The 115,343-nt window shown below is 45.0% G+C and carries 105 protein-coding genes, 19 tRNA genes and 1 other RNA gene (1 of these 125 only partly in view); 71 read left to right on the forward strand and 54 right to left on the reverse strand.

Annotated elements, in window-relative coordinates:
- Positions 1 to 300 carry the 3' portion of a DNA endonuclease SmrA gene (gene smrA / locus L3V31_RS13285; protein ID WP_237316490.1) on the forward strand. The gene continues 282 nt to the left of window position 1, outside the view, so only the last 300 of its 582 coding nucleotides appear in the window; its start codon lies beyond the left edge, outside the window; it ends in the stop codon at positions 298 to 300.
- A 99-nt stretch (positions 301 to 399) separates the two neighbouring features.
- Positions 400 to 1,476: a 23S rRNA pseudouridine(2604) synthase RluF gene (rluF, locus tag L3V31_RS13290; protein WP_237316491.1), complete on the forward strand. Its 1,077-nt coding sequence runs from the start codon at positions 400 to 402 to the stop codon at positions 1,474 to 1,476.
- A gap of 73 nt (positions 1,477 to 1,549) precedes the next feature.
- On the opposite strand, the gene ybaK is transcribed toward rluF, so the two are convergent.
- From ybaK to hemA, 8 genes are all read right to left on the reverse strand, one after another.
- Positions 1,550 to 2,032, reverse strand: coding sequence for a Cys-tRNA(Pro) deacylase (gene ybaK, locus L3V31_RS13295; RefSeq protein ID WP_237316492.1), 483 nt, complete (start codon positions 2,030 to 2,032; stop codon positions 1,550 to 1,552).
- A 107-nt stretch (positions 2,033 to 2,139) separates the two neighbouring features.
- Positions 2,140 to 3,822: a bifunctional UDP-sugar hydrolase/5'-nucleotidase UshA gene (gene ushA / locus L3V31_RS13300; RefSeq protein WP_237316493.1), complete on the reverse strand. Its 1,683-nt coding sequence runs from the start codon at positions 3,820 to 3,822 to the stop codon at positions 2,140 to 2,142.
- Between the two features lie 231 nt (positions 3,823 to 4,053).
- The gene (gene kdsA, locus L3V31_RS13305) at positions 4,054 to 4,905 is read right to left on the reverse strand and encodes a 3-deoxy-8-phosphooctulonate synthase (RefSeq protein WP_237316494.1); all 852 of its coding nucleotides are present in this window, start codon (positions 4,903 to 4,905) and stop codon (positions 4,054 to 4,056) included.
- A 52-nt stretch (positions 4,906 to 4,957) separates the two neighbouring features.
- Positions 4,958 to 5,767, reverse strand: a complete 810-nt coding sequence (locus L3V31_RS13310; protein ID WP_237316495.1) for a SirB1 family protein — start codon at positions 5,765 to 5,767, stop codon at positions 4,958 to 4,960.
- Positions 5,768 to 5,772: 5 nt separating this feature from the next.
- The gene (locus tag L3V31_RS13315) at positions 5,773 to 6,156 is read right to left on the reverse strand and encodes a SirB2 family protein (RefSeq protein WP_237316496.1); all 384 of its coding nucleotides are present in this window, start codon (positions 6,154 to 6,156) and stop codon (positions 5,773 to 5,775) included.
- 36 nt (positions 6,157 to 6,192) lie between these two features.
- Positions 6,193 to 7,053: a peptide chain release factor N(5)-glutamine methyltransferase gene (prmC, locus tag L3V31_RS13320; RefSeq protein ID WP_237316497.1), complete on the reverse strand. Its 861-nt coding sequence runs from the start codon at positions 7,051 to 7,053 to the stop codon at positions 6,193 to 6,195.
- A gap of 3 nt (positions 7,054 to 7,056) precedes the next feature.
- Entirely contained in the window at positions 7,057 to 8,145 is a 1,089-nt protein-coding gene (gene prfA / locus L3V31_RS13325) for a peptide chain release factor 1 (protein ID WP_237316498.1), read from the reverse strand.
- 30 nt (positions 8,146 to 8,175) lie between these two features.
- A complete protein-coding gene (hemA, locus tag L3V31_RS13330; protein ID WP_237316499.1) occupies positions 8,176 to 9,432 on the reverse strand; it encodes a glutamyl-tRNA reductase in 1,257 nt (418 codons plus the stop codon).
- Between the two features lie 134 nt (positions 9,433 to 9,566).
- On the opposite strand from hemA, the gene lolB reads away from it, so the two are divergent.
- From lolB to L3V31_RS13450, 24 genes are all read left to right on the forward strand, one after another.
- Entirely contained in the window at positions 9,567 to 10,205 is a 639-nt protein-coding gene (gene lolB, locus L3V31_RS13335; RefSeq protein WP_237316500.1) for a lipoprotein insertase outer membrane protein LolB, read from the forward strand.
- Complete coding sequence (gene ispE, locus L3V31_RS13340) at positions 10,202 to 11,074, forward strand: 4-(cytidine 5'-diphospho)-2-C-methyl-D-erythritol kinase (protein WP_237316501.1); 873 nt, start codon at positions 10,202 to 10,204, stop codon at positions 11,072 to 11,074. The genes lolB and ispE overlap by 4 nt, the downstream gene beginning before the upstream one ends.
- Positions 11,075 to 11,102: 28 nt before the next feature.
- A complete protein-coding gene (locus L3V31_RS13345; protein WP_014231062.1) occupies positions 11,103 to 12,047 on the forward strand; it encodes a ribose-phosphate pyrophosphokinase in 945 nt (314 codons plus the stop codon).
- Between the two features lie 180 nt (positions 12,048 to 12,227).
- The gene (gene pth, locus L3V31_RS13350) at positions 12,228 to 12,818 is read left to right on the forward strand and encodes an aminoacyl-tRNA hydrolase (protein ID WP_237316502.1); all 591 of its coding nucleotides are present in this window, start codon (positions 12,228 to 12,230) and stop codon (positions 12,816 to 12,818) included.
- A 10-nt stretch (positions 12,819 to 12,828) separates the two neighbouring features.
- Complete coding sequence (gene ychF, locus L3V31_RS13355) at positions 12,829 to 13,920, forward strand: redox-regulated ATPase YchF (RefSeq protein ID WP_014231060.1); 1,092 nt, start codon at positions 12,829 to 12,831, stop codon at positions 13,918 to 13,920.
- Between the two features lie 284 nt (positions 13,921 to 14,204).
- A tRNA-Met gene (locus L3V31_RS13360) sits at positions 14,205 to 14,281 on the forward strand.
- Positions 14,282 to 14,319: 38 nt separating this feature from the next.
- A tRNA-Leu gene (locus tag L3V31_RS13365) sits at positions 14,320 to 14,404 on the forward strand.
- 30 nt (positions 14,405 to 14,434) lie between these two features.
- Positions 14,435 to 14,509 (forward strand) — tRNA-Gln (locus L3V31_RS13370).
- Positions 14,510 to 14,587: 78 nt separating this feature from the next.
- A tRNA-Met gene (locus tag L3V31_RS13375) sits at positions 14,588 to 14,664 on the forward strand.
- Positions 14,665 to 14,753: 89 nt separating this feature from the next.
- A tRNA-Leu gene (locus L3V31_RS13380) sits at positions 14,754 to 14,838 on the forward strand.
- 29 nt (positions 14,839 to 14,867) lie between these two features.
- Positions 14,868 to 14,952: transfer RNA gene (locus L3V31_RS13385), tRNA-Leu, on the forward strand.
- A 52-nt stretch (positions 14,953 to 15,004) separates the two neighbouring features.
- Positions 15,005 to 15,079 (forward strand) — tRNA-Gln (locus tag L3V31_RS13390).
- A 72-nt stretch (positions 15,080 to 15,151) separates the two neighbouring features.
- A tRNA-Leu gene (locus L3V31_RS13395) sits at positions 15,152 to 15,236 on the forward strand.
- 52 nt (positions 15,237 to 15,288) lie between these two features.
- Positions 15,289 to 15,363: transfer RNA gene (locus L3V31_RS13400), tRNA-Gln, on the forward strand.
- An 84-nt stretch (positions 15,364 to 15,447) separates the two neighbouring features.
- Positions 15,448 to 15,532, forward strand: a tRNA-Leu gene (locus tag L3V31_RS13405).
- A gap of 23 nt (positions 15,533 to 15,555) precedes the next feature.
- Positions 15,556 to 15,632, forward strand: a tRNA-Met gene (locus L3V31_RS13410).
- Positions 15,633 to 15,685: 53 nt separating this feature from the next.
- A tRNA-Leu gene (locus L3V31_RS13415) sits at positions 15,686 to 15,770 on the forward strand.
- A gap of 37 nt (positions 15,771 to 15,807) precedes the next feature.
- A tRNA-Gln gene (locus L3V31_RS13420) sits at positions 15,808 to 15,882 on the forward strand.
- A gap of 85 nt (positions 15,883 to 15,967) precedes the next feature.
- A tRNA-Leu gene (locus L3V31_RS13425) sits at positions 15,968 to 16,052 on the forward strand.
- A 22-nt stretch (positions 16,053 to 16,074) separates the two neighbouring features.
- Positions 16,075 to 16,151 (forward strand) — tRNA-Met (locus tag L3V31_RS13430).
- 46 nt (positions 16,152 to 16,197) lie between these two features.
- Positions 16,198 to 16,282, forward strand: a tRNA-Leu gene (locus L3V31_RS13435).
- A 29-nt stretch (positions 16,283 to 16,311) separates the two neighbouring features.
- Positions 16,312 to 16,396 (forward strand) — tRNA-Leu (locus L3V31_RS13440).
- A gap of 43 nt (positions 16,397 to 16,439) precedes the next feature.
- Positions 16,440 to 16,514, forward strand: a tRNA-Gln gene (locus tag L3V31_RS13445).
- A gap of 53 nt (positions 16,515 to 16,567) precedes the next feature.
- Positions 16,568 to 16,652, forward strand: a tRNA-Leu gene (locus L3V31_RS13450).
- A 154-nt stretch (positions 16,653 to 16,806) separates the two neighbouring features.
- On the opposite strand, the gene L3V31_RS13455 is transcribed toward L3V31_RS13450, so the two are convergent.
- On the reverse strand, positions 16,807 to 17,982 hold the full coding sequence (locus L3V31_RS13455) for a 2-octaprenyl-3-methyl-6-methoxy-1,4-benzoquinol hydroxylase (RefSeq protein ID WP_237316503.1): 1,176 nt from the start codon (positions 17,980 to 17,982) through the stop codon (positions 16,807 to 16,809).
- A gap of 335 nt (positions 17,983 to 18,317) precedes the next feature.
- Here L3V31_RS13455 and miaB point away from each other — a divergent pair, with 335 nt between their 5' ends.
- The 5 genes from miaB to lnt all read left to right on the forward strand — a co-directional run bounded on the left by miaB (position 18,318) and on the right by lnt (position 23,934).
- A complete protein-coding gene (gene miaB / locus L3V31_RS13460; protein ID WP_237316504.1) occupies positions 18,318 to 19,742 on the forward strand; it encodes a tRNA (N6-isopentenyl adenosine(37)-C2)-methylthiotransferase MiaB in 1,425 nt (474 codons plus the stop codon).
- A 72-nt stretch (positions 19,743 to 19,814) separates the two neighbouring features.
- Positions 19,815 to 20,912 (forward strand): PhoH family protein, encoded by a 1,098-nt coding sequence (locus L3V31_RS13465; protein WP_237316505.1) that lies wholly within the window; start codon positions 19,815 to 19,817, stop codon positions 20,910 to 20,912.
- 2 nt (positions 20,913 to 20,914) lie between these two features.
- Positions 20,915 to 21,379 (forward strand): rRNA maturation RNase YbeY, encoded by a 465-nt coding sequence (gene ybeY / locus L3V31_RS13470; RefSeq protein ID WP_237316506.1) that lies wholly within the window; start codon positions 20,915 to 20,917, stop codon positions 21,377 to 21,379.
- 104 nt (positions 21,380 to 21,483) lie between these two features.
- On the forward strand, positions 21,484 to 22,383 hold the full coding sequence (gene corC / locus L3V31_RS13475; protein ID WP_237316507.1) for a CNNM family magnesium/cobalt transport protein CorC: 900 nt from the start codon (positions 21,484 to 21,486) through the stop codon (positions 22,381 to 22,383).
- A 33-nt stretch (positions 22,384 to 22,416) separates the two neighbouring features.
- A complete protein-coding gene (gene lnt, locus L3V31_RS13480; RefSeq protein WP_237316508.1) occupies positions 22,417 to 23,934 on the forward strand; it encodes an apolipoprotein N-acyltransferase in 1,518 nt (505 codons plus the stop codon).
- 39 nt (positions 23,935 to 23,973) lie between these two features.
- On the opposite strand, the gene L3V31_RS13485 is transcribed toward lnt, so the two are convergent.
- A complete protein-coding gene (locus L3V31_RS13485) occupies positions 23,974 to 24,444 on the reverse strand; it encodes a zinc ribbon-containing protein (protein ID WP_237316509.1) in 471 nt (156 codons plus the stop codon).
- Positions 24,445 to 24,598: 154 nt separating this feature from the next.
- Here L3V31_RS13485 and leuS point away from each other — a divergent pair, with 154 nt between their 5' ends.
- The 12 genes from leuS (at position 24,599) to lipA (ending at position 37,154) form a co-directional block, all read left to right on the forward strand.
- Positions 24,599 to 27,172, forward strand: a complete 2,574-nt coding sequence (gene leuS, locus L3V31_RS13490) for a leucine--tRNA ligase (RefSeq protein WP_237316510.1) — start codon at positions 24,599 to 24,601, stop codon at positions 27,170 to 27,172.
- Between the two features lie 157 nt (positions 27,173 to 27,329).
- On the forward strand, positions 27,330 to 27,872 hold the full coding sequence (lptE, locus tag L3V31_RS13495) for an LPS assembly lipoprotein LptE (RefSeq protein ID WP_237316511.1): 543 nt from the start codon (positions 27,330 to 27,332) through the stop codon (positions 27,870 to 27,872).
- Between the two features lie 5 nt (positions 27,873 to 27,877).
- Positions 27,878 to 28,897: a DNA polymerase III subunit delta gene (holA, locus tag L3V31_RS13500; RefSeq protein ID WP_237316512.1), complete on the forward strand. Its 1,020-nt coding sequence runs from the start codon at positions 27,878 to 27,880 to the stop codon at positions 28,895 to 28,897.
- 88 nt (positions 28,898 to 28,985) lie between these two features.
- The gene (gene rsfS, locus L3V31_RS13505) at positions 28,986 to 29,303 is read left to right on the forward strand and encodes a ribosome silencing factor (protein ID WP_237316513.1); all 318 of its coding nucleotides are present in this window, start codon (positions 28,986 to 28,988) and stop codon (positions 29,301 to 29,303) included.
- Between the two features lie 4 nt (positions 29,304 to 29,307).
- Positions 29,308 to 29,778 carry a 23S rRNA (pseudouridine(1915)-N(3))-methyltransferase RlmH gene (rlmH, locus tag L3V31_RS13510; protein WP_010446437.1) on the forward strand — a complete coding sequence of 157 codons (471 nt, stop codon included), beginning with the start codon at positions 29,308 to 29,310 and terminating at the stop codon, positions 29,776 to 29,778.
- Positions 29,779 to 29,807: 29 nt separating this feature from the next.
- Positions 29,808 to 31,733, forward strand: coding sequence for a penicillin-binding protein 2 (gene mrdA, locus L3V31_RS13515; protein WP_237316514.1), 1,926 nt, complete (start codon positions 29,808 to 29,810; stop codon positions 31,731 to 31,733).
- Positions 31,733 to 32,854 (forward strand): rod shape-determining protein RodA, encoded by a 1,122-nt coding sequence (gene rodA, locus L3V31_RS13520; protein WP_237316515.1) that lies wholly within the window; start codon positions 31,733 to 31,735, stop codon positions 32,852 to 32,854. Before mrdA ends, rodA begins: the two co-directional genes overlap by 1 nt.
- Before the next feature lie 2 nt (positions 32,855 to 32,856).
- Positions 32,857 to 33,663, forward strand: coding sequence for a septal ring lytic transglycosylase RlpA family protein (locus L3V31_RS13525; RefSeq protein ID WP_237316516.1), 807 nt, complete (start codon positions 32,857 to 32,859; stop codon positions 33,661 to 33,663).
- Positions 33,664 to 33,756: 93 nt separating this feature from the next.
- Positions 33,757 to 34,935: a serine hydrolase gene (locus tag L3V31_RS13530; RefSeq protein ID WP_237316517.1), complete on the forward strand. Its 1,179-nt coding sequence runs from the start codon at positions 33,757 to 33,759 to the stop codon at positions 34,933 to 34,935.
- Positions 34,936 to 35,074: 139 nt separating this feature from the next.
- Complete coding sequence (gene ybeD / locus L3V31_RS13535) at positions 35,075 to 35,353, forward strand: DUF493 family protein YbeD (RefSeq protein WP_014231044.1); 279 nt, start codon at positions 35,075 to 35,077, stop codon at positions 35,351 to 35,353.
- Positions 35,354 to 35,529: 176 nt separating this feature from the next.
- Positions 35,530 to 36,192 carry a lipoyl(octanoyl) transferase LipB gene (gene lipB, locus L3V31_RS13540; RefSeq protein ID WP_237316518.1) on the forward strand — a complete coding sequence of 221 codons (663 nt, stop codon included), beginning with the start codon at positions 35,530 to 35,532 and terminating at the stop codon, positions 36,190 to 36,192.
- Entirely contained in the window at positions 36,189 to 37,154 is a 966-nt protein-coding gene (gene lipA, locus L3V31_RS13545; protein WP_237316519.1) for a lipoyl synthase, read from the forward strand. Before lipB ends, lipA begins: the two co-directional genes overlap by 4 nt.
- 267 nt (positions 37,155 to 37,421) lie before the next feature.
- On the opposite strand, the gene glyA is transcribed toward lipA, so the two are convergent.
- Positions 37,422 to 38,672, reverse strand: a complete 1,251-nt coding sequence (gene glyA, locus L3V31_RS13550) for a serine hydroxymethyltransferase (protein ID WP_237316520.1) — start codon at positions 38,670 to 38,672, stop codon at positions 37,422 to 37,424.
- Between the two features lie 332 nt (positions 38,673 to 39,004).
- Here glyA and L3V31_RS13555 point away from each other — a divergent pair, with 332 nt between their 5' ends.
- Positions 39,005 to 39,610 (forward strand): YitT family protein, encoded by a 606-nt coding sequence (locus L3V31_RS13555; protein WP_237316521.1) that lies wholly within the window; start codon positions 39,005 to 39,007, stop codon positions 39,608 to 39,610.
- A 72-nt stretch (positions 39,611 to 39,682) separates the two neighbouring features.
- Here the strand turns inward: L3V31_RS13555 and treC are convergent, their stop codons facing one another.
- The 4 genes from treC to gmhB all read right to left on the reverse strand — a co-directional run bounded on the left by treC (position 39,683) and on the right by gmhB (position 44,752).
- Positions 39,683 to 41,368 (reverse strand): alpha,alpha-phosphotrehalase, encoded by a 1,686-nt coding sequence (treC, locus tag L3V31_RS13560; protein ID WP_237316615.1) that lies wholly within the window; start codon positions 41,366 to 41,368, stop codon positions 39,683 to 39,685.
- A gap of 160 nt (positions 41,369 to 41,528) precedes the next feature.
- Positions 41,529 to 42,953: a PTS trehalose transporter subunit IIBC gene (gene treB, locus L3V31_RS13565; protein ID WP_237316522.1), complete on the reverse strand. Its 1,425-nt coding sequence runs from the start codon at positions 42,951 to 42,953 to the stop codon at positions 41,529 to 41,531.
- Between the two features lie 191 nt (positions 42,954 to 43,144).
- Positions 43,145 to 44,098, reverse strand: a complete 954-nt coding sequence (treR, locus tag L3V31_RS13570) for a trehalose operon repressor TreR (RefSeq protein ID WP_237316523.1) — start codon at positions 44,096 to 44,098, stop codon at positions 43,145 to 43,147.
- A 102-nt stretch (positions 44,099 to 44,200) separates the two neighbouring features.
- Complete coding sequence (gmhB, locus tag L3V31_RS13575) at positions 44,201 to 44,752, reverse strand: D-glycero-beta-D-manno-heptose 1,7-bisphosphate 7-phosphatase (RefSeq protein ID WP_237316524.1); 552 nt, start codon at positions 44,750 to 44,752, stop codon at positions 44,201 to 44,203.
- 342 nt (positions 44,753 to 45,094) lie between these two features.
- Here gmhB and metN point away from each other — a divergent pair, with 342 nt between their 5' ends.
- From metN to L3V31_RS13590, 3 genes are read left to right on the forward strand one after another with little or no spacing between them, the layout of a single operon-like run.
- Positions 45,095 to 46,129 (forward strand): methionine ABC transporter ATP-binding protein MetN, encoded by a 1,035-nt coding sequence (metN, locus tag L3V31_RS13580; protein WP_237316525.1) that lies wholly within the window; start codon positions 45,095 to 45,097, stop codon positions 46,127 to 46,129.
- The gene (locus L3V31_RS13585; protein ID WP_237316526.1) at positions 46,119 to 46,796 is read left to right on the forward strand and encodes a methionine ABC transporter permease; all 678 of its coding nucleotides are present in this window, start codon (positions 46,119 to 46,121) and stop codon (positions 46,794 to 46,796) included. Before metN ends, L3V31_RS13585 begins: the two co-directional genes overlap by 11 nt.
- Positions 46,797 to 46,829: 33 nt before the next feature.
- Positions 46,830 to 47,639 carry a MetQ/NlpA family lipoprotein gene (locus L3V31_RS13590; RefSeq protein ID WP_237316527.1) on the forward strand — a complete coding sequence of 270 codons (810 nt, stop codon included), beginning with the start codon at positions 46,830 to 46,832 and terminating at the stop codon, positions 47,637 to 47,639.
- Between the two features lie 102 nt (positions 47,640 to 47,741).
- Here L3V31_RS13590 and L3V31_RS13595 read toward each other — a convergent pair whose 3' ends face one another.
- Together L3V31_RS13595 and syd are read right to left on the reverse strand one after the other, a co-directional pair.
- Positions 47,742 to 48,518, reverse strand: coding sequence for a Zn-ribbon-containing protein (locus tag L3V31_RS13595; protein WP_237316528.1), 777 nt, complete (start codon positions 48,516 to 48,518; stop codon positions 47,742 to 47,744).
- A gap of 2 nt (positions 48,519 to 48,520) precedes the next feature.
- The gene (gene syd, locus L3V31_RS13600; RefSeq protein ID WP_237316529.1) at positions 48,521 to 49,066 is read right to left on the reverse strand and encodes a SecY-interacting protein; all 546 of its coding nucleotides are present in this window, start codon (positions 49,064 to 49,066) and stop codon (positions 48,521 to 48,523) included.
- Between the two features lie 107 nt (positions 49,067 to 49,173).
- On the opposite strand from syd, the gene queF reads away from it, so the two are divergent.
- The 5 genes from queF (at position 49,174) to xni (ending at position 56,490) form a co-directional block, all read left to right on the forward strand.
- The gene (queF, locus tag L3V31_RS13605) at positions 49,174 to 50,019 is read left to right on the forward strand and encodes an NADPH-dependent 7-cyano-7-deazaguanine reductase QueF (protein WP_237316530.1); all 846 of its coding nucleotides are present in this window, start codon (positions 49,174 to 49,176) and stop codon (positions 50,017 to 50,019) included.
- Between the two features lie 108 nt (positions 50,020 to 50,127).
- A complete protein-coding gene (locus L3V31_RS13610; RefSeq protein ID WP_237316531.1) occupies positions 50,128 to 52,410 on the forward strand; it encodes a tetratricopeptide repeat protein in 2,283 nt (760 codons plus the stop codon).
- A gap of 98 nt (positions 52,411 to 52,508) precedes the next feature.
- Positions 52,509 to 54,074 carry a GGDEF domain-containing protein gene (locus L3V31_RS13615; RefSeq protein ID WP_237316532.1) on the forward strand — a complete coding sequence of 522 codons (1,566 nt, stop codon included), beginning with the start codon at positions 52,509 to 52,511 and terminating at the stop codon, positions 54,072 to 54,074.
- A 199-nt stretch (positions 54,075 to 54,273) separates the two neighbouring features.
- Complete coding sequence (ppnN, locus tag L3V31_RS13620; protein ID WP_237316533.1) at positions 54,274 to 55,650, forward strand: nucleotide 5'-monophosphate nucleosidase PpnN; 1,377 nt, start codon at positions 54,274 to 54,276, stop codon at positions 55,648 to 55,650.
- A 57-nt stretch (positions 55,651 to 55,707) separates the two neighbouring features.
- Positions 55,708 to 56,490 (forward strand): flap endonuclease Xni, encoded by a 783-nt coding sequence (xni, locus tag L3V31_RS13625; RefSeq protein WP_237316534.1) that lies wholly within the window; start codon positions 55,708 to 55,710, stop codon positions 56,488 to 56,490.
- Positions 56,491 to 56,557: 67 nt separating this feature from the next.
- Here the strand turns inward: xni and rlmM are convergent, their stop codons facing one another.
- The 7 genes from rlmM to pomA all read right to left on the reverse strand — a co-directional run bounded on the left by rlmM (position 56,558) and on the right by pomA (position 63,637).
- On the reverse strand, positions 56,558 to 57,649 hold the full coding sequence (rlmM, locus tag L3V31_RS13630; protein WP_237316535.1) for a 23S rRNA (cytidine(2498)-2'-O)-methyltransferase RlmM: 1,092 nt from the start codon (positions 57,647 to 57,649) through the stop codon (positions 56,558 to 56,560).
- Positions 57,646 to 58,044, reverse strand: coding sequence for a DUF423 domain-containing protein (locus L3V31_RS13635; RefSeq protein ID WP_237316536.1), 399 nt, complete (start codon positions 58,042 to 58,044; stop codon positions 57,646 to 57,648). Before L3V31_RS13635 ends, rlmM begins: the two co-directional genes overlap by 4 nt.
- Positions 58,034 to 58,657: an alpha/beta fold hydrolase gene (locus L3V31_RS13640; protein ID WP_237316537.1), complete on the reverse strand. Its 624-nt coding sequence runs from the start codon at positions 58,655 to 58,657 to the stop codon at positions 58,034 to 58,036. The genes L3V31_RS13635 and L3V31_RS13640 overlap by 11 nt, the downstream gene beginning before the upstream one ends.
- Positions 58,638 to 59,558, reverse strand: coding sequence for a transcriptional regulator GcvA (locus tag L3V31_RS13645; protein WP_237316538.1), 921 nt, complete (start codon positions 59,556 to 59,558; stop codon positions 58,638 to 58,640). Before L3V31_RS13645 ends, L3V31_RS13640 begins: the two co-directional genes overlap by 20 nt.
- 695 nt (positions 59,559 to 60,253) lie before the next feature.
- Positions 60,254 to 61,702, reverse strand: a complete 1,449-nt coding sequence (gene thiI / locus L3V31_RS13650; protein WP_237316539.1) for a tRNA uracil 4-sulfurtransferase ThiI — start codon at positions 61,700 to 61,702, stop codon at positions 60,254 to 60,256.
- A 211-nt stretch (positions 61,703 to 61,913) separates the two neighbouring features.
- A complete protein-coding gene (locus L3V31_RS13655) occupies positions 61,914 to 62,861 on the reverse strand; it encodes a flagellar motor protein MotB (RefSeq protein ID WP_237316540.1) in 948 nt (315 codons plus the stop codon).
- A gap of 14 nt (positions 62,862 to 62,875) precedes the next feature.
- Positions 62,876 to 63,637, reverse strand: coding sequence for a flagellar motor protein PomA (gene pomA, locus L3V31_RS13660; RefSeq protein ID WP_020333703.1), 762 nt, complete (start codon positions 63,635 to 63,637; stop codon positions 62,876 to 62,878).
- Positions 63,638 to 63,896: 259 nt separating this feature from the next.
- Here pomA and xseB point away from each other — a divergent pair, with 259 nt between their 5' ends.
- Genes xseB through dxs form a run of 3 tightly spaced genes read left to right on the forward strand, consistent with a single transcriptional unit; the run spans position 63,897 to position 66,931 of the window.
- Positions 63,897 to 64,139 carry an exodeoxyribonuclease VII small subunit gene (gene xseB / locus L3V31_RS13665; RefSeq protein WP_237316541.1) on the forward strand — a complete coding sequence of 81 codons (243 nt, stop codon included), beginning with the start codon at positions 63,897 to 63,899 and terminating at the stop codon, positions 64,137 to 64,139.
- Between the two features lie 21 nt (positions 64,140 to 64,160).
- Positions 64,161 to 65,045, forward strand: a complete 885-nt coding sequence (gene ispA / locus L3V31_RS13670) for a (2E,6E)-farnesyl diphosphate synthase (protein ID WP_237316542.1) — start codon at positions 64,161 to 64,163, stop codon at positions 65,043 to 65,045.
- Positions 65,046 to 65,065: 20 nt separating this feature from the next.
- Positions 65,066 to 66,931, forward strand: a complete 1,866-nt coding sequence (dxs, locus tag L3V31_RS13675) for a 1-deoxy-D-xylulose-5-phosphate synthase (protein ID WP_237316543.1) — start codon at positions 65,066 to 65,068, stop codon at positions 66,929 to 66,931.
- Positions 66,932 to 67,011: 80 nt separating this feature from the next.
- Here dxs and pgpA read toward each other — a convergent pair whose 3' ends face one another.
- The 14 genes from pgpA to L3V31_RS13745 all read right to left on the reverse strand — a co-directional run bounded on the left by pgpA (position 67,012) and on the right by L3V31_RS13745 (position 79,709).
- On the reverse strand, positions 67,012 to 67,518 hold the full coding sequence (pgpA, locus tag L3V31_RS13680; RefSeq protein WP_237316544.1) for a phosphatidylglycerophosphatase A: 507 nt from the start codon (positions 67,516 to 67,518) through the stop codon (positions 67,012 to 67,014).
- A gap of 40 nt (positions 67,519 to 67,558) precedes the next feature.
- Positions 67,559 to 68,524, reverse strand: a complete 966-nt coding sequence (gene thiL, locus L3V31_RS13685) for a thiamine-phosphate kinase (RefSeq protein ID WP_237316545.1) — start codon at positions 68,522 to 68,524, stop codon at positions 67,559 to 67,561.
- Between the two features lie 95 nt (positions 68,525 to 68,619).
- Positions 68,620 to 69,087, reverse strand: coding sequence for a transcription antitermination factor NusB (gene nusB, locus L3V31_RS13690; protein WP_237316546.1), 468 nt, complete (start codon positions 69,085 to 69,087; stop codon positions 68,620 to 68,622).
- Complete coding sequence (gene ribE, locus L3V31_RS13695) at positions 69,087 to 69,557, reverse strand: 6,7-dimethyl-8-ribityllumazine synthase (protein ID WP_237316547.1); 471 nt, start codon at positions 69,555 to 69,557, stop codon at positions 69,087 to 69,089. The genes nusB and ribE overlap by 1 nt, the downstream gene beginning before the upstream one ends.
- A gap of 169 nt (positions 69,558 to 69,726) precedes the next feature.
- Complete coding sequence (gene ribBA, locus L3V31_RS13700) at positions 69,727 to 70,836, reverse strand: bifunctional 3,4-dihydroxy-2-butanone-4-phosphate synthase/GTP cyclohydrolase II (RefSeq protein WP_237316548.1); 1,110 nt, start codon at positions 70,834 to 70,836, stop codon at positions 69,727 to 69,729.
- Between the two features lie 135 nt (positions 70,837 to 70,971).
- Positions 70,972 to 71,625, reverse strand: a complete 654-nt coding sequence (locus L3V31_RS13705) for a riboflavin synthase (RefSeq protein ID WP_237316549.1) — start codon at positions 71,623 to 71,625, stop codon at positions 70,972 to 70,974.
- A 17-nt stretch (positions 71,626 to 71,642) separates the two neighbouring features.
- Complete coding sequence (gene ribD / locus L3V31_RS13710) at positions 71,643 to 72,761, reverse strand: bifunctional diaminohydroxyphosphoribosylaminopyrimidine deaminase/5-amino-6-(5-phosphoribosylamino)uracil reductase RibD (RefSeq protein ID WP_237316550.1); 1,119 nt, start codon at positions 72,759 to 72,761, stop codon at positions 71,643 to 71,645.
- 6 nt (positions 72,762 to 72,767) lie between these two features.
- Positions 72,768 to 73,217, reverse strand: coding sequence for a transcriptional regulator NrdR (gene nrdR, locus L3V31_RS13715; RefSeq protein ID WP_237316551.1), 450 nt, complete (start codon positions 73,215 to 73,217; stop codon positions 72,768 to 72,770).
- Between the two features lie 116 nt (positions 73,218 to 73,333).
- Entirely contained in the window at positions 73,334 to 74,584 is a 1,251-nt protein-coding gene (locus L3V31_RS13720; RefSeq protein WP_237316552.1) for a glutamate-5-semialdehyde dehydrogenase, read from the reverse strand.
- Between the two features lie 17 nt (positions 74,585 to 74,601).
- Positions 74,602 to 75,741, reverse strand: a complete 1,140-nt coding sequence (proB, locus tag L3V31_RS13725; RefSeq protein WP_237316553.1) for a glutamate 5-kinase — start codon at positions 75,739 to 75,741, stop codon at positions 74,602 to 74,604.
- 118 nt (positions 75,742 to 75,859) lie between these two features.
- Positions 75,860 to 76,249 carry a sigma factor-binding protein Crl gene (gene crl, locus L3V31_RS13730; RefSeq protein WP_237316554.1) on the reverse strand — a complete coding sequence of 130 codons (390 nt, stop codon included), beginning with the start codon at positions 76,247 to 76,249 and terminating at the stop codon, positions 75,860 to 75,862.
- A gap of 111 nt (positions 76,250 to 76,360) precedes the next feature.
- Positions 76,361 to 77,608 (reverse strand): esterase FrsA, encoded by a 1,248-nt coding sequence (gene frsA / locus L3V31_RS13735; RefSeq protein ID WP_237316555.1) that lies wholly within the window; start codon positions 77,606 to 77,608, stop codon positions 76,361 to 76,363.
- 90 nt (positions 77,609 to 77,698) lie between these two features.
- On the reverse strand, positions 77,699 to 78,163 hold the full coding sequence (gene tet(34), locus L3V31_RS13740; protein WP_014231003.1) for an oxytetracycline resistance phosphoribosyltransferase domain-containing protein Tet(34): 465 nt from the start codon (positions 78,161 to 78,163) through the stop codon (positions 77,699 to 77,701).
- 256 nt (positions 78,164 to 78,419) lie between these two features.
- A complete protein-coding gene (locus tag L3V31_RS13745) occupies positions 78,420 to 79,709 on the reverse strand; it encodes an NCS2 family permease (protein ID WP_237316556.1) in 1,290 nt (429 codons plus the stop codon).
- A 1,012-nt stretch (positions 79,710 to 80,721) separates the two neighbouring features.
- Between L3V31_RS13745 and L3V31_RS13750 the strand changes: the two genes are divergently transcribed.
- Entirely contained in the window at positions 80,722 to 82,194 is a 1,473-nt protein-coding gene (locus tag L3V31_RS13750) for an aminoacyl-histidine dipeptidase (protein WP_237316557.1), read from the forward strand.
- Between the two features lie 80 nt (positions 82,195 to 82,274).
- On the opposite strand, the gene L3V31_RS13755 is transcribed toward L3V31_RS13750, so the two are convergent.
- A complete protein-coding gene (locus tag L3V31_RS13755; protein ID WP_237316558.1) occupies positions 82,275 to 82,814 on the reverse strand; it encodes a DUF3332 family protein in 540 nt (179 codons plus the stop codon).
- 326 nt (positions 82,815 to 83,140) lie between these two features.
- On the opposite strand from L3V31_RS13755, the gene L3V31_RS13760 reads away from it, so the two are divergent.
- Positions 83,141 to 84,208 carry a succinylglutamate desuccinylase/aspartoacylase family protein gene (locus L3V31_RS13760; RefSeq protein ID WP_237316559.1) on the forward strand — a complete coding sequence of 356 codons (1,068 nt, stop codon included), beginning with the start codon at positions 83,141 to 83,143 and terminating at the stop codon, positions 84,206 to 84,208.
- Between the two features lie 218 nt (positions 84,209 to 84,426).
- Positions 84,427 to 84,870 carry a DNA-directed RNA polymerase subunit beta gene (locus tag L3V31_RS13765; RefSeq protein WP_237316560.1) on the forward strand — a complete coding sequence of 148 codons (444 nt, stop codon included), beginning with the start codon at positions 84,427 to 84,429 and terminating at the stop codon, positions 84,868 to 84,870.
- 79 nt (positions 84,871 to 84,949) lie between these two features.
- On the opposite strand, the gene L3V31_RS13770 is transcribed toward L3V31_RS13765, so the two are convergent.
- From L3V31_RS13770 to L3V31_RS13780, 3 genes are all read right to left on the reverse strand, one after another.
- Entirely contained in the window at positions 84,950 to 85,270 is a 321-nt protein-coding gene (locus L3V31_RS13770) for a DUF3622 domain-containing protein (RefSeq protein WP_237316561.1), read from the reverse strand.
- Between the two features lie 220 nt (positions 85,271 to 85,490).
- Entirely contained in the window at positions 85,491 to 89,384 is a 3,894-nt protein-coding gene (gene purL, locus L3V31_RS13775) for a phosphoribosylformylglycinamidine synthase (RefSeq protein WP_237316562.1), read from the reverse strand.
- Positions 89,385 to 89,431: 47 nt separating this feature from the next.
- On the reverse strand, positions 89,432 to 89,623 hold the full coding sequence (locus L3V31_RS13780) for a hypothetical protein (RefSeq protein WP_237316563.1): 192 nt from the start codon (positions 89,621 to 89,623) through the stop codon (positions 89,432 to 89,434).
- A gap of 143 nt (positions 89,624 to 89,766) precedes the next feature.
- Between L3V31_RS13780 and mltF the strand changes: the two genes are divergently transcribed.
- Both mltF and L3V31_RS22035 read left to right on the forward strand, forming a co-directional pair.
- Positions 89,767 to 91,410: a membrane-bound lytic murein transglycosylase MltF gene (gene mltF / locus L3V31_RS13785; protein ID WP_237316564.1), complete on the forward strand. Its 1,644-nt coding sequence runs from the start codon at positions 89,767 to 89,769 to the stop codon at positions 91,408 to 91,410.
- A gap of 518 nt (positions 91,411 to 91,928) precedes the next feature.
- Positions 91,929 to 92,063 (forward strand): hypothetical protein, encoded by a 135-nt coding sequence (locus L3V31_RS22035; RefSeq protein WP_267135969.1) that lies wholly within the window; start codon positions 91,929 to 91,931, stop codon positions 92,061 to 92,063.
- Between the two features lie 53 nt (positions 92,064 to 92,116).
- On the opposite strand, the gene tadA is transcribed toward L3V31_RS22035, so the two are convergent.
- The 6 genes from tadA to L3V31_RS13815 form a co-directional block, all read right to left on the reverse strand.
- Positions 92,117 to 92,650 (reverse strand): tRNA adenosine(34) deaminase TadA, encoded by a 534-nt coding sequence (gene tadA / locus L3V31_RS13790; protein ID WP_237316565.1) that lies wholly within the window; start codon positions 92,648 to 92,650, stop codon positions 92,117 to 92,119.
- A gap of 150 nt (positions 92,651 to 92,800) precedes the next feature.
- Positions 92,801 to 94,360: an AbgT family transporter gene (locus L3V31_RS13795; protein ID WP_237316566.1), complete on the reverse strand. Its 1,560-nt coding sequence runs from the start codon at positions 94,358 to 94,360 to the stop codon at positions 92,801 to 92,803.
- Between the two features lie 299 nt (positions 94,361 to 94,659).
- Entirely contained in the window at positions 94,660 to 95,070 is a 411-nt protein-coding gene (locus tag L3V31_RS13800) for a prepilin-type N-terminal cleavage/methylation domain-containing protein (protein ID WP_237316567.1), read from the reverse strand.
- The gene (locus tag L3V31_RS13805) at positions 95,060 to 96,373 is read right to left on the reverse strand and encodes a hypothetical protein (RefSeq protein WP_237316568.1); all 1,314 of its coding nucleotides are present in this window, start codon (positions 96,371 to 96,373) and stop codon (positions 95,060 to 95,062) included. The genes L3V31_RS13800 and L3V31_RS13805 overlap by 11 nt, the downstream gene beginning before the upstream one ends.
- Positions 96,370 to 96,987, reverse strand: coding sequence for a pilus assembly protein PilW (locus tag L3V31_RS13810; RefSeq protein ID WP_237316569.1), 618 nt, complete (start codon positions 96,985 to 96,987; stop codon positions 96,370 to 96,372). Before L3V31_RS13810 ends, L3V31_RS13805 begins: the two co-directional genes overlap by 4 nt.
- Complete coding sequence (locus tag L3V31_RS13815; protein ID WP_237316570.1) at positions 96,968 to 97,477, reverse strand: GspH/FimT family pseudopilin; 510 nt, start codon at positions 97,475 to 97,477, stop codon at positions 96,968 to 96,970. Before L3V31_RS13815 ends, L3V31_RS13810 begins: the two co-directional genes overlap by 20 nt.
- Before the next feature lie 102 nt (positions 97,478 to 97,579).
- Here L3V31_RS13815 and L3V31_RS13820 point away from each other — a divergent pair, with 102 nt between their 5' ends.
- Positions 97,580 to 98,014, forward strand: coding sequence for a type IV pilin protein (locus tag L3V31_RS13820; protein ID WP_237316571.1), 435 nt, complete (start codon positions 97,580 to 97,582; stop codon positions 98,012 to 98,014).
- Positions 98,015 to 98,085: 71 nt separating this feature from the next.
- Here the strand turns inward: L3V31_RS13820 and dnaJ are convergent, their stop codons facing one another.
- The 4 genes from dnaJ to grpE all read right to left on the reverse strand — a co-directional run bounded on the left by dnaJ (position 98,086) and on the right by grpE (position 104,011).
- Entirely contained in the window at positions 98,086 to 99,237 is a 1,152-nt protein-coding gene (gene dnaJ / locus L3V31_RS13825; RefSeq protein ID WP_237316572.1) for a molecular chaperone DnaJ, read from the reverse strand.
- Positions 99,238 to 99,454: 217 nt separating this feature from the next.
- Complete coding sequence (gene dnaK / locus L3V31_RS13830) at positions 99,455 to 101,368, reverse strand: molecular chaperone DnaK (RefSeq protein WP_237316573.1); 1,914 nt, start codon at positions 101,366 to 101,368, stop codon at positions 99,455 to 99,457.
- Positions 101,369 to 101,721: 353 nt separating this feature from the next.
- On the reverse strand, positions 101,722 to 102,996 hold the full coding sequence (locus L3V31_RS13835; RefSeq protein ID WP_237316574.1) for a dicarboxylate/amino acid:cation symporter: 1,275 nt from the start codon (positions 102,994 to 102,996) through the stop codon (positions 101,722 to 101,724).
- Positions 102,997 to 103,414: 418 nt separating this feature from the next.
- Positions 103,415 to 104,011: a nucleotide exchange factor GrpE gene (gene grpE / locus L3V31_RS13840; RefSeq protein WP_237316576.1), complete on the reverse strand. Its 597-nt coding sequence runs from the start codon at positions 104,009 to 104,011 to the stop codon at positions 103,415 to 103,417.
- A 145-nt stretch (positions 104,012 to 104,156) separates the two neighbouring features.
- Here grpE and nadK point away from each other — a divergent pair, with 145 nt between their 5' ends.
- From nadK to bamE, 3 genes are all read left to right on the forward strand, one after another.
- Positions 104,157 to 105,041 carry an NAD(+) kinase gene (gene nadK / locus L3V31_RS13845; protein WP_237316578.1) on the forward strand — a complete coding sequence of 295 codons (885 nt, stop codon included), beginning with the start codon at positions 104,157 to 104,159 and terminating at the stop codon, positions 105,039 to 105,041.
- Positions 105,042 to 105,336: 295 nt separating this feature from the next.
- On the forward strand, positions 105,337 to 107,001 hold the full coding sequence (gene recN / locus L3V31_RS13850; protein ID WP_237316580.1) for a DNA repair protein RecN: 1,665 nt from the start codon (positions 105,337 to 105,339) through the stop codon (positions 106,999 to 107,001).
- Positions 107,002 to 107,247: 246 nt separating this feature from the next.
- Entirely contained in the window at positions 107,248 to 107,607 is a 360-nt protein-coding gene (gene bamE / locus L3V31_RS13855; protein ID WP_237316582.1) for an outer membrane protein assembly factor BamE, read from the forward strand.
- Between the two features lie 60 nt (positions 107,608 to 107,667).
- Here the strand turns inward: bamE and L3V31_RS13860 are convergent, their stop codons facing one another.
- Together L3V31_RS13860 and L3V31_RS13865 are read right to left on the reverse strand one after the other, a co-directional pair.
- Entirely contained in the window at positions 107,668 to 108,021 is a 354-nt protein-coding gene (locus L3V31_RS13860) for an RnfH family protein (RefSeq protein ID WP_237316583.1), read from the reverse strand.
- The gene (locus L3V31_RS13865) at positions 108,011 to 108,454 is read right to left on the reverse strand and encodes an SRPBCC family protein (protein WP_237316585.1); all 444 of its coding nucleotides are present in this window, start codon (positions 108,452 to 108,454) and stop codon (positions 108,011 to 108,013) included. Before L3V31_RS13865 ends, L3V31_RS13860 begins: the two co-directional genes overlap by 11 nt.
- Before the next feature lie 118 nt (positions 108,455 to 108,572).
- Here L3V31_RS13865 and smpB point away from each other — a divergent pair, with 118 nt between their 5' ends.
- The 7 genes from smpB to L3V31_RS13900 all read left to right on the forward strand — a co-directional run bounded on the left by smpB (position 108,573) and on the right by L3V31_RS13900 (position 115,206).
- On the forward strand, positions 108,573 to 109,058 hold the full coding sequence (gene smpB / locus L3V31_RS13870; RefSeq protein ID WP_237316586.1) for an SsrA-binding protein SmpB: 486 nt from the start codon (positions 108,573 to 108,575) through the stop codon (positions 109,056 to 109,058).
- 67 nt (positions 109,059 to 109,125) lie between these two features.
- Positions 109,126 to 109,493: a transfer-messenger RNA gene (ssrA, locus tag L3V31_RS13875) on the forward strand.
- Positions 109,494 to 109,678: 185 nt separating this feature from the next.
- Entirely contained in the window at positions 109,679 to 110,890 is a 1,212-nt protein-coding gene (locus tag L3V31_RS13880; RefSeq protein WP_237316588.1) for an integrase domain-containing protein, read from the forward strand.
- A gap of 24 nt (positions 110,891 to 110,914) precedes the next feature.
- Positions 110,915 to 111,742, forward strand: a complete 828-nt coding sequence (locus L3V31_RS13885) for a hypothetical protein (RefSeq protein WP_237316590.1) — start codon at positions 110,915 to 110,917, stop codon at positions 111,740 to 111,742.
- Positions 111,743 to 111,928: 186 nt separating this feature from the next.
- Complete coding sequence (locus L3V31_RS13890) at positions 111,929 to 112,195, forward strand: AlpA family phage regulatory protein (protein WP_237316591.1); 267 nt, start codon at positions 111,929 to 111,931, stop codon at positions 112,193 to 112,195.
- Between the two features lie 50 nt (positions 112,196 to 112,245).
- Complete coding sequence (locus L3V31_RS13895) at positions 112,246 to 112,635, forward strand: hypothetical protein (protein WP_237316592.1); 390 nt, start codon at positions 112,246 to 112,248, stop codon at positions 112,633 to 112,635.
- Between the two features lie 90 nt (positions 112,636 to 112,725).
- The gene (locus L3V31_RS13900; protein WP_237316594.1) at positions 112,726 to 115,206 is read left to right on the forward strand and encodes a phage/plasmid primase, P4 family; all 2,481 of its coding nucleotides are present in this window, start codon (positions 112,726 to 112,728) and stop codon (positions 115,204 to 115,206) included.
- Positions 115,207 to 115,343 lie beyond the last annotated feature (137 nt).

Genomic DNA, 115,343 nt, shown 5'->3' on the forward strand with positions numbered 1-115,343 from the left:
TTAGACTTACACAGAAAAACACTGAAAGAAGCGCGCGATGAAGTCGTGAAATTTCTTAAACAATGTATATCTATGGACATTCGTACGGTTGTCATTGTTCACGGTCGAGGAGAACGCTCCAATCCACCAGCGTTAATGAAGAGCTTTGTTAGCAGTTGGCTACAGCAAATTAAAGAAGTGCAGTGTGTTCACAGTGCACAGCGCTTTCACGGTGGTAGTGGAGCCGTCTACGTATTGTTAAGAAAGAGTGCAGATAAGAAGCTGGAAAACCGAGAACGCCATCAAAAACGTTTAGGCTAAGTTTCTTGTCGGTGATAGAATGCCCGACCTTATTTTCCCGATACTGTCAGCAGAAGGGAAACTTTATTCACCGCCGTTGTGAAACGTTAGGAGTACAACATGTCACAAGAAAATTCAAAACGCTTAAATAAGTTCATTAGCGAAACAGGCTTTTGTTCACGTCGAGAAGCCGACAGACTGATCGAACAAGGCCGTGTCACCATTAATGGTATACAACCAGAAATGGGCACAAAAGTCTTACCAGGTGATGATGTTTGTGTCGATGGCAAGCCTGTCGCCGCGAAAGAGAAACCTGTTTATATCGCGTTAAACAAGCCGACCGGTATTACCTGTACGACAGAACGAGATGTACCGGGCAACATTGTCGACTTTATTGGACATAAAAAACGTATTTTCCCTATCGGTCGTCTAGATAAACCGTCTGACGGTCTAATCTTTTTGACCAACGACGGTGACATCGTTAATAAAATTCTTCGTGCTGGCAACAACCACGAAAAAGAGTACGTGGTTCGCGTCGATAAACCAATTACTGGCGAGTTTCTTAAACAGATGTCGAGCGGTGTGAAAATCCTCGATACGGTGACGTTGCCATGTAAAGTGACTAAAGAAACCAAGTTCTCGTTCCGTATTGTACTGACTCAAGGTCTGAACCGTCAGATACGCCGTATGTGTGAAGCCCTGGGCTACGAAGTCTATAAACTGCGTCGCGTCCGCATAATGAACATTTCATTAGATGGTATTCCGAATGGTAAATGGCGTTATCTCACGGATGCTGAAGTAGCCGAAATCATGGCAATGTGTGATGGTTCTGTCGGTACTGAAGAAGCATCTAAAGTGGATGCTAAAGGGCGTAATATTCGAAAAGCGACTGACGCTAAACTGTTTGACAGTCGTGACGAAAACCAAGACTCAACTGCTCGTCGCAACCAAAATCCGCGTACATTCCGTGGTAAAAACGCCGATGAGTTCCGTCATGCGCCTAACTCTAAGAAAGGTCAACAAAGACGCCGTCAGGACAACGACACCCCTCGCCCAAACAAAGAGAGCTTTAACGCGAAAGCGCAAGATTCCGATCGTAACCCGACTAAACAAAAAGTGCGTTACGACAATCCAAACGCGGCTAAACCATCTCAGCCAGTAAAACGTAATAACAACACATTAAGCTTGAAAAAGTAATTTATCGCTGCATGAAAAGTAGAAAGGACGCCAATGCGTCCTTTTTATTTGTCTGCCACTCTTCGGTCACCACTTATAAACACAAAGGTGCAAATTGACCACGAGTTAAAGTCAGCAAATCTTGGGGAGCAAGTTCTATTTCCAGCCCTCGCTTACCTGCACTCACACAAACTGTTTCTTGCTCTTTGGCACTTTCGTGTAAAAAAGTGGGCAGTGCTTTCTTTTGACCAAGCGGACTGATCCCCCCGACCACATAGCCCGTTGTTTTCTGCGCAATCTCAGGATCTGCCATATCAGCCTTTTTTCCTTTTGCCGCTTTTGCCGCTTTTGCTGCCAGTTTAAGATTTAATTTCTGGTCAACAGGAATGATGGCTACAGCAAGGTTTTTTGGCTCGCCGTTTAAACAAAACAGCAAGGTTTTAAATACTTTTTTTGGATCTTGTCCCAATACTTCAGCAGCCTCCAAGCCGTAGCTATCAGCTCTTGGATCATGTTCATACTGATGTATGGTGTGTGGCACTTTTTTCTTTTTCGCAAGATTAATGGCCGGAGTCATCAAGATTCTCCTTATGAAAATAAAAACGCAGCTTGCGATAAATGAAGCTGCGTTTTTAGTTAATGATATCAGCGATTTTGAGTCAATCGCTTTTTCTCTATCAAGCGTTATTGATAAATAACATTTTCAGTTGCGTATTTGATTTGACCCGTAGGCGCATAACGATTGACATCAATCGGACTGTGAGACTCGAGATATTCTTTTAATACTTCAGCATCGGTAAAGCCCGTATTCACGTAGCCTGCATGAGTATCAATTTTCGGATAGCCATCGCCACCTGCAGCATTATAGCTTGGTACGGTAAAACGATAGTTGCCATCTAAGCTCAACTGTTTGTTTCCAATAAAGACATTGGTCACCTCGCCATTCTCAACACTCAAGGAGATCCCCGCAAACTGAGCATAGGCTCCTGAATCAACAGGCTTCGTAGCGACAACGTTCAAATAATCCAAAACCTCTTGGCCGGACATGTCTACGTAAGTCACCATATTGCCGAATGGCTGAACCGTCAGGACGTCCTTGTAGGTAATGTCTCCTTTTTCAATTGAGTCGCGAACACCACCTGAGTTCATCACCGCAAAGTCTGCTTTGGCGCGCTCCATATGAGCGGTTGCAATCAGACGGCCAAGATTAGTTTGCTTAAATCGCACCACATCACGATCACCTTCCAGCTTGCCATTTGACTCTGCAATTTTTACGTTTAGCTGTCCCTGCCCTTTATCTTGATAAGGACGCAGGAATTCAAGCATCGATTCATCCTGAACAATCTCATCTTCAACTAGAACACGCTCTGACTGCCCATTTATTTCCACTTTCTTCTTCAAGTTAACCGGGATAAGGTCGTAACTCACCATCGAAAGTTCGCCGTTACGAAACTCATAATCTGCGCGACCAACATACTTCCCCCACTCATAGGCTTGCACGATGTAAGTCCCATTTTGTTGGTCTGGTTGACACTCATCACTCGGCTTGAAGTTTTTCTTCATGACGTTAGGGCCTTCCATACAAACAGGCTCCTGCGAGTGACCGCCGACAATCATGTCCAAATCACCTTCATTTAAGTAACGTGCTAATGCCACATCACCCGGTGCGTTAATGCCACGGTTGCCATTCTCATAGTGCCCCATATGAGTGACAGCAAAGATCAAATCGGGATACTCGGTCTTTTTCAGCTCAGCGATCAGTTTTTTCGCTTCCTCTTTTGGATCACGGAAGTCCACTTGACCTATGTATTCAGGATTACCCAACTTCGCGGTATCTTCTGTAGTAAGACCAATAACTGCAATCTTGACGCCTTGCTTATTGAACATCGCATAAGGCTGGAACATACGTTTACCGGTTTCTTTCGAATAAATATTGGCAGACAACATTGGGAAAGTCGCCCATTCCTGCTGCTTAAATAGAACGTCTAACGGATTATCAAACTCGTGATTACCGAGAGCCATAGCATCATAGCCAATTTTGCTCATACCTTTAAAATCAGGTTCAGCATCTTGTAAATCTGACTCTGGAACTCCCGTGTTGATATCTCCTCCAGAGAGAAGCAAAAGGCTTCCGCCCTCAGCTTCCACTTCTTCACGTAAATCATCAATTAGTGTTTTACGTGCTGCCATGCCGTACTCTGCGTATTTGTTCTGCCAAAAACGACCATGGTGATCGTTAGTATGCAGTACCGTTAATCGGTAAGTCGTATCGGTATTCCATTCACGGGCGGGTTGGGTTGCACATCCAGCGAGAGTTGCCAGAATGACCGCACTCAACGCGGTTCTTACCATCAGACGTTGCTTCATTGTTTTACCTTGTCTTATTTGAGTCCACTGCTATCGCACTTTTTAAACACGCTTACCAGCCACTTCGCTAAAGCACGAAACAAAATGTGGCTGTTCTAACGTATTGATTTGTTAATTATGGTCAATTGTCATATGAACTCAAACTCAACAATGACAGTTTGAGACTTCTGTTATTTCAGGCAAAAAAATAGCCAACTCAGAGTTGGCTATTTTTCGTCCGGAGAACACTAATTATTTAATGTCGATGTCCGCAAAGCTCTTAATGAGATCGTCTAGCGACTTCATTTGCGCCAAAAATGGCTCTAACTTGTCCAGCGGTAATGCAGATGGGCCATCACAACGCGCTTGCTCTGGGTTCGGGTGCGCTTCAATGAACAAACCCGCAATGCCCGTTGCAAGGCCGGCTTTTGCCAACTCAACCGTCTGCTCACGACGACCGCCCGATGCTGCACCTGACGGGTCACGCATTTGTAGAGAGTGCGTCACGTCAAAAATGATTGGGCTGCCTTTTGATGCGTTTTTCATTACGCCAAAACCAAGCATGTCTACCACTAAGTTGTCGTAACCATGGCATGAGCCGCGTTCACATAGAATGATTTTATCGTTACCACACTCTGCAAACTTCTCAACGATGTTACCGACTTGACCAGGACTCATGAACTGAGGTTTTTTCACGTTGATTACCGCGCCTGTTTTCGCCATCGCTTCAACAAGGTCAGTCTGACGCGCAAGAAATGCAGGAAGCTGGATAACATCCACTACGTCTGCGACTGGCTGTGCCTGAGCTTCAGTGTGAACATCCGTGATGATTTTCACGCCAAATGTGTCTTTTAGCTCTTGAAAGATCTTCATACCTTCTTCAAGGCCAGGGCCACGGTATGAGTGAACAGAACTGCGGTTTGCTTTGTCGAACGACGCCTTAAATACGTACGGAATGCCCAGTTTTTCAGTCACTTTTACGTAGTGCTCACAGATCTGCATCGCAAGATCACGAGACTCGAGAACGTTCATACCTGCAAATAGGGTGAATGGCTTGTCGTTAGCAACCTGAATGTCGCCAATATTAACGATTTTCTGTTCCATTTTGATTCTCTTTTTCTATTCACGATAAGCTTCTAACCGCTTATCGGTAACATTAATGTAATGTGGTGTGCTTCTCAGTCATCACGTTTACTTGTGATTTTAGTAGCTCTGAAGCCGGATCATCAGGGCACTGGTCAATAAAGTACTGGAAATCAGACGCCGCGACTTGATGGCACTCTAACTGCTGAAAGATAAACCCGCGATCACGTATCTCATATGGGTCATCCGGAACAAACGTGAGTGCTAGATTGGTACAGCGCAGTGCCAACGTGTAACGCTCTTCACGCAGCATGGCACTTTTGATCAGAGCAAGCCATCGGCCTATAACAGTCGGATTGTCAGCTTCTTCGAAATGCTTCGGCTTGAGCTGTGCTAGTGGCCCTTCTTGACCAATTAACCAAGCCTGGAGAATTCGCTCTCCTACGTATTCGCCGTTAAACGGATTAATGTAATCTGGCGTCTTGTGCATCCAATCTATTTTCAGCAAAAACTGCGTTGGAAAAGTAATGCCTTTTAACGGGAAGCCGAGCTTGTTACCCAGATACAATAAAATCGAGCCCAAACTGACTGGAATGCCTTTTTTACGCTCTAACACTTTATCGATAAAGCTGTTATCAGAGTTAAAATACTCTTGGTCATCGCCTTTAAAGCCCCACTCCTGGAAGAAAAGGCGTAAAAACGAATCGAAGCGCTGCTCTTCATTCGTTTCATGAACTAAAGCAACTTCCGCTTCCTGGTATAGGCGTTCCAGCTCTTGTTTCGCCCAATGTACATTGGTCTCAGGATCGACAGACTTGTTAAGCTCTAACGCTCCTTCCACCAGCGCCATATTGTCAAAATCTTCGTCAAAAAACTCAACCATGACTGTTACCCAAATAAAGTCGGACTCTTAGACACTGCAATATTAGCGGCCATCACTAACCAGCCTAAAGCGCCGAAGAAACCGAAAATTTGTAGTAGTTTGTTTTTGGCTAACTTCAAAGCGAAGAAGCCCAGAGCAATGTACGCTAACACACAAGTGATCTTGTTGGTTAGCCAAGGAGCTGCGTCAGTAAATGGAATGAAGCCAGTTACGAAGATCAGAGCGATACCAGATAGTAGTAGCGCAGTATCAACAATATGCGGGAACACTTTCAAAAAACGGTTGTTACGTTTTGGCGAGTTCATCATCATCAACACGAAGCGAATCGACAACAATGTCGCACTGAGTGCAATGGTTAGGAGGTGAATATGTTTTAGAGCTACGTACATTTTTCTTCTCTTAGTTTAAAGTTGCTGACTTTCTCGTTATTGTTCAGCGGCAAAACAACCAAGGGTCACCCGATCGTTGCCAGCGTAATCTTGTTCAGTAACGACTTCTTGATAACCAAAGCGACACATGATGTCTCTCACCGCTTGCCCCTGATCGTAGCCGTGCTCGAACACAAGCCAACCACCCTCTTCAAGGTACTGACGAGCAGCATTAGAGATATAACGAATGTCTGCTAGTCCACCTTCATCAGCCACAAGTGCAGATTTTGGTTCGAAGCGAACATCACCTTGTGCTAAGTGCGGATCTTTTTCATCGATGTACGGGGGGTTAGAAACAATAAGAGCAAACTTTGTTCCCGGAACAATAGGTTCGAACCAACTTCCCTGAGTAAACGTCACATTCTTGATGTTTAGTTGCTCAGCATTGTATTCAGCCAGCTCTTTCGCTTCTTGCTTAAGATCGACCCCCATCACCTGACGATTCGGCATTTCAGAAGCCAAAGCTAAAGCGATGGCCCCCGTTCCGGTACCTAAGTCCAGGATAGAGCCACTCTGCTCAAAGGTTTTATCTAAGGCGACTTCGACCAAACGCTCGGTGTCCGGTCTTGGAATCAACGTAGAAGGGGAAACTTTCAAAGGTAAAGACCAGAACTCACGCTCACCAATAATGTAAGCCACTGGCTCTCCAGCTAAACGTCTCTCAAGCAAAGTATCAAACTGCACTTGTTGTTCGTCTTCTAATACTCGTTCAGGCCAGGTAAGTAGATAACTTCTTGGCTTGCCAAGGACATGACAAAGCAGGACTGCCGCATCGAGAGAAGGCGACTCTTTGCCGCCCTCTGTCAGTTTTGCTGTGGCACTTTTCAGTGCTTGCTCAATAGATTGAACTTGAGTCATCGATTAAGCGTTCTCAGCTAGCGCCGCTAGTTGGTCTGCTTGGTGCTCTTGAACAACAGGGTCGATCAAGCTTTGCAGGTCACCTTCCATCACTTCATTCAAACGGTAAACCGTCAGGTTGATACGATGGTCAGAAACGCGACCTTGTGGGTAGTTGTAAGTACGAATACGGTCACTACGGTCACCAGAACCTAGCAGGTTACGACGTGTATCAGACACTTCAGCCGCGCGCTTCGCTTCTTCTGCCTGAATAATACGTGCAGCAAGTACTGCCATCGCTTTGGCTTTGTTTTTGTGCTGTGAACGCTCGTCCTGACACTCTACCACGGTACCCGTTGGTAAGTGCGTAATACGGATTGCAGAGTCCGTGGTGTTAACGTGCTGACCACCCGCGCCTGATGCACGGAAAGTATCGATTTTAAGATCCGCAGCTTTAATCTCTGGGATTTCAGCTTCAGGAATTTCAGCCATAACCGCGACGGTACAAGCAGAAGTATGTACACGGCCTTGAGATTCAGTTGCAGGGACACGCTGTACACGGTGGCCGCCTGACTCAAATTTCAATATGCCGTAAGCGCCATCGCCACTTACTTTGGCAATCATCTCTTTGTAACCGCCGTGCTCTGCTTCATTTGAAGACATTACTTCTATGCGCCAACCTTTTTTCTCCGCGTACTTGCTGTACATACGGAACAGATCACCCGCAAAGATACCCGCTTCATCACCACCGGCACCAGCACGAATTTCTAGGAAACAATTGCGATCGTCGTTTGGATCTTTTGGCAGAAGAAGAATTTGCAGTTCATCAGCAAGGCGCTCAATGGTTTCTTTCGCTTCTTTAATTTCTTCTTGCGCCATTTCACGCATTTCTTCGTCGTCTTCGTTTGCCATCTCTTCAGCGGCAATCAGATCGTCTTGCGCTTGTTGGTAAGCCTGGAAGCACTTAGTTAATTCTTCTAGCTGAGAGTACTCTTTTGATAGAGCACGGAATTTGTCCTGATCTCCAATTACGTCAGGATCACCAAGAAGATGTTGAACTTCTTCGTAACGTTCTACTAGCGTTTCTAGCTTAGTCAGAATAGAGGCTTTCATAGTGTCGTTTTCTTAATAAAAAAGCGTGAGTTATAGATCATCCAAGCCAAGTGTTTGGCGGATAATCGTTAATTTTGCTGGTTCGCCTTGCTCAGCAGCACTCTGAAGTGCTCGAGTTGGGGCGTGAATCAGTTTATTGGTGAGTTTATTACTGAGCTCGCGCAGAACTTTTTCCGGGTCTGTACCAGCCGCCAATGATTGTAAGCTTTTGCTCAATAACTCTTCACGTATATTGTTTGCTGACTCGCGATAATCGCGAATACTGTCGACCGCTTGCAGTGAACGCAACCACGTCATAAACGCAGCACTTTCCTCACTCACAATCGCTTCCGCCTGAATGGCTTCTACTTTTCTCTGCTCAATATTGCTGTCAATAATCGACTGCAGATCATCGACGGAGTACAAGTAAGCGTCGTTAAGCTCACCAACTTGAGGCTCTACGTCTCGTGGTACAGCAATATCAACCAATAAGATAGGTTGATGACGACGTTTTTTTAGAGCCGTTTCGACCATGCCTTTACCAATAATAGGTAGCGGGCTTGCCGTGGAGCTAATGACAATATCGGCTCTGGCAAGATGGTCAGGAATTTCGTTTAAGCTGATCACTTCCGCTCCAAACTGGTCCGCTAAGCCTTGTGCGCGTTCTTTAGTGCGGTTAGCCACAATCATTTTAGAGCAGCCGTTTGAAGCTAAATGCTTGGCAACCAGCTCAATGGTTTCTCCCGCACCAACCAAAAGAACCGTGGAGTCAGCCAGTGATTCAAAAATATGTTTCGCCAGTGTACATGCCGCATAGGCCACCGACACTGCATTGCCGCCAATATCCGTTTCTGTACGCACACGTTTCGCAACAGAAAACGTTTTTTGGAACAGCTTATCAATCGATGCGTCAACCGTCTGGTGTTCACGCGAATCGGAAAAAGATTGCTTCACCTGCCCTAAGATCTGAGGCTCACCCAACACTAGAGAGTCGAGACCACATGAAACGCGCATTAAGTGCTTTATAGCAGACTGCTCTTCATGCACATACAAACTCGGCATCAGCTCTTCCCGGCTCACATCATGGAACTGGACTAGCCAATCGATTACCTTGTTTCGTGATCCTTGCTTTACATCGCAGTACAACTCGGTTCGGTTACAGGTTGAAATGATAACACTGCCGTTTACCGCTTCGTGCTTTCTAAGTTGCTCGAGGGCCGGGCCGAGTTTATCCGGTCCAAACGCCACCTTCTCGCGCAAGTCGACAGACGCTGTATTGTGATTGATTCCAATAGCAAGCAAGGACATCTAACGTGGTATCTCTGAGATCGATTATGAAATAGGTTCAGAATTTTACTGTAAGCACGCATTTATTGAAAGGGCAAGCCGGATTTGTTTTCCTAACTCCGACTTTTCAATGCTATAGTTGTGAGCGAATACCGATGAAACTGATTAATAAGCCATCAAACATGACCTTACGCTCCTTTATTATATTTGTCTTGTCGAGTCTCCTGCTCGCTGGCTGTAGCTCTGTTCCGGAAAGTATCACCAGCGTGGAATGGCAAACGCACGAAAAAAAACTTGAAGCTATTCATGATTTTCAAGTGACAGGCAAACTTGGCTATATTGGGCCAGACCAAAGACAAAATCTTAATTTCTTCTGGAAACACTCAACGGCACTAAGTCAACTTCGTTTGACGACGATTCTTGGTCAAACCGCACTGAACCTAACCATCACACCGGACGGTGCGACTGTAGAGACCTACGATGATCAAGTTCTCTCTGCACGCCATGCCAATCAACTGATATTCCAACTAACCGGATTAATGATGCCGGTAGAGCACATGCCTGACTGGCTGCTAGGTCTACCAACCGACGCAGACACGTTCCAACTCTCCTCGGCCAATACACTGCAAGCCTTGAACAAGCAGATTGGCTTATACGACTGGAACATCGATTACCAACGCTACCGCGATGTACAATGGCATGAGCAAGCATTGCCGCTGCCAAACCGGTTAAAGCTGACCACGTCGGACGTAAAAATAAATCTCCTGATCACTAAATGGAACATCACTCAATGATCGACATTTCAACCCGCTGGCCTTCACCGGCGAAATTGAATCTCTTTCTTTATATTAATGGCCGCACTGAAAACGGCTATCACGAGCTACAAACACTTTTCCAATTCGTGGATCATGGTGACGAACTCACCATTCAAGCCAATAAAACAGGAAACATCACCCTCTCTCCCGAAATTGAAGGTGTCCCACTTCAGGATAATTTGATTTGGAAAGCCGCGACGGCTTTACAAGAATATGCTCACTGTGATTTTGGCGCACACATTGATCTGCACAAAGTCTTGCCTATGGGTGGTGGGATCGGAGGAGGATCATCAAATGCCGCAACAACTCTGGTGGCACTTAATTACCTGTGGCAGCTAAATCTCAGTGATGATGAACTTGCTCAAATTGGCTTGAAACTTGGCGCTGACGTGCCAGTATTTGTACGTGGGTTTGCTGCATTTGCTGAAGGTGTAGGAGAAAAACTTTCTCCCGCTTATCCGGAAGAAAAGTGGTACCTCGTCGTAAGACCTAATGTCTCGATCGCCACCGTTGACGTATTTCGTCATCCAGATTTAACACGAAACACCGAAAAACGGGATCTAGCCACACTTTTGGACACACCAAACGTAAACGATTGCGAAAAAATTGTTCGAATGCTCTATCCGGAGGTTGATAAGCAACTTTCTTGGCTGCTACAATACGCGCCGTCAAGATTGACTGGGACAGGATCTTGCGTTTTTGCTGAATTTTCGAGCAAATCAGAAGCAGAAACTCTCCTTGCACAACTCTCTGATGATGTCTCGGCATTTGTCGCTCAAGGGCGCAATACTTCGCCATTAAAAGAGACTTTGGCTGAATACCAATCAGCCACACACCGACCTAATTAAAACTGGACGCAAACCCGAGGTTTCCACCGTGCCTGATATGAAGCTATTTGCTGGTAATGCAACACCTGAACTAGCCCAACGTATTGCTGATCGTCTTTACATCTCTCTTGGTGATGCATCTGTTTCTCGCTTTTCTGATGGCGAAGTTGCAGTTCAAATCAATGAGAATGTTCGTGGTAGCGATGTTTTCATCATTCAATCCACTTGTGCACCGACTAACGACAACCTAATGGAATTGGTTGTTATGATTGATGCAATGCGCCGTGCTTCAGCAGGCCGTATCACTGCAGTTATCCCTTACTTTGGTTACGCTCGTCAAGACCGTCGTGTACGTTCTTCTCGTGTGCCAATTACTGCAAAAGTTGTTGCTGATTTCCTATCTAACGTTGGTGTTGACCGCGTTCTGACTATCGACCTACACGCAGAGCAGATTCAAGGCTTCTTCGATGTACCTGTAGACAACATCTTCGGTACACCAGTACTACTAGAAGACATGCAAGCTCGTGGCCTAGAAAACCCTGTAGTGGTTTCTCCTGACCTTGGTGGCGTTGTACGTGCTCGTGCAACTGCTAAAGCGTTGGGTGATATCGATATCGCTATCGTTGATAAGCGTCGTCCACGTGCAAACGTGTCTGAAGTTATGAACCTAATCGGTGATGTTGAAGGTCGCGACTGCGTGATCGTTGATGACATGATCGACACTGGCGGCACACTATGTAAAGCAGCAGAAGCGCTAAAAGAGCGCGGTGCTAAGCGTGTATTCGCTTACGCAACTCACGCTGTATTCTCAGGTAACGCGGCACAAAACATCGGCAACTCTGTACTAGACCAAGTGATCGTAACCGATTCAATCACTATGTCTAAAGAGATGGAAGCGACAGGTAAAGTGACCACACTAAGCCTATCTCGCATGCTGGCTGAAGCGATTCGTCGTATCAGCAACGAAGAGTCAATTTCTGCAATGTTCAACTAATTCGGACATTTCAGTTACACTGATTTTTAAAACACCCCTTTTGGGGTGTTTTTTATTTGTGCGCAGGACACAGCCAATGGTGGCTCATTGAGGAAATGATCAATCTCAACCGAGTTCCCCCACTGTCAGTTTTCTGTGCTATCATACTGCGCTTTTTGAGATTCCAGAGAGATCCTAACCTTGAGTCAACAAATCAAACTTCTCGTTGGTCTTGCTAATCCGGGACCAGAATATGCCAAAACTCGCCATAATGCGGGCGCTTGGGTTGTAGAAGAATTAGCACGCGTTCACAACATTACGCTGAAGAACGAACCAAAGTTCTTCGGGTTGACCGGACGTATCATGGTCAACGGACAGGATCTCCGTTTGCTTATTCCAACCACTTTCATGAATCTTTCGGGAAAATCTATCGCCGCTCTGGCGAAGTTTTACCAAATAAAACCAGAAGAAATCATGGTTGCTCATGACGAGCTAGACTTACCGCCAGGTGTCGCTAAGTTTAAAAAAGGTGGCGGTCACGGCGGTCACAATGGCCTGCGTGACACAATAAGCAAATTAAGCAACAACAAAGATTTTTATCGTCTTCGTATCGGCATTGGCCATCCGGGACACAAAGATAAAGTGGCAGGTTTTGTACTAGGTAAAGCTCCAGCAAAAGAACAAGAGCTTTTGGACGCCGCAACCGATGAATCGGTGCGTTGTCTAGACATTCTGATCAAGGATGGCCTATCAAAAGCACAGAATCGCCTCCACACGTTCAAAGCTGAATAAGGTTACTATCATGGGTTTTAAATGTGGCATCGTTGGTCTACCTAACGTTGGTAAATCAACTCTGTTTAACGCACTAACTAAAGCAGGCATCGAAGCAGCAAACTTCCCGTTCTGTACGATCGAACCAAACACTGGTGTAGTTCCTGTGCCAGATCTACGTCTAGATGCACTAGCAAAGATCGTTAACCCACAGAAAGTGCTGCCTACTACAATGGAATTCGTCGACATCGCTGGTCTAGTAGCGGGTGCATCACGTGGTGAAGGTCTAGGTAACAAATTCCTAGCAAACATCCGTGAAACTGATGCGATCGGTCACGTTGTACGTTGTTTCGAAAACGACAACATCGTTCACGTAGCAGGTAAAGTATCTCCAATTGAAGATATTGAAGTAATTAACCTTGAGCTAGCAATGGCTGACCTTGATTCTTGTGAACGCGCGATCCAGCGTAACGCGAAGAAAGCAAAAGGCGGCGATAAAGACGCGAAATTCGAGCTAACTGTACTTGAAAAGCTTCTTCCTGTGCTAACAGAAGGCGGTTCAGCGCGTACCGTTGAGCTTGCTAAAGAAGAGCTAGCGGCAATTGGCTACCTAAACTTCCTTACGCTAAAGCCAACCATGTACATCGCTAACGTGAACGAAGATGGTTTTGAAGACAACGCATACCTAGATGCTGTACGTGAATTTGCAGCAAAAGAAAACAACGTTGTTGTTCCTGTGTGTGCTGCTATCGAGTCAGAAATGGCTGAGCTAGAAGATGACGAGCGTGAAGAGTTCCTAGCAGACCTAGGTATCGAAGAGCCAGGTCTGAACCGCGTGATTCGCGCAGGTTACGAACTGCTAAACTTACAAACTTACTTTACCGCTGGCGTAAAAGAAGTTCGTGCATGGACAATCCCTGTCGGGGCAACAGCGCCAAAAGCAGCAGCGAAGATCCACACTGACTTTGAAAAAGGCTTCATCCGTGCGGAAGTTGTTGGTTACGACGACTTCATCGAATTCAACGGTGAAAGTGGTGCGAAAGACGCAGGAAAATGGCGTCTGGAAGGTAAAGAATACATCGTAAAAGACGGTGATGTTATTCACTTCCGCTTCAACGTTTAATTAAATGAATGAATTTTAAACACTTCATTTACATAAAAAGCCAGCATGATTGCTGGCTTTTTTTATCCCTTCAACAAAAGACCTGAAGTTAACTACCTAGCTGCAAGCGATTTTTTTTCCAGTTTTAGATCATAAACACGCCTCTTTGTTTAAAAAGGAAGCGAACGAGGTTTTTTCCGAGATTTATTTAAAAAAACTGTTGACGGATCTTACTCAACTTCGCATAATGCGCGCCGTTCCCGACAACAAGGCAACGAAGTGTTGAGAACGAAAAATATGGTTTTGGCTACGTAGCTCAGCTGGTTAGAGCACATCACTCATAATGATGGGGTCACAGGTTCGAATCCCGTCGTAGCCACCATTCCTAAATACTCTTTGAAAGAGTGATTAGGAATAGATGCGGAAGTGGCGGAATTGGTAGACGCACCAGATTTAGGTTCTGGCGCCGCAAGGTGTGAGAGTTCAAGTCTCTCCTTCCGCACCATATTTTAAGTAGTTTTAGACTACTGCCTGCAGGTCTATCGCCAAGCGGTAAGGCAGCGGCTTTTGATGCCGCCATTCCCTGGTTCGAATCCAGGTAGACCTGCCACTATTCAAAGTGGAGATTCCTTCATAAAGGGGTTGTCACTTAGAGCGCGAAGGTTTATATTGTCTCGCTCAAAAAGATGGCTACGTAGCTCAGCTGGTTAGAGCACATCACTCATAATGATGGGGTCACAGGTTCGAATCCCGTCGTAGCCACCATTCTTTCTTTTTGAAAGAACTATCTTTGTGATAAAGAAAAACAACTGTTAGTTTTTACCAATTAACTGATAGTTTATAGAGTTCAAGACGCGGAAGTGGCGGAATTGGTAGACGCACCAGATTTAGGTTCTGGCGCCGCAAGGTGTGAGAGTTCAAGTCTCTCCTTCCGCACCATCTTGATTTAACTCTATTAAAGAATATATGCGGAAATGGCGGAATTGGTAGACGCACCAGATTTAGGTTCTGGCGCCGCAAGGTGTGAGAGTTCAAGTCTCTCTTTCCGCACCATTCTTTCTCTATGTAAATAGAGATCTAAGTAGTCATTAGACTATTTAGCTGTAGGGCTATCGCCAAGCGGTAAGGCAGCGGCTTTTGATGCCGCCATTCCCTGGTTCGAATCCAGGTAGCCCTGCCAATATTTCTCCTTGAAATATAGGAAAACGATATTGAGATTTTACCAATTATCTTGATATCTATAGATTAAGTTGCGGAAGTGGCGGAATTGGTAGACGCACCAGATTTAGGTTCTGGCGCCGCAAGGTGTGAGAGTTCAAGTCTCTCCTTCCGCACCATTCTTTCTCTATGTAAATAGAGATCTAAGTAGTCTTTAGACTATTTAGCTGTAGGGCTATCGCCAAGCGGTAAGGCAGCGGCTTTTGATGCCGCCATTCCCTGGTTCGAATCCAGGTAGCCCTGCCATATTTCTTTGAAATAAAAGTTCCTTGAAATATAGGAAAACGATATTGAGATTTTACCAATTATCTTGATATCTACGATCAAGATGCGGAAGTGGCGGAATTGGTAGACGCACCAGATTTAGGTTCTGGCGCCGCAAGGTGTGAGAGTTCAAGTCTCTCCTTCCGCACCATTCTTGATTAAACAATTTGAGTTGGCTACGTAGCTCAGCTGGTTAGAGCACATCACTCATAATGATGGGGTCACAGGTTCGAATCCCGTCGTAGCCACCATTTATAACGTTATAAAGGTTTTACCAATTACCTTTATAACTACAGAATAAGTTGCGGAAGTGGCGGAATTGGTAGACGCACCAGATTTAGGTTCTGGCGCCGCAAGGTGTGAGAGTTCAAGTCTCTCCTTCCGCACCATTTATTCATGATAAGTAGTCTCTGACTATTCATCTGTAGGGCTATCGCCAAGCGGTAAGGCAGCGGCTTTTGATGCCGCCATTCCCTGGTTCGAATCCAGGTAGCCCTGCCATATTTCTTTGAAATAAAAGTTCCTTGAAATATAGGAAAACGATATTGAGATTTTACCAATTATCTTAATATCTATAGATCAAGATGCGGAAGTGGCGGAATTGGTAGACGCACCAGATTTAGGTTCTGGCGCCGCAAGGTGTGAGAGTTCAAGTCTCTCCTTCCGCACCATTCTTGATTAAAAATTTGAGATGGCTACGTAGCTCAGCTGGTTAGAGCACATCACTCATAATGATGGGGTCACAGGTTCGAATCCCGTCGTAGCCACCATTGATTAGATTTTAAGCCTAGGCTTACAGTCATGTAGATTTAAGATGCGGAAGTGGCGGAATTGGTAGACGCACCAGATTTAGGTTCTGGCGCCGCAAGGTGTGAGAGTTCAAGTCTCTCCTTCCGCACCATCTTAAACTCATCTACAATATCAAAATATGCGGAAGTGGCGGAATTGGTAGACGCACCAGATTTAGGTTCTGGCGCCGTAAGGTGTGAGAGTTCAAGTCTCTCCTTCCGCACCATTCTTTCTTTATAGAAAGATCATAGTCTTAAGACTATACTTGTAGGGCTATCGCCAAGCGGTAAGGCAGCGGCTTTTGATGCCGCCATTCCCTGGTTCGAATCCAGGTAGCCCTGCCATATACAACGATGTTGAGATTTTACCAATTATCTTGATATCTATAGATTAAGTTGCGGAAGTGGCGGAATTGGTAGACGCACCAGATTTAGGTTCTGGCGCCGCAAGGTGTGAGAGTTCAAGTCTCTCCTTCCGCACCATTATCGGAAAACCCAGCATTAGTTTGCTGGGTTTTTTCTTTTTCCTGATTCTGGACTCGGTAGATCTCTGATTTATCGAATTAAAAAAGCGAGCTCTTGGCTCGCTTTTTTTCTATCCGCTATTTGCTATTTGCTATTTGCTATTTGCTTCAGATTACATCCCCAGCGCGTACTTCAACACTTGCGCTTTAATTGGCCCTGAATGTTCAGCCAACTTTAATGCCGCGTTGCGAGCAAACTTCAAAGGCCCTAAGTCATTGCTAAAGCCTTTGTAAAAAAAGTCCATACCCGTTTGCATTAACAGATTATCAGGACGACGTACTCGCTCATATTTGGCCAAAAGCGGCTCTGTGAGTTCTTCTTGACCTTGTGTAACCGACAGCAACACATCAACATCTTTAAAGCCCAAGTTCACACCCTGCCCAGCTAACGGGTTGATGGTATGTGCAGAATCTCCGACGAGTACGCAGCCTCTATTTGAATATGACTGAGCATGACGGCGAGTCAAAGGGAACGAACCAAACTGCAGAACCTCTATATCGCCTAACTCTTTCGGGAAGTAATTTATAATTTCGTTTTTTAATTGCGGCTTGGTCATCGCACAAAGTTGCTTGATGCGTTTTGGCGAATCATACCAAACCAGAGATCCTTGCCCTACTTTCTGACCATTTTCAGTAAGTGAACACAAAGGTAAGAAAGAGCGAGGGCCACTTGGGGTGAACTGTTGCCAGGTAATATCTTGTTGAGGTAGCTCAGTCTTAACATTGATCAGCATACAGTGTTGGCGGTAATCCCAAGCAGTAATTCCGATTCCGGCCAGCTGACGTACTTTTGAGTTTGCCCCATCCGCACCAATCACCCATTGAGCTTCAAACACTTTACCACTTTCTAGCGTCACCAAGTTAACGTCACCAAACTCGATTGTTTTTAAGCGTTCAGGGCATTTCAATGTTAGATTTTCGTACTGCTCAAAGGCTTGCCATAAGCCTAACTGAATTAAACGATTTTCAACAATATAACCAAGTTGCTCTAAAGACAGTTCATCGGAATGGAATCGCGTGCGACACTCTGGGTGCTCCCATGTTTCCAAACGACGGTAAGGACAGACACGCATCGCTTGAATCGATGCCCACGCACCAAGTGATTCAAGCAACTTAACGGATTGGTGTGAGATCGCGGAGACGCGAATATCCATCGCTTGTAACGGTTCAAATACCTTTGGCTCTGTACCTTCGACAACAACAACACTCCTGCCCTGTTGTGCGAATCCTATTGCGATTGCTGCTCCAACCATGCCTCCACCAATTACGGCGATGTCATATCTGTTCATTTTTTGTTCTTCATTATCTTGATTAAATTGCCTTTTCAATTGTACTTTCAGCCATTCCATTTACAAAACGGTTTATCTTTTCTAGTAATAAAGATGTGTACTCTGAGTGAATTTACACGTTTGGACATGGAGTGTTTGTGCCTGTTTAGCGAGCTAAAAAACCTTGTTCGATATAAGGCAAAAGCCTAGATTTCATCAGGCTTTGCAGAGAATTAGCCAGATCACTAGTCAGGTGCTTTTTAAAGCAGTACAATACGCCGCTTACCGCCGTGATGGCGGCTATAATTTGAGCAATAGCTCTCCGATTTAAGTACAACTGAACGAGCGAAAGTGAGATGAGTAAGAAACTGCTAATTAAAACCTGGGGCTGCCAGATGAACGAATACGATTCATCAAAAATGGCCGACCTGCTTAATGCTGCAAACGGCTATGAGCTGACGGAAGAGCCAGAGGAAGCAGACGTACTTCTACTTAACACCTGTTCGATCCGTGAAAAAGCGCAAGAAAAAGTTTTCCACCAGCTTGGCCGTTGGAAAACACTAAAAGATAAAAAACCTGGCGTAGTCATCGGCGTGGGTGGTTGTGTAGCAACACAAGAAGGCGACCATATTCGTGAGCGTGCACCGTACGTTGACGTTATTTTTGGCCCACAAACTCTGCACCGCCTGCCAGAGATGATCAAACGGTCTCAATCTGACGACGCTCCAGTCATGGACATTTCTTTCCCAGAAATTGAAAAGTTTGACCGTCTGCCTGAGCCACGCGCGGAAGGTGCAACGGCTTTCGTTTCGATTATGGAAGGCTGTTCTAAGTACTGTACTTACTGCGTCGTGCCATACACACGTGGTGAAGAAGTTAGCCGTCCGATGGATGACGTATTGTTCGAGATCGCTCAGCTGGCAGAACAAGGCGTGCGTGAAGTTAACCTACTAGGTCAAAACGTAAACGCGTACCGTGGTCCAATGCACGACGGTGAGATTTGTTCTTTTGCAGAACTGCTTCGTCTGGTTGCATCTATCGACGGTATCGACCGTATTCGTTTCACCACTAGCCACCCGCTAGAGTTCACAGACGACATCATTGCTGTTTATGAAGATACACCAGAGCTAGTAAGCTTCCTGCACTTACCAGTACAAAGTGGTAGTGACCGTATCCTAACGATGATGAAGCGTCCACATACTGGCATTGAATACAAGTCTATCATCCGTAAACTACGTAAAGCTCGTCCTGATATTCAGATCAGTTCTGACTTTATCGTTGGTTTCCCAGGTGAAACAGACAAAGACTTTCAAGACACCATGAAGCTGATCAAAGATGTAGACTTTGACATGAGCTTCAGCTTTATCTTCTCTCCACGTCCTGGTACGCCAGCAGCGGATTACCCATGTGATGTATCTGAACAAGAGAAGAAAGAGCGTTTGTACGAACTACAGCAAACCATCAACGCACAAGCTATGCGTTACTCTCGCTTAATGCTTGGTACAGAGCAGCGTGTACTGGTTGAAGGCCCTTCTAAGAAAAACCTAATGGAACTGCGCGCTCGTACAGAAAACAACCGTGTAGTAAACTTTGAAGGTAGCGCCGACCTAATTGGTCAGTTCGTTGACGTGAAGATCGTAGACGTATTTGCAAACTCATTGCGTGGTGAGCTAATACGTACTGAAAAAGACATGGACCTTCGTAGTGTGATTTCACCAACACAAATGATGGCGAAAACACGTCGCGAAGATGAGCTGGGTGTAGCTACTTTTACGCCTTAAGCTCGTACAAATAGCCATGGAGAGCCTGGTCGTTATCAGGCTCTCAGTAAATGGCAAAAATGAGAGGCAACATTGAGCAATAAAATCGTAACTCTAGAAATCAACCTAGAACCTTCAGACAACCGCCGACTTGCTAGCCTGTGCGGTCCATTCGATGACAACATCAAGCATTTAGAACGCCGTCTGGGCGTTGAAATCAACCACCGTAGTGACCACTTTACCATTGTAGGTAAACCTCATACTTCTGCAGCCGCGCTTGATATCCTGAAAACACTTTATGTCGATACTGCACCTGTGCGTGGAGAGATCCCAGACATCGAACCTGAGCAGATCCATTTAGCGATCAAAGAGACAGGCGTTCTGGAACAAAACACCGAGTCAAATATTGAGCATGGTAAAGAAGTCTTTGTCAGAACCAAAAAAGGTGTGATCAAACCACGTACTCCTAACCAGGCCCAGTACTTGGTTAACATGGTGACTCACGATATCTCGTTTGGTATTGGCCCGGCAGGTACGGGTAAAACCTACTTAGCGGTAGCAGCAGCGGTGGATGCGTTGGAACGCCAAGAAATCCGTCGTATCCTTTTGACTCGTCCAGCGGTTGAAGCGGGCGAAAAACTGGGCTTCTTGCCTGGTGACCTAAGCCAAAAGGTTGACCCATACCTTCGCCCACTGTATGACGCCCTGTTCGAGATGCTCGGTTTTGAGCGCGTTGAAAAACTGATCGAACGTAATGTGATTGAGGTTGCGCCATTGGCATACATGCGTGGTCGTACCCTGAATGATGCATTTATCATTCTGGATGAGAGCCAAAACACGACTGTAGAGCAGATGAAAATGTTCCTGACACGTATCGGCTTTAACTCACGTGCGGTCATCACTGGTGACGTGACTCAAATTGACTTGCCACGCGGTGCAAAATCAGGCCTTCGTCATGCCATTGAAGTACTGAGTGAAGTTGATGATATCAGCTTTAACTTCTTCCAAGCAGATGACGTTGTGCGTCACCCTGTTGTCGCTCGCATTGTTAACGCGTACGAGAAATGGGAAGCGCAAGACCAGAAAGAGCGTAAAGAGTTTGAAAAGCGTCGTCGTGAAGAACGAGATGCCAAACTGCTTGAAGCGGCAAAAGCTGAGCTAAGCGCTCAAGTTACTGCGACTAAGGAATAAAGATGGCGATTGAACTTGATCTTCAACTGGCAGTCGAAAACCAAGAAGGCTTACCTTCTCAGGAAGACTTTCAACTGTGGCTAGATAAGACTATTCCTCTGTTTCAGCCGCAGGCAGAAGTCACCATTCGCATTGTCGATGAGCAAGAGAGTCACACTTTAAATCACGAATATCGTGGTAAAGATAAACCAACCAACGTGCTATCTTTCCCATTTGAAGTACCTCCGGGTATAGAAATGGATCTGCTTGGTGATTTGATTATTTGCCGTCAAGTGGTTGAAAAAGAGGCGATAGAACAGAATAAACCTCTGTTAGCACATTGGGCGCATATGGTTGTACATGGCAGCTTGCATCTGCTAGGTTATGATCATATCGAGGATGACGAAGCCGAAGAGATGGAGTCCCTCGAAACAGAAATCATGCAGGGTATGGGTTATGAAGACCCTTACATTGCTGAAAAAGAGTAACCTCGGTTGCTCAACAGGGAAAGGCGAATCACCTAAATTGCCCTCGTGTTCGCCTTTCTACGTGAGCTATCACACTTCTGATAGCGTTACTTAATTGAGAAACAATGAACGAAGATAATTCTCCCTCTTCTAGCGAAGGTAAGAAAGAAAAGGCAGAAGGTCCGAGTAGAAAGTCCTTCTTTGAACGTCTAGGTCAACTTTTCCAGGGCGATCCTAAAGACCGCCAAGAGCTTGTGGATGTTATCCGCGACTCAGAAGAAAATGACCTGATTGACCACGACACCCGCGATATGCTCGAAGGTGTTATGGAAATCTCCGAAATGCGCGTGCGTGACATTATGCTCCCGCGTTCGCAAATGGTCACTGTTGAGCGCACTTACGATTTAGATACGCTAATCGCGCTAATTACGGATGCTCAACACTCGCGTTACCCTGTTATCAGCGAGGATAAAGACCATGTGGAAGGCATTCTACTTGCGAAGGACTTACTCAAATACTTAGGCTCAGGCAGCAACCCATTTGATATTGAAGAAGTAATTCGACCTGCAGTTGTGGTTCCGGAAAGCAAACGTGTCGACCGCCTGCTAAAAGAGTTCCGCGAAGAACGCTATCATATGGCGATTGTTGTTGATGAATTCGGCGGCGTTTCAGGCCTCGTAACCATTGAAGATATCCTTGAAGAAATCGTTGGCGATATCGAAGATGAGTTCGACGAGTCCGAAGAGAATGATATTCGTAAACTAAGCAAACATACGTTTGCTGTCAGAGCTCTGACAACGATTGAAGAGTTTAATGAGACATTCGGCACCAACTTCAGCGATGAAGAGGTGGATACTGTAGGTGGTATGGTAATGACTGCCTTTGGTCACTTGCCTTCTCGTGGTGAACTGGTTGAAATTGAAGGTTATAATTTCAAAGTCACCGCTGCCGATAACCGTCGTGTCATTCAACTCCAAGTGACCATTCCAGACGAAGAAACACTGGTTGAAGCCACTCAAGAGTAACGCGATACCCTACCGGGAATATCAGAAAATATAATGATGAATGTACTCTTTCATCGCCTCAAGCGGCCTTTAGTGGCCGCTTTTGTTGGCGCTTCCACAACCCTGGCTTTTGCTCCTTACCAACTATGGCCTATCGCTATTCTTAGCCCTGCCATACTGCTCATCCTTCTCGCCAACCAGACGCCTAAACGCGCACTTTGGATTGGTTACTCGTGGGGCCTTGGCCAATTTGCTACCGGCGTCAGCTGGGTATACGTCAGTATTGCTGGCTTTGGCGGTATGCCGCTGATTGCCAATCTATTCTTAATGGGTCTGTTAGTTGCCTATCTGGCAATCTACTCTGGCCTGTTTGCCTGGCTAAAGAACAAATTCTTTCCTCAATTTACCTTACCGACCGCACTGCTTGCAGCGCCAGCTCTTTGGTTAATTACCGATTGGCTACGTGGCTGGGTAATGACCGGTTTCCCTTGGTTGTGGCTCGGATACAGCCAGATTGACTCCCCGCTGGCGAGCTTTGCACCCATTGGCGGTGTTGAGCTTCTCACTCTGTTTATTATTATCTCAGCTGGCGCATTGGCTTACGCTTGGATTCATAAACAATGGCTTGTAGTTGTAATACCTGCTGTACTTTTGAGCGCAGGTTTTGGTATCCGTCAGTATGACTGGGTAACTCCTCGTTCACAGGACGTCACCAAAGTCACGCTAATCCAAGGCAATGTTGACCAGAACCTGAAGTGGCTGCCAACACAGCGCTGGCCAACCATTATGAAGTACACCGACCTGACTCGTGAAAACTGGGATTCAGACATCATTGTCTGGCCAGAAGCCGCAATTCCGGCATTTGAGATTGAAGTGCCTTCATTCCTGCAAAATCTAGACAGTGCAGCGAAAATGAATCACAGCGCCATTATCACGGGTGTGGTGAACCAAGATGAAGATCGACAGTTCTACAACAGCATTCTTTCTCTAGGTGTCACGCCATATGGCGATTACAGCTTTGATTTGAATGAACGCTACCATAAGCATCATTTGCTACCGTTTGGAGAGTTTGTACCGTTTGAGGATATTTTACGTCCACTTGCGCCGTTCTTTAATTTGCCAATGTCTTCATTCAGTCGTGGTGACTTCGTTCAGCCAAACATCGTAGCGAATGGCAAGCACATGGCGCCCGCTCTGTGTTACGAAATCATTTTTAATGAGCAGGTTCGTCAAAACGTGAACGACGAAACAGACTTCATCCTGACACTGTCTAACGATGCGTGGTTTGGACATTCTATTGGCCCGCTTCAGCATATGGAAATTGCCCGTATGCGCGCACTGGAGCTGGGCAAGCCGTTGATTCGCTCAACGAATAATGGATTAACAGCCGTCACAGACCACAGAGGTAAGATTATCGAGCAGGTTCCTCAGTTTGAAACCGCAGTGCTGCGTGCAGAACTGACGCCAACCGATGGTAAAACACCCTATCGCATCGTTGGCACCTGGCCATTGTATATTTGGGTAGCGTTAAGCTTGATGCTCGCTTGGTGGATACCAAGAAAGACAAAGTAATAAACCAAAAGAGGCCATCTGGCCTCTTTTTCATAATTGTTAAGGTTTTAAAGATTGGCGACTAAAGCCAGTATGACCGCACTTGATACACGGAATAATAATGGTTGGATGGTTATACGTGGTTTTATGGCCACATTCATCGCACACTAAGGTGCCTAAGCCAATCACATCGCCAGCCTCATACAAGCCTTGATGTTCCAGATCATCAAACAACTCAACCCACTCAACTTTCGTCCGATCGGTTATTTCTAACAATCCTTGCCAAATTGTATCTGCAACCGTTAGGTAAAAAGGGCCACTTTTACTGTCTTCATAATTTTCTGAAAACTCTTTTAAGTCAGATTTGACGTACGCTTTAATCAACGCCAACTCGTCTTTGGTCAGGTCATTTGCGGCTTCCACCACTTTGCCCGACGTTTCTATCGCTTTGTTAACTTCTTCAGGACTGTGCTTCAAGGTTTCGATCACATCCTCGAGCATTTCCTCATAACCTGTTTTACGTTTAGGCATAACTGACCTCCATCTTTCTCCTACCTGCGTGACTTGAGTACGCAAGGGTACAGATTGGCTATTGTTGTGATCCCTAGCTTTAGGTATTCTATGACGATCTATTTAAGTCTGTTCTAACCGAACTCACAAATTCCAAGATAACCGGATATCATCGATGCAAGAGCAATACAACCCACAAGACATTGAACAAAAAGTTCAAAAGCACTGGGATGACAACAAGACCTTTGTTGTAAGTGAAGACCCAAATAAAGAAAAATTCTACTGTCTATCTATGTTCCCATACCCAAGTGGTCGACTGCACATGGGTCACGTGCGTAACTACACCATCGGTGACGTAGTATCTCGTTTCCAACGCCTACAAGGCAAAAACGTTATGCAACCTATTGGTTGGGATGCGTTCGGTCTACCTGCTGAAAACGCGGCGGTAAAAAACAAAACTGCGCCAGCACCATGGACTTACGAAAACATCGAGTACATGAAAAACCAGCTTAAGCTTCTTGGCTTTGGTTACGACTGGAACCGCGAATTCGCTACCTGTACGCCTGAATACTACCGTTGGGAACAAGAGTTCTTCACTAAGCTTTACGAAAAAGGGCTAGTTTACAAAAAGACTTCATCAGTAAACTGGTGTCCAAACGACCAAACGGTTCTAGCAAACGAACAGGTTGAAGACGGCTGCTGCTGGCGTTGTGACACGCCTGTAGAGCAAAAGGAAATTCCTCAGTGGTTCATCAAGATCACTGAATACGCGCAAGAGCTGCTTGACGATCTAGATAACTTAGACGGCTGGCCTGAAATGGTTAAAACCATGCAGCGTAACTGGATTGGCCGCTCTGAGGGTGTTGAACTCAAGTTTGAAGTAAAAGGCCAGCAAGACCTAGAAGTTTACACAACGCGTCCAGATACGCTAATGGGTGTGACTTACGTAGGTATCGCAGCAGGTCACCCTCTAGCGACGATCGCAGCAGAGAGCAACCCAGAGCTAGCAGCCTTCATCGAAGATTGTAAGAACACCAAAGTAGCGGAAGCTGAACTTGCGACAATGGAAAAGAAAGGTATGGCGACTGGCCTTACTGCTATTCATCCATTGAACGGCCGTGAAGTCCCAGTGTACGTGGCAAACTTCGTACTAATGGACTACGGTACAGGCGCGGTTATGGCGGTTCCTGCGCACGACCAACGTGACTACGAATTTGCAACCAAATACGGTCTAGACATCGTTCCTGTGATCAAGCCAGTTGACGGTAGCGAGCTAGATATCTCTGAAGTAGCGTACGCAGAAAAAGGTGTCTTGTTCGATTCAGGTGAGTTCGACGGTCTAGAATTCCAAGCGGCATTCGATGCAATCGCAGCGAAGCTAGAAGCAGAAGGTAAAGGCACTAAGACAGTTAACTTCCGTCTACGTGACTGGGGTGTATCTCGTCAACGTTACTGGGGCGCACCTATCCCAATGGTAACCACTGAAGATGGCGAAGTTCACCCTGTGCCTGCTGACCAACTACCCGTAATTCTTCCTGAAGACGTGGTAATGGACGGCGTAACAAGCCCAATCAAAGCTGACAAAGAATGGGCGAAGACAACCTTCAACGGCGAGCCGGCTCTACGTGAGACCGATACGTTCGATACGTTCATGGAATCTTCTTGGTACTACGCGCGTTACTGTTCACCACAAGCGGACGACATCCTAGACCCAGAAAAAGCAAACTACTGGCTACCGGTAGACCAGTACATCGGTGGTATCGAGCACGCTTGTATGCACCTACTGTACTCACGCTTCTTCCACAAGCTTCTACGTGATGCGGGCTACGTGACGTCTGACGAACCGTTCAAGCAACTACTATGTCAAGGCATGGTACTGGCTGATGCGTTCTACTTCGAGAACGAGAAAGGCGGTAAAGAATGGGTTGCACCAACTGACGTGAAAATTGAGCGTGACGGTAAAGGTCGCATCACTTCTGCTACCGACAACGAAGGCCGCAACGTTGAGCACTCAGGCATGATCAAGATGTCTAAGTCGAAGAACAACGGTATCGACCCACAAGAGATGGTAGACAAGTACGGCGCTGATACAGTACGTCTATTCATGATGTTCGCATCTCCAGCAGACATGACTCTGGAATGGCAAGAATCTGGCGTAGAAGGGGCAAACCGCTTCCTGAAACGTGTTTGGAAACTGGTCAAAGAGCACACAGCAAAAGGTACGGCAGAAGCCGTTAACGCAGATGCTCTTTCTGGTGAGCAAAAAGCATTGCGCCGTGACGTTCATAAGACTATCGCGAAAGTGACTGATGACGTTGCTCGTCGTCAGACATTCAACACGGCTATCGCAGCGATCATGGAACTGATGAACAAGCTAGCGAAAGCGCCTCAAGAGTCAGCCCAAGACCGTGCTATCCTTGATGAAGCACTGAGAGCGGTTGTAGCAATGCTTTACCCTATCACTCCGCACATTTCATACGAGCTATGGACTGCACTGGGTGAGACAGACATCGACAACGCGACTTGGCCTACTTTCGATGAGAAAGCTCTGGTTGAAGACGAAAAAACTATCGTTGTTCAAGTTAACGGTAAGCTCCGTGCGAAACTGACTGTTGCAGCAGACGCAACGAAAGAGCAAGTTGAAGAGCTTGGTCTGAACGATGAGAACGTAACTAAGTTCACTGAAGACAAAACCATCCGTAAAGTCATTTACGTACCGGGTAAACTTCTGAACATCGTTGCAAACTAATCATAGCCTGCAAATTATCTCAGCTTAGCGAACTTATTAGCTAACCAAGAGTCATTAAACAGGGTAGTTCGCTACCCTGTTTATTTACCTCAAACCATTCACACCGAGTGGTTTAAGGTAAATATCCCCGTTATTCAATTTAGGATGAATACAATCAATGCGCTTTTTCTCTTTGATTAAACTGTCTGTGGTATTGGTATTAGCCGGCCTTCTCTCTGCCTGTGGTTTTCACCTTCGCGGCGAGTACTCTGTACCCGAAGAGCTGCAAACCCTGTCATTCACCAGCTATGATGAATACAACCAGCTAACCCGCTACGTGAAATCTCAGCTCACGCTGAATAAAGTCGAATTAGTTCAACCATCGTCAAACGTACCAAACTTACATCTGATTGAAACAAGCCTTGAAGAACGCACACTGTCGCTATACCAGAACAGTCGCGCGGCAGAAAAAGAACTGACTTACGTTGTACAGTACCGTGTCACGATCCCGGGTTATAGCACGAAGAACTACACCACCACGGTAAATCGCAACTATCTGGATAACCCATTGACAGCTTTAGCTAAGTCAGTAGAGCGCGACGTGATCAAAGATGAGATGCACTTACAAGCAGCTAAGCAAATGATGCGTCAGTTAGGCCAAGTCCGTGCAGAATACGAATCAGGCCAAATTAACGATACAACTGCGAATACGAGCTCTTAAGTAACATGCGAGTATATGCTGACAAGCTGGCGGATCACTTAGCCAGACACATCAAGCCGATTTACCTTATCTTTGGTAATGAACCACTGTTAATTCAAGAAAGTCGTCAAGCAATCCAAAAAATCGCATTGCAACACGGTTTTGAAGAAAAGCATCGCTTTGCTGTTGATGCGAGCTTAGATTGGAACCAGGTTTATGACTGCTTCCAGGCACTCAGTCTGTTCTCCAGCCGCCAACTTATTGAGCTCGAAATACCAGAAAGTGGTATCAACACCGCGATAAGCAAAGAACTGCTGGCACTGACAGATATGATGCATGATGACATCATGTTGGTCATCATTGGCAGCAAGCTGACTAAGGCGCAGGAAAACAGTAAATGGTTTAAATCACTCAGTGCGAAAGGTGATTGGGTAAGTTGCCTGACACCAGACCTTCAGCGCCTGCCAATGTTCATTCAAGCTCGTTGTCGCAAACTTGGATTGAAACCGGACCAGCAATCGCTGCAAATGCTCGCACAGTGGCATGAGGGTAACCTGTTTGCACTATCGCAAAGCTTAGAAAAACTGGCTCTACTTTACCCTGATGGTGAACTCACCATAGTGCGCTTAGAAGAAGCGTTAAGTAGACACAACCATTTTACAACGTTCAACTGGATTGATGCTTTGCTTGCTGGAAAAGCTAACCGAGCCCAACGTATATTGCGTCAGCTAGAAGCTGAAGGCGTTGAGGCGGTGATTCTTATTCGCAGCGTTCAAAAAGAGTTCAAACAACTGCTAAGCATGCATCAGGATTTGACCAAGATGAACGTCAACCAGGTGTTTGAAAAATATCGAGTGTGGCAAAACAAACGCCCTTTGTATAACGCGGCTTTGACTCGTCTTTCAGCCAGCAGAATCTTTAAACTTGTGTCTCTCCTGACTCAGGCAGAGATAAAAGCTAAAACCCAATATGACGAATCCGTATGGCCAACTATGCATCAATTGAGCCTAGAAACCTGCTCTCCTGATATTAAGCTGGCAATTTAAAAACCAAAGCGTGATATAGTGCGCGACCCGTTTTGCCAAGATTAGAGCAAAACTATTTAGAGACAAAAGATAAACCGAGGAAAACCGAGTGCTTCGCGAAGAACTGAAAGACTTTCTAGCTGATAAAGCCGACGATATGAAAGCGGAAGATATCATCATCCTGAATGTGGAAGGCAAATCAAGCGTGACAGATTACATGATCATCTGCACGGGCACATCTAGACGCCACGTTTCATCGATCGCTGATCACGTTGCGTCTGAAGTAAAAAAAGCTGGTCTTGAACCTTTGGGAATGGAAGGTGAGAACGAAGGTGAATGGGTTGTTCTGGATATGGGCGATGCCATGCTGCACGTGATGCAAGAAGAACACCGCGAGCTGTACCAACTAGAAAAACTCTGGGGTTAACCTTTTGAAAATTCAACTCATTGCTGTTGGTACCAAAATGCCAAAGTGGGTCGAGGAAGGCTTTCAAGAGTATCGCCGTCGTTTCCCGCACGATATGCCACTTGAATTGGTGGAGATTCCTGCCGGAAAACGTGGCAAGAACGCCGACATAGCGCGCATTCTGCAAAAAGAAGGCGAAGCAATGCTGGCCGCAGTGCCAAAAGGGAGCCGTATCGTCACTCTGGATATCCCTGGCAAAAAGTGGGACACCCCACAACTGGCTGAGCAACTAGAAGCCTGGAAACTCGATGGGCGTGACGTATCGATCTTAATCGGCGGCCCTGAAGGCCTGGCTCCAGCATGTAAAGCAGCCGCAGACCAAAGCTGGTCATTATCGGCCCTAACGTTACCACACCCTCTGGTACGTATTGTTATGGCTGAAAGCTTATACCGAGCGTGGAGCATTACCGCTAACCACCCTTATCATCGCGAATAATCGCTGTTTAACTTTAGAGCCAAGCGTTAATGATTCATAGACGCCGCAGTCAAATTCGAGATTATCAAGCCGAAGCGCGCCTGTTTGCCAGTCGCGCTATCGTTGCATTTGTTGGTATTGTCATTTTGATGGGAGCGCTGGTCGCCAACATGTACAACATTCAGGTGAACCAGTTCCAGGACTACCAAACTCGCTCTAACGACAACCGTATTAAGATCGTGCCAATTGCGCCCAACCGCGGGCTTATTTATGATCGCAACGGTGTGTTACTGGCGGAAAACCGCCCTGTCTTTAACTTGGAACTGATTCCAGAAAAAGTGAAAGACATTGATGAGACCATCAAAGAGCTGCAAACCATTCTGGAAATCACACCAGAACAAATTGAACGCTTTCATCGCGAGCGAAAGCGAACTCGTCGCTTTAAATCTGTTCCATTACTCACTCAGCTAGATGAAAAGCAAGTTGCCGTATTTTCAGTCCACCAATATCGCTTTCCTGGTGTAGAGATCAGTGCAACCCTAAAACGTTACTACCCATTTAGTGAAGTGCTTACGCACGTGATTGGCTACGTTTCTCGCATCAACGATCGAGACATGCAGCGCCTGATTCGTGAAGAAAAAGCCTCAAACTATCAAGCTACCCGTGACATCGGTAAGCTGGGCATTGAGAAATATTACGAAGATCTTCTCCATGGTACTGCTGGTTACCAAGAGGTCGAGGTCAACAGTCGTGGTCGAGTGATCCGCACGCTGAAATATGTCCCCCCCGTTCCTGGCAAAGATATTGTCTTGAATCTAGACATTAATCTGCAGCTCTACGTACACCAACAGCTTGATGGTCGTCGCGGTAGTGCCGTGGTTATCGACCCGAGAGATAACGGAGTGCTAGCGATGGTGTCTAGCCCGAGCTACGATCCCAATTCCTTCGTTCATGGTATTTCTGGTAAAGCTTATCGTGCGCTACTTAACGATAAAAACCGACCTCTGGTGAACCGAACGACACTAGGTATATATCCGCCAGCGTCAACCATCAAACCATTTATGGCCGTTGCCGCGCTGCAAGAAGGCGTTGTGACCCCACAAACAACCCGTAATGATCCAGGCTACTGGCGCATTCCAAATTCAGACACTCGCCCATTCCGTGACTGGCTGCGTTGGGGGCATGGACGTGTTGATATTATCAAATCCATTGAAGAATCGGTGGATACCTTCTTCTACCAAGTCGCCTACGATATGGGCATCGATCGCATTTCCAGCTGGATGATGATGTTCGGCTTTGGTGATTACACTGGAATTGATATTTACGAAGAAAGTAAAGCTAACATGCCGACCCGTGAGTGGAAGATGTCTCGCCACAGAACACCTTGGTACAAAGGCGATACTATTCCGGTAGGTATTGGTCAGGGTTACTGGACTGCAACGCCGATGCAAATCGCAAAAGCCACCTCAGTGCTCGTAAACGACGGAGCAGTTACCGCCCCACACTTACTCAAAGCTTCCATCAACAATGGCGGTGATTTCGACGAGCAGCATTCAGAGGAATACCTGACCTATCCGCCGATTAAAAACGTACCGAAAAAGTACTGGGACATGGCGAAAGAAGGCATGCGTCGAGTGAACCATGGAACCCGAGGAACGGCTCGTCGTTCCTTTTACGATATGAGCTACGAAACTGCGGGTAAATCCGGTACAGCTCAGGTATTTGGGCTAGCTGAAGACGAAGTGTATAAGGCAGATGAAGTTGCCGAGCATTTACGTGACCACGCCTTATTTACTGGTTTTGCACCGTTTGACGATCCAAAAGTGGTCGTAACTGTGGTACTCGAAAACGCGGGTGGTGGCTCAAGTAATGGCGCACCTGTAGCAAGAAAAATCTTTGACCGTGTCGTACTCGGCCCGGAAAAAATCGAGCCTGAAGAAGATGAAAACAACGTTAAGCAAGAGGCAACGCAATAATGAAAATGGATCCCTCTACAGGTAAAAACCGAGCCCTGTTTGAACGCTTCCATATTGACTTGCCACTCTTACTCGGCATTTTAGCGTTGATGGCATTTGGCTTGGTGATCATGTACAGCGCGAGCGGCCAAAGCCTGGCGATGATGGATCGTCAGGCCATGCGTATGGTGCTCTCTCTTGTGGTGATGGTAGTGCTTGCACAACTTTCTCCACGCACCTACGAGAGTCTCGCGCCCTTGATGTTTGCGTCAGGAGTCATCCTGCTTTTTGGCGTGCTGTTTTTTGGTGAAGCGTCCAAAGGTGCCCAACGTTGGCTAAACCTTGGTTTCGTCCGATTCCAGCCATCTGAATTACTCAAGCTGGCCGTGCCGTTGATGGTAGCTCGCTATATTGGTCGTCAGCCACTTCCACCAACCTTCAAAACCCTGATGGTGGCATTAGTCATGGTGTGTGTGCCAACCATACTGATTGCGAAACAGCCTGATTTGGGGACCTCGATCCTGATCGCGGCATCCGGTATTTTTGTTATCTTCCTCGCAGGTATCAGTTGGAGAATCATTGCTGCAGCAGCCATTGCTCTAGGCGGATTTATTCCCATCTTATGGTTTTTCCTGATGCGCGAGTATCAGAAGGTGCGAGTGCGTACGCTATTTAACCCGGAATCCGATCCTCTGGGCGCGGGCTACCACATCATCCAGAGTAAGATTGCGATTGGATCTGGTGGTATTTCAGGTAAGGGTTGGTTACACGGAACACAATCTCAACTGGAATTTCTTCCTGAGCGACACACTGACTTTATCTTTGCAGTAATTGCTGAAGAATGGGGTATGATTGGCTTTCTTTGCTTATTAGCCATCTATCTCTTCATTATTGGTCGAGGCCTGTACCTTGCTAGCCAGGCGCAGACCGCATTTGGACGAATGATGGCAGGCAGTATTGTACTTAGCTTTTTTGTGTATATTTTCGTAAATATCGGTATGGTGAGTGGCATCCTGCCCGTCGTAGGCGTACCGCTACCTCTAATCAGTTATGGTGGTACTTCAATGGTGACCTTGATGGCTGGCTTTGGTATTTTAATGTCTATTCATACGCACCGAAAAGCATTCTCTAAGGCGACCTAGACATGCAAAAACGCGCTTTATATTCCTTAGTTTTTTCTGCCGTTATTTTGGCTGGCTGCTCATCAACCAGCCAGAAAACCCAGCAAGATGACCGCTACGAACTCGAGTCTGATGTTGCACCAGACACGCCACTTTCAGTGGAGCATATTGAAGACGCCTACCCAAAGTACGAGCCATATAGCTTAGGCGGCAACAGAGACTACCATCTGCTCGGTAAGAACTACCAAATTGTACGCGACGCGAAAGGCTTTACCGAACAAGGACGAGCGTCCTGGTATGGTAAAAAGTTTCAGGGCCATTTGACGTCCAACGGTGAAATCTACGACATGTACTCGATGACAGCGGCACACAAAACACTGCCGCTACCTAGTTACGTCAAAGTGACCAACACTGATAACGGCAAAACAACGGTAGTACGCGTGAATGATCGAGGTCCATTCCACGATGGCCGAATTATTGATTTAAGCTATGCGGCGGCACATAAGCTCGGCGTGATTAAAACCGGCACAGCCAATGTCAAAATTGAAGTCATCAGCGTTGATAAACCGACTGACAAAAAATCGTTGGACGAGCACCCTAAATACGTAATTCAGGTCGCATCTTCAAAAAATGAAAATCGCGCCCGAACTTTAGGCTCAGAACTTGGTCAAAAGCTGGATACGGATACTTTCCTTGAAAATGCGAAAGAGTCGTATCGCTTGTTATTAGGCCCGTTTAGTGACTATTCCCTGACGCAAGCCACACTGGATAAAGTAAAATTGCTCGGCTATCCGTCTGCATTTATTAAAAAACACAACACTGTAAAATGACGTAGGTTCATGGATTTCTAATTGAATCCCCTCTGATTATCGCTGGGGATTCTGATAAGATGTCCGCAGTTAAACCCAAAAATTTGAATTACCATGAATAAAAATAAGTTTGTGAAATCTATTCTCGTCTCATCCGTTGTTCTTTCAGCAACCTTTGCTCAATCAGCTCTTGCCGCACCTATCGTGGTTCCAGACTCTCCTCAAATCGCAGCGAAAGGCTACGTATTGATGGATTACCATTCAGGTAAAGTACTGGCAGAGAAAGAGATGAACACAAAGTTGTCTCCTGCTAGTCTGACCAAAATGATGACCAGCTACGTTATTGGCCAAGAGCTAGCGCGTGGTAATATTTCAGAAGATGATGATGTAACCATCAGTAAAAACGCATGGGCGAAAAACTTCCCGGACTCTTCAAAAATGTTCGTCGAAGTTGGCACCACTGTAAAAGTAAAAGACCTGAACCGCGGCATTATCATCCAGTCAGGTAACGATGCATGTGTTGCAATGGCAGAGCACATCGCCGGCTCGGAAGATGCTTTCGTTGATCTAATGAACGCATGGGCCAATACGCTGGGCATGAGTAACTCACACTTTGCCAACGTCCACGGTCTAGATAACCCAGAACTTTACTCAACGCCATACGACATGGCGCTGCTAGGTAAAGCACTTATCCGTGATGTACCAAATGAGTACCGCGTTTACGCTGAGAAGAAGTTCACCTATAACGGCATTACCCAATACAACCGTAACGGCTTGCTTTGGGATAAGAGCATGAACGTAGACGGCATCAAGACTGGCCACACAAGTAACGCAGGCTACAGTTTAGTAAGTTCAGCAACTGAAGGTCAGATGCGCTTAGTTGCAGTAGTGATGGGCACTAAAGATGCTAACGCTCGTAAATCAGAAAGTAAAAAGCTGCTAAGCTACGGCTTCCGCTTCTTCGAAACTGTTGCTCCACACAAAGCTGGCGAAACATTTGTAGAAGAAAAAGTTTGGATGGGTAACAAAGACGCCGTTGCACTAGGTCTGGATAAAGATACATACGTAACCCTTCCACGCGGTGAAGCAAAGAACCTAAAAGCAAGCTTCGTACTTGAAAAAGAGCTAGAAGCCCCAATTAATAAAGGTGATGTAGTTGGTAAGCTATACTATCAAATCGATGGTGAAGATATTGCCGAATACCCGCTAATGGCACTGGAAACCGTAGAACAAGGTAGCCTATTTAGCCGCATGTGGGATTACATCGTATTGTTAGTTAAGAGCTTCTTCTAAAGTCAGCGAAAGATTAACAAACCGATTCATAAAGCCGCCGACTAAGGCGGCTTTTTAAGTCAGTTATCCTCACCTTGAGTTCACCTTAATTTGACTGTACTATTTCGCACCGCAACGAATACCAACTGGAGTTACCGATATGCTAACCATCAACTCTGATGCTAAATTAAAAGACCTGCTTGAGTTCCCTTGTTCTTTTACTTACAAGGTAATGGGTCATGCAAAGCCTGAGCTTCCAGAACTTGTTCTTGAAGTGATTCAGCGCCATGCACCTGGTGACTACAGCCCAACAGTAAAACCTAGTGCGAAGGGCAACTACCACTCGGTGTCTATCAATATCACAGCGACGTCAATCGAGCAGGTTGAAGTCCTTTATAAAGAATTAGGCGAAATCGACATCGTTCGTATGGTTCTATAAATATTTGATAAATTAAATTTTTTTTGAAAGCAGCCGAGGCTGCTTTCTTTTTATATATCAGCAAGATAGTAAAATACCGCTCACCTTTGAGTTAAAAAACTGTTACTCAATGGTAGAGTAGAAGGATTATCCAGTTTATAATCCAAACACTTTATATAATCGCGACAGGAAATGCCATGCAACACCAACTTGTTGTAAAACGACTTGGCCGCCAGGACTATGAGCCCGTATGGAAGGCAATGCATGAGTTCACAGACCAACGTACAGAAGAGACACCTGATGAAGTTTGGTTGGTAGAACATAACCCAGTATTTACTCAAGGTCAGGCCGGTAAAGCCGAGCATCTGATCAACACTGGTGATATTCCTGTCGTACAAAGTGACCGAGGTGGTCAGGTGACTTATCATGGTCCGGGCCAGTTAGTGGCTTACTTTTTGATTAACCTGCGTCGTAAAAAATTAGGAGTACGAGATCTCGTTACCAACATCGAGAACCTCGTGATCAACACGCTAAAAGCATACAATATCGACTCTGCAGCAAGACCAGACGCTCCAGGTGTATACGTCGATAGTAAGAAAATATGCTCTCTCGGCTTACGTATTCGTAAAGGCTGCTCCTTTCATGGCCTCGCCTTAAACGTCAATATGGATTTAACCCCCTTCCTGCGTATTAACCCTTGCGGGTATCAAGGCATGGAAATGGTTCAGGTCAGCCAAGTTGGTGGACCGGACGATGTGGAAGCTGTAGAAAAGCAACTAATACAAGAACTCGTTACTTTGCTCGACTACGAGCAAGTGGAATTCAGCACAGAAGCACCTTCTCAAGGTAATAAAGCATGAGCAAACCAATCCAGATGGAAAAAGGCGTTAAATACCGTGACGCCGAAAAAATGGCATTGATTCCAGTAAAGAACATGCCTTCAGAGCAGAAAGAAGTGCTGCGTAAGCCTGATTGGATGAAAATCAAGCTACCAGCCGATAGCCAACGAATCCAAGACATCAAAGCAGCAATGCGTAAGAACAAACTTCACTCTGTATGTGAAGAAGCATCTTGCCCTAACCTGGCTGAATGTTTTAACCACGGTACTGCGACCTTTATGATCCTAGGCGCTATCTGTACTCGTCGTTGTCCTTTCTGTGACGTTGCTCATGGCCGTCCATTACCACCAGAAGCGGAAGAACCACAAAAGCTGGCGAAAACCATCGCAGATATGAAGCTGAAGTATGTGGTAATCACTTCTGTAGACCGTGATGATCTGCGTGACGGTGGTGCACAGCATTTCGCTGACTGTAACCGTGAGATCCGTGCGTTAAACCCTAACATCAAGATTGAAACTCTGGTTCCGGACTTCCGTGGTCGTATGGACGTTGCCCTTGATCTAATGAAAGACAACCCACCAGATGTATTCAACCACAACTTGGAAACTGCACCGCGCCTTTACCGTAAAGCTCGCCCAGGAGCAAACTACAAGTGGTCTCTACAGCTACTGAAGAAATTCAAAGAGCAACATCCAGACGTACCGACTAAGTCAGGTCTGATGATGGGTCTTGGTGAGACAAAACAAGAGATCGTCGAGGTACTAAAAGACCTACGCGAACATGGCGTAACTATGCTGACTCTCGGTCAGTACTTAGCGCCAAGCCGTCACCACTTGCCAGTAGAACGTTACGTTCCACCATCAGAATTTGATGAGCTTAAAGAGATCGCACTAGAACTTGGCTTCACGCACGCTGCGTGTGGTCCATTTGTTCGCTCTTCATACCACGCCGACATGCAGGCGCAAGGTATCGAGATCAAGTAAGTAACTGGTTCTCAATGACTAAAAAGGTTGGCACTTCGCCAACCTTTTTTGTATCTGACAAACGCGACACTCCCTACTCGGCTCATCTTTCTCTCCAATGAATGACGAACACTGTCCAACTGCCAGAAAACAAAAAGGCCCTCAATTGAGGGCCTTCAATATATCAATGTTCAAAATAGATGAGTCGAGTTCTAGGAGAACACACGGAGTTTGCGCGAGCAAATGAGTATGTTCGACACCGAAATCGGCTCACTCTATGAAGAACAATTATGCGTAAACTGGTAGACGCTTACAAACATCTAGCACTTTCTGTTTTGTCGCTTCGATAACTTCTTCATTGTCGATGTTATCAAGAACGTCACACATCCAGTTCGCTAGCTCTTTTGCGTCTTCTACTGTGAAGCCACGGCGAGTGATTGCTGGCGTACCAACACGGATACCAGACGTTACGAATGGGCTACGTGGATCATTTGGTACTGAGTTTTTGTTTACTGTGATGTTCGCTGCACCTAGTGCTGCGTCCGCTTCTTTACCAGTAATGTTCTTGTCGATTAGATCAACTAGGAACAGGTGGTTTTCTGTACCGTTAGAAACGATTTTGTAACCACGTTCTTGGAACTGAGCAACCATTGCTTTCGCGTTTTGAACAACGCGAGCTTGGTAATCTTTAAATTCAGGTTCCATTGCTTCTTTGAACGCTACCGCTTTACCAGCGATAACATGCATTAGAGGACCACCTTGACCACCTGGGAAAACAGCTGAGTTCAGCTTTTTGTACATGTCTTCGCCAGCGTTAGACAGGATAAGACCGCCACGTGGACCTGCTAATGTTTTATGCGTCGTTGTGGTTACAACGTGCGCGTGTGGTACAGGTGTTGGGTAAACGCCTGCAGCGATAAGACCCGCAACGTGAGCCATATCTACGAACAGGTAAGCATCAACTTTGTCTGCGATTTCACGCATGCGTTTCCAATCAACGATTTGAGAGTACGCAGAGAAACCACCGATGATCATTTTAGGCTTGTGCTCAATCGCAAGCGCTTCCATCTCGTCGTAGTTGATTTGACCAGCTTCGTCGATACCGTAAGGGATAACGTTGTAGTGCTTACCAGAGAAGTTTACTGGTGAACCGTGAGTCAGGTGACCACCGTGTGCCAAGCTCATGCCTAGTACAGTATCGCCTGGGTTAAGAAGCGCCATGTATACTGCGCTGTTTGCTTGAGAACCTGAGTGAGGCTGTACGTTAGCGTATTCACAACCAAATAGTTCACATGCACGATCGATTGCTAATTGTTCCGCTTTATCTACGTACTCACAACCGCCGTAGTAACGCTTGCCTGGGTAGCCTTCAGCGTATTTGTTCGTTAGCTGAGAACCTTGAGCTTCCATTACACGTGGGCTTGTGTAGTTTTCAGAAGCGATAAGTTCAATGTGCTCTTCCTGGCGAAGAGTTTCTTCTTGGATAGCTGCGAACAGTTCCGCATCGTAATCTGCGATGTTCATATCACGCTTAAGCATCTGTATCTCCTGACTCAGATTAGTACTGAAATTGGCAAAAAAACTATTTAATGACCGAGCGCAAACGTTTCCGTCACCCTAATGGCGCGCATTTTACATAATTTGATCTGGGTCATAAAGAGAAAATTTAAATTTTTCTCATGCAGTTTTTTCATAATGACTGGTAATAAATATCATGTTGATGTTACTGACTCATTACTGTCAATTTTATGTTTTACACCCTGTAAAACAGCAATTACATAGGTTTACCGTAAATTTTAGCCTCTAGCTACCGAAAAGATCATCTTTTTACTATGATGCCAGCCTTATTTCTCACCTATGACTGCAAATTGATGGAAAAACACTCGTTAAAAGAAGACTGGATAGCAATTCTCACTGGCACCTTTTTGGTTGCTCAAGGCGTTTTCTTTCTCCAATCCGCGCAACTCCTTACTGGAGGAACTACCGGATTAGCTTTGCTTATTAGCCAATTTACACCTTTTACCTTTGGTGTGCTGTACTTTTTAACTAACTGCCCTTTTTACCTGTTAGCTTGGAAACGCTTTGGACGTCACTTTGCCATCAATAGTGTCATTTCTGGTGCTTTAGTTTCAATTTTTGCCGATCATCTTTATTTACTGATTTCATTAGAGTCAGTAAATGAAATCTATTGTGCGGTCGCGGGTGGGTTATTGATGGGGCTAGGCATGTTAATCTTGTTCCGTCATCGTTCTAGCCTGGGGGGCTTTAATGTTTTGTGCTTGTTTATCCATGATAAATATGGCATTTCCGTCGGCAAGAGTCAGATGGCGATTGATGTGTGTATCGTATTTGCGTCGATGTTCTTCATTTCACCTTGGATCATTGCTCTGTCCGCTTTAGGGGCGTTTGCGCTCAATCTAGTGCTTGCCATGAACCACAAGCCACATCGATACTCTGTCACCTACGGATCTCAATAACCTCGACGAAAAAAGGCTTTGGGGATCAAACCAAAGCCTTAGTGAGGACAAAAGTCCTAGAGGGGCGTTCTCTTATTCTTCAATCAACAAAATTCGCGTCTCATACGGGCGCAGAGTCTGATGACGAGAGGCAACCGCACTGGCTGCATTCTGGTAATTGGACAACAAGCACTTCGCTTTCGCCATCTCAAAGCCTTCTGGCAATACGCACTCCACCTCTTCCCCATAATAATTATTGATACACAAAAGCGTCTGGGTGTCATTCTGGCGAGCGTAAGCAAAAATACGTGCATGTTCTGGTAACAAATCTTGATAACTACCATCAGTGATAACCTGAACCTGTTTACGCAGTTCAATCAAGCGCTTGTAGAAATAAAATACCGAATTTAAATCCGCTACGGCAGACTCAGCATTGATTTCTTGATAATTCTGCGCGACCTCTAACCAAGGCGTCCCTTTAGTGAAACCAGCATGTGGTTGGCTATTCCACTGCATCGGTGTGCGAGAGTTATCACGAGATTTCTGAGCCAGAATAGCCATCATATCTTGGTGAGAAACACCATCACGATTGACCATGATGTCGTACATGTTGGTACTTTCGACATCTCGATATTGACTGATCTCGGAATACCCTGGATTGGTCATGCCAATCTCTTCACCTTGGTAAACATAGGGCGTGCCCTGCATCATGTGAACAGACGCTGCCAGCATCTTCGCAGATTCTACACGGTACTGCTGATCATCCCCGAGTCGGCTGACGACACGTGGTTGATCGTGATTGCACCAGAATAGCGCCCCCCAACCTTTACCGTTTAATCCTGTCTGCCAGTGATTGAAGATCTGTTTGAGCTGAAGAAAATCAAACGGCGCTTTCGTCCACTTTTCACCATTAGGATAATCCACTTTTAAATGATGGAAATTGAACACCATCGAAAGCTCTTTGCCATCTAAAGACGAGTATTGTTGACAGTGCTCAAGGGTTGTCGAAGACATTTCTCCTACTGTTACACTGCCGTACTTCTGGAATACCGCTTGGCTGATCTCTTGCAAGTACTCATGTACTCTCGGACCATCGGTATAAAAACGACGTCCATCACCAATATCATCACTCGGGAAATCTTGCTGCTTAGAAATCAGGTTAATAACATCCAGACGGAAGCCATCTACGCCCTTCTCAGCCCAAAAACTGATCACGTCTTTGACTTCTTCACGCACAACAGGGTTTTCCCAGTTTAAATCTGCTTGTTGTTTCGCAAACAGGTGCAAGTAGTACTGACCAGTGGCTTCATCCAGCTCCCAAGCAGTACCACCAAACTTAGACTGCCAGTTGTTGGGCTCTGCCCCCTCTACCGGATCTTTCCAGATATAATAATCACGATAAGGGCTATTTTTGTCACCTAGAGCAGACTGGAACCATTTGTGCTCAGTCGAGGTATGGTTGACGACAATATCCATGATAATTCGGATGCCAATCTGGTGCGCCTCCGCCAGTAACTCATCGAAGTCAGCCATTGTGCCGAAGTCAGGGTTGATCGAGTAGTAGTCGGAAATATCATAACCGTTATCGATCATTGGCGATGCATACACTGGCGTTAGCCAAATCGCATCCACACCAAGGTGCTTTAAATAATCCAGTTTAGAAATGATCCCTTTGATATCACCCGTGCCTCTGCTACTACTGTCGCAAAAACTCTTCGGGTAAATTTGGTAGATTGTTGCGGTTTGCCACCAGCTGTTATCTTGCTTGGTCATAGCCATTTCTAACACTCACTTACCATTAAGTTAAAAAGTCACCATGACAATCATGGTTAAAATTCAAGCACTCCTGATATCAAAAATGACGTAGCCAGGAATAGTTGTTTTAAATCGAGAAAACGATGGCATGACATCACTTCTTGCCATCGCTTGTTTAAGTTTGTTATGCGCTTGCCGTCTCAAGTTCACCCTTGGCTTTCGCTCGTTTATAAAGAATCAGCGTCAAACCAGCAGGCACCACAATCGCCACCAACATTGCCAATCCGAACACACCCCAGAACTGAGGCTGAATAGATAAGATGCCTGGTAAACCACCAACACCAATACCGTTCGCCATCACGCCAGCACTACCACAAACCGCCGCCGCGCACGCACTACCAATCATTGCGCTCAACATTGGGAACTTGTATTTCAGGTTGATACCGTACATCGCAGGCTCAGTAACACCCAAATAAGCGGAGATTGCAGCCGGAACGGAAATTTCGCGCTCGTCTTGTTTTTTACTGATGATAATGATGCCGATCACTGCCGATGCCTGAGCAATATTTGAAAGTGCAATAAGAGGCCAGATTGGGGTACCGCCAAGCTCTTGCATTAGCTGTAAATCGACGGCGTTAGTGGTGTGGTGAATACCTGTGATAACCAATGGCGCGTACAAAAAACCGAAGACTGTCGAGCCGATGATCGCAAAGTCTCCCGTCATGGCAGCCTTCGCGGCGAACGCAACACCATTACCTAGCATGCGGCCAAATGGACCGATAATGGAGTGCGCCAGAATCACCGAGATAATGATGGAAACAAATGGCACCACAACCAGGTACAAGTAAGACGGAGTGATACGTTTAAGGTATTTTTCGATATACGCCAGTGCGATACCTGCGAGCATTGCAGGAATGACCTGAGCCTGGTAACCCACTTTTTCAATCACAAACCAACCGAAATCCCACACTTCAGGTGCTTGTTTACCGATCAAATAGGCGTTCATTAATTGTGGAGAGACCAAAGTCACACCCAGCGTAATCCCCAGAATCGGCGTACCACCGAGCTTTTTCACGGTTGACCAACAGACACCAACGGGTAAGAAGAAGAAGATCGCTTCACCAATCAGCCATAGGAATGAATGCACTGTTGCCCAGAATTGACTGATTTCTGTCAGCGTTTGGCCATCAAACATCTTGATGTCGCCAATCACATTACGGAAACCAAGAATCAGGCCACCAGTGATAATAGCCGGTAGCAGAGGAACAAAGATTTCAGCAAGGTGAGAGATGCCACGCTCAACGATGTTCATGTTCTGACGCGCCGCATTTTTTGACTCGTCTTTGCTGGTTTCACTTTTACCCGTCATCTCGATCAATACCTTGTACACTTCATCGACTTCAGTGCCGATAACGACTTGGAATTGACCAGCATTGGTAAAGCAACCTTTGACTATTGGCAGTGCTTCCAACTGCTTAATATCAGCTTGCTCAGTATTATTCAGTACAAAACGTAAACGAGTTAAGCAGTGGCTTACACTCTCAATATTGTCTGGCCCACCGACCAGCTCAATAAGACGCTGTACATCTTGACGCGCAATCTTACTCATAACTTTGCCCACCCTGTATTGGATATGTTTAACTTTTCTTTGTATTTATTATTAATGGGAACATTCCCACGAAGTGGTTTTATATTGCCACCTGAAGATAAAAAACGAAATGGGAACAGTCCCATTAATTGAAAAGGATCACAAACTAAGTCTAGAGCAGAATGCCTATTATGCGATTATGGCATATTCATCTAACCGTCGTGGCTGACAGGCTTCTGGGTGAAGTGCAGTAAAGAATCATTGCCGTTCAACTGATTAATCAGCATGTTAGCGGCTTTTTGGCCTGCATGCGTATAACCAGGGTCGACACTGAAGATATTCGGGAAAAGAAAAGAAAGGAGTTCATTGCCGCCCACGCCAGTTACGACAACATCTTCGCGACCTAATTCTTGTAGACGCTTGATAACGCCAAGTGCAAGCGTATCACTGGCACAAACAATGGCTTGGGTGTCTTCTTGTAATACGTGATCGACCAACTGATAAGCACTCTCATGGCTAAGCGCTCCGGTCTTAAAGCAAGGCGAAATATTTCTGCTCTGGCACCACAACTGGTAAGCATTCAAACGGGCAAACCCCGTGGTTCTGTCATCAGAATCCACACCTATATAGGCAATACGAGAAAGCGATTGCTGCTCTAAATGAGAGAGAGCCATATCGATAATGCCTTGGTTATCATAATTAATAGAGGAAACCTCATTCGTATCCATAGCAATCACCACAATGCGATTGCCCCACTCAGCTAGAGCTTTCTCATCGCAACCAGTAAAACCAAATACAATCACGCCATCAACATTGCGACGTCGAAGAACCTCTAGATGCTCAATGGTTTTATGGCGATCAAACTGGCTTTCCATGATCACGACATCATAGCCAGCAGAATATAACTCACTAAGCATGGTGCCCACGGCTTGGTTTTCTGACGGTGAATCTAAACGAGAAATGATCACACCCACCACCTTTTGACTTCCTCCACGCATTGACTGAGCGGATTTGGAAGGAACATAACCTGAATCACGAATGATTTTTTCAACCTTCTCTCGCGTTTCTGGCTTTACCTTGGGATCGTTCGTGAGCACACGACTTACCGTCGACTTACCAACGCCAGCCAATTTTGCGATATCAAGAATGGTGAGTTTTTTGTTCATAGGTGATCAAACTAAAGTGGGTAGAAACTTAGGTAAATGAACTTTAACAACAAATAGAGAAAAGGGAAGCCAGTGCTTCCCTTTAAAAATATAGCGATGATGTTATTTGTTTAAATACGCAGGAACGTCAGCAATGCTATCCAATACCACAGTCGCTAGCGCTTCACCCTGCTCAGTAATTGGTTTGCCAGTACGTACCAGGATCTTGGTCCCGACTCCAGCCGCTTCTGCCGCCATCATATCTTCCGCTTTATCGCCAATCATTACCGATTTTTCCATGTCGATTTTCAGGAAATCGCGTGCAGAAATGAACATACCCGGCTTTGGCTTACGGCAGTCACAATCTTGCTTGTATTCACCAATACCATCTTCAGGGTGATGCGGGCAGTAATAGAAGCCATCAAACTCAACGCCATGATCAACAAAGTTCCAATCCATCCATTGCGTCAGAGATAAAAATCGGTCTTCACTGAATTTACCGCGTGCGATACCAGATTGATTCGTCACAAGAACCAACATGTAACCTTGGTCTTTCAGCGCTTTCGTCGCTTCAAACACACCGTCAATGTACTCAAAATCATGTTCGTCATGAACGTAACCATGATCAACGTTAATCACGCCATCACGGTCGATAAAAACAGCAGGTTTTGCCAAAACGTATTTCTCTATTAGCTCGGTTTAAGCAGATTATTACATACCTTATAAGCTTCAACACTATCTATTTAGATTGACATTGCGACAAATCAGCACGCTACGCCTCAAGAATCGTTGAATATTGGGGGCTTCCAGCTTATGTTGGAAAATACACCTTTAATATCACCAAGTTCCTATGTCAGAACGCTTACGCATTTAGACGTCTAGACGTAAAAATATCTATTGACTTCAATCTTCTTAACCCATAGCATCAACTGAAAATTGAGATAGAGCTCAAAATTAAGTTCTGTCAAAAGCCGTTTTTGACAACGAAGTTCCCCATATCTCTATGCAGGTTGAAACATGATAGAAATAGAAAACGTCAATAAAGTGTTCTACCAGGGCAGCAAAGAAATTCTGGCTCTGAAAGACATTAACCTACATATCGCCAAAGGCACCATCTTTGGGGTGATCGGCTCGTCAGGTGCTGGTAAAAGTACTCTGATTCGCTGTGTGAACATGTTAGAGGCACCAACCTCTGGCTCCATCATCGTAGATGGCGTTGACCTGACTAAACTTAGCAAAACACAACTGGTAGAAACACGTCGTAACATCGGCATGATTTTCCAGCACTTTAACCTGCTGTCGTCTCGTACCGTTTTCGATAACGTTGCGCTACCTCTTGAACTCGCAGGTAAAGATAAATCGCATATCAATGCAAAAGTCACTGAACTACTAAAACTGGTAGGATTAGAAGACAAGCATGAAAGCTACCCAGCGAACTTAAGTGGCGGTCAAAAGCAACGTGTAGCAATTGCTCGCGCATTAGCCTCTGATCCAAGCGTTCTACTATGTGACGAAGCCACCAGCGCACTGGATCCGGCAACGACTCAATCGATTCTTGAGTTATTAAAGAAGATCAACCGTAAACTCAACATCACTATTTTGCTGATCACGCATGAAATGGAAGTGGTTAAAAGCATCTGTCACGAAGTGGCAATCATTGGTGGCGGTGAACTGGTTGAGAAAGGCACCGTTGGTGAAATTTTTGCTCATCCGAAAACAGAACTGGCGCACGAGTTCATTCGCTCGACTTTGGATTTATCTATTCCTGAAGATTATCAAGCTCGACTTCAATCAAGTCGTGTTGAAGGCAGCTACCCGCTGGTCCGTATGGAGTTCACTGGCACAACGGTTGATGCTCCATTGATGTCTCAGATTTCACGCAAATACAATATTGATGTGAGTATCCTAAGTTCAGATCTTGATTACGCTGGTGGGGTGAAATTCGGCATGATGGTCGCTGAGCTGTTTGGTAATGAACAAGATGACAACGCAGCGATTGAATACCTGCGTGAGCACAACGTGAAAGTAGAGGTACTTGGTTATGTCCTTTAATACGGTTTCTGAATGGCTGAGCCTAAATAGCAATCTACTTCTTGGGGCAACCTGGGAAACGGTATACATGGTTGCGGTTGCTGGTATTGTAGGTTTTGCTATTGGCATCCCTTTAGGCGTCATCATGCATATCACTAAAAAAGGTGGTCTGCTAGAAAATACTAAGCTCAATAGCATTCTCGGTGCCATTGTTAACGTGGGTCGTTCAGTGCCATTTCTTGTATTGATGGTTGCAATCATTCCAGTTACGAAAATGCTGGTCGGCACCTTTATTGGTACAACCGCCGCAATCGTACCGCTAACCATTGGTGCAATTCCGTTTGTTGCACGCCTTATCGAAGGTGCTCTACTTGAAGTACCAACTGGCTTAGTGGAAGCTGCGCAATCTATGGGCGCGACACCAATACAAATCATTACAAAAGTTCTGCTACCTGAAGCAATGCCGACTATTGTTAACTCAGTGACAATTACACTCGTAACCTTGGTCAGCTACTCTGCGATGGCAGGTACCGTTGGCGGTGGTGGTCTGGGAGACGTTGCAATTCGATACGGTTTCCACCGCTACGATGTGACTATCATGGCTGTTACCGTCGTCATGCTCATTGTTCTAGTACAAATTATTCAGTCTATCGGCGACGCAGTGGTACGCCGCGTGGATCACAGATAAGCATAAAATTACATAAATTATAAGGAGATACCGATGAAATTTAGCCTTAAAGGTCTTTTGACTGTAGTAACCGCCGCTTCTGCTTTAGCACTTACTGGTTGTGGTGATAAAGAAGTTGATGTTAACAAAGTAAAAGTTGGCGTGATTGCGGGCTCTGAAGCACAGGTTGCTGAAGTTGCAGCTAAAATCGCTAAAGAAAAATACAACCTAGATGTTGAACTGGTCACTTTTACTGATTACGTTACACCAAACGCAGCACTCGATGACGGTTCGGTTGACGCTAACGCATTCCAACACAAGCCATACCTAGATCAACAAATCAAAGACCGTGGCTACAAACTGGCTATCGCAGGTAACACGTTCGTTTACCCAATTGCTGGTTACTCAAAGCAGGTTAAATCTGTTGATGAAATCCAAGATGGCGCGCGTATCGCGGTACCAAACGATCCAACTAACCTAGGTCGCTCACTTCTTCTTCTAGAGCAACAAGGCTTGATTGAGCTACGTGACGGCGTTGGTCTACTGGCGACAGTACGTGATATCGTAGGTAACCCTAAAAACATCGAAATCATTGAACTTGAAGCACCACAACTTCCACGTTCACTGGACGATGTAACGCTATCTATCATCAATACCACTTACGCAAGCTCTATCGACCTATCTCCAGAGCGTGACGGTGTATTCGTTGAAGACAAAGAGTCTCCATACGTAAACCTAGTTGTAGCGCGTGAAGAGAATGTTAACGCTGAAAACGTGCAAAACTTTGTAAAAGCTTACCAAACTGAAGAAGTTTACGAAGCAGCGAAAGAACTATTCAAAGGCGGCGTTGTAAAAGGTTGGTAATTTAATCAACCTTGGCAAATAACTCTGCTGACAAAGACAAAAAGGGCTGATGTGAAAACATCAGCCCTTTTTTTGATATTCGGCAAGAAGAGACATAAACCGTTACTTGAGGTGGTCCCAAGAGATATTAGAAACAATTCTGCAGTCATCGCACTTAAAGTAGAAGATGTCATGCAAGGGTTCATCCAATAGCCAGTCGCCACCACACTTAGGACACTTACGTGCCTTTTCACTCTCAAGAGACTGACCGCCTACACGGTACTGGTAATAGTAAGTTGGGATTTTAGTAATGTACTCAATACGACCGCGTAAATCCCAGCCTCGGCGAAACAGGACACTGTCAGCATCACATATCTCGTGCAGCGCTGCATGCTCGGCACGGCATCCACCCGCCATTTGAATTTCATCACACGCTTGCCATTCTGTTTGCCACTTAATGACCGCTTTATGGTCACCATTTAATGTTGGCTCATTGCGGTACAAAGGGATTGGCAACAAGGTTTCACCACTGCGCAGTGGCGAACAGGTATGTACGTAAGTGGTATACAGCACCTGCCAACTTGGTGCCTCATCTTCCGCAGCTTGCTCAGAATTCAGATCACGACCAAGCAAGCGCATTTTCGGCGCGAGTAAAGAGGCTTCCGACAAACGAGTCATACACACTTTGACAAAATCTGAATGGTAACGCGGATGTAGGCTGTCCTGCTCTGGGCAAACCACACGTACAAAAAACTCGCCATCGCCCATCACAATAGGAAACTCACGACCAAGTACCTGCCCGTTATAACGCAGCGCGTCCATTAACCCATTAATCGCCTTATCAACCGCGCTTACGGTAGTGTTATCAAAACACTCAAACTGCAACTCAACAACGTACATGCTTACACCGCAGCTTCTAAATTGGTTAGAAAATCACTGACATTATCGGCAAGGATGTCACGCTGAGAAGTTCCCAGACGCTCAAGAATCACGTTGCCCGTTAAGTTACAAATAGAAATAACATCCAGTTCTGCGTCAGTAACCGCAATAAATACGGTTGGTTTAAGTTTGAGGCGACGCTGTGTCACCAGATGACCCAGGATGTTTTCTTGCAGACGCTCAAAATCATCATCGCTCCACACCTGTAACAGTGTCAGTTCGTTGCCCTTCCAGGTCGCTTCCATGTCTGCGCTGTATTGCGAACCATAAAAAGCTTTAATGTCATCGTGCAATGTCAGTTCAATCGCGTTCTCAACATTGGTGAAATCCGCTCTCTCTTCACGAAGGAACGCTTTCCACAAAACCGCACCGTCACGTTTCTCTTCAACACAGGGTGATACAAGATCGGCAAGCTCTTCGCTGCGTGGCAATTCATTGTGCTTAGTTTGCCAGGCTTGTTGGTAGCGCAGGCTAAAATCTTGTAGCGCCTGAGTAACGGTTTGGGTCATGAAGGTCTCCTATTCCTTGTTTATCTGCTGGCAATATTTGCCAGATAGCAATTAATCAGCGGATTCAGTAAAATTCTCTCCATTCTAATCGAAAACGACCACAAAGTATGAGCAAATATTCCAACGCCAAAGAGCTTGCAGGGCTGACTCTGGGTAAAAAGACCGAGTACGCGAACCAATATGACGCGAGCTTGCTGCAACCTGTACCGCGTAGCCTCAACCGTGATGACCTTGAATTAGGTGAAGCGCTGCCGTTTATGGGTCATGACATCTGGACCTTGTATGAATTGTCGTGGCTAAATAGTAAAGGCCTGCCACAAGTGGCGGTTGCTGAAGTGTACATTCCAGCAACCAGCGCCAACTTAATTGAGTCCAAGTCCTTTAAGCTTTACCTGAACAGTTATAACCAAACTCGTTTTGCAAGTTGGCAAGACGTAACCAAGCATTTAGTACAAGATCTTTCGGCTTGCGCTGGTGAACAAGTCATCGTTGAAGTAAATCCGGTCACTCATTACACCAATCAGCCTATCGTCACGATGGAAGGTGAATGTATTGATGATCAAGACATTGAAATCAACAGCTACGACTTTGATGCTTCATTGCTGGAAGGCGCAGCTGGTGAAGAGCAAGTCGAAGAGACGCTACATAGCCACTTGCTAAAGTCAAACTGCCTGATCACTAACCAGCCAGACTGGGGCAGCGTTGAAATTCGCTATCAGGGCGCGAAACTAGACCGCGAGAAGTTGCTTCGCTACCTCGTTTCTTTCCGTGAGCACAACGAGTTCCATGAGCAATGTGTCGAGCGTATTTTCACTGACCTGATGAAATATTGTCACCCTAGCAAATTAACCGTGTTTGCTCGCTATACTCGCCGTGGTGGTTTGGACATCAACCCTTACCGCTCCACTGAGCAAGCCAAGCCAGAGCACAACCACCGCATGGCTCGTCAGTAATTATTTAGTGGCAGAAACAAGTTCGGCAATCTATTGGATTGCTGAACGTTTTTAATACCTAAGCATGGTATTATCAAAAAATCTAAACCAGTTCGAGGGAACGAAAGGATGTTTTGGGACAGATCGCGTCTATTCAAATTGATTGGCTTTTTCTGCTTACTATTGGCACAGCCGCTTCACGCGACCATTTTATCTTCAACTTTACTTAATGAAGCCCAACAACTGGCGGAAATCGATCCCTCACAAGCAAGACAAGCAGCAACCAACTACCTTTTGCAGCGAGAATTGATTGAGCGGAGTGAAAGTGATGGCCCTTCAGCCATGTCTCGCGAAGAAACCGACCGCAGTATCCGAACCCCGAACAGCACCATCGAAGCACATAAAATTATTGCCCAAGCAAACTTCGCTTTAGGGGATGTTAGTGCAGCAATCAAAAACCTCAATGAAGCGCAAACTCTGGCACAAAAATACGAGCTTCCATACCTATACCTGGATGTACAACTGATCCGCAACCAGATGATTTGGACTGGAAATAAGAATTACGCTGCCGCGGAAGAAGCTCTAGACCAAATAGAAAGTGCGCTTAATCAAGAGGATGCCGTTTTACAGCGAGCTGATAGCATTCTTTATCGCTTGATCATGCAACGTGCGCTTTTAGCGTCCTATCGTGGTGATAGTGTCAAAGCTGAAAGTTATTATGCTGAAGCCCAAAAGATGCTGGAACAAACTCGCTCCAACTTAGCGCTCATTGATTACTACACCACGGTTGGAGAGTTTTACCTCAACGAAAAAAAATACAATCTTGCTCTTTCTGAGCTTTTATACGGTTACTGGCAATCGATTGAAAGCGATAGTGGTGCAAGGCTGGCCAAAGTAAACCGATTACTGGCAAGGCTATTCCAAGAGCGACGCGTATACGATAAAGCGATCGAGTACTTATCTCAGGCAGCAGACTTTTACGACTCTTACCCAAACTCACCAATCCTAGCGGATGTACTTGAGCAGATGGGTGACATTTACTTTTATCAGGGCAAATTTAACTTGGCGTTGGTCCACTACTTCAATGTATTGGACCACGAGAGCACGAGTAAAAGTATCAACCGTATGATCAATATTCGTCTGAGCCTTGCTGCGACTTACCTTCAACTCTATAACTACGCTCTGGCAGGGCAATATCTGGATAGCTCGACTGAACTGCTCGAATATGCCGACATTCCAGCGCTTAAGGCCAAAGCTGCCCTGCTTCACTCTGGCCTTGCTTATCATCAGAATGACAGTAAAAGCGTGATCGAAAATGCGCAAAAAGCGCTCATGTTCATTGACGCGACTGCTACAGGAAATAACTTTATTAAGCAGCAGTCTTACCGCTATCTTGGACTGGGCTATGAACAAGCCGGTGAATATCAGCTTTCGCTTCAAGCGTATAAGAAATATACCAACTTGGTTAAACTGGAGCAGGTGCAGTTAAACCAGATCAGCGAAGATGCATTCCGTCAGCAAAAAGAGTTCGCAGAGCAGACCATTCACTATGTAGGGTTAACTGAACGTTTAGCGCAAGTTGAGGGAGAGCACCGTAAATTCCAGAAAATTTCTTTCGCTCTATTTATTACTGTCTTAGTGATGTTTTTGTTCATCATGCGTCGTGGTGTCATCATTCAACGTCAGTCAGGTCAAATAGATAAACTACGTAATGACCTGTTCACACACTCACGTTCTCGACTTAATAACTTACGCATGCTTAATGTCAAACTGTCTCGATCTTTGAAGAAGTCGAGCGACACCTTCGAACAGTGGCAGCTTGGCGAGTTAATCCACGAGCCTCTCAATGACCGCCTGCGATTTGTTATGATCGACCTGCCATTCTTACGCAGTATGTACGTTCAAAACGGTTATCAAGCAGGACTGGAGTTAGAACGGGCGTTTGGTGAGTTCCTGGCAGAAAAGATCAAAAAGCCCGCACGTTTGTATCACTTTTCAGATGCGAACTTACTGTATATCGAACCAAACGCTGATAGAGATGCGTCAGCAGAAATGATGTTTGTTAAATTTCAGGCTTGGGTGGATGACTTTGCTAACCAGCATAATGTCAATCGTACTATTCGCATGGGGATCAGTGACTACCCATTCCTGCCACGTGCCTATACGGCAATCAATGATGCGGAGCTACTGGATCTACTCCTACTCGCGACTCATATTGCGAGAGAAATCAGTTTGCAAGATAAACAAAGCCATTGGGTATTCCTCAAAGCCATTGATAATGCACCAGCGGCAAGCTTTGCAACCGGAGACATAAGAAAGGCGTGTCAGCACGCTATCAATCAAGGATTAATCAAGATTCACTCTTCCTACAAGAATGAGGATGACATCAAGAAAATATTAAAAAATGGATAATTAAGCGCTAGTTAGGATTAATAACTGATGACGCTATAAGTTTTTTTGTTATTATCAAGTGATCGTCAATCGCACATGGATTTAAACGTCATCGTTTCATGGGAATTTTGGAATCCGATATTCAGACACAGCTGCATCAGTTAAGCTGTCAACTTGACCAACTTAAGCTGACTCATCGCGATAATTCGCTCAAATTTAAGCGTGAGCAACAAATCCTTAAACGCGTTTTGGCGTCTTTGTCGTCTGCATGTCCAGGTGCTGATGCTCAATTATCCAACTACTTGTCAGAAATTCAGCAAGAGCTCCTGCATAAAACGGATATCAGTGCGTTAATCCCTCGTTTAGCGATATTAGAGAGAAAGCTCAAACAGCAATCCAGAACCATGGAAAAACAGAGCGGCCATCTCGACGAGCAAATTAAACGCAGTGGTGAAACGCTACAACGAGTGACCGGCTTACCCGCCCAGCTAAAACGCGAACTGCGTAACCTGATGAGCTTTTCTGAAGTCAACTCTGTGACCAAAGTCGATCAAGCCACTAAACTGCTCAGTATTTATGAACGTGCGCTAAAAATCATCAGTTCAAATTCACGTTTGCATTTAACTGAATTTGAGAGTACCCCAGAGAAGTCTCAACTTGAGTCTCTGGCTAGCGATCTGCAACACACCATTACAGAACTGGATTTTGAAGGTGAGTGTGGCGAAAAACTGCTCGACATCCGAGCGAAGTTACTCATGGGAGTGAATGCTGAGTCTCTAGTTGAACTAACACTGATAACCTTAAAGTTAGTGGTAGAAGCGACCAAATTTGAACGAGAAAACTCCAGTCAATTTCTCGACCAGCTCAACACAGCTCTTGCAAGTAACCTGAAAACCATCCATCAAAGCGCCGATCAGTATCAAACCTACTATGAGCATCGCCACGAGCTAAACACGGAAATGCATAGCTTGGTTGAGCGAAGCCAACGCGCATTGACTCAGGCTCAGGACTTATCAGATCTAAAGAAAGATATCTCACCACTGCTTGCTAAAATGGCCTCACTGTCGGAGCGTTTGGAGATGACGGAAGCTCGTGAACAAGCACTGCAAGAGCGGATGACTTACAGCAAAAACCAGTTGGAAGCGGTGTTTGAAACCACACAAGACTATCGTCGTCGACTGGATGACCAAACTCAACGCTTGCTGCTTGATCCATTGACCAAAGTGTACAACCGCACCGCATTTAACGACCGTCTCGAACTGGAGTATCAACGCTGGGTGCGATCTCAAAGAAACTTACGTCTGGTGATGTTTGATGTCGACAACTTCAAATCCGTTAACGATAGCTATGGCTATACCGCCGGAGACAAAGCACTCAAAATTATTGCCCGCACCATAAGTAAACGTGTATCCGAATTAGATACGGTCGCTCGCTTCGGCGGAGAAGAATTTATCCTACTTATTCCGGAACAATCGGAAGAGTACACATTAGAATTAATGAAAAGTATCCAGCGTGAAATCGGCCAACTACCGTTTAAGTTCCGAGAGCAAAGTATTATGATCACCCTAACCGCAGTTTCTACTTCATTTAGAGAGTCTGACTCTCCAGAGCAGGTACTGGGGCGTCTCGGAAAGATGGTACGTGACACTAAAAAGCTCGGAAAAAACCAGTTAAACTGGAGTTAAATCGTTCAAAATACAAGCAAACAAACAAATTTCATCCCTCTAGCTTACTTATATTCACCATTTTTCAACGAGTTATCACATTTCTCTCTTCCCAGTCTGCTAAGCTTCAATTATCCAGCCTTCCAATCACCAATCGCAAACGCACGTATAAACCAACAGGTGGTGGATTCCTCAAATATAATCACAACAAGGAGGCGCTATGATTACCCATATCAGCCCCGCAGGTAGCATGGACTTGCTATCCCAACTGGAAGTTGAGCGTTTAAAGAAGACCGCATCGAGTGATCTTTACCAACTTTACCGAAACTGTACATTAGCGGTCTTGAACTCAGGCAGCCATACCGATAACTCAAAAGAGCTGTTAGACCGATACCAATCCTTTGATGTTGATGTACTTCGCCGTGAACGCGGCATCAAATTAGAGTTGACCGATCCACCAGAGCACGCTTTTGTGGATGGTGAAATTATTAAGGGGATACAGGAGCATCTGTTTTCAGTCTTGCGCGATATCGTGTTTGTGAATATGCACTTGGCAGACAGCCAACGTTTAAACCTGACTAATCCCGTTCATATTACTAACCTGGTATTTGGTATCTTACGCAATGCCGGAGCGCTTACTCCCGGAATCGCTCCTAACCTGGTGGTTTGCTGGGGTGGGCACTCCATCAACGCGGCAGAATATCAATACACCCGGGAAGTTGGTAATGAGCTGGGCCTTCGAGAACTGAATATTTGTACTGGTTGTGGACCCGGTGCAATGGAAGGACCGATGAAAGGGGCCGCCATCGGGCATGCAAAACAGCGTTATACTGAACAACGTTACCTGGGCTTGACCGAGCCATCTATCATCGCTGCTGAGCCACCAAATCCGATCGTGAATGAACTGGTGATCATGCCAGACATTGAAAAACGTCTGGAAGCCTTTGTTCGTATGGCACATGGCATTGTGATCTTTCCGGGTGGCCCGGGAACCGCAGAGGAGCTGCTCTACATTCTGGGTATTATGATGCACCCAGAAAATGCTGATCAACCAATGCCAATCGTCCTGACTGGTCCTAAAGAAAGTGAGGACTACTTCTTCGCTATTGATGAATTTATTCGCGACACGCTTGGAGAAGAAGGTCGAAAACATTACCAGATCGTTATTGATAACCCGTCAGAAGTTGCTCGGATTATGAAGCGCGGAATGGATGATGTTCGCACACATAGGAAAGAAAAAGGCGATGCCTACAGTTTCAATTGGTCATTAAAAATCGAGCCTCACTTCCAATTACCATTTGAACCAAATCATGACTCGATGGAGCAACTGGATCTGCATATGGATCAGGAGCCTCAAGTCCTCGCCGCAAACTTGCGTCAGGCGTTCTCGGGCATTGTTGCAGGTAACGTGAAAGCAGAAGGCATTAAAGAAATCGAAGCGAAAGGTCCGTTCACCATTCATGGCGATCCGGTATTGATGAAGAAGCTCGACAAAGTGTTGCAAGACTTCGTCGATCAACATCGAATGAAACTGCCAGGTGGTACAGATTATGAACCTTGCTACCGAATCGCTCATCCAGAAAATGATGGTCGATAGTCAGGCTAGCATTCGTTACACTAGGGGCAATACGCCCCTTTTTATTGCTAAGTCATTATGTCTATTCATCTTGTTATTATTGATGCCCTAAACCTGATCCGCCGAGTACACTCCGCTCAACCCGATCCCACTGACATAGCAAGAACCATCACCACTACCCAAAGAACGCTGACTCGAATCCTGTCAGAATCGCAACCAACCCATATCATTGCGGTGTTTGATCATCATGAACAAGACCGAGGTTGGCGTGCCGAGATACTGCCGGACTACAAACAAAACCGTAAGCCTATGCCGGAGCCATTGATGCAAGGTCTCGATGCGATTCAGCAAGCTTGGTGGGAACAAGGTATTGACTCATTACTGTCTGACGGCGATGAAGCCGATGACTTAGTAGCAACACTGGCAACCAAAGTCGCTAGCCATGGTGAAAAGGTCACCATTATTTCGACCGATAAAGGCTACTGCCAGCTACTTTCGCCGACATTACAAATCCGTGATTACTTCCAGCACCGTTGGCTAGATGAACCATTCATTGAAAAAGAGTTTGGGGTTAAGCCGAATCAATTGGCTGATTACTGGGGGCTGGCGGGTATCAGCTCTAGTCAGGTTCCGGGCGTTCCGGGCATCGGTCCTAAAGCAGCAAAAGAAATGCTTACCCAATTCGACGATATTGAAGCAGCTTACGTCAGTGATGAATTAGTACCAAAATATCGGAAAAAGCTGGATGAGCATATCGAATCGGCTCGCTTAAGTAAGCTGGTCGCAGCACTCAAACGCGATATTGAACTTGGCTTCAATTTGCAAGATATTCGCTTTACCGGGCCAAACAAAGTCGAATAAATTCGTTTCTGCCAATAAAAAAGCTCCTGAAAATAGGAGCTTTTTAATATCCGTTACACTGTTTTAATTAGTATGGAGAGATATTCGATAAACACTGGATATGAATGGTAATCTCTTCACGGTCATGGTAAAGATGTTTAGCTTGTAGCTTGAATTTCACCTTGTTCTCAATCAGGAACATTTTTAAGTTTTCAAGATCTTGCAAAACCTCGTCATAGCGACCTTTCATCGGCAATTTCAGGTTAAAGATGGCTTCTTTTGCCCAACCTTTTAGCAACCACTGTCCCATAAGGTGTGCTACGCGAGCAGGCTTCTCAACCATATCACACACAATCCAAGTGACATTCTTGCGGTCAGGTTCAAACTTAAAGCCATCCACCATGTGATGCTTAATCTGGCCAGTTTCCATCAGGCTGTCAGCCATCATGCCGTTATCAACACAGTGCACGAACATGGAACGCTTGACCAATTGGTATGTCCAGCCGCCCGGACACGCGCCTAGATCTACCCCCCACATGCCCGGAGCCAAACGCTCATCCCACTCTTCACGTGGAATAAATACATGGAAGGCTTCTTCCAGTTTTAGTGTTGAACGGCTTGGTGCATCTGCCGGGAACTTCAGACGAGGAATCCCCATGAAGAATTGCGAGTTATTACCCGGGAACGAGTATCCCACGTAACAATGACCCGGAGCAACAAAGCAGATGTGTAATACAGGCTTCTTAACGTTGTCCTTATCCCACATCAGACCTTTACCACGCAGAGACTGACGCATTGGCACCGTAAATTTACGGCAGAATTTTAGTAGCTCTTTTGCTTCATTGGTATCCGGCGTTTCAATACGCAGATCACCACAACGAGGGAAATCTTCTATTTCAGACAACGCCTCAAGAATCGGACTGATACGATCTTCGCTAGGCAAAGATTCACACTCAGCTGCAACAGCAAACATTTGGCGGGCAAAGATCAATGAACTGAAGTCGAGACCTTTTACCAATTTGTCTGCGTCTCCATCTTGGTAACACTCGAAGACAACATAACCTGAGTTTTTCTTCACACGAGGGAAGCCATACACTTCCAACTGTGTCGCTTTGTCCTGAATTTCACCAGCACACTCTTTCTCAAAGCCTGAACGGCAATAGAGCATTAGTTGTTTCACTTGGAGACCTCTTTGATATTAAACGCAGCAAAAAAGAACAAACACCAGCCGATCATGAACATCAATCCCCCCAACGGAGTAATTGGCCCAAACCACTTAATGCCTGTCAGCGCCAGCGCGTATAGACTGCCGCTAAAACAAAAGATGCCGATGATAAAGCAAATTGCAGCGATGAAAAAATACTTTTGCGCTTTTTGTCCTAAATTCATCAACAACAGAATGGCACAAAAAGCGGCAGCAAAAGTATGAATGAACTGGTAAAGAACACCAGTTTCAAATACATCAAGAAGATACGGAGCAAGTGTTGCTTTTAAACCATGAGCCGCGAACGCTCCAAGCGCAACAGAAATAAGTCCCGAAAGACCAGAAAAGGAGAGTAACCACTTACTTTTCACTGTACACCTCTTTAATAAAACTGGCTAAATGTTCAACCGCCAAAGCAATATTGCCCTCTTCGGTGTAACCAGAGCGCTTGCGTGGTTTAAAACTATGGTCACCATCTGGTACAAAGGTTACAGACACCTGATCCGATAACGTGAAATTTTCAAACTCTTCTCGCTTTCCAAAGGTATCTCGTTCACCTTGCAGAATCAGTGTTGGCTTCTCAAGCGTTGCCAGATGTTCACCTTTGTAATTTTCTGGCTTGCCCGGTGGATGAAAAGGGAAACCTAAGCAGGCAATGCCCGCCACCAGCGTATTTTCAGCCAACAAACTCGACATACGGCCGCCCATAGATTTACCACCAATGACAACTGGCGTACCTGAAAAGTGAGTAATTACTTCTTCGTAGGCTTCGAGCAGCTTTGGCGCACGATCTGGTGGACGCTTTTTGCCATCTTCCGCACGCTTAATCATGTAAGGAAAATTAAAGCGAACGACACGAATGCCCTGTTCAACTAAACCTTGTGCAACTGCGGCCATGAACCCGTGATCCATTCCAGCCCCAGCACCGTGAGCAAAAATAAATAGCGGCCCGTCTTCTGGACCCTCAACTATCCACTGGTTCATCTAGTACTTCCTCTTGTTCTTTTCTCGCGGTTGCAAGCATCCAGTCACGGAACGTTGCAATACGCCCCATATCCGCTTGCTGCTCATGACACACCACATAGAACGCATTCTTCGATATCAACACCTCATCAAATGGCGCGATAAGTCGTCCTGCTTCCATTTCTGGCTGAGCTAACACGTTATTTCCTAGTGCCACACCTTGCCCATGGACTGCCGCCTGCAACACCATCGTCGAATGGCTAAAAATTGGACCATGATTTACATTGATGCCTTCGATGTTGTAATGACGAGTAAACTGCTTCCAGTCTTTACGCGAAGTATCATGTAACAAAGTGTGTAGCCTAAGGTCACTCAGTGATTCTAACGGCTTCGTCCCCAAGAGTAACGAAGGAGAGCAGAGCGGAATCAAAAATTCCTGATACAATTTGTCCGCGCGAAGTCCTGGCCAGTTACCACGACCATAATAGATAGCGACATCTACGTCGTCGGTCAGCGAGCCCTCGTCCATATCTACGGCTTTAATCCTTACATCAATGTCTGGCTCCTGAGCATTAAAATCGGCTAAGCGAGGCACTAACCACTGAATCGCAAAACTTGGCGGTAAACTGATGGTCAAAGCGCCTTTTTCACTACGTTCTAGTACTTTATCGGTCGCTTCTGCAATAGAAGTAAAAATATCCTTAATGTCTAAAAAGTAACTCTGACCTTCTTCCGTTAATAATAAAGAGCGGTTTCTGCGGCGGAATAGCTTGAGTGATAAAAACTCTTCCAGCGCTTTGATCTGGTGACTCACGGCGGCTTGGGTGACGAAGAGTTCTTCGGCCGCACGTGTAAAACTAAGATGACGTGCTGCAGCTTCAAATACTCGAAGAGAATTCAAAGGAGGCAATCTGCGAGACATAGGGAACCTCAAATAGGATTAGTTTTTTTAATCTGAAACATTATAAAATTAACGTTGTCGAACAGCCAGATAAATTCTATATTTCACCCCGCAACACGGGCCTGAACGGCTTGATTTCTCTAGAAATCAATTGGCTTCGTTGTTGCGATGTTGTGTTTGCAAACTCGTTTTTCGAGTTAGGTAGATTTCTACCGAAATGTTTTGTCTACTATCCCTGAGACAAAACACATACTTCCTGTATTTATTTTTGACCTGTCTGTCAAATTTCTTACACCGCCCGATTGGGCGGTGTTTTTTTATCTGGATTATCCAAGTTTAACAAAACAACACACTAATCCATAAAATAATCTCAGTGGCTTTCACTACAATCGTCAACTTGTCCTTCAACAGCATACTTAGTCAAAACTCAGCCACCATTACAGAGTCATTATTCTAATCTTCACTGCAACAAATACTGGTAAACCTAGAGTATATCCGACTTAGATAAATCTACCTCGACCTTACCCTTGGAACAGAGAGCATCTTTTATAGAGCATTTCGGATTAATTGACGTTATATCAGTAGCCATTAGAAAGATTGCGAGGCACTTCAATATAACCATTCAAAACCCTTCCCTACAACTGAATAAAAAGACATAAAAAAACGCAAACCGATCGCTCAATTTGCGTTTTTAAAGTCGTCTTGTTTTCGCTTTATTATGGGCGATAAACTTTCACGTTGTTAAAGCCCTGCTCTTGTAAGTAAAGCGCTTGCAGTCGGCTCATGACACCACGGTCACAGTACAATAGGTAAGTCTTAGATTGGTCTAAATCACCAAACTGCGTACCCAACTTGTAGAACGGAATGTGCTTGATATCAACGCCTTCAATTTCTAGAGGGTTATCGTCTTCCTCTTCAGGGCTGCGGATATCGAGAACAATCGCATGCTCTTCAACAGCCTGAACTTGTTCGACTTCTGGCGCCGCCTTTTCAGACTCTTTCGCGATATCACGAATATCCATAACACGCGCTTCTTTCACCACATTTTCCAAAATGGTGAAATCAAAGTTCTCTTCTTCCGCTTCTAGCTTCGCTTTGATTGCTTTTACTGTTGGCTTCTTAGAAATTACACCACAGTATTCAGGCATTGTCTTGGCAAAGTCTTCAGTACCAATTTCACGCGCCAGGTTGATAATGTCTTCTTTGTCCCAGTTAATAAGTGGGCGCAGAATCAGCGTGTCTGTCACGTTATCAATGTGACGAAGGTTAGTTAGCGTCTGGCTGGAAACCTGACCCAGTGCTTCACCCGTGACCAGAGCTTCAATCTTGAATTTCTCGGCAACCATACCTGCTGCACGCATAAACATACGCTTAAGAATGACGCCCATCTGACCGTCATCCACTTTCTCAAGAATCTCAGCCACGACTGGTTCGAAATCGATCGAGATAAAGCGAACTTTTGCTGAAGAACCGTACTTGTTCCATAGGTAGTGAGAAACCTGCTTAACACCGATTTCGTGCGCTGGGCCACCTAGGTTAAAGAAACAGTAATGAACTTTTGAGCCACGCTTAATGTGCAGATAGCTTGATACACCAGAATCGAAACCGCCCGAGATCAGGCTTAGCACATCTTCTTGTGTACCTAGTGGGAAGCCACCAAGACCTTTATGACGAGCAAGAACCTGGTTAAGTTTGTCGCCCGATACTTCAACCTTTACAGTGACATCAGGGTTGCGCAGTTTCACACTCGCGCTTTCGACCGCTTGGTTCAAACCACCGCCAACGTAACGCTCTAGCTCAATCGAAGTAAAATCATGCTTACCACGACGCTTGGCACGAACCACGAAAGTTTTGTTTTCAATCAGAGGGCGGCTGAGCTCAAGCACTTGTTCAAAGATATCGTGCAGATCTTTAAACTCCGACTGCTTCACTTCAAGTACATGGTGGATACCTGGAGTATGAGTCAGAACCTCTAAGACTTCAGCGTGGTATTCGTTGCTCTCAGAGGTCACTTCAATGTGATCACGACGGTTAAATACTGCTACAGATTCCGTACGGCTCTTGACGATATTACGAATGTTACACTCTAAAATCTTTGTGAAGCGCTTACGCACAGATTCACTTTTTACAAAAATTTCTGGATGGGGCTTTACAATAAATTTCATAGTCTAATTCGCAGGTTAGTTTTGCAATCAACAAAGAGTGATACTCAACTTCGATACTTCATACGCAGTAAAACCGCGTCTTGGTCACAAAAGGTTGTCTGAGCTCACTTCAAAGGCGCAAGATTATACACCCAAGCGGATTGGAAAGACAAAAAAAGCGAGCAATCTGCTCGCTTTCTTATCTCTCTACTGACTTTAAACTAAAGCCTAGTTATTGAATAACAGGCACTTCATCGCTGTAGAGTGGTTCACCCTGCATAATGCTGATTTCCACACGGCGGTTGAGTGCACGATTGTCATCAGAATCATTTGGTACCAGCGGCTCAGTGTCAGCCATTCCTCGCACTCGTAAACGCTGATGAGAAAACCCTCTCACCTTCTCCATCTCCTGGGCGACAGAAACCGCACGTTGAGAGGAGAGATCCCAGTTAGAGCGATACAGTTCAGAATCCAGCACTTGGTTATCGGTGTGACCAGAGATTCTCACAATGCCCGGTATGTCTTTAACCAGTTCAGCAATCTGCCGGACCAGAGGGCGAAATTTAGGTTGCAAGAACGCGGAACCTTCAGGAAAGGCGCCCTTTTCACGCATACGAATCACGATCTGCTGACCTAAGTTTTCGACTTCGATTGCACCTTGCTCTATCTCTCGTTCTAGAGCTTTCTTGATGCTTTCCATCAAGGTTTCCATCTCTTGCGACATCATTTCAGATTGTTGCTGTTGTACGTCAGATTCCGCCGTTTGGTTGTTTCTTGTCGAGGTCTCAGGTGACTGGCCGCCTGTTAATTTTCCTTGGTCATGCTTACTGCCACCCGATCGATCAGACTCACCTTCATGGAACTCCAATGTTTGCTGAGTGATGTCCATGGTTTGCTGCATAATGACATCAATCGGCGTTGGCTCTGGACGCCCTGGCCTGAACTCCTGAGCAATAATGCTGGTTCCTTTCGGGATATCTTTCACTTCGAGCTGACTTTGTACGCCAAATGCGAACTTCATCGAACCTGCAATCTGTTTAAATTTGAGTACATCCATCTCTGAGAACGAGAGCAGCAGAACAAAGAAACACATCAATAATGACATTAAATCAGCAAAGGTCCCCATCCACAGAGGAAGCCCTGGTGGCGGACAATCACATTTATTATCTTCATCATCCATCACAACGCTCCTGATTACTCACCTATCTCTAGGGCACGCTTGCCTTCATTGAGATAGTTCTTCAGGTAACTGTCGATGACTCGTGGGTTCTGACCGTCCTGTATGGCAAGAACACCATCCATAATCAAACGGCGATTCAACGTTTCTTGGTCACGTCGTAAAGAGAGTTTATCGGCGATCGGGAAAAACACCATGTTCGATAAAATCGCGCCATAAAGCGTGGTCAAAAGCGCAACGGCCATCGCAGGTCCAATGGATTTAGGGTCATCCATATTAGAAAGCATCGCTACCAAACCAACTAGCGTACCAATCATTCCCATCGCTGGGGTAACATCACCAAATGCTCGAAATACGCCAGTTCCTTGTGTATGTCGCTCACCAGTCAGTGCAATATCTTTTTTTAAAGCCGCACGAACAACATCAGCATCATGACCATCCACTAACAGGTCGATGCCTTTCTGCATAAAACTGTTATTTATTTCCATCTCTTCTAATGCGAGAAAGCCACCTTTACGCGCAGCATCTGCCATCTCTACAATTTTCGCTATCAAGTCTTCCGGCTCGTCCGCTTTGAAAAGAAATGCTTTACCCGCAATTTTTGCCGCCCCAAAAAACTGCCCGATTGTGAATTTCATCAGCACGACAAACGTTGAGCCGCCAACGACGATAAGGATTGATGTTACATCGACGAACATACCGATGCTGCCACCGAGCACCATCGCCATCACAACGAATGCAATACCGCCTATCAAACCTATTAGGGTTGCTAAATCCACAAAGCACTCCTCTCGCTCTTTTTATCTATTGCTAACGAATTACTACTTGTATCGACAACTCGCGGAGAACTTTTAGAAAAATCTTAGCTAGCAGTTCACAAATTTCTACTAGTAACCTTTAGTAAAATGGACACTTTCGTCTCTTAGACACATTTAGAGCCAATTTTGTGACAATTATGTAAGGTTAAATTTGACCAAGTTACTAGGCTAAGGTAACTTTCGTGCATCTTATGAGAGGCTTAATTAAGGCAGAGAAGAGATGGCGGTTAAGAAACCAGAAAACATGACCTTCGAAGCAACCATTGAAGAGCTTGATAGCTTGGTTGATCAATTAGAAAGTGGCGATCTTGCTCTAGATGATGCCTTACGTAAATTTGAACGAGGTATTGCCTTAGCTCGTGCTGGCCAAACAAAGCTAAGCGACGCTGAACAACGCGTAAGTATTCTTCTCAGTGAAGATGATGAAGCACCACTGAGTGACTTCAATCCAGATTCAGAATAATAATCAGTAGTGAGCGATGTGATGCAACAAACATTGACTTCTTTCCAACAAAGAAACAATCAGCAATTGAATTTGTGGCTAGAACAGCTTCCTTATCAAGAACTTCCATTGATTCATGCAATGAAATACGGCCTTTTGCTAGGCGGGAAACGTGTTCGTCCTTTTCTTGTTTACATCACAGGTCAAATGTTTGGTTGTAAACCTGAAGATCTGGATACGCCAGCCGCTGCAATTGAATGCATTCACGCTTACTCACTTATTCATGATGATCTGCCAGCGATGGATGATGATGAATTGCGCCGTGGTCAACCAACTTGCCATGTTAAGTTCGATGAAGCGACCGCAATACTGACGGGTGACGCTCTACAAACGCTCGCCTTTACTATTTTGGCAGATGGTCCTTTAAATCCAGAAGCTGAAAGCCAGCGTATCAATATGATAAAAGCTCTGGCTCATTCGTCTGGCTCCAACGGCATGTGTGTCGGACAAGCACTGGATTTAAGTGCAGAGAATCGTCAAATTTCTCTCGAAGAAATGGAAGAGATCCATCGTAAAAAAACCGGAGCCCTAATTGACTGTGCGGTTAAATTAGGCGCTTTGGCCGCTGGTGATAAGGGTATCGCAGTTTTACCTCATTTAGAGCGCTATTCGAAAGCAATTGGTTTGGCGTTTCAGGTTCAAGACGATATTCTTGATATCATTAGTGACACAGAAACATTGGGTAAGCCTCAGGGTTCTGATCAAGAACTCAATAAGAGCACTTACCCTTCCCTGCTGGGTTTAGAGGGAGCGATAGAGAAAGCTCACTCTCTGTTACAGGAAGCACTTCAAGCATTAGAAGCTGTTCCATACAATACTCAGTTACTTGAAGAGTTCGCCCGATATGTCATCGAGCGCAAAAATTAACACTATAAGCGCGCATTTATATGACTCTTGATATTTCAAAATACCCAACACTGGCGTTAGCAAATACACCGGAAGAGTTGCGTCTTCTTCCTAAAGAAACATTACCAGCTCTGTGTGATGAGCTTCGAACGTATCTGCTAAACTCAGTGAGCCAATCAAGCGGACACTTAGCGTCTGGCTTAGGCACAGTGGAGCTCACCATTGCCCTGCATTATGTATATAACACACCAGTAGATCAGCTAATCTGGGATGTTGGTCATCAGGCTTACCCACATAAAATCCTGACCGGACGTCGTGACAAAATGCCGACTATCCGCCAGAAAGGTGGGCTTCATCCATTCCCTTGGCGCTCTGAGAGCGAATACGACACGTTGTCGGTAGGGCACTCTTCTACTTCTATCAGTGCAGGACTTGGCATGGCCATCAGTGCACAGAAAGAAGGTAAAGGGCGTAAGGTCGTGAGCGTAATTGGTGACGGCGCCATTACCGCGGGTATGGCTTTCGAAGCAATGAACCACGCTGGCGATGTTCATCCAGATATGCTGGTGATTCTGAACGATAACGAAATGTCGATTTCAGAAAACGTTGGCGCACTGAACAACCACTTAGCAAAGATACTCTCTGGTAACCTCTATACGTCGATTCGCGAAGGCGGTAAAAAAGTACTGTCTGGTGTTCCACCAATCAAAGAACTGGTTCGTCGTACTGAAGAACATCTCAAAGGCATGGTTGTGCCTGGCACGCTATTCGAAGAGTTCGGGTTTAACTACATTGGCCCGATTGACGGGCATGACGTGAACGAACTGGTTCAGACTCTGAAGAACATGCGTGAGCTGAAAGGCCCTCAATTCCTGCATATCATGACCAAAAAAGGCAAAGGTTATGAACCAGCAGAAAAAGATCCGATTGGCTATCACGGTGTACCAAAGTTCGATCCAACACATGACTGCCTGCCAAAGAGCAGCAGCGGTAAACCAACCTTCTCAAAGATCTTTGGTGACTTCCTGTGTGATATGGCCGCGCAAGATCCTAAGCTAATGGCGATTACGCCAGCAATGCGTGAAGGCTCAGGCATGGTTCGTTTCTCTAAAGAATACCCAGACCAGTATTTTGATGTCGCTATCGCCGAACAGCACGCAGTGACGCTCGCAACGGGTATGGCTATCGCTGGTAACAACCCTATCGTTGCCATTTACTCGACGTTCCTACAACGTGGTTATGATCAGCTCATCCATGACATTGCGATTATGGACTTGCCAGTGATGTTCGCTATCGACCGTGCGGGGCTGGTGGGTGCAGATGGTCAGACTCACCAAGGTGCGTTTGACTTAAGCTTTATGCGCTGCATTCCTAACATGGTGATCATGGCACCAAGCGACGAGAATGAATGTCGTCAAATGCTTTACACAGGTCACAAGCACACAGGTCCGAGCGCAGTTCGTTACCCTCGTGGAAACGGCATGGGCACCAAAATCGAAAACGAGTTTACCGCACTTGAGATTGGTAAAGGCCGAATCGTACGTAAAGGTGAAAAAGTCGCTATCCTGAGCTTTGGTACCTTCCTAGAGAATGCGTTACAAGCCGCAGAGAACCTTAATGCAACGGTTGCTGACATGCGCTTTGTTAAGCCGCTAGATGAAACGTTGATTCGTCAACTAGCCAACGAGCACGATGTACTCGTGACACTAGAAGAGAACGCGATTGCTGGCGGTGCAGGTGCGGGTGTTGTTGAATTCATGATGAAAGAAAAAATCATCAAGCCAGTACTTAATCTTGGCTTACCTGATCAGTTTGTTCCTCAAGGTACTCAGGAAGAGCTTCATGAAGAGCTTGGTCTGGATACAAAAGGGATTGAACAATCCATCAATGACTACTTAGCGAAGTAACCGACACGGCAGTAGAGCACGATACACAAAAGGGATGCATTGTTACATCCCTTTTCTATTTTGCTTAAGTATAAAGCTGACTAGTTCAACCAGCCTGCATACTGGGCCACTAAAAACAACACAATACCCGCCATAATACCAGCCACAATGTCATCGACCATGATGCCTAATCCACCATGCACTCGCTTATCAAGCCAGCCGATAGGCCAAGGCTTAACCATATCGAAGAAACGGAACAGGATAAAACCAGTGAGCAGCCACTTCCATTCGGTTATTGGGATATTCAATGCAGGCATAATACTCATCGTAATCCAAAAGCCTGCGAACTCATCCCAGACGATCGAACCATGATCGTGAACTTTCATGTCATCAGACGTCACCTGACAGATTTTCACGCCAATTACGCATGATATGAGCACCACGACGACATAAGCAGAAAACGGAAGCTGAGCTAACAACAAAAAGAAAGGTACCGCAGCTAATGTCCCCATCGTTCCCGGAACAATAGGCGACAAACCGCTACCAAACCCTGTTGCCAATAAATGCCACGGATTCTTTAACGAAATAAGAGAAAGAGGGTTGGTCATATCCTTAAACCTATAACTGCTAGTTTGGTTTCAATCGTGGTTACTTGAAGTGGTCGAAACCACTTAAGTCCCAGTCAAGAGGTTGATTGTTGTCGTGAAGATCAAAAGTACCCTTCGGTCGAATCTGACCAATGCATGTCAATTTACACCCAATATGGGACAGAGCACTTTGCAATGAGCCATGGTTTTGTTCTGATACGGTAAAACACAACTCGTACTCTTCACCACTCGATAAAGCATACTGCTGAGCGCAGACCTTATCACCTAAAAACTGCTCCAAATCCGAAGATATAGGCAATTGAGAGACATCGATGCTGACACCAACTTGTGAGCGCTTCAATATATGCTTGATATCGGATATCAAACCATCTGAGATATCGATAGCAGAAGATGCCAGACCAACTAGAGCTTGTCCCGCCAATACACGAGGCGTACTCAAGTAATGTGCTTTTTCCAACCTATCCGCGCCCACGCGAGTACGAAGAGACTCATCTAAAATAACATCTAGTCCGGCTTTTGCTTCACCAAGACTTCCTGTCACATAAACCCAGTCACCTACTTTCGCCCCAGAGCGAGTTAACGCTTTTCCTTGCGGAACAAACCCTTGCACAGTTAGTGTTAGGCTCAAAGGTCCTTTGGTGGTATCCCCGCCGATAAGTTGAATTCCAAAATAATCCGCCAGTTCAAAGAAGGCATCACAAAAAGGTGCAAGCCACTCTTCATCAGGATCCGGCATTGTCAAAGCAAAACTGACCCATGCAGGTGTCGCTCCCATCGCTGCTAAATCACTGAGGTTTGAAGCGAGTGCTTTGTGCGCGACCCAAGCAGGATTCGCGTCAGGAAGAAAGTGTGTCCCCGCTACTAAGGTATCGGTACTGATCGCAATATGTACATTTTCTGGCGCTTTGACCAGTGCACAATCATCCCCCGCAGCAAGGTGAACATCTTTTCGCTGGTTTTGACGACCAACAAAGTACTTGTCTATTAAGCTAAATTCACCAGACATAATTTATCTTTAATTTTTGATATAAACAGCTTTAATATAAAAGCTTTTGACATAAAAAAGGTCAGCATATGCTGACCTTTTTACTGAAGAAATCGTTATTTCTTACGTACGTGAGGTGCTGCTTTATCCAGCACACCATTCACAAATTTGTGACTGTCTTCCGCAGCGAACACTTTTGCAAGTTCAATCGCTTCGTTGATCACGACTTTATAAGGAACATCTTCGCGACGAGTCATCTCGTACATAGCAAGGCGAAGAAGAGCAAGTTCCATCATATCCAAATCCTGCATTGGACGTGAAATGTATGGACGAATTTTGCTATCTAGCTCAACGTGGCTTAGTACAACACCGCCTAGTAGTTCACGAAAGTACTCTACGTCAGTCTCTGGCGCAGCTAAAGCTGGCTCTGAAGCGTGATGTTCTTCTTCATCGTATTTGTCGCCAGACAAAAACTGTTCTTCAATCTTGGCAACATTCTCTTTAGTAATTTGCCATGAGTAGATCGCCTGTAGAGCGAATTGACGTGCATTACGACGTGCGGCTGGTTTCACACTGGCCCCCATTAGGAATCAATTTCAGATAGTACATTAATCATTTCAAGTGCGCTTAGTGCAGCCTCTGCACCTTTATTACCAGCCTTGGTTCCTGCGCGTTCAATCGCTTGATCGATAGTATCAACAGTCAAAACACCGAATGCGACTGGAATACTGTATTCCATCGACACTTGTGCCAGACCTTTGTTCATTTCACTACAAACATAGTCAAAGTGAGGCGTTCCACCGCGAATAACTGACCCTAGAGATATAATAGCGTCGAATTTGCCGGTTTTAGCAACACGTTGAGCTACTAGAGGTAGTTCTACGGCACCTGGACAACGAACAACGGTAATGTTGTCATCGCTTACTTGCCCGTGACGCTTTAGTGTATCGATCGCACCAGAAAGTAGGCTTTCGTTAATAAAACTGTTGAAACGAGAAATAACGATAGCAATTTTTGCATTTGGCGCTGGGAAGCCACCCTCGATCACTTTCATAAGCTTTCCTTTAACTCTATTTTTAAGTGAAATATGTTCATCAAGTGAGAATCGCCGGATTCTAGCACAATTGTGTGAGCAATATCTAATGGAAATTGGTGGGAGCAACGAGTTCCTGGCCTAGTTGGACTTAATGCCTGTTCAAGACCAGCAACTTATCGTTCAGTCGTTACTCACAGACGTATTCAACTACGTTCAGGCCAAAACCGCCCAACGCATGATATTTTTTATCGCTTGACGATAACAAACGCATGTCGTGAACGCCTAGGTCAGCAAGAATTTGTGAACCTACACCCACACGACGCGAAGTGCCTTGTTTCTTCGCTAACGTCGGAGCTTCACCTTTATCTTGCGCTTCAAACATCTTCACGCGATGGATAAGAAGCTCACTTGAGTCCTCATGACCAAGCACAACTAAAACACCGCCTTCTTCGCCGATACGCTTCATCGCTTTGTCCAGTGTCCAACTGCGCTCCACACTGCGGTCACTACGAAGTAAGTCCGTAAAGACATCTTGAAGATGTACGCGAACTAACGGTGTGTTTGCTTTCAAATCGCCTTTACACATCGCGTAATGGACTTGATTATCAATCGTGTCTTTGTAAGTAACAAGATTAAACTCACCAAACTCGGTCGGCAGCTTGCATTCAGCAACACGCTCAATGGTTGTCTCAGTATTATTGCGATATTCGATTAAGTCAGCGATCGTACCCAACTTGATATCGTGTTTTTCACAGAAGATCTCAAGATCTGGTCGGCGGGCCATAGTGCCGTCATCGTTTAGAATCTCAACAATAACCGATGCCGGTTCCAAGCCAGCAAGACGAGCTAAATCACAGCCAGCCTCTGTATGGCCTGCGCGCGTTAACACACCACCATCTTGGGCCGCGAGTGGGAAGATATGTCCTGGTTGAACTAAATCCGCTGCTTTAGCGTTTGTCGCTACAGCCGCTTGAACAGTACGTGCTCGGTCCGCAGCCGAGATACCAGTCGTCACACCTTCAGCCGCTTCAATAGAAACCGTAAAGTTTGTCGTATATTGCGCGTTATTGTCTTGCACCATTGGTGGCAAACCAAGGCTTGAGCAACGCTCCTTAGTCATGGTAAGACAAATCAAACCACGTCCATGGGTAGCCATAAAATTGATCGCTTCCGGCGTGATATGCTCGGCAGCCATGATCAAATCACCCTCATTCTCGCGGTCTTCGTCATCCATTAAGACGACCATTTTACCTGCGCGAATATCATCAATAATTTCTTCTGGTGTACTGATTGGCATATTCTGTTTCCCGTTATTCTGAATTTATTTTCGGCAACAATTTGTTGGAGCTTGAGTACAAGCAGACTTACGGCAATAGTTTGAGCTTTACAGACGGTAAGTCAATTGCCCCACGGATGTTCTGTGAATACTGTCTTAGGCGAATCCGTTCTGCTGCAAGAAATCCATCGTAATACGTGACTCTTGCTTCTCTTCATGCTGCCCCTGAAGTAATCGCTCCATATAACGAGCTAACACATCCACTTCTAAGTTAACTTTACGGCCCACCTGAAATTGATCAATCGTGGTTTCTTCGCTCGTGTGAGGAACAATCGTTAACTTGAACGCATTTTTACGTAAGTCATTTACCGTAAGACTAATTCCGTCTACGGTGATCGAGCCTTTTCCTGCGACATATTTGCTGATTTCGGCCGGCATCGCCACCCAAAACTCTATTGCTCGACCAACTTGATTACGTTCAATAATTTCGCCAACACCGTCAACATGACCAGACACGATATGTCCACCAAAGCGCGTGGTGGGCAACATGGCTTTTTCTAGATTAACCTTGTCACCGACTTGATATTGTGCAAAACCCGTCATTTTCAGTGTCTCTAACGACAGATCCGCACTGTAATAATTGCTACCGAAATCAATAACCGTCAAGCAAACGCCATTCGTCGCGATACTATCGCCTAACTTAACGTCAGACATATCTAAATTGCCCGTTTCGACGGTTACGGTGATGTCTTCGCCTTTCGGCGTAATCGCAGTAAGTTTACCTACTGCTTCTACAATGCCTGTAAACATAATTGCTTCTTTTCTATCTATTTTCGTATAAGCGTTGCGGTAATACGAATATCTACACCAACCATACGAGCATCGGTAATGTTCAGATCGATAACTTGATCCATTGACGTTAAACCAAGTGCTCCAATCAACCCGCGACCATCACTTCCCATCAACTTTGGAGCAAGATACACGATAAGTTCATCTACAAGATTAGCTTGTATGAGTGCACTCGCGAGCGTCGCTCCCGCTTCAGCCCATAAGTGATTGACTTGATGCTGATTGGCAACTGTTTTCAACGTTGTCGCAAGATCAATCTGACCAGCTTCATTCAATTGAGGCACGAGATCGCCATCTTTGCTGACAATAATGCGCTCACCATTGGTATTAAACAACTTGAGATCATCCGTCAGTTGGCATTGGCGATCTAAAATGATGCGTGCTGGTTGACGAACCTCTTCAGGTTGATATTGCGCCCGTATTATTTGAGGCAAATCATCCCAGCGAACATTCAATGAGGCATTATCCTCAATGACGGTTTTACTGGTCGATAAAATCCCCCCACTCATGGCACGATAACGCTGAACATCCTGACGAGCCTGTGGGGAGGTGATCCACTGGCTGTGTCCATTACTGAGTGCAGTTTGGCCATCGAGACTGGCAGCCATCTTTAATTGGATGAAAGGCATCCCCGTCTGCATAAACTTGATGAATCCTCGATTCAACTCGAGAGCGTCGCTTTCCAGTAAGCCAACCTGAACCTCGATTCCAGCATCGCGAAGCATTTGAATACCTCGGCCAGCTACTTTTGGGTTCGGGTCTTGCATCGCACAAACGACTCTCGCCACCTTCGCTTTAATCAGCCCTTCAGCACAAGGAGGCGTTCGCCCATGGTGAGAGCAAGGCTCGAGAGTAACGTAGGCAGTCGCGCCTTCCGCTTTACCTTCAGCCATTCGTAAAGCATGAACTTCGGCATGTGACTCTCCGGCTCGGAGATGAAAACCTTCCCCGACTATCTGTCCATCACGAACAATGACGCAACCGACATTAGGATTGGGAGCCGTGGTATAGATGCCGCGCTTAGCGAGACTAACGGCGCGCGACATCATAGAGAAATCTTGAGAGGAAAAGGTAATTTGAGGCGTGTTTTGATCCATGTTTAATCAGTCTTCCAGACGGGCAATCTCTTCGCCAAATTCGCGGATATCTTCAAAACTGCGATAAACGGAAGCAAAACGGATGTAAGCCACTTTATCCAGTTCTTTCAGCTGATCCATCACCAAGTTGCCAATCATCTCACTTGGTACTTCACGCTCACCCGTAGCACGTAGCTGAGACTTAATCATACTGATCGCCAGCTCTATCGCATCAGCACTGACAGGGCGTTTTTCTAACGCACGCTGAATGCCACCGACCATTTTATCTTCATCAAACGGTTCGCGGTTACCATTGGATTTAATTACCTTAGGCATCACCAACTCCGCAGTTTCAAACGTCGTAAACCGTTCACTACAGGCTAGACACTGGCGACGACGGCGAACCTGATGGCCATCTGCAACCAAGCGAGAATCAATAACTTTTGTTTCGTTTTCCGAACAAAAAGGACAATGCATATCACCTCCAATCAAAGCGCTCTTAAAAGCCAAACTAGTGTAGCGGAATTGGTATGCGAGAGAAAACAAAAAGGGGCCTTATCGCCCCTTTTTCAATCAATGTCGAGTGGAATATGTTAACTACGTGCTAAGTAGTTTGCTTTACCTACCCATTTGTAACTGGTCAGCTCTTCTAAGCCCATTGGACCGCGCGCATGGAGCTTCTGAGTAGAGACGGCAACTTCAGCACCAAGACCAAATTGTGCACCATCGGTAAAGCGTGTTGCCGCGTTAACGTATACTGCCGCTGAACCCACCGAGTTAATGAACAATTCCGAGTTTTCCAAACTATTAGTCATGATCGCATCTGAGTGGCTGGCGTTATGTACTCGCATGTGGTCAATGGCGTCTTTTACATCATCAACGACTTTCACACCAAGTGTGTAGCTCAACCATTCTGTATCAAAATCACCTTCGCCCGCATCTCGAATTTGCTGCGCATTCGCCATCAGTGCTTTGGCTTTTGGTTCAGCAACAAAAGTGACCTTGTCATTCATGCGCTCAACCAGCATGGCCAAAAATTCAGTCGCCACGTTTTTGTGTACTAATAAGGTATCGAGTGAGTTACATGCCGATGGACGCTGTACCTTTGAGTTTTCAACCACATTAAGTGACTTCTCAAGATCTGCAGATTCATCAACAAAAATATGGCTGATGCCAAAGCCACCAATAATAACTGGAATGGTACTGTTTTCTTTACACATTTTGTGCAGGCCAGCACCACCACGAGGAATGATCATATCCACGTAGTCGTCCAGTTTTAGCAGTTGAGAAACAAGCTCACGATCTGGCTTTTCAATGTACTGAACGGAAGCCGCAGGTAGGTTCGCTTTAGCTAATGCAGACTGGATAACTTTGACCAGCTCCATGTTAGAGAAGAAGGTCTCTTTACCGCCACGCAAAATACTTGCGTTTCCGGTTTTCAGACACAATGCCGCGATATCAATCGTCACGTTCGGACGTGCTTCGTAAATTACACCCACTACACCAAGAGGAACGCGGCGGCGAGCCAAAGACATGCCATTTTCTAGCACTTTACTGTCGATTTCGCTACCAACAGGATCGTTAAGGCTTATCACGTTACGTACGTCATTCGCGATACCCGTTAAGCGCTCTTCATTTAGCAGCAAACGGTCTAGTAACGCATCCGTCAGGCCTGCTTCTCGGCCAAGTTCGATGTCTTTTGCATTCGCCGCCAGAATAGCCGCTGAGTTTGCTTCCAGCTCATCGGCGATGATAGCTAGAGCTTGGTTTTTCTGTGATGTTGACGCTGTCGCCAATTCAAAAGCTGCATCTTTGGCAGCTTTACCCATGTTCGTTAAATCCACTGTGCTTCCCTTAATTTCTATTCCTGAATGACAACAAGATCATCGCGATGAATGACTTCTGAGCCGTAGTCATGACCCAAGACAGTGATGATATCTTTGCTGTGCTTACCTGAGATTTTGGTTAAATCATCGCTTGAGTAAGCACTAATACCGCGAGCCACCAACTTACCATGGGTATTGGTAACACGTACCACCTCACCACGAGCAAAATCGCCACTGACCTTAGTCACCCCTTTGGCTAACAAGCTGCTGCCTGTGCCAATCACTGCGTTTACCGCACCATCATCGATAATAATATCTCCTGATGCAGCAGGACCAGCCAAGATCCAACGCTTGCGGTTTTCCAGAGCTTCAGAACAAGGTAAGAAACGTGTGCCATGTGGCTGTGGACTCAATGAATCAAATATCACGTTAACGGCACTACCCGCAGCAATGATAACTTCAATACCCGCACGACGAGCAATGTCCGCGGCTTGAAGCTTGGTCGCCATACCACCAGTACCCAGCGTCGTACCGCTGCCACCCGCAATTTTGCGCAGCGTGTCATCAATAGTCTTAACTTCTTTGATCAGTTCAGCATTTGGGTCTTTACGTGGATCGGCAGTAAACAGTCCTTTTTGGTCTGTAAGAAGTAGTAACTTATCTGCACCACATAAAATCCCCACTAGAGCCGACAAGTTGTCATTATCACCAACTTTAATTTCGCTTGTCGCTACGGCGTCATTTTCATTTACGATCGGAACGATATCGTTTGCAACTAAAGCGTTAATAGTATCGCGTGCATTTAGAAACCGCTCACGGTCTTCCAGATCTGCACGAGTCAGTAACATCTGACCAATCTTGATATCGTAAATACTGAACAGAGACTCCCAAGTTTGAATCAAGCGAGTTTGCCCTACAGCAGCAAGTAATTGTTTACTAGCCATTTCGTTGGGCAATGCGGGGTATCCAAGATGCTCACGGCCTGCTGCAATTGCACCAGACGAAACCATTACCACTGAATGGCCTTGTTTCTTAAGTTCAGCACACTGGCGCGCCAGCTCAACCATATGAGCACGGTCTAGCGCGAGTGTCCCGCCTGTAAGCACACTTGTACCCAGTTTCACAACGACGGTTTTTGGATGTGAAACGACTGCATTTTGTTGATTCGTTGTCATGATGTCTTCTGAAGTGAAAAACAAATTAAAGGAGAGTTTTAACAATCAAATTGGGATTTAACAAGAGAAAAGGTGCGAAAACGCACCTTTTTGTTTTTCAGCGAAGAAAAAGGGGAGATCAAGCAAAGTCAAACGACTCTGTATGGTATTCAACCTCTAATTTGAAATGCTCTTCGAGGGTATCTACCAGTTTCTGATGAAAGGTACTTTGTGTTAAGTAAACTTCTTCTACCGATTTTTTAGGCAACGCTTCCGACTCCCATTGCCCTTCTTTATTGTATTTGCCAATGTGGTATTTGGCAGTAAAGCCTCCCTCGATGGCTTCTAAGTCCATCCACCAGCCCCAAAACTCTCGTATTTCTGGTGATTTCTTGTCGTCGATACAAACCGACAAACAATCAAAATAGTAACGACCTTCTTCTGATTGCGGTTCACGTAGATAAGGCCCTATCGCCTTTAACTTAGACATCAAGCGAAAGTGAGTAGGCCCCTGAGTCGTCTCTGACATATGAATCTCCGTTTCCATAATAAAAAGTGAATACTCAAGAATGATTATTATTTGATTATCATAAGCTTAATTTTTGCTCAGGTACTCACTTTAACTCAATGGGAAGGTTTGTCATCTTAATAATTCATCTTCCAACCACTTTATAGCCAAATCGAGGGATTGCTCATAACCTTTTGAAATAGACTTGGCGCTGATTTTTTTAGCCTGTCCATACTGACTAAACAGTGCAACCAACTGATTGTCACTATGTGGTGAGACCGGATCTCCCTCCAAGCCTAATGCCAAAATTGGCACCTTAGTTCTACGGCTAGTTAGAAAGCCCTGAACTTTCAACGACCACGCTTTCATCTGCCCTGCCATGCTGTTGATGTCTACCGCACTTTTGCCCAGTCGTGACGCCAATAAATCCAGGTACATTTTCGGCATCTGTTGTAGTTTTTGAGGAGAGGTGAAAAGATCGTGCACAGGCGCGCCCATCGCAACACATGCTTTTATCTTTTCCTGTTCAATAAAAGAAAGACGAACCATCGCATTGCCTCCAAAGCGAAATCCGACTAAACCCACTTTATGGTGATCAACGTAAGGAATTGAATAGAGCTCTTTCAGTACCGCCTGATGGATACAACTCGAGTCTTCGGTCAAAGGCCAATGTGAACTGTGCCCTATAGAAGGCATGTCAACCGTTAGCATGGCAATATCTTTCGGTGCAAAGTGATTACGGAACAATCGCCACATGTCAGTTTGTAAACTATCTAGCCCCGCACTAACCATGACAACTGGCAACTGCTTATCTGTTCTAGGCAGATGTAAATTCGCAATAATTTTGCGATTCTGGTACGGCACTTCGATTTGCTTGATAGTGTACTGGGTTTTCTCTGCCCCTTCCGAATACGCTTTGTTTGCTAATACCTGAGCCTGCAACGATAAATTGTCATTCTTTAAATGCGGGTAGCCCGCAATACTGAAACATAACGATGCAGTAAAAAGCTCATCCGCCGCTTCTTCTCCTTGCATATCTTCAGAACGCTTCTGATGCGCCATGCCCAACTTTATCCACTCGAAAGTCCAGTTTCCGCTGTGGTAACCCATCACGGTATCTAACCATTCATCCTTAGTGCGTGAATGCTTGGAAGAAGCAATTCTAGATAGCACCTCTTCTATCTCTATTGGAGATACGCCTTGCCATGCCCACTGCAGACGGAGTAAGTGACGATACCAAGCACTATCTCCCTGCTCTTCTCTTTCGTCGAGGATTTTCTGACTTGTTGGCATGTACTGAGTTAATGCGGAGGTTTCTTTGGCTTGCTTGTGTTTGACAAACAAAGTTTCAGATAGGTTTTTACTGATATCTTCCGACATATGAAGAGCCCTAACTATTTGCAATATTTACAATGATAATAAAAAAAATGCCCCTAAACAGGGGCATTTCTCAATATTCTTTGACTGCAATTATTTTTGCTTGCGATTTACTGGCTCAACATACTGGATAGACATATCCCATGGCTGCTCAATCCAAGTGTCTTGCTCAATATCAACAACGTAGTCATCAAGAAGCTCTTTGCCTGACGGCTTAGCACATACAGCAATCATTTTTGCTTTAGGATACATTTCACGCAATTGACGCGCTGTATCACCGCTATCTACTAGGTCTTCAACGATTAGGTAACCTTCACCGTCACCTTCTGGTGCTTTAAGCACAGACATATCACGCTGATGGTCATGGTCATAGCTTGAAATACAGATAGTATCAACGTAGCGAATGCCCAGTTCGCGAGCCAGAATTGCACCAGGAACTAAACCACCGCGGCTTACTGCCCAGATACCTTTCCACTGCTCCGCTGGCATTTGCTTCTCAGCCAGTTCACGACAGTAAGTCTGCATCGCATCCCAAGTGATAATGAATTTTTTACTCATTGTAATAACCTAATAATTTGAAAATATGTATCCCCAATATTCAGTGAAAAAGACGGATAAACGACATATTCACTAAGCTCTCAAACTAAATCTGAGGCGGGGTTTAAAGCAGCGCAAACGATTATTCTACCGAAAGCTAATATTAATACCAATGGTGATATCAAATTTCTCCACATAGAGAGCGATTTCGGTGAACAAAATTAAAATAAAAAGCCAGCGAGAACGCTCGTTCTCACTGGCTTGGAACAAAATAGAATTAACCTACAAGGTATTTGACGATAAAGATGGCAGACATCACCCAAACACTTAGCGATACATCGCGACCTTTACCACTAAACAGCTTGATAGCAGAGTAAGCGATAAAGCCTAGCGTAATACCTTCAGCAATTGAGAAAGTCAGTGGCATAACTAGACAAGTAACCACCACTGGTGATGCTTCAGTCAGGTCACGCCAGTCGATACTTACTAAGCCAGACAGCATCAAGATTGCGACGTAAAATAGAGCGCCTGACGTTGCGTACGCTGGAATCATACCTGCAAGAGGTGAAAAGAATAGCGCCAGTAGGAATAGCAAGCCAACAACAACAGCCGTCAAACCAGTACGACCACCAGCAGCGACACCCGCTACACTCTCAATGTACGACGTTGTATTTGATGTACCCAGTAGAGCACCTACTGAAGTTGCAGTTGAATCAGCAAGCAAAGCTTTATTCAGGCGAGGAATGTTACCGTTTTCGTCTGTTAGACCTGCTTTCTGAGAAACACCAACCAGCGTGCCTGCAGTATCGAACAAGTCAACAAATAGGAAAGCAAACACAACGGAGATCATGCCAACTTCAAACAAGCCAGAGAAGTCTAGTTGTAGAAACGTAGGAGCAATACTTGGTGGTGTCGACATCACGCCACCCCACTGAACATCACCGAAAAGCAGGCCTAATGCGGTAACGCCAAGAATGGCAATCATTACCGCACCTTTCACACCTCGGTGAACAAGTGAGATCGTCAGGAAGAAGCCGATTGCTGCTAGTACAGATGGTAGCGAAGTAATATTACCCATAGAAACCAGAGTCGCTGGGTTATCAACCACGATACCTGCGTTTTTAAGTGCAATAAACGCTAGGAACAAACCAATACCTGCCGAAATACCTGTACGTAAAGAATGAGGAATTGAGTTGATGATCCATTCACGAATCTTGAACACACTTAATAGAATGAACAAAACACCGGAAACAAATACTGCTGCCAATGCCACTTGCCATGTGTAACCCATTCCCAATACGACAGAGTAAGTGAAGAATGCGTTAAGCCCCATCCCCGGAGCCTGTGCGATTGGGTAATTGGCTACCAAGCCCATAATGAAACAACCAATGGCAGCTGCAAGACAGGTTGCGACAAAAATAGCACCACGATCCATGCCTGTGTCAGCTAGGATAGCCGGGTTTACAAAAATAATGTAAGCCATTGTCAGGAAGGTAGTAATACCTGCGATGATCTCAGTGCGCACATTTGTGCCATTTTCACTGAGTTTAAAGAGCCTTTCGAGCATGATCGAGTCCTGTTAAAGGTAAAAAGTAAACGGTTGCGTAATCGATTGGTGTGAATTATAAAGTTATCAAATAGCAAATTCCAGATAGAATCTTCACTCTAAAGGGATTTTTTTGCAGGATATGAGACCCATTTACTAGGATTTCGAACATTTGTATAAATTAAGGCTTAAGAAACAATAACTAATAAATCAAGATGTAACACAAATAAAGAGTACAAACTGAACAATGTTCTAAACTTTCAAATGGAAAGCTCGATTTATAGTTAGCTTTTAGCGCGTATTGCGTGAAGATATCGCATTGGACAGGACAAGCGATAAGGGAACTGGCACTTAGTGATGCTTTTTTAGACAAACCATGAAAAAAAACATAAAAAAACGCCACTCAAAATGAGTGGCGGCGAATCATGTCAGAACTATTACTGAAAAAAAATTCCAAATTATAGGGGTGAACAAACTGTTCAAGTCACATGCGTTGACAACTTACTTAGTAGCCAAAGCTTGTTGGGTATACAAAGTTACCGGTATATACAGATTTGCTATTCCAGAACATTGTACTTGGTAAACCTTTCATAACTATCACCTTCTTAATCAATTAATGCAGTCGTTGATTCTCAGTTCCTTGGAGGCGATTAACGGACTCATCCTTTGAGCATTTCATTCTTCTCTCTGAAGATGGTTATAAATATACCACCAAGAAATTTTATTACAAGACTTTAGGTGATACAAATCACAAAAAAAGACCAAAACAAACGCAAACACCGCCACAAATGTAACTAAATTACACTTTTATAAATTAAAGGTGTGACGTAATAAGACAAAAATCTCATTGAATAATGCTTCTCATTCATAAACTGTGACAATACTGAAAGAAATCCTTAGATCAGCGACTACTAGTCGCGTTCTTCAGGTGGTATCCTTGGGCTAATCAAGCCAGATCGCACCAGCATTTTATGCTGACTACATTTTATTTTTACCGTTCATATCTGGAAATATAGATAAAAAGGAGCTTTCCGTGTCTGAATTCCATTCTGAAATCAGTACCTTGTCACCCACTCCACTTTGGCGCTTTTTTGATAAAATTTGCTCTATTCCTCACCCGTCTAAGCATGAGGAAGCACTGGCGCAATTCATTATCGGCTGGGCGACAGAACAAGGATTTAATGTTCGTCGTGATCCAACGGGTAACGTATTCATCAAGAAGCCAGCAACTCCCGGCATGGAAAACAAAAAAGGTGTGGTCCTACAAGCACACATAGACATGGTGCCGCAAAAGAACGAAGACACTGACCACGATTTTGTTAAAGACCCAATTCAGCCATACATAGATGGAGAATGGGTAACCGCAAAAGGCACAACACTAGGGGCAGATAACGGCATTGGTATGGCATCTTGTCTTGCTGTTCTTGCTTCTACTGATATCAAGCATGGTCCGATTGAAGTGCTTCTGACGATTGATGAAGAAGCAGGTATGACGGGCGCATTCGGACTTGAGTCTGGCTGGTTAGAAGGTGACATCCTGCTAAACACAGACTCAGAGCAAGAAGGTGAAGTGTACATGGGCTGCGCTGGCGGTATTGATGGCGCAATGACGTTTGATATTACCCGTGATGCTATTCCAGCAGGTTTTGTTACTCGCCAACTGACTTTGAAAGGCCTAAAAGGCGGTCATTCTGGTTGTGATATTCACACAGGTCGCGGGAATGCCAATAAATTGTTGGGTCGATTCCTGGCAGGTCACGCTCGTGAACTGGATCTGCGTTTGGTTGAGTTCCGCGGTGGTAGTTTGCGTAATGCCATCCCTCGTGAAGCGTTCGTTACTGTAGCGCTTCCAGCAGACAACCAAGACAAGCTGGAGTTACTGTTTAACGAATACACTGCGCTATTAAAAGCTGAACTAGGTAAAGTCGAAACCGATATTGTCACCTTCAACGAAGAGATTGTGACAGACGCTCAAGCGTTTGCTTCTGCAGACCAACATCGCTTCATCGCGGCGCTTAATGCATGTCCAAACGGCGTTATTCGTATGAGTGACGAGATCGAAGGTGTCGTGGAAACCTCTTTGAACGTTGGTGTGATAACGACAGAAGAGAACAAGGTAACAGTACTTTGCTTAATCCGCTCTCTGATTGATTCAGGTCGTAGCCAAGTAGTTGGTATGCTGCATTCCGTTGCGGAACTGGCTGACGCTCAAATCGAATTCTCTGGCGCCTACCCGGGCTGGAAACCAGACGCAGATTCAGAGATCATGGCTATCTTCCGTGATATGTACGAAGGCATCTACGGCCACAAGCCAAACATCATGGTGATCCATGCTGGCCTAGAGTGCGGTCTCTTTAAAGAACCGTACCCTAATATGGACATGGTATCTTTCGGCCCTACGATCAAATTCCCTCACTCTCCTGATGAGAAAGTGAAGATCGATACTGTTCAGCTATTTTGGGACCAAATGGTTGCTCTGCTGGAAGCGATTCCTGAAAAAGCGTAGTAATTGACTACGTAAAAACACGATAAAGACGAATAAGGGTGCTATACGCACCCTTTTTTATTGTAAATGACTCGTCCTGATTACACGCGAGTCTGTGCGTATGTTGCCAACTCATCCATTGAAGTCTTAGCCACAACGTCACCATTAATGTAGTAAGTAACAAAGTCGCCTTCACGCACACCCGTCAACATTGCTTTTTCACCATTACTGTAAGTAATGTCCATTTGAATGGTGTTCTCGTCGACTTGCTCCATTTGACCTTGTTCAATCACTCGGTTGTTGGCCAGAGGACTAATTGGTGCCGTTGTCAGAGACTCATCTAATTGATGGTTTACATCGATGTATGTGTCCACCTTAGAATCAAAAATATGAGGCTTACCGTTTAACGGGTTTTTACCTGTCCAGAACTCCAACGAGTTAAACACGATGTAATCAGCCGCGATAGCCACACCATAAACGGGTGCCATCAACATGTTCAGACCACCACGAGCATAGCGGTTATCTACGGCTTTTACGTTAAAGCCCATAACGTAACCTGTCACTGCATTACTGCCCACACAACCTGAAAGCGCAACTGCCACAGCAGTCATTACGCCAATTTTAGCCATTGCCTTTTTCATCAAAACCTCAAGGTATATATTATTCGGTCAAAATCCGGCGTGGATATTAGCTAAATAAAAATGAGGGAAAAAGCCAAATTTTGTCTCTAAAAGTTTTATTATTACTTTTAAGACTCAAGCAGTTAGCTGGAAAATAGTTATCCATTAAGATATAAGGCTAACAATATACAACTGTTATTAATGGCGTCATATTTACAACATAAATCTCACACGAGACTTATTGGTCGCGTTAATTAAAATAATTTGTCGTATCCTTAATCAAAATAGTTAGTTTGATTATGACTGGATTGTTACATTGTTGAAACCTATTGGAAAGAGATGGTTTTATGGTCAGAAGTAAAAGAAGCAAAACCTTTGAGCTACTCGGATATCCAGTACAACCAGGTCAGCGATTAGAGATCGAATTCGAAGCCGCACAACTTTATACGCACTCTCCTTTGTCGATTCCCGTAGAAATCATCCACGGAAGACAAGAAGGACCAGTACTGATGGTTAACGCAGCTATTCATGGAGATGAACTCAATGGCGTTGAAATCGTTCGTCAGATGATTAACCAATTGGATCCTCAGAAGTTGAAAGGCACCGTTATCGCTGTCCCGATCGTGAACGTATTTGGCTTTATCCACAAGTCTCGTTACTTACCCGACAGACGAGATCTCAACCGTTGCTTTCCGGGTAGTGAAAAAGGCGCACTAGCATCGCGAATGGCGTATGGCTTCTTTAATAACATCGCGAAACGTTGTAACTATATTATCGATTTGCACACTGGTGCGATTCATCGTACCAACCTACCACAAATTCGCGCAAACCTGAGTAACCCGGAAACACTGCGAATAGCGAAAGCCTTCTCCACCCCGGTTATCATCGACTCAGCATTACGTGATGGGTCTTTACGCAGTGAAGCTGAAAAATGTGATATTCCCGTCCTCACCTACGAAGCCGGTGAAGCGTTACGCTTTGATCCACTCTCAATTAGTGCAGGTGTGTTGGGTATTCGGCGTGTCATGCAGGCAATAGGCATGTTACGTGCGAGCCGCAAAAAATTCCCAGAGCCAGTGATCGCTAAATCCACCAGTTGGGTGCGTTCACCTGGAAATGGCATTCTGCGTACTGTGGTGAATTTGGGAGATAAAGTTGAACAAGGTGAAACTCTCGCCTATATCAGCTCCCCGCTCGGACATGTTGAGTTAGAGCTTAAAGCACCTAAAAGTGGTCTGGTTATTGGCCAACACACACTGCCTCTAGTAAATGAAGGTGATGCAATTTTCCATTTGTCTTACTTCAAGCAAGGGGATAGTGAAGTAGGTCAAACCGTAGAAAACTATATAGAAGAACTGAACGAGTATGATGTTGACCAAGTCACAACGGGGCACATACCGTTTGACGCCCAGTAAAGTTCAGAGCCAGAAAATCGAAGCCTAGTGGTGGTAACGCTGGGCTTTTCCCTCCCAAAAGTAAACCTATTATCCCTCATCAGACTGCCAAGCTGTTAAAAAGAAGGTTAGCCTCTAACGATTTCTCAATTCCCAACTGAGACACCTCACCGCAGAAAACTCAATTGCACAGCGTTTTATTTATTAGTATGATGCCTGCTTTTGCTTGCACTCAAACTATGTACAAACCCTTTTCTATTAGCCTGATGAGTTTCGTATTCTCTACGCACAGTTTTGCCCAGTCATCAGATCTTATCGCCCAATACTTACAAGAACAAAACCAGCAGTCATCTTATGACGATCACTACGCACAACCCGTTGTAGTGCAGTTAGATACAGAGGAGAAACCTAGAGGAGTAACCTGGCGCGAAGATGGAAAACCAGATCACTGTCAATACGTTAAAAACCGTTCTTCAGCTACCAGTAATTTTGACTATGGTGAAGCTAACGATCTGTCCGATGGCTTACATCATTTCGATTTACCACCAGTACATTCACCTAATGTAAAAGTATCGCATCGCGTTTATGCCAGTTCGCCAAATTTATTGCCAGGCAACCAGCAGTTCTCGACGCCATCAGAAGGTTCAATCAGCCTTTCAATCTCATCGGACTGTTTTGACTAACATAACACCTATAAAAAAGCCCTGAACAATACGTCAGGGCTTTCTAACATTAACAAGTTAACTTGTCTAAAACGAAGTCTTATTCTTCGTCAGCTTCAACGTCAGCTTCAGCTTCAGCGTCGCGCGCTTTACGAGCTTCTTCTTTACGAACTTTAGCGGCAAGTTGCTCTGCTTCACGCTCTTGACGTTGTGCAGCTTTACGTTCATTGCGAACTACCTGATTTTGAACAAAACCTGCCAGCTCTTGTTCCGCCCAAGCTTGAGCTTTTTCTTCACTTTCAAAGCCAGTTTCACGTTTTGATACTACTGTCTTACGAGAAGTTACTTGGCGAGTGATCTCTGCGCTCCAGCCGTTACGTTTTTCAGTTACGCGGATAGCAAATTTTTGATTTTTTGACATTTATTTCATTTCCTAGGGATTTGAGGGATTCGGTCAACTTGATAACTTCAACTAAGCTGTTTAACACCATCCCTTGGTAAGCGCGGTATTAGAGCATAATTGGCTCGTCTTTGCGCGATTTTTTTAACTGTAAGTGATAATTTTTGTTGGTAAAAACAAAAAGCGCAGACCTATCGATCTGCGCTTTACGGTTTGTTTGCTGTTTATATAAAAAACAGTATTAACCGATGTTCTTACGTGCGTTTTGGAACATACGCATCCAAGCGCCGTTTTCACCCCAGCCTTCTGGAGACCAAGAGTTTGCAACCGTACGGAATACACGCTCAGGGTGAGGCATCATAATGGTTACACGGCCATCTGCTGTAGTCAGACCGGTAATCGCATTTGGCGAACCATTCGGGTTGTTCGGGTATTGTTGCGTTGGGTTACCGTTATTATCAACGTAACGTAGTGCTACAGTACCTGACGCTTCAATTGCATTGAGGTGCTCACCGTCACGTACTTCGACACGACCTTCACCGTGAGAAACCGCGATAGGCATACGAGAACCAGCCATACCATCGAAGAACACAGAATCTGACTTCTGTACTTCAACTAGGCTAAAGCGAGCTTCAAAACGCTCAGATTCGTTGCGAACAAAACGTGGCCACAAGTCTGCACCCGGGATAAGCTCTTTCAGGTTAGAAAGCATCTGACAACCGTTACACACACCTAGAGAGAATGTCTCTTCACGGTTGAAGAACGCTTGGAACTGCTCACGAGCTTGTGCGTTAAACAGGATAGACTTCGCCCAACCTTCACCCGCACCTAGCACGTCACCGTAAGAGAAACCACCACAAGCTACCAGACCTTGGTATTCATCAAGTACCGCTTGGCCTGTCAGAATATCGCTCATGTGGATATCAGTTGCTTCAAAGCCAGCACGGTCAAACGCTGCTGCCATTTCAACGTGAGAGTTTACGCCTTGCTCACGAAGAATCGCCATCTTAGGTTTCGCGCCTTTCGCAATGTAAGGTGCTGCGATATCTTCATTAACATCAAAGCTTAGAGATACATTTAGACCTGGGTCAGAATTGTCTTTCTTCGCTTCAAATTCTTCGTTTGCACACGCAGGGTTATCGCGTAGCGCCTGCATCTTATGTGTTGTTTCAGCCCAGATAACACGTAGGTCTGTACGTGAACGCTCAAGTACTACAGCATCACCAGAGGTGATAACGAAGTTGTCTGAAGCGTCAACAGAACCAATCACATGTGAACATGCTTCTAAGCCGTTTGCCGCTAGCGTAGATAGAACTGAATCCAGCTCGTCGTTCTTAACCTGAACAACCGCACCTAGCTCTTCGTTAAATAGAACCGCAAGCGTATCTTCACCCAGATCCGCGATATTCGCTTTCACACCACAGTGACCCGCGAATGCCATCTCAGCAAGTGTTACAAATAGACCGCCGTCACCTTTATCGTGGTAAGCCACCAGCTTGTCATCACGAACCAGTGTTTGCATTGCATCAAAGAAGCCTTTTAGCTGCTCAGCGTTGTCTACGTCAGCAGGCTTGTCACCCAGCTGTTTGTATACCTGTGCCAATGCTGTCGCACCTAAACGGTTCTTACCGTTACCCAAGTCTACAAGAACCAGAGACGTTTCACCTTTGTCAGTGCGAAGCTGAGGCGTTACTGTCTTACGTACGTCTTCCACACGGCCAAATGCAGTAATAACAAGTGATAGAGGAGAAGTCACTTCTTTGCTTTCGCCATTCTCTTCCCACTTGGTCTTCATCGACATTGAGTCTTTACCAACAGGGATAGTCAGACCAAGCGCCGGACATAGTTCTTCACCCACAGCTTTCACCGCTTCGTAAAGACCTGCATCTTCACCTGGGTGACCCGCTGGAGACATCCAGTTCGCAGACAGTTTAATATGTTTGATGTCACCGATATCTGTCGCTGCGATGTTAGTCAGAGACTCACCAACCGCCAGACGAGCCGATGCGCCGAAGTCTAGTAATGCCACTGGAGTGCGTTCACCCATCGACATTGCTTCGCCGTGGTAAGTATCGTAGCTTGCCGCCGTAACCGCACAGTTCGCCACTGGTACCTGCCAAGGACCAACCATCTGGTCACGAGCAACCAAACCTGTTACTGAGCGGTCACCGATAGTGATTAGGAACGTTTTCTCAGCAACAGTCGGTAGACGAAGTACGCGATCTACCGCTTCGTTGATTTCGATACCGTCGCGTGCAATCGCTGGGCTATCTACTTTCAATGTCGTTGCTTCACGGTGCATCTTCGGTGTTTTACCAAGCAGGATATCCATTGGCATATCAATAGGCGTGTTATCGAAGTGAGAGTCTTCTAGTGTCAGATGACGCTCTTCTGTTGCCACACCCACCACTGCGTAAGGTGCGCGTTCACGCTTACAGATTGCATCGAATGCTTCCATATGCTCTGGCGCAACCGCAAGAACGTAACGTTCCTGAGATTCGTTACACCAGATTTCCAGAGGGCTCATGCTCAATTCATCATTTGGTACATCACGTAGCTGGAACTTACCGCCACGCTCACCGTCGTCACAAAGCTCTGGAAGTGCGTTTGAGATACCGCCCGCGCCTACATCGTGGATAAACGCGATTGGGTTCTCGTCACCTAGCTGCCAACAACGGTCGATCACTTCCTGACAACGACGCTCCATCTCTGGGTTTTCACGTTGTACTGAAGCGAAGTCCAGATCTTCTGCAGATTGACCAGACGCCATTGAAGACGCTGCACCGCCACCAAGACCGATGTTCATTGCCGGACCACCAAGTACGATTAGGCTCGCACCCACAGGGATCTCTTTCTTCTGCACGTGTTCGTCACGGATGTTACCCATACCACCAGCAATCATGATTGGTTTGTGGTAACCACGCACCTCTTCACCTGCGTGAGAAGTCACTTTCTCTTCGTACGTACGGAAGTAACCTAGCAGGTTTGGACGACCAAATTCGTTGTTGAATGCCGCGCCGCCTAGAGGACCTTCAAGCATGATGTCTAGTGCGTTTACGATACGACCCGGCTTACCGAAGTCCGTTTCCCATGGCTGTTCAAAACCAGGAATACGCAAGTTAGACGTTGTGAAGCCAACCAGACCCGCTTTTGGCTTACCACCGATACCTGTCGCGCCTTCGTCACGGATTTCACCACCTGAACCGGTTGATGCGCCTGGCCATGGAGAGATTGCTGTTGGGTGGTTGTGCGTCTCGACCTTCATTAAGATGTGTGCATCTTCATGGTGGTATGTGTATTGACGAGATTTAGGGTCAGGGAAGAAACGACCGACTTTAGAACCGGTCATTACCGCTGCGTTATCTTTGTAAGCAGACAGAACGTGGTCTGGCGTCGTTTCAAATGTGTTTTTGATCATCTTAAACAGAGACTTCTCTTGGTCTACACCATCGATAGTCCAGTCTGCATTAAAGATCTTATGACGACAGTGCTCTGAGTTCGCCTGAGCAAACATCATCAGCTCGATGTCGTTTGGATTACGACCTAACTTAGTGAAGTTCTCCACTAAGTAATCAATTTCATCTTCTGCTAGCGCCAAGCCAAGTGAAACGTTTGCTTCTTCAAGCGCAAGACGACCACCAGCTAAGATATCAACGTGCGCCACTGGAGCTGGCTCTGCCACAGTAAATAGTGCAGAAGCGGCTTCAAGCTCGGTAAACACCGTTTCCATCATGCGATCGTGGATTAGCGCTTTAACTGTGTCGATTTGAGCATCAGAAAGTGTCGCAGATGTTTCTACGTAGTACGCTGTACCACGTTCCAGACGCTTAACATTGTCCAGACCACAGTTAATAGCAATATCGGTAGATTTAGAAGACCAAGGCGAAATAGTGCCAGGACGAGGCGTAACAAGAAGTAGAAGACCTTCAGGCTCGTGCTCTTCGATCGTTGGACCGTAAGTCAGCAACTTTTCAAGCTTTTCTAACTCTTGGTCATCAAGGTCAGATTTTAGATCCGCAAAGTGCATAAACTCGGCGTAAATGCCGGTTACAGGCAGATCTTGTTCACGACAAAGTTCCAATAGTTTGTTAACACGGAACTCAGAAAGAGCTGGGGAGCCACGCAAAATTCTCATGTGCTTAGGTCTCTTATGCAATTGATTAAGGTGATATTGGAATAAATTCAGCCACTTAGGCATAAAAATCCGAACTTATACCGATTCCACCTCTCCTTTGCGAGCGCATTATATAGTAATTGTTTTTGTGATGTAACACCAAAAGCAACCGTTTGCGTCAATTTTTTCTTCAAATTTGAGTTATACCCAAATAACCTCAAGGTGCTTAGTTCAGCGAGAATGACTTGGCAGGCAGACATGGCAACGATTTGACGTCATCTGGGAATATCGCCAAAATGTCGATAAAACACGCAATGTCGCACTCTATCTGTGCGATTCCCTTTGCCCCACCACTTCCCTTTGATATAAAGGTAGTTAGAAATTTCTCGAGAAGTACCAATTAATGCAAATTAGCCAGCTCAACCGACTTAAGCGCAGCGTCCTACTTTTCGCTTCTGTGCTACTACTTTCTGCCTGCCAAATTGAGTCGACCCCAAAAAGTGAATTCCAAAAAATCCAGGAACGTGGCGTTCTTCGAGTTGGCACACTGAATAACCAGCTCTCTTATTACATTGGTCCCGATGGCCCTGCCGGCCTGGATTATGAGCTTGCACGTCAGTTCGCAGAAGAACTCGGGGTGAAGCTAGAAATTAAACCTGCTTTTCGCCAAGCCGATCTTTTTCCGGCACTCAAGAAAGGCGACATTGATATTATTGCCACAGGTTTGAACCAGACTTCTCAAGCGGTAAAGCGTTTTCGACCAGGTCCTGCCTACTACTATGTCAGCCAGCAAGTTGTGTATAAAAAAGGGCAGCTCAGACCTCGTAGTATTGAACGGTTGATAAAATATCAAGCGACTCAGGCTAACGAGGCTGAAGCAGATAGCAACGCGGCAGCTAATACACTGCAAATCGTCGAGCAATCCCAATATGTTCCGACACTAACGGCATTAAAAAAACAATACCCAGAGTTGCAGTTTGAAATCGTCGGTGATGCCGACACCAGAGACTTGCTGAAAAGTGTTTCGACAGGCGATCTGCGCTTTACTGTCACTGACTCTGTTGAATTGTCACTGGCTCAGCGCCTTTATCCCGATCTGGCTTTGGCTTTTGAGTTAACGGAAGACCAACCGGTATCTTGGTTTACCCGTCGTTCAGAAGATGAAAGCTTATATGCAATGCTGATAGAGTTCTTCGGCAACATTAAACAATCCGGTGAACTCGCCTCCTTGGAAGAGAAGTACATCGGGCATATTGAAGCCTTCGATTATGTGGATACTCGCGCCTTCATTCGTGCACTGGATGACAAGCTTCCTAAATGGTCTCCATTATTCCAGAAGTACAGTGAAGAGTTTGATTGGCGCTTAATTGCAGCACTGGCTTATCAAGAATCTCATTGGAAACCAAAAGCGAAGTCTCCAACCGGAGTGCGCGGCATGATGATGCTCACCTTACCAACAGCCAAAAGCGTCGGCGTGACCAACCGTCTCGATCCGGAGCAGTCTGTCCGTGGTGGTGTAGAATACCTGCGCCGCATTGTCGCTCGCGTACCCGAAACGATTAGTGATCACGAAAAAATTTGGTTCGCACTGGCTTCTTATAACATTGGTTATGGTCATATGCTCGACGCTCGACGCCTGACGAAAGCTCAGGGTGGCGATCCAAATGCCTGGGCAGATGTAAAAGACAGGTTGCCTTTACTGCGACAGAAACGCTTCTACAGCCAAACGCGTTACGGTTATGCCCGAGGAGATGAAGCACGCAATTACGTTGAGAATATTCGTCGTTACTATCAGTCAATTATTGGCCATGTAAGTCAGAAACCTACTACAGATGAAAGCACTGATGATCTGCAAGTCATTCCACCGATCAGCCCTGATACTATTACTTCTGGTGCAGTGGAAAGTATCGCAGAGAAAGTATCAGGTGCTGTTGAGAATATGTCGGAAGCAACTACAAAGCAGATAGAGGATGAAAAGCCAGGTGTTTCAGGCACTTCTGACACCACAGAGGAAAACGAAACAACGCCAGAAACTATCCCCGAATAATACTCAAATAACCAATCAAAAATGGCGAGTGAATAGCTCGTCATTTTTTGTTGAGTCTTTGAGCAAACTTTTCTAGAATCGATCTTTCCGAGTTAGGTCACCATCAAAAAGTAAGTGTAAACAAACTTAATGACCAGCATTGTAACTCATTAATATTTATATATTCGTGAGATATTTGAGGAACAATATACTCGGTTGGTTACCCTCTCCCGATTAAACACGATACTTATCATTGGAATGTCATCTAATGATTGTTCACTAATCTGAGATCGGGGTATGAATGTCGTAACGATTGAAGACTATATCGATGACACTCAGCCTATTATCCGTGTTGCAATTTTCTATACCTAACCGAAAACCACTTCCAGTCGCAAGTTTCGTATTGTGATGAAGGAGTTGATAACGTTACGCATGAAAAAGCATGGACTGCGGGCTTGATTACGTCGATTTTGGTTAGTTAGACACAATTAATATCTAATTGAGGGTATTCGTGGTCTTGTCTACTAGAGGTTATGAATATGAGAAGACGTAAGGTTCAGTCAAAGCGCCTGCATAACACGGTGGCGGCAATCCGTCGTAAGCGCAAACTGACGAGCATGAAAAAGAAAATCAGTGAACGCCATCGTGTTTTCGTTCACTTAATGAATCACTGAGAAAGAGAAGCAAACATCTACCCGGACGTAGATGTTTGCTGGATCTCTCTACCTTAATTCCCATTCTTTATCTGATCACTCTGCGACGCTTTTTCAGCTTGTTTCTTTGCTTTAATTTCTTTGCGGCGGCGTTTAAAAAAAGCTTGTAACTGTCCTCGGCACTCTTGTTCTAACAGTCCTTTTTCGACCGTTGCATAATGGTATGCAGCCTGACTTTCAAACAGGTTTAACACGGTCCCAGCTGCACCTGCTTTTAGATCCGGAGCACCAAACACCACTCGCTTCACGCGGCTGTGTAACAGAGCACCAGCACACATCGGGCAAGGTTCTAATGTCACATAAAGCGTGGTATCTAATAAGCGATAATTCTCTAAGATTCGTCCGGCTTTACGCAATGTTTGAATCTCGGCATGCGCCGTTGCGTCATGAGTACAAATAGAGCGGTTCCAGCCCTCTGCGATGATCTCTCCATCTCTGACTAAAACCGCGCCAACAGGCACCTCTCCTTCCGCTTCAGCCAACTCTGCCAGTTCGATAGCTCGGCGCATAAAATGTTCATCTTGAGGCGTAAAATGAAGGTCTGACAAAGGGACTCCTGATCGATAAATTAGCTTGGAACGCGCTAATATTACCACTAACTGGCTGCACGCTACAGCAACGCTAGCGATTCCCTATAATATCAAGAACAAAAAAGCGCAGACCTAAGATCTGCGCTTTCACATTTAAGATTTTACTAGTTACATTGTGTATGTGTATGGCGCTTGGATACCTAGAGGAATACCAATCATCCAGTAAACGATTAGGAAGATTGACCAGCCGATCAGCATAGCAATAGAGAATGGCATCATCAGTGATGCTAGCGTACCAATACCTGTCGACTTCACGTAGCGCTGACAGTACACCACTACTAGTGGGAAGAATACCATCAGAGGTGAAATGATGTTTGATACAGAGTCACCGACGCGGTATGCCGCCTGAGAAAGCTCTGGAGAGATACCAACGGCCATTAGCATTGGCACCAGAATTGGACCAATTAGCGCCCACTTCGCAGACGCTGAACCAATAAGCAGGTTTACAGAAGCCGTTAGTAGAATCATACCAACGATCGTTGCTTCACCCGGAAGGTTCATTGCTTTCAGGCCTTCTGCGCCGTATAGCGCCAGCATAGTACCAATATTTGACTGAGCAAATGCAGACAAGAACTGAGCACAGAAAAAAGACATAACGATGTAAGCACCCATGGTGGACATGGTGTCCGCCATCGCTTTAATGATGTCGTTACTGGATTTGAAAGTGCCAGACACTTTACCGTACACATAACCGGGGATGATGAATAGGATAAAGATCAATGGAACAATCGACTTCATAATCGGTGCTGAGAATGCAGTGATCTCGCCTTCTGGTGAGCGCAATGCTGAACTTTCAGGAATTAACGCCACAACAAGAACGGCAATCCCAGCCAACATAGACCAGCCTGCGTAGCGGAATGCTTTTGATTCGGTTTCAGAGAATGAACCTAGATCCGGAGCCGCTTCTGCATCTTCATCTACAGGAGTTCTCGCCAAACGTGGTTCAATGACTTTCTCAGTAACGTACCAACCGATAGCCACAATGATGACTGAAGAGATACCAGTAAAGAAGATGTTCGCAAGTGGGTTAACAACGTATTCTGGATCGAGAACTTGTGCTGCCGTTTGTGTGAAACCAGCCAATAGTGGGTCGATACCGGAAGGAATGAAGTTTGCTGAGAAACCACCTGATACGCCCGCGAACGCTGCCGCAATACCTGCTAAAGGATGACGACCCGCGGCATGGAAAATAATACCACCCAGAGGGATAACCAGTACATAGCCAGCATCTGCCGCAGTATGCGATACAATCGCAACCAAAATAAGCATTGGCGTAAGAAGCTTCGCAGGCGTAAAGCTCAGCATCTTCTTCAGACCCGTGGTGATAAAACCAGAGGAATCCGCCACACCCACACCTAACATAGCGACTAACACGATACCTAGTGGCGCAAAACCAGTGAATGTTGTCACCATGTTTGCAAGGAAGCTAGCCAGCGCTTCACCTGTCAGCAAGTTCGTAATTGTTAACGCTTCGCCAGTTCGAGGATTTACAAGATCGAAAGAGACATTCGACAAAAGTGCAGACGCAGCCCAGGTGATAATTAATGCCCAGAAGAACAGAATCGCAGGATCAGGGATTTTATTACCGGCACGCTCAATAAAGTTTAAAAAGCGATCCATCCCACTCGGCTTTGAAGATGGCGCTTTTTTAATTGCTTGGTTACTCATGGTAACTCCATAATGAATGATGTTGGTGCTATGGCCTTTGGGAATAATTTATTGCGGCCTGTTTTCAGCCAAGTATTCTAGTTAAAACCCAGACAAAAAGTATAAGATGCTAAGATTTTTTCATATTTGGAGACACAATTTGCAAAAGTGGCAACCGAATGAAACATAATAAAAACAGTAGCACACCGTTCACGTTAACAGTTCTCAAACCCTCCATTAACTGATGAAAATACGCTCAAAAATGACATAGGAAAAGGCAACAACGATTTAAAAAATGATATCTACGTAACAGAGTAAAGTTATTTATCGAATTCACTATAACGAGAAATCATCGTTTTCAACTGAACAGACTGGCTCTGCCCCATCCTGTCTTCCCAGCTTGACGTGACAATAATGGTCTTTAGGGATCCCGATACCGTAGCTGGTGGCACCTGCCATTCAAGCGTGTAAGCTCCTGAAGTTGAAGAGCCAGTAGCGATAGAATCAAAGTCTGCGATCGGCATTGCTGAAACAGCCGCAGAAGCTCCTCGAGTACGAAACCATTCCAGTTTGTTTTCGGCCAGACGAAGAGCCTCGATACTTTGAATCGCATAGTCCGATTCGCGCTCTAAGTACACATTTAGCTTTGTTAAACCTAATGCTCCTACTCCGAGAAGCAGAAAAGCAATTAAAACCTCAAGTAAACTAAACCCTTTATGTTTAGAGATCATTCCAAGAGCCTTTTTTCCAATATACTTTTTTGATCTTTTTCAATGGTTCATCAATCACATCACGATTGTACTGAAAATCTAATGCGGCGTTGAAAAGAGCGAAAGTGCCAGGTGCATCCATTACAAAGCCACCTAAAGGAGCGAAAGATCCATGTTGGTAGTAGCCAACTCTTGCCTTGCTCATTGGTACGGTAGCCGCTAGTTTACCAATCGCCCCATTTAAATCTTTATGGTTCTCAAGTTTATCCCAACCGGTAAAGTCCGGAACAACTCCCTTCGAATCTGCATATAGAGGGGAAATAAAGTGATAGAGCATCCCGGTAAAGTCCTGAGTTCCTCTCGTTGATAAAACTCCGTCTTGAACGACTAAAATAATGCCACTCCCACTTAAGTGGTTATCAATAGCAGATTTGATGCTAGAAAAGTCAGCGGTATTTATTTCACATCCACCGTAGACCCAAACCAGATCTTTGCCGGCTTTAATGTTGTCTACGATATTTTCCGCACAATTGTCGTTGAAACTAGGCTTAGGTAAATCTTTCTCAGAGTCCAAAGTGGCAGGGTTTAATGAGAGTGGCACATAACCAAACAGCGAGTTGTCAGACATCACATCAAACCATTCGCTTCGTGGCACATCAAATACATCCTTAAAAGGATCCATGCTTGAAGATTGTCGATAGTCATCTTCAGAGTTAGCAACACTCTTTGCCCAACTATAATGAGTTGATGCACATTTTTGCAGCTGTCCAGGCTTGCTATCAGGAAATTGTGCGTAAGGCTTTTTAGATATTTCATAGGGGTGAACTGTGCTTACGTTTGTAGCATAGAAATAATTAGAGTAGAGAACCGACGTGCATTCCCACAAATTATTCCCAAGACTTTTTCCGGGATCCGCAGAACTCCTATAAGAGCCATTAATAACAAGATCAGAAGTGGACTTGATGGCTCCGGCCCCACCAATTGAAGGGAGTTTGATGGTTTTTCGTAACCTTGCGTTTTCTAATTCAGAAGTAACGACACTAAATTCTCCAGTAGAAAAAGTTAAGCCATTGAGTTGCAAGGCAATTATACAGTCATCTACCGTGGTAGGTATCTGTTTCTCTAGCTTAGCTTTAGAAAATGCACATTCCAGGCCGCCCTCAGCTTTCCAATGCGCCTGTCGAGCTCTTAACTCATTCTGAGCAACTTTGATTTGGAAAAAAATACCTTTTGATGAGGCAAGAACAACAATTAAAGTAAGCAGTAAAAGAATGGAAGTCACCAGCAGTGCGACATAGCCTGATTGATTGGGCTTAAATTTCATTGCCAGTTCCTTTGCTTAATTGAGACTGTTTTCACTTTGCTAAAAGAACCATCAACTGTTTGTAAACCTAACTCTACCTCGGTTAATGCACTTGTCGTTTTTCCATTCGTAACGGTTCCTGAACTCACTGAAAATTTAGTTACCTGAAAAATATCTTCATCAAATAAAGACCGACAAAAATCTATACCATCAAAAGTTAATATTTGAGCTTGTGAAACCACTCCCTTTTCACATATTAAAAGTCTCGTATCACGCTTCTCATATTTAATATTTCGATAGTCTTTATTAACCGGAGAGCCTTTTTTGAAATAAACAAAACCAACAGAAGAGGCACCGCTTAATGCTATTGTATCCATAGCGCCAGATAACTTTAGCGAATTACCTTTTCCGCCATCATAGCCAGCTCGTTGAATATCTTCTTTCATCACAGAAAAAGTTAGGTTAACCGCCTGTAGAAGATGTAATTCTAAACTTTTCTCTCTAGCTGTTTTTTGTAAGCTAAGAAATACAGAGCCAATCACTCCTAATAGAATTAAACCAATTAAAGAACTGATCATTAACTCGATTAAAGAGCTACCTCGTTGATAAAACAGACTAACATTCTGGGTAGTCATATAATTTTCCTCCAGAATTACTGCAAATCTTGATACGCCCAGGAGGGTTAGAAAGTTTGATTTTCAACTTTAAACTCTGATTGTTAGTCGAAAAGAATTCTATATTCCCAGAGCTCGGTCGTCCTCTTACCTCTTCATAGCTTATATATTTGGCGTCATAGTTATGCTTTATCGACAACTCAGAATAAGGTGAGCCAGATAAGTGTAAAATGGCGCTTCCGCCTACAACGGGTGAATCAGTCAAGTTAAGTGACCAATTACCGCTAATGATGGTGTCATCTTTATCCATCGAAAAATGTACATACAACTTTGTATTTCTCATTACCGCTTCTGATTTACTTTGATTCAGAAACCCAAAAAGCTCTGTTGCAAGACCTTGCATCTGTACCGTTTGCGAAACACGACTGAATCTCGGTGCCGCAGCCGCTAACAAAATGCTCAGCACCGATACCGTAATAAGTATCTCCAATAACGTAAACCCGCGAGGCATTTCCCAAATTCCTATGCAAACAACTAATCAACTGTAATTCATCTTGCACAGATGCTATCACCTAAGAAAAATAGGCGTAAAAGTGAAAGGGAACTACTCGTAATGATTCGAATATATCGTTGTAACAGCGACAAAATAAGATTAAGAGGAATGACATTGATCGAATTACTGATAGCGGTCGTGATTGTCGGAATCATTGCGGCGATTGCGTATCCCTCGTATACAAATCATGTCATCAAGTCGCACCGGACCGTGGCACTGAGTGATATCAGCCGTATACAGCTAGCGTTGGAAACCTCTTATGATGGTGGGTATGACTGGAGCTCTATTATTTCGGGTGGCAATTGCGCGATATGTGACTCAGATAGTGATCGCTTTACTTTTTCAATAGTGAGTTCCGCTGTCGTAGCTTATACCATCTCAGCTACAGCTAAACCCGACCTTGGCCAAGATGGAGATAGTTGCCTCCCTTCTGGAGTTAATACAATCAAACTGACCGCAACAAACGTTGAATCGCCAAGCGCATGTTGGAACTGATAATCGTCTAAAAACGAAAAGGCCTGCAAACATGCAGGCCTTTGTAATTTTAATTCTGATTCTTGGTCGTTTTAGCTCGTCAGGTCATCGAAGAACTTTTTCACGCCATTGAAGAAACCTTCTGACTTAGGCTTGTGTTTTGTCGCTGCTTCGCCACCACAAGACTCTTCAAACTCTTTCAACAACTCTTTCTGGCGTGAGCTTAGGTTTACAGGTGTTTCAACAACTAACTTAACGATGAGATCACCGATACCGCCACCGCGAACACCTTTCACACCTTTGCCACGCATACGGAACATACGGCCAGTTTGCGTTTCTGAAGGCACTTTTAGGCTGACTCGGCCATCTAATGTTGGTACTTCAACTTCACCACCCAATGCTGCCATCGCGAAGCTTACTGGCACTTCACAGTAAAGGTTATTACCGTCACGCTCAAAGATATGGTGGTCTTTTACGTGCACTTGAACATATAGGTCACCAGCTGGTGCACCCATTTCTCCCGCTTCACCTTCGCCAGACAGACGAATGCGATCGCCAGTATCCACACCGGCAGGTATCTTAACGTTAAGTGTTTTTGTTTTCTGCTTGCGGCCCTGACCATGACACTCGTTACAAGGGTCTTTGATGATCTTACCTTTACCATGACAGGTAGGACAGGTTTGCTGAACCGCGAAGAAACCTTGACGCATTTGTACTTGGCCGTGGCCATGACAGGTACCACAAGTTTCAGCCGAAGTGCCTTTTTTCGCGCCGCTGCCATCACAAGTATCACAATGAACCAGTGTTGGAACTTCGATTTCTTTTGTGACACCGCGAACCGCTTCTTCTAGTGTCAATTCCATGTTGTAACGAAGGTCAGCACCACGTTGCGCGCGATGACCACCGCCGCCACCACGGCGACCGCCACCAAAGATATCACCAAATACGTCGCCAAAGATGTCGCCGAAATCAGCACTGCCGCCGCCAAAGCCGCCGCCACCGAAACCACCACCGCCTTGTTCAAAAGCAGCATGGCCGTACTGATCGTACGCCGCCTTCTTCTGCGGGTCAGTGAGAACTTCGTACGCTTCTTTTACTTCTTTAAACTTATCCGCAGCAGAATCATCACCCTGATTACGGTCTGGGTGGAATTTCATTGCAAGGCGCTTGTACGCCTTTTTGATATCGCGTTCTGATGCATCACGGCTTACGCCTAATACTTCGTAAAAATCACGTTTTGACATGTTCTTCGTCACCAATGTAGTACTGCAAACGGCTACTGCCGCTTGGTGTTAATATCGTTTTAGATAAAAGCTTTCTTTGAAAAGCGCTTAGCTAGAAAGACTGGGCTATTTACAAACATGCGGGCGTTAGAGTCACCTCAAACGCCCGCAAAGATTCCAATAAGTGTTTCCAACAGGGTAATTTTCTAGCAAAACATCAAATTACCCTAATGTTGAATTACTTCTTATCGTCTTTAACTTCTTCGAACTCTGCGTCTACAACATCGTCTTGTGCAGACTGTTGTTGAGCGCCAGCTTCAGCACCTTGTTGTGCTTGAGCTTGTTGCTGAGCGATTTCCATCAATTTTTGAGCAGCCGTCATTAGCGCTTGAACTTTAGCGTCGATGGCTTCTTTATCTTCGCCTTTACGCGCTTCTTCTAGCTCAGAGATTGCAGCTTCAATCTTCTCTTTCTCTTCAGCTGGAAGTGCTTCACCTGCTTCTTCCACTTGCTTACGAGTACCGTGAATCATTTGGTCTGCTTGGTTACGTGCAGTTGCTAGCTCTTCGAACTTTTTGTCCGCTTCTTTGTTAGCTTCTGCTTCTTGTACCATTTTCTCGATGTCTTCGTCGCTCAGACCACCAGAAGCCTGGATAGTGATCTTCTGCTCTTTACCAGTCTGCTTGTCTTTCGCAGATACGTGCAGGATACCGTCCGCATCAAGGTCGAAAGTAACTTCAATTTGAGGCATGCCACGTGGTGCAGGCTGGATACCTTCTAGGTTGAATTGACCTAGAGACTTGTTGTACATCGCTTGCTTACGCTCACCTTGTAGAACGTGGATAGTTACCGCGCTCTGGTTGTCTTCTGCTGTAGAGAAAACTTGGTTCGCTTTAGTTGGAATAGTTGTGTTCTTCTCAACTAGCTTCGTCATTACGCCACCCATTGTCTCGATACCTAGAGACAGTGGCGTTACGTCTAGAAGCAGTACGTCTTTAACGTCACCAGCAAGTACACCACCTTGAACTGCAGCACCCATTGCTACTGCTTCATCAGGGTTTACGTCACGGCGAGCTTCTTTACCAAAGAACTCAGCTACTTTCGCTTGAACCATAGGCATACGAGTCTGACCACCCACTAGGATTACGTCAGTGATGTCGTTTACTGATAGGTCAGCGTCAGCTAGAGCAACTTTTAGTGGCTCAAGAGAACGTTGTACTAGGTCTTCAACTAGAGATTCTAGTTTCGCACGAGTCACTTTGATGTTCATGTGCTTAGGACCAGTCGCATCTGCAGTAACGTAAGGTAGGTTTACGTCAGTTTGAGTAGTAGAAGAAAGCTCGATTTTCGCTTTTTCTGCTGCTTCTTTAACACGCTGCATTGCTAGTGGATCGTTCTTAAGGTTGATGCCTTGCTCTTTGTTGAACTCGTCAACTAAGTAGTTGATCAGACGGTTATCAAAGTCTTCACCACCTAGGTGAGTGTCACCGTTAGTTGCTAGAACTTCGAACGTTTTTTCGCCTTCAACTTCATCGATTTCGATGATTGAAATATCGAATGTACCACCACCAAGGTCGTATACAGCGATAGTGCGATCGCCGCCTTTCTTGTCTAGGCCGTAAGCTAGCGCTGCTGCTGTTGGTTCGTTGATGATACGTTTAACTTCTAGACCTGCGATACGGCCAGCATCTTTAGTTGCTTGACGCTGAGCATCGTTGAAGTAAGCAGGTACTGTGATAACTGCGCCAGTTACTTCCTCACCTAGGAAGTCTTCAGCAGTTTTCTTCATTTTCTTAAGAACTTCAGCAGAAACCTGAGGAGCAGCCATTTTCTGGCCTTTCGCTTCTACCCATGCATCACCGTTGTCAGCCTTAACGATTTTGTAAGGCATGATTTCGATGTCACGCTGAACTTCTTCGTCTTCAAAACGACGACCGATTAGACGCTTGATTGCAAATAGCGTGTTTTCAGGGTTAGTTACTGCTTGACGTTTTGCTGGCTGACCTACTAGTGTCTCACCGTCAGTGTAAGCAATAACCGATGCAGTAGTGCGTTCACCCTCTGCGTTTTCAATTACACGAGGTTTGTCGCCGTCTAATACAGCAACACATGAGTTAGTAGTACCTAAGTCAATACCAATGATTTTACCCATCTGGCTATCTCCGAATAAATTTCTATTTTCGTTTGGTTATAACCCCAATGTGGGGGGAGGAGAATCGGGTTTCAACCCTTGCTCACAAACAAAAATAATCAATGTTTGCTTCTCTATGCCACATAGATAAGGGCGGCAAAATGCTTTTCAAGGGCAGAATTAAAAAAAAGCGTTTTTTTTCTGATTTAATCGCTTTCTTTCTGATTAGTTGGGATTAGGTCACACCATTGTCGTTCACTAAAGCACCACCAACCAGTAAAAATCGACGCTCTAGGTAATGAAAACAAGAAAGCGAGCCATGAGAGCTCGCTTTCTTATTTATTAGGTAAAGTTAATAGGATTAAGCAAAGTTATTAAGCGTTTGCCTGAGCAGGCTCTGCATCAACACTTTCTTCTTTGCCAATCTCACCTTCTGTTTTTGCAACGATAGTATTCACTGCCGTATCACCGACTACGTTAGACGAGGTACAGAACATGTCGTTAATACGGTCAACCGCGGCAATAATTGCTAAACCTTCTGGTGGTAAGCCTAGTTGGTGAAGCAAAACCCCAACCATAACAACACCACCGCCCGGAACACCGCCCGCACCAATCGATAACAGCAGAATGGTCAAGCCTAGAGTGAAGATGTCTGAAGTATTGATTGGCTGACCAAAAGCGTTCGCGACAAACAACGTCGCCAGGGCGATATAAATTGATACGCCAGACATGTTCATTGTTGCGCCCAGTGGCACACCGAAACCAGCAACGGATTTAGACACCTGTAGCTTATCTGTCAGGGTACGCATCGTAACAGGGATGGTCGCGTTTGAGCTGGCCGTAGATAGAGAGAATAGGATCTGCTCGCGAGTTGCTCGAAGAAAGGCTTTAGGAGATGTACCTGTTGCAATACCTACTGCCATTGGATAGAAGATGAAAATCCAGAACACCAGCATGGACACGACCAAAGCCACATAACCCGCAACAGACATTAGCGTGTTTGCATCCAGTGTTGCACCTAGTTGAATCATTAGCGCGAATACACCGTACGGCGCAAGGCTCATCACCAAGCCAACAAGCTTCATCATGATCTCATTTGCCATCTTAAATGTACGGATAGCAGGGCCACCACGAGAGTCCAGAGCTTGAATTGCCAAACCAGTTAGAATCGCCATAAAAATGATTTGTAGCATGTCGCCATTCGCAAACGCTTGAACCGGGTTGCTAGGGACAATATTAACTACTAATGAAAAGATGTCTGGCGTTTCAGTTGTGGTCAGTTTCACGGCTTCTGAAACGGTACCGGCTAAATTAGCCCCTGCACCTGGCTGGAAAATCATGCCAACCGTCAGTGCTGCTGTAATCGCAATAATCGTGTTAACGATATAGAGCGCAAAGGTTTTACCACCAAGGCGTCCGAACGCGCTGATATCTTTAAGGTCAACAATGCCACATACGATTGAGACATAAACCAAAGGAACGACAAGCAGTTTAATTAACGAGACAAACATGCCTCCTGCACCTTCTGCTGTCCCAAGCAAATAGGTATCAAAAATCGCAACACCATTAAATAAGTATTGGATTGCTGTTCCCAAAATAAGGCCGGCAAACAAGCCTACAAAAATCTTACTAGAAAGCGATTTATCCATTATAAATCTCCGATATGTTGTGTTTACTATTAACTCTTTTATAGTTATATATGCTTACTTTTAAAGCATTCGTCGCAAATCATACACGGAAAGGTTACAAAATAAAGCGAAAGTTTACATTTTTGTTAACGCGCGTTCTCAGCAAAAAACACTGGATTATTACGACCTATCCAGCACAAGCGTTGGCAAAGTAAGCAATTACAGGGAGTTATGAAGATTTACATCAAAACACGAAAGCAAACTTGAACAAAATTTCACTATAGGAAAGTTAATCCCCAATAGGAAAATATTTGAAGAAGATCAAATTTCGTTTTAAACGCCGGAGAGCGATAAATACGGTTTGACGAATAAAAAATGCCCGCCACTAATGTGACGGGCATTTGCAAATTATTTTTCAGCGGTAGTGAAGCTTAGAAGCTTACTTAGCCACCATTACCATTGCTGGACGAACAACACGACCGTTTAGTTCGTAACCTTTTTGCATAACAAACATAACCGTGTTGGATTCGTGATCTGGGCTCTCTTGAATAGACATAGCCTGATGCAGCTCAGGATTGAATGCCTCACCTTCTGGATTGATTTCCTTCAGGCCAAATTTAGCAACCACATCGACGAAAGTTTTATGAGTCAGTTCCACACCTTCAAGGAAAGGCTTAATGACTTCATTTTCCGTATCAGCGGCCTGAATCGCGCGCTCTAAGTTATCGATTACAGGAAGCAGTTCTTCTGCAAACTTGTTCAGAGCGTATTTACGCGCTTTATCGATCTCTTGCTCAGTACGACGACGCATATTCTCTACGTCAGCTTTTGCTCGCAGAACCGCGTCTTGTTGATCTTTCACTTTTGTCTCGCTAGACAGAAGTGCAGCTTCTAGTTGAGCAATTTTGGCGTCTTTCTCATCACCAATTTCTTCAAGATCCGCTTCAGCTTCTTGAGCTGCTGCTTCGACTTTCTCAGCCTCTTCGATGATTTGATCAAGCTCTTCTTCTGTAACTTTATTTTCTTCGTTGCTCATGATATCTCCAGAATTCAACGTAATGCTCTTAAAGCCATGCGTATTTTGTGGGCTTTAAACACATAAAAATTCGCATATTTAGGTAACTTGCCATTATTATGGGGATGAAGATTCCTGATTCAAGCCTCTTTAATGCGGAAATGCTATGAAAAATCCATGTAACGTGATCGCGATTATCGGTAAACCTAGAGATCAACAAGCTATTCAAACTCATAGTGAGTTGTACCAATGGCTAACAGCAGAAGGTTACCAAGTATTTATTGACGATCGTCTTACTGCAATTTTAGACGAGATCCCGCCAAAGCAGTTTGCGAGCTTAGTCGAGCTAGGACAAAACGCAGATCTGGCAATTGTGGTCGGTGGTGACGGTAACATGCTAGGAGCCGCACGAATTTTATCTCGTTTTGACGTTCCCGTAATTGGTGTCAATAGAGGTAATTTAGGCTTTCTGACTGATTTAAATCCAGACGACTTCCAAACCGCTCTTAAAGCTGTACTTGACGGTGAATATATTGAAGAAGAGCGCTTCCTACTTGAAGCTGAAGTGCATCGACATGGTCAAATTAAAAGTCACAACGCCGCTTTGAACGAAGCTGTACTCCATCCTGGCCAAATAGCACATATGATTGAATTTGAAGTTTATATCGATGAAAGCTTCGCTTTTTCATTACGTGCAGATGGCCTGATCGTATCGACCCCGACAGGTTCAACCGCCTACTCGCTTTCTGGTGGAGGGCCAATTCTTTCGCCAAGCTTGAACGCGATCTCTTTGGTACCGATGTTCCCGCACACACTTTCCAGCCGACCTTTGGTCGTCGATGGTAACCGCCGTATCAAACTGATTGTATCTCCAGAAAATCGTGGCACACAAGAAGTCAGTTGTGATGGACAAGTATCTCTGCCTGTTTCTCCGGGTGACGAGATCCACATTTACCAGAGTCCGAATGTCCTCAAACTTGTTCATCCAAAGGACTACAGTTACTACCACGTCCTGAGAAACAAATTAGGCTGGTCGAGTAAGCTCTTTTAACCCAGTTTTTCTATTTACAAACGCAGGTATTCACATATCTGCGTTTTAATCTCTGTCGTTAGAAAGCATTAAAACCGCCACATTATCCACGCCTATCTTCAACAGACCTTTGATTCAAGATGACCGTAACTCTTTCAATTTAAAAAAGTCATTACCTCTTATCGACTCGTTTTTCCTAACCCATCACAAAAATCCATTTCGCCAACAAAAAATTTAAAGACCACCTTTACTGTATGAACAAACAGTATATACTGTTCTCTTATACAGTATTGTTCAGTTATACAGGTAAATAAAAATGCTGGCTCATCTAAGTGTTAATAACTTTGCGATTGTTAAGTCTTTACAACTCGAGCTGTTTAAGGGCATGACCACCATTACTGGTGAGACAGGTGCGGGGAAATCTATTGCTATTGATGCTCTCGGCCTCTGCTTAGGTGGACGAGCTGATGCAGGCATGGTTCGACAAGGTGAAGAAAAAACCGAAGTGAGTGCCGCTTTTTTACTGGATAACAACTTACATGCAACGCGTTGGCTAGAAGATAATGATCTGCTCGATGCCAATGAGTGTATTTTACGTCGAATCATTACTAAGGAAGGCCGTTCAAGAGCCTTCATCAATGGTAGTCCGGTACCACTTTCACAACTCAAATCTCTCGGGCAGCTTCTGATTAATATTCATGGTCAGCATGCCCATCATCAGTTGATGAAAAGTGACCATCAAATGGCGATGCTGGATCAATATGCGGGTCACCTTAATCTACTAAAAAGTACTCGAAGCACATACCAGCACTGGCGTCAGGCAGACAACAACCTCAAGCAACTCAAAGAAAATAGCCAACAAAATCAGGCACAAAAGCAGTTGCTGGAGTACCAAATCAAAGAACTGAATGAGTTATCGCTAGGTGAAGAAGAATTCGCAGAACTCGAACAAGAGCACAAACGACTGTCCAATAGCGGAGAGCTTGCCGCTACCTGTCAGCAAGCCATCGAACTTATTTACGAAGGTGAAGAAGTCAATGCGCTTGGTATTTTGCAATCGGCCAATCACTCCCTAATTCAATTAGCTGAGTTAGATGAAAAATTAACAGAGCTGCCAAACATGCTGGCAGAAGCGATGATTCAACTGGAAGAAACAAAAAACGAACTTCGCAGCTACCTTGATGGCATTGACGTCGATCCGGGCCGCATGGCTTATGTGGAAGAACGTTTCTCCAAAGTCATGTCCATGGCGCGTAAGCATCACGTTATGCCAGAAGAACTTTACCAGCATCATCAAGATCTTCTAGCTCAAATAGAAGCCTTAGATTGTTCTGATGAAAGACTGGATGAACTAGCACAGGAAGTTGAGCAAAAGTATCAAAGCTTCTTGACCGCAGCGGAAAAATTACATAAATCACGCAGTCGTTACGCTAAAGAACTGAATAAACTGATAAGCCAAAGCATGCAAGAATTAAGCATGGAAAAAGCCGTATTCAGTATTGAAGTCAATAGCGACAATACTCACCCTTCTCCATTAGGGATGGATAGCGTTTGCTTCCTGGTGTCAACGAACCCGGGCCAGCCATTACAGCCAATTGCAAAAGTCGCGTCTGGTGGTGAACTATCGCGTATATCGTTAGCGATTCAAGTTATCACCGCTCAAAAGGTCGATACCCCAAGCCTAATCTTTGATGAAGTCGATGTAGGTATCAGTGGCCCGACCGCAGCCGTAGTAGGTAAAATGCTGCGTAAGTTAGGAGAATCGACTCAGGTACTGTGTGTCACTCACCTTCCTCAAGTGGCAGGCTGTGGACATCAGCAAATGTTTGTCGCGAAGCAGACTAAAAAAGGGCAAACAGAAACCCAGATGCACGCTCTGAATGAACAACAACGCGTGGCAGAATTAGCCCGACTGCTAGGTGGTAGCCAGATCACCGACTCGACCCTTGCAAATGCTAAAGAGCTACTTATCGCCGCTTAAAAAATGTAAATAAGAGCCATGGTGAAAAATACCCAAGGCTCTTCGCTTTCCACTCACTTTGAACTGCGTTTTGTTCTTCCATTCAAATTATCTTTCAGAATGAACACAAATGAATATCTGCCAATAAATGCAACTCAATTCAAAATTCGTTGTCAGATTCCCTACCATACGACGCATAGCTTTTTACATCTGCGTCGAGCTTGTTTATTATCAGCGCAGTATTTTAAAGGTTAGTAAGAAATTATTATGCAATTAAAGAAGTGGTTAGTTGCCGTACCATTAGCAATGACATTGCTGACAGGATGTTCGGTAGTAGAAAAACTGGTTTATCGCATTGATATAAACCAAGGCAACTATGTAGAACAAAGTGCGGTGGATAAATTGAAGTTTGGGATGACTAAAGCACAAGTTCGCTTCGTACTTGGATCACCAATGCTTATCGAAAACGGCTATCCAAACACATGGTATTACATATACCACCATACTCCAGGCCATGGCGATCCAGTGCAAAAAGACCTTATTGTGAATTTTGATGATCAAGGCACACTTGCTGATATTGCTGGCGACTACCCGAAAAGTGATGCGTTTTACGAGCAAATTCAGTAACAAGACCTTTATGCAAAAAACCTCCCGATGGGAGGTTTTTTAATGATTGGTATTTAAAAGTTAGTCACTTTTACGCCGAGCATTAGGCTTACCACCTGTAACTGGATCAGCATTACCTTCGGCTTTAGCTTGCTCAGCACGTTTACGGCGAATTTCTTTAGGATCAGCGAGTAATGGACGATAAATCTCTATGCGGTCTCTGTCGCGTACAGTAGCATCCAATTTTACATTGCGGCTAAAGACACCGACTTTATTCTTCGATAAGTCAATCTCCGGATACAACTCAAGTACGCCAGATTGGCTTATAATCTCTTCTACCGTTTCGTGCTTGTTCACAACTAAATTGAAAACACGTTGCTCATGCGGTAAGGCGTAAACGACCTCTACATGAATCATGTCTGATTCAATACTCATAACACTCGTATACCTGTTTCGCGCGTTTTGTAAAAGCATTGACCATATTACTGGTTAACTCGTTAAAAATCTTACCAAAGGCCATTTCGATCATTTTACTAGAGAATTCAAACTCAAGCTTAAGCTCAACTTTACATGCTTGCTCATCCAGGGCAGTAAAAATCCAGCCACCACGTAACGTCTTAAAAGGACCGTCAACCAGATTCATCATAATAGACTGGCCAGGAATAAGCTCATTAGACGTGGTAAAGGTTTTACTGATGCCAGCTTTCGCGACATCAACAGAAGCCACCATACCATCGCCAGAAGCATCAATGATTCTGGAACCTGAACAACCAGGTAGAAATTCTGGGTATTTAGCAACATCATTGACCAGATCAAACATCTGCTCTGCACTAAACGACACCAACGCAGAACGGCTGATTTGCTTCATACTTACTCCTATCAATACATGTCCAGATGAAATGCGAGCCCCAATTTTACTTTTATTCCACGATTGCGCAAATAAAAGGATTTCCTAACCGATATCCAGGCCGTATAATGGTGTCATTATGGCAAAGAAAAAATCAAAGCAAAAAGCGGGTAGCAACACTATCGCGCTGAACAAAAAAGCTCGCCACGAATATTTTATCGAAGATGAAATCGAAGCTGGCATGGAGCTCCAAGGTTGGGAAGTGAAAGCCCTTCGCCAAGGTAAAGCCAATATTTCTGAAAGTTACGTATTTATGCGTGACGGTGAAGCCTTTGTGAGTGGCATGACAATCACTCCTTTGAATCAGGCATCGACACACATAGTGGCGAACCCCACTCGTGTGCGTAAACTACTCATGAGTCGTCGTGAACTTGATAACCTACTCGGACGTGTTAACCGTGAAGGTATGACGTTAACGGCACTTTCTCTGTACTGGTCTCGCTCTTGGGTGAAACTAAAAATCGGCGTAGCAAAAGGTAAAAAACTACACGATAAGCGTACGGATCTAAAAGAAAAAGATTGGGCAAGAGAAAAAGCACGCGTAATGAAGAGTTCACTGCGTTAATCTTGACCACTTAAACGCATAATACTGGACAGCCAATGCTTTTCTGTTACTATGCAAACAATACCTTGGGGCTGATTTAGGATTCGACGGGAATTCAGAAGTCTGAGGTGCATGCCGAGGTGCGGTAGGCCTCGTTAACAAACCGCAAAAAAATAGTCGCAAACGACGAAAACTACGCACTAGCAGCTTAATAACCTGCTCAGAGCCTCTTTGCCCTAGCTTCCGCTTGTAAGACGGGGAATTACAAAGAGTCAAACCCAAACTAGCTAGCCCGGATTCTCCCGCCTGAGAGATGAACGGCGAATTATAATTCAGGATAGTCATTCATTAGCGTGTCGGTTCGCAGGTGGGTGGTGAATTTAAAGATCGACTAAGCATGTAGTACCAATGATGAAAGGTTTTCGGACGCGGGTTCAACTCCCGCCAGCTCCACCAAATTCGTATACGAAGACGTCCTAGGGCGTCCAGAAAGCCCGCCAAGACATTGTCCTGGCGGGCTTTCTTGTATCTATTACGCCTTACAATGTCTTTTAACATCCTGCAACTTAAGCTATCCTCATAGCTATCCCACCAAAATATTCACCAGCCAGGATGGCTATATCGATAAAGCAGGAAAGCGTATGGCACGGATCACCAAACCACTAACTGATACAGAAGTCAGACAAGCCAAAGCCCGTGACAAGCAATACACATTGAGTGATGGAATGGGACTATTTCTTCGAGTTCGTCCTAACGGCACCAAAAACTGGATGTTCGATTACTATCATCCAATAACTAAAAAGCGAAGTGTAATCAGCTTTGGGTCATACCCCGAAATAGGTCTAGCTTGCGCACGAGTAAAACGCACAGAAGCTCGCGAGTTGATAACAAATCTGATTGATCCCAAAGAACAAAGGGAACAACAGCATCAGGAACGACTTGAAGCAAGTCAAAATACGCTTAAGGTTGTCGCTGAGAGGTGGCTGGAAGTTAAAAGTTCGCAACTGAAAAGCAAAACAGTTAACGATAACTGGAATTCTTTGTGTTTACACGTATTCCCCGAACTGGGTCAGTTGCCTGTAACCCAGATATCTGCCACACGTACTATCGCTGTACTAAAACCTATTGCTGCCAAAGGTTCATTAGAAACCGTAAAGCGGCTTTGCCAACGTCTTAACGACATTATGAACTTTGCTGTTAACACTGGGCTCGTAAAAGCTAACCCGCTAACGGGGATACGAGCTGCATTTGCAGCACCAAAGAAAAAGCACATGGCAACAATTATGCCGACTGAATTACCAGAGTTATTCCAAGCTTTGTCATCGGCTAATATCAAAACTACAACCAAGTGCTTACTGTTTTGGCAATTACACACCTTGTGCCGTCCAAGCGAGGCTGCCATGGCTAAGTGGGAAGAAATTAACTTTGACCAATCTATTTGGGTTATCCCTGCTGAAAAAATGAAAATGGGTCGTGAACACGAGGTTCCGTTAACAAGTGTAACCATTGATATCTTAAAAAAAATGCAGTCAATCAGCAGCAATAGCCCGTATATTTTCCCATCCGACCGCGATCGTACCACACATACTAATACTCAAACTGCTAACGCTGCCCTCAAACGGATGGGTTTTAAAGGACGGCTGGTTTCACACGGATTCAGAGCTATCGGTTCAACTTATCTCAACGAGCAGGGATTTCCCCCTGATGTTATTGAAGCCGCATTAGCCCACACTGACAAAAATGAAGTTAGGCGTGCTTACAACCGCTCAACCTATATTGAACAACGAAGACTGATGATGAATGCGTGGAGTAATCACCTTTCATCAACAGCAAAGAAGTCGTTTGCTTTTTAACCAATCAATAATGATGTCGTAATAATGAAAATCAACAGCCCTAATCGTTCACGAGCAATTTTAACTTTAAAAGAAGCAGCTGGTGCGCTGTGCACTGGTTACTACGAAACAGAAGAAGCAATCGTTCTAAAATTGAAGAACCGCCAAATAAACCAAAGTACATATGAGGACTATCTCGCTGGGTTAATCGGCGCTATTGAAGACGGTGCAATACCTTATACAAATAAAGGGCAGCCACCACAAGAATCTATGACCACTGAATTTGAAGATGTTTGGGTACGAACCAAAGACGTATCCGAGTGGCTGGCATATTGTTACCCTGACTTTGATGTTCCTTCTATTTTTCGTTCCACCAGATTAGCAACGAGAATTAACCAGCAAAACACTGCCGAGGTAAAAATCAGCGACGTAAACGTACAACAGGCAAAAGCAGCAGACCACCCTCAACATTTGGATACTGGCATCAGCGATGAAAGCCAAAAGAACCAACATTTACGTGACGAGATTGAAGAACTTAAACGAACCAATAAAGAGAAAGACACACAGATTAGTGAATTAAAATCCAATCTGGAAATAGCCACCGAGCAAGTCGAGTCGCTGACCGAATTCACAGAGTTAACAGAAAAGAACGAAAAGTTAGGTAACAGTTATTTCTCCGCATTATTAATGGAAGTGATGTTAGAACCATCATCAAACGGTCCAGCTCCATTTAAAAACAAATCGGCCATCATTAAAGCCATTCTGGCGAACAACGGAAAAGACCTTCCTGGTGCTTCAGAAAGAAAACTAAACGAATGGAGTGCTTTAGCATCTAAGGCTCTGAAAATTGTGAGAGAAAAGAGAAAAGACTAATTCCAGTAATTTTTGCAGCTGCAAAATCAGCATCCTATCTACACCACAATAACAACCCGCCTTTCTCACTTAAAAAACCGCTATATTTGCAGCTGCAACACTTTCTTTGCAGCTGCAAGGAAAACAAAAGTTCACCTGATTATATTAGCTCCCGTACCACACAACACGGTTCACTAAGGAGCAAATATGCACAAAGACAAACCTTTAACTCTTCTTCCTAAAACCGAAGTTCTCGCACGATTATCTTATTCAAAATCGACACTTCACTCACGAATTGCAATGGGACTAATGACCCCACCAGTCAATTTAGGGGGGCGTAAGGTAGCGTGGCCGGAACACGAGATTCAGTTGATTATTGCGGCAACAATTAAAGCCCAAAGCTCTAATGAGATTGCCCAATGCGTCAATCAATTGATTGCAGAGCGTAACTCACTTATCCATGAATTCAATTAACCCTTCCGTCAAGATTGGCGTGATTATTACTTTTTTATAAGGAAATAAATATGACCCGTAAGAACGCAGCTAACCTAGTACTAAAACAACTACTTGCAGGGAAATTGCTAAATAAAGCTACTATTAACCGCATCATTAAGGATAGCCACGGTGCGACTCAGATCATTGATTATATTCGTGAAGTTCTGTTCGTTAATGTGCTGTGTAACCGTAACAGAAATCCCCAAGATACATACTGGTACATGACGACTGAAGCGATTCAACAGTACCGTTTAAACCCAATCGCACACACAACTCATCAACGTAGCGTGAACGAGCAAAAGTCGATTGAACGTGACTGTTATCTAATCAAAAAGATTCTAAGAACACGTGGGACTAGCTTTGTCTATGAGCAGGTTATTGAAACATTGAACGAATCTCTTCGTTCCTCGTTACATTAAAACCTAGACCGTCATTTTTTATAATTTGAGCTAATTACTACCCTGCTTACTTTCAATTGGGTATGCAGGGTACTTTGCCAAGGGATCGGCATGACTATTTACGATTATATCGAAGAATTTAAATCTACTATCTCTAACGCGGGTATTGAGTCGCCTTCCGAAATCATAACGGATGGCGAATTACACCGATTTAGCAGCAATGGCAAGCCTGGGGATACTGCAGGCTATTATACGTTTTTTACCAACGACGACGGTTCTTTCGGGGGCAGTTTTGGCTGCTGGCGTGATGGTGTAAAAGGACGTTGGTCTTCATCTGGTTCAAAAGATAAAGCGAAAAGTGTAAAAGTTGCAGAGCTTCATACCCACCCAAGCTTTGTTCGAGAGCAGTTGAATGCAGAACGAGCTTGTTATGCGCAACGATTGTACGAAAAGTCAGAGACTATACCGCTTGATCATCCGTACATCACTCGTAAGAACATTAACCTATGGGGTGATGCTCGTTATATTAGCAAAATATTGTGCGCTGACTTTTTTAATGACAAAAGTAAGAGCGGGGCTTTAACTAACTGCATTGTCATTCCGGTACTTTCGGAAACTGGAGCAATACAAAGTATTCAAATTATCACGCACGAGGACAAAAAATTTTTTCTAAAAGGCGGAAAACTTGATGGTGGGCGATTTACCCTCAACGGGGATAAAAGCTTGGTATACGTATCAGAAGGTTTTGCTACCGGCTCAACCATTCATGAAGTCACAGGAGCTACAGTTGTCGTTGCGTTCAATGCTGGTGCGCTCGAAAAATTAGTTCCTTCATTAATGACACAATACCCCAGTAGTGAAATCATTATCGCCGCAGACAATGACCACCGAAAAGCTAAAGAAGGTAAAGGAAACCGTGGGCTTGAGGTGGCGAAATCTATCGCGGAAGAACATGGCATTGCTTATACGTTCCCTGAATTTTCAGCGGAGGATATTGGTACAGATTGGAACGATTTTTCGTCGTGTCATGGAATTGAACAAACCAAAATAGCTCTGACTGCTAATCAGTTACACGTCCAACCTAAGCAAATTTTCGAATGCTTTGATTCCGCAATCAAAGCATTGCTAGAAGATCGTGATAACGAGTTAGCTTTCGATGCCGCAGTCAACTTCATCAAAGATGCATCAACGCTTCAGTCCGGCCGCATGAAAAAAAAGCTGAAAAAAATAGCCGATGTAAATATTGGCGAAATTGATAAAGTTATTTCAGTTAAGGAAGGTGAAGCAGCGCCAGAATTAAGTCATGGAGAAATAGCAACCCACTATATTGAACAGTTCAAAGCCCCTCGTCCTGTATGTGAATATGACCGACTATGGTCATATGATGATAAATCAGGTATCTGGCGAGATACCCCTTTGTCAAAGGTCGGTGTGGCGATCTCGAAAAAATATGTTGGTGAGAAACTTTGCCGTAGAGAGTCTGACTATAAAGCAATTGCATCACATGCTTACAATGTGCTTGAGCAAAGCGGATTCTTTGAAAGTGCACCAAAAGGGCTTCACATTCCGGCTGGTTTCATCTTTGTAGATGGCAAACATATGAAGCAAGAAAAGCCGAGACACGAGCACCGAGCACGATTTCGTTTAGACATTACGCCAGATTTTAGTCGAGAACCTGAGTTGTTACTTTCTATTCTCCAGGATGCTTTTGCAGAGAATTATCCCGAGGAGCAGATACGGCAACTGCGCATGCTGACCGGACTTGCACTTTTCGGGCTACAAGCCAAGGAGCAGCGAGCCGTATTACTATACGGTGAAGCAGGTTCAGGTAAGTCATTGTTCTTGAAGTTACTTGAAGCACTTGTACCTAAAGAGTACCGCACCAGTGTTAGCCCGCTACACATGGACAATGACTATAAAATAGCAGCACTAGCAGGAAAACTATTGAACCTTGTGCCTGAGATTGACAAAGAAAAGTCCGTTCCAAGCGCAGAATTCAAGTCTATTACTGGTGGCGATACCGTTTCAGCTCGAGAGCCATATGGTAAGGTATTTACCTTCACACCTGATGCTGGTTGCTGGTTCAACGGGAACTATTACCTGACAACCAAAGACCACAGCGAAGGGTTCTGGCGACGCTGGGCTATCATCCATTTTTCCAACAGTAAGCCAGAAAAAGAACGCGATCCTGAATTATTGTCGAAAATTATTGATCAGGAACTGCCTTCAATACTTGCATGGGCGATTCGTGGTGTCGAAGACTATTTCTCAATTGGTTTATTTTTGTCCTGCGCTCACCAATCTTGTATTCAAGAGTGGAAGCGTAACGGAAACAGTGTCAGTAGCTGGCTTCACGATATTGAAGACAATGGTATTGGCGCACGTATACAAGGAATGTCCAACCCACGACTGAAACTGTCGCACGCCTATACCATTTACAAGGACTGGTGTCGCCATAACAACCGTAAGCCATTCAATAAGCAAGCTTTTAAAGCTCACATGGCAAAGAACGGACACAATGAAAGCCTATACAATGGTTATCATTGCTATGAAACTCTTTATGACGCTCGCCAGATCTTGGCGTTTAGTTGACCTGGTGGAGAAAGTGATGTTTTTTTTAAGAAAACTTTGCTTATAAAAATAAACATATGCAAGACAGACTGTATATTTTTTAAGTAATATAGTAAATAAAGAAATAACCCACTATTTCCACTACGAGCTCCATCGAT

Origin of the sequence: Vibrio sp. J1-1 (assembly GCF_021728395.1) — a bacterium.
GTDB lineage: Bacteria > Pseudomonadota > Gammaproteobacteria > Enterobacterales > Vibrionaceae > Vibrio.

What these genes read in the sequence shown, in the direction of transcription:
- rluF (WP_237316491.1), top strand. Translation starts at nt 400, where the DNA reads ATGTCACAAGAAAATTCAAAACGCTTAAATAAGTTCATTAGCGAAACA.
- ybaK (WP_237316492.1), bottom strand. Translation starts at nt 2,032, where the DNA reads ATGACTCCGGCCATTAATCTTGCGAAAAAGAAAAAAGTGCCACACACC.
- ushA (WP_237316493.1), bottom strand. Translation starts at nt 3,822, where the DNA reads ATGAAGCAACGTCTGATGGTAAGAACCGCGTTGAGTGCGGTCATTCTG.
- kdsA (WP_237316494.1), bottom strand. Translation starts at nt 4,905, where the DNA reads ATGGAACAGAAAATCGTTAATATTGGCGACATTCAGGTTGCTAACGAC.
- L3V31_RS13310 (WP_237316495.1), bottom strand. Translation starts at nt 5,767, where the DNA reads ATGGTTGAGTTTTTTGACGAAGATTTTGACAATATGGCGCTGGTGGAA.
- L3V31_RS13315 (WP_237316496.1), bottom strand. Translation starts at nt 6,156, where the DNA reads ATGTACGTAGCTCTAAAACATATTCACCTCCTAACCATTGCACTCAGT.
- prmC (WP_237316497.1), bottom strand. Translation starts at nt 7,053, where the DNA reads ATGACTCAAGTTCAATCTATTGAGCAAGCACTGAAAAGTGCCACAGCA.
- prfA (WP_237316498.1), bottom strand. Translation starts at nt 8,145, where the DNA reads ATGAAAGCCTCTATTCTGACTAAGCTAGAAACGCTAGTAGAACGTTAC.
- hemA (WP_237316499.1), bottom strand. Translation starts at nt 9,432, where the DNA reads ATGTCCTTGCTTGCTATTGGAATCAATCACAATACAGCGTCTGTCGAC.
- lolB (WP_237316500.1), top strand. Translation starts at nt 9,567, where the DNA reads ATGAAACTGATTAATAAGCCATCAAACATGACCTTACGCTCCTTTATT.
- ispE (WP_237316501.1), top strand. Translation starts at nt 10,202, where the DNA reads ATGATCGACATTTCAACCCGCTGGCCTTCACCGGCGAAATTGAATCTC.
- ychF (WP_014231060.1), top strand. Translation starts at nt 12,829, where the DNA reads ATGGGTTTTAAATGTGGCATCGTTGGTCTACCTAACGTTGGTAAATCA.
- L3V31_RS13455 (WP_237316503.1), bottom strand. Translation starts at nt 17,982, where the DNA reads ATGAACAGATATGACATCGCCGTAATTGGTGGAGGCATGGTTGGAGCA.
- miaB (WP_237316504.1), top strand. Translation starts at nt 18,318, where the DNA reads ATGAGTAAGAAACTGCTAATTAAAACCTGGGGCTGCCAGATGAACGAA.
- ybeY (WP_237316506.1), top strand. Translation starts at nt 20,915, where the DNA reads ATGGCGATTGAACTTGATCTTCAACTGGCAGTCGAAAACCAAGAAGGC.
- corC (WP_237316507.1), top strand. Translation starts at nt 21,484, where the DNA reads ATGAACGAAGATAATTCTCCCTCTTCTAGCGAAGGTAAGAAAGAAAAG.
- lnt (WP_237316508.1), top strand. Translation starts at nt 22,417, where the DNA reads ATGATGAATGTACTCTTTCATCGCCTCAAGCGGCCTTTAGTGGCCGCT.
- L3V31_RS13485 (WP_237316509.1), bottom strand. Translation starts at nt 24,444, where the DNA reads ATGCCTAAACGTAAAACAGGTTATGAGGAAATGCTCGAGGATGTGATC.
- leuS (WP_237316510.1), top strand. Translation starts at nt 24,599, where the DNA reads ATGCAAGAGCAATACAACCCACAAGACATTGAACAAAAAGTTCAAAAG.
- lptE (WP_237316511.1), top strand. Translation starts at nt 27,330, where the DNA reads ATGCGCTTTTTCTCTTTGATTAAACTGTCTGTGGTATTGGTATTAGCC.
- holA (WP_237316512.1), top strand. Translation starts at nt 27,878, where the DNA reads ATGCGAGTATATGCTGACAAGCTGGCGGATCACTTAGCCAGACACATC.
- mrdA (WP_237316514.1), top strand. Translation starts at nt 29,808, where the DNA reads ATGATTCATAGACGCCGCAGTCAAATTCGAGATTATCAAGCCGAAGCG.
- rodA (WP_237316515.1), top strand. Translation starts at nt 31,733, where the DNA reads ATGAAAATGGATCCCTCTACAGGTAAAAACCGAGCCCTGTTTGAACGC.
- L3V31_RS13525 (WP_237316516.1), top strand. Translation starts at nt 32,857, where the DNA reads ATGCAAAAACGCGCTTTATATTCCTTAGTTTTTTCTGCCGTTATTTTG.
- L3V31_RS13530 (WP_237316517.1), top strand. Translation starts at nt 33,757, where the DNA reads ATGAATAAAAATAAGTTTGTGAAATCTATTCTCGTCTCATCCGTTGTT.
- ybeD (WP_014231044.1), top strand. Translation starts at nt 35,075, where the DNA reads ATGCTAACCATCAACTCTGATGCTAAATTAAAAGACCTGCTTGAGTTC.
- lipB (WP_237316518.1), top strand. Translation starts at nt 35,530, where the DNA reads ATGCAACACCAACTTGTTGTAAAACGACTTGGCCGCCAGGACTATGAG.
- lipA (WP_237316519.1), top strand. Translation starts at nt 36,189, where the DNA reads ATGAGCAAACCAATCCAGATGGAAAAAGGCGTTAAATACCGTGACGCC.
- glyA (WP_237316520.1), bottom strand. Translation starts at nt 38,672, where the DNA reads ATGCTTAAGCGTGATATGAACATCGCAGATTACGATGCGGAACTGTTC.
- L3V31_RS13555 (WP_237316521.1), top strand. Translation starts at nt 39,005, where the DNA reads ATGGAAAAACACTCGTTAAAAGAAGACTGGATAGCAATTCTCACTGGC.
- treC (WP_237316615.1), bottom strand. Translation starts at nt 41,368, where the DNA reads ATGGCTATGACCAAGCAAGATAACAGCTGGTGGCAAACCGCAACAATC.
- treB (WP_237316522.1), bottom strand. Translation starts at nt 42,953, where the DNA reads ATGAGTAAGATTGCGCGTCAAGATGTACAGCGTCTTATTGAGCTGGTC.
- treR (WP_237316523.1), bottom strand. Translation starts at nt 44,098, where the DNA reads ATGAACAAAAAACTCACCATTCTTGATATCGCAAAATTGGCTGGCGTT.
- metN (WP_237316525.1), top strand. Translation starts at nt 45,095, where the DNA reads ATGATAGAAATAGAAAACGTCAATAAAGTGTTCTACCAGGGCAGCAAA.
- L3V31_RS13585 (WP_237316526.1), top strand. Translation starts at nt 46,119, where the DNA reads ATGTCCTTTAATACGGTTTCTGAATGGCTGAGCCTAAATAGCAATCTA.
- L3V31_RS13590 (WP_237316527.1), top strand. Translation starts at nt 46,830, where the DNA reads ATGAAATTTAGCCTTAAAGGTCTTTTGACTGTAGTAACCGCCGCTTCT.
- L3V31_RS13595 (WP_237316528.1), bottom strand. Translation starts at nt 48,518, where the DNA reads ATGTACGTTGTTGAGTTGCAGTTTGAGTGTTTTGATAACACTACCGTA.
- syd (WP_237316529.1), bottom strand. Translation starts at nt 49,066, where the DNA reads ATGACCCAAACCGTTACTCAGGCGCTACAAGATTTTAGCCTGCGCTAC.
- queF (WP_237316530.1), top strand. Translation starts at nt 49,174, where the DNA reads ATGAGCAAATATTCCAACGCCAAAGAGCTTGCAGGGCTGACTCTGGGT.
- L3V31_RS13610 (WP_237316531.1), top strand. Translation starts at nt 50,128, where the DNA reads ATGTTTTGGGACAGATCGCGTCTATTCAAATTGATTGGCTTTTTCTGC.
- L3V31_RS13615 (WP_237316532.1), top strand. Translation starts at nt 52,509, where the DNA reads ATGGGAATTTTGGAATCCGATATTCAGACACAGCTGCATCAGTTAAGC.
- ppnN (WP_237316533.1), top strand. Translation starts at nt 54,274, where the DNA reads ATGATTACCCATATCAGCCCCGCAGGTAGCATGGACTTGCTATCCCAA.
- xni (WP_237316534.1), top strand. Translation starts at nt 55,708, where the DNA reads ATGTCTATTCATCTTGTTATTATTGATGCCCTAAACCTGATCCGCCGA.
- L3V31_RS13640 (WP_237316537.1), bottom strand. Translation starts at nt 58,657, where the DNA reads ATGAACCAGTGGATAGTTGAGGGTCCAGAAGACGGGCCGCTATTTATT.
- L3V31_RS13645 (WP_237316538.1), bottom strand. Translation starts at nt 59,558, where the DNA reads ATGTCTCGCAGATTGCCTCCTTTGAATTCTCTTCGAGTATTTGAAGCT.
- thiI (WP_237316539.1), bottom strand. Translation starts at nt 61,702, where the DNA reads ATGAAATTTATTGTAAAGCCCCATCCAGAAATTTTTGTAAAAAGTGAA.
- L3V31_RS13655 (WP_237316540.1), bottom strand. Translation starts at nt 62,861, where the DNA reads ATGGATGATGAAGATAATAAATGTGATTGTCCGCCACCAGGGCTTCCT.
- xseB (WP_237316541.1), top strand. Translation starts at nt 63,897, where the DNA reads ATGGCGGTTAAGAAACCAGAAAACATGACCTTCGAAGCAACCATTGAA.
- ispA (WP_237316542.1), top strand. Translation starts at nt 64,161, where the DNA reads ATGCAACAAACATTGACTTCTTTCCAACAAAGAAACAATCAGCAATTG.
- dxs (WP_237316543.1), top strand. Translation starts at nt 65,066, where the DNA reads ATGACTCTTGATATTTCAAAATACCCAACACTGGCGTTAGCAAATACA.
- pgpA (WP_237316544.1), bottom strand. Translation starts at nt 67,518, where the DNA reads ATGACCAACCCTCTTTCTCTTATTTCGTTAAAGAATCCGTGGCATTTA.
- thiL (WP_237316545.1), bottom strand. Translation starts at nt 68,524, where the DNA reads ATGTCTGGTGAATTTAGCTTAATAGACAAGTACTTTGTTGGTCGTCAA.
- nusB (WP_237316546.1), bottom strand. Translation starts at nt 69,087, where the DNA reads ATGGGGGCCAGTGTGAAACCAGCCGCACGTCGTAATGCACGTCAATTC.
- ribE (WP_237316547.1), bottom strand. Translation starts at nt 69,557, where the DNA reads ATGAAAGTGATCGAGGGTGGCTTCCCAGCGCCAAATGCAAAAATTGCT.
- ribBA (WP_237316548.1), bottom strand. Translation starts at nt 70,836, where the DNA reads ATGCCAATCAGTACACCAGAAGAAATTATTGATGATATTCGCGCAGGT.
- L3V31_RS13705 (WP_237316549.1), bottom strand. Translation starts at nt 71,625, where the DNA reads ATGTTTACAGGCATTGTAGAAGCAGTAGGTAAACTTACTGCGATTACG.
- ribD (WP_237316550.1), bottom strand. Translation starts at nt 72,761, where the DNA reads ATGGATCAAAACACGCCTCAAATTACCTTTTCCTCTCAAGATTTCTCT.
- nrdR (WP_237316551.1), bottom strand. Translation starts at nt 73,217, where the DNA reads ATGCATTGTCCTTTTTGTTCGGAAAACGAAACAAAAGTTATTGATTCT.
- proB (WP_237316553.1), bottom strand. Translation starts at nt 75,741, where the DNA reads ATGACAACGAATCAACAAAATGCAGTCGTTTCACATCCAAAAACCGTC.
- crl (WP_237316554.1), bottom strand. Translation starts at nt 76,249, where the DNA reads ATGTCAGAGACGACTCAGGGGCCTACTCACTTTCGCTTGATGTCTAAG.
- frsA (WP_237316555.1), bottom strand. Translation starts at nt 77,608, where the DNA reads ATGTCGGAAGATATCAGTAAAAACCTATCTGAAACTTTGTTTGTCAAA.
- L3V31_RS13745 (WP_237316556.1), bottom strand. Translation starts at nt 79,709, where the DNA reads ATGCTCGAAAGGCTCTTTAAACTCAGTGAAAATGGCACAAATGTGCGC.
- L3V31_RS13755 (WP_237316558.1), bottom strand. Translation starts at nt 82,814, where the DNA reads ATGAAAAAGGCAATGGCTAAAATTGGCGTAATGACTGCTGTGGCAGTT.
- L3V31_RS13760 (WP_237316559.1), top strand. Translation starts at nt 83,141, where the DNA reads ATGGTCAGAAGTAAAAGAAGCAAAACCTTTGAGCTACTCGGATATCCA.
- L3V31_RS13765 (WP_237316560.1), top strand. Translation starts at nt 84,427, where the DNA reads ATGTACAAACCCTTTTCTATTAGCCTGATGAGTTTCGTATTCTCTACG.
- L3V31_RS13770 (WP_237316561.1), bottom strand. Translation starts at nt 85,270, where the DNA reads ATGTCAAAAAATCAAAAATTTGCTATCCGCGTAACTGAAAAACGTAAC.
- purL (WP_237316562.1), bottom strand. Translation starts at nt 89,384, where the DNA reads ATGAGAATTTTGCGTGGCTCCCCAGCTCTTTCTGAGTTCCGTGTTAAC.
- L3V31_RS13780 (WP_237316563.1), bottom strand. Translation starts at nt 89,623, where the DNA reads ATGTCTGCCTGCCAAGTCATTCTCGCTGAACTAAGCACCTTGAGGTTA.
- mltF (WP_237316564.1), top strand. Translation starts at nt 89,767, where the DNA reads ATGCAAATTAGCCAGCTCAACCGACTTAAGCGCAGCGTCCTACTTTTC.
- L3V31_RS22035 (WP_267135969.1), top strand. Translation starts at nt 91,929, where the DNA reads ATGAGAAGACGTAAGGTTCAGTCAAAGCGCCTGCATAACACGGTGGCG.
- L3V31_RS13795 (WP_237316566.1), bottom strand. Translation starts at nt 94,360, where the DNA reads ATGAGTAACCAAGCAATTAAAAAAGCGCCATCTTCAAAGCCGAGTGGG.
- L3V31_RS13800 (WP_237316567.1), bottom strand. Translation starts at nt 95,070, where the DNA reads ATGATCTCTAAACATAAAGGGTTTAGTTTACTTGAGGTTTTAATTGCT.
- L3V31_RS13805 (WP_237316568.1), bottom strand. Translation starts at nt 96,373, where the DNA reads ATGAAATTTAAGCCCAATCAATCAGGCTATGTCGCACTGCTGGTGACT.
- L3V31_RS13810 (WP_237316569.1), bottom strand. Translation starts at nt 96,987, where the DNA reads ATGACTACCCAGAATGTTAGTCTGTTTTATCAACGAGGTAGCTCTTTA.
- L3V31_RS13815 (WP_237316570.1), bottom strand. Translation starts at nt 97,477, where the DNA reads ATGCCTCGCGGGTTTACGTTATTGGAGATACTTATTACGGTATCGGTG.
- L3V31_RS13820 (WP_237316571.1), top strand. Translation starts at nt 97,580, where the DNA reads ATGATTCGAATATATCGTTGTAACAGCGACAAAATAAGATTAAGAGGA.
- dnaJ (WP_237316572.1), bottom strand. Translation starts at nt 99,237, where the DNA reads ATGTCAAAACGTGATTTTTACGAAGTATTAGGCGTAAGCCGTGATGCA.
- dnaK (WP_237316573.1), bottom strand. Translation starts at nt 101,368, where the DNA reads ATGGGTAAAATCATTGGTATTGACTTAGGTACTACTAACTCATGTGTT.
- L3V31_RS13835 (WP_237316574.1), bottom strand. Translation starts at nt 102,996, where the DNA reads ATGGATAAATCGCTTTCTAGTAAGATTTTTGTAGGCTTGTTTGCCGGC.
- grpE (WP_237316576.1), bottom strand. Translation starts at nt 104,011, where the DNA reads ATGAGCAACGAAGAAAATAAAGTTACAGAAGAAGAGCTTGATCAAATC.
- nadK (WP_237316578.1), top strand. Translation starts at nt 104,157, where the DNA reads ATGAAAAATCCATGTAACGTGATCGCGATTATCGGTAAACCTAGAGAT.
- recN (WP_237316580.1), top strand. Translation starts at nt 105,337, where the DNA reads ATGCTGGCTCATCTAAGTGTTAATAACTTTGCGATTGTTAAGTCTTTA.
- bamE (WP_237316582.1), top strand. Translation starts at nt 107,248, where the DNA reads ATGCAATTAAAGAAGTGGTTAGTTGCCGTACCATTAGCAATGACATTG.
- L3V31_RS13860 (WP_237316583.1), bottom strand. Translation starts at nt 108,021, where the DNA reads ATGAGTATTGAATCAGACATGATTCATGTAGAGGTCGTTTACGCCTTA.
- L3V31_RS13865 (WP_237316585.1), bottom strand. Translation starts at nt 108,454, where the DNA reads ATGAAGCAAATCAGCCGTTCTGCGTTGGTGTCGTTTAGTGCAGAGCAG.
- smpB (WP_237316586.1), top strand. Translation starts at nt 108,573, where the DNA reads ATGGCAAAGAAAAAATCAAAGCAAAAAGCGGGTAGCAACACTATCGCG.
- L3V31_RS13880 (WP_237316588.1), top strand. Translation starts at nt 109,679, where the DNA reads ATGGCACGGATCACCAAACCACTAACTGATACAGAAGTCAGACAAGCC.
- L3V31_RS13885 (WP_237316590.1), top strand. Translation starts at nt 110,915, where the DNA reads ATGAAAATCAACAGCCCTAATCGTTCACGAGCAATTTTAACTTTAAAA.
- L3V31_RS13890 (WP_237316591.1), top strand. Translation starts at nt 111,929, where the DNA reads ATGCACAAAGACAAACCTTTAACTCTTCTTCCTAAAACCGAAGTTCTC.
- L3V31_RS13895 (WP_237316592.1), top strand. Translation starts at nt 112,246, where the DNA reads ATGACCCGTAAGAACGCAGCTAACCTAGTACTAAAACAACTACTTGCA.
- L3V31_RS13900 (WP_237316594.1), top strand. Translation starts at nt 112,726, where the DNA reads ATGACTATTTACGATTATATCGAAGAATTTAAATCTACTATCTCTAAC.